Consider the following 112,035-nt stretch of genomic DNA (forward strand, 5'->3'; position numbering starts at 1 on the left):
ACGCTGTTCGCTCGGATCTGGGAGCCGGGCGTCGTGACGCTCAAGACCGAAGAGCGCGAGGCGCTGCACGCCGCGGATCCCGAGACGTTCTACTGGGAGGTGCCGCACCATCTCGGCTCGCCGGATCTCGTGCTCGTCCGGCTCGGGCGGATCTCCCGCGAGGAGCTCGGGGAGATGGTCCAGGAGTCCTACCGGATCGCGGGCGGAGCCGGCTGACCCGTCGGGGGAGACCGTGGGGACCTGCAGGGGTGACGACGGCGCGGGGCGGCTCAGTGCCAGGCCAGCCCCGCGCCGTCGGGCGTGGGGGACGTCAGCCCGGCAGCGGCGCGCCCGTGAGGCGCACCTGGCGGTTGACGTCCTTGTAGAGGAGGTACCGGAACTGGCCGGGGCCGCCGGCGTAGCAGGCCTGCGGGCAGAAGGCGCGCAGCCACATGAAGTCGCCGGCCTCGACCTCGACCCAGTCATTGTTGAGCAGGTACATGGCCTTGCCCTCGAGCACGTACAGTCCGTGCTCCATGACGTGGGTCTCAGGGAACGGAATGACTCCCCCGGGCTGGAACGTCACGATGTTCACGTGCATGTCGTGGGCGAGGTCGTTGGGGTCGACGAACCGCGTCGTCTTCCAGACCCCGTCGACGTCCGGCATCTCGCCGGGCTCGACTTCGGTGTCCGAGGTGACGAAGCTCTTGGCCTCGTAGCCCGGCAGCGGCTCGTACGCCTTGCGCACCCAGTGGAACGAGGCGGTGTCGTCCGAGCTGTTCTCGAGGCCCCATTCGTCGCCGGCCGCGAGGTAGGCGTAGCCGCCCTCCTTGAGGGTGTGGACCTCGCCGTTGAGCGTGAGGCCCAGCGTGCCCTTGACCACGAACACAACGCCCTCCACGCCGGCCTCGAACTCCGCCTTCGGGGCCCCGCCGCCCGGTCCGATCTCCACGATTAGCTGCGAGAACGTCGTCGCGAACCCTGAGATGGGGCGCGCGATGATCCACGCCCGGGTGTTCGAGAAACCTGGGAGGTTGGACGTGACGATGTCCGTCAGGACGCCCTTCGGGATGACCGTGTACGCCTCGGTGACGATGGCACGCTCGGTGGTCAGGTGGGTCTGGGGCGGCAGGCCGCCCTCGGGGTAGTAGTACTTGCCCATTCGGGCCTCCTTCTAGTTCGTCGCGGCGGCCAGCCGCGGATGCGCGAGGTGTGTGAGCTCGAGCTCTGTGAGTGCGGTCGAGGCGAGCACCTCGTCCGCGCCGACCGCGCCGCACTGGAGGCCGCGGAGCACGAACGCCGCGAGTGCGCGGGCGGTGGCCGGCTCGTCGAGGACGGCGCCTGCGGTCTGGTTCACGTAGTTGCGCAGCCGCGTGGTCGCCGCCTCGAGGCCCTCACGGTAGAACGCGTACGTGGCGATGTAGCGGGTGGGCAGCTGGTGGGCGTGGAGGTCCCAGCCCTGGTAGTAGCCGCGCTCGAGGGAGCGCCTCACGAGCCGGGCGTGGAGCTCCCACGCGGCCTCCCGCTGCGCGGCGTCGCCGAGGGGGAGCACGTTCGTGGAGCCGTCGGAGAGCCGGATGCCGGTCCCGGCCACGGCCAGCTGCATGACCTCCTTCGCGAAGTCCGCCGCCGGGTGCTCCATCGACTGGTAGGCCGCGGCGATCTGCAGCGACGCCGAGTAGTCGTAGGTGCCGTAGTGGAACGCCGTGATGCGACCGTCCGCGACGTGCGGGAGCTGGGCCACGGGGTGCGTCCCGTCCGGGCCGATGATGAGCTGCGGCGTCTCCACCTGCACCTCGAACCCGAGGCGTCCCGGCGCGAGGCCGAGTGCGGATTCGAGGCGGTCGGCGGCGAAGGCCATTGCCTTGACCTGGTCTACCGTGGTCACCTTGGGCAGCGTGAGGACGAGCCCGTCGCCGAGCGCACCGAGTGCCCCGGTCTGCGCGAGGCGCGAGACGAACAGCTCGAGGGTGCGGAGCCCGCGGCGGCGAGTGGGCTCCTCGAAGCACTTGAAGCGGATGCCGACGAACGGCGTCGTGCTTGCGGTTCCCTCCGTCGCGGCCGCGAGGGCAGCTGCGACGGAGTCCGCTGCCCTCACCGCCTCGGCGTCCTCGATCGCCTCCGCATCCCCGGCGGCACCGGGGAGGCCAGCCGCCTTTCCGGGGGCGAGGTAGCCGTCCTCGAAGTCGATGCGGAGGTCCTCGATGGGCTCGGAGCGCAGCTTCGCCTCGACGCGCGGCGCGACCTCGGCGGCGAGGACCGGGGTGAGCCCCACGCGGCGGGCCAGGGCCTCCAGGCCGCCGGCCTCGTCCGCGGCGGCCAGCGCCGCGGCGCCCCACTCCGCGGGAAGCTGCGGGGTGAAGCGGTCCGCGGGCACGTAGACCGTGTGGACGGGCTGGCGCGTCCCCGAGTCGCCCGGGTAGCCCTCGGCGAGGAGCCGGTCGGTGGCCGCGAGGCTCGCATCGATACGGGCGAGGTCCGCTTCGCCGAGCACGCGCGCCGGCAGGCCCTGGTCCACGTGGGGCTCGCCCATTCAGCCCACCAGCTCGTAGGCGGGGGTGGTGAGGAAATCGGTGAAGTCCTCGGAGAGCACGATGTCCGCGATGAGGCGGCTTGCCGGCTCGTAGAACTTCGCGAACATCTGGGGGTCGACCTCGGTGCGAAGGCGCTCGGTCTCCTCGGCGAGGATCCGCTCGACGAGCTCGCGCGTCACCGTGTTGCCCGTGTCCGCGAGGACCACCTTGTTGTGGATCTGCTGCCAGACCTGGGAGCGGGAGATCTCGGCGGTCGCCGCATCCTCCATGAGGTTGTGGATCGCCACCGCGCCGTTGCCCGAGAGCCACACGGCCGTGTAGGCCACCGCCACGTAGAGGTTCAGGTGCAGGCCGGCCTCGGTGGCCTCGCCCTCGGTCGCCGAGACATTGAGGAGGTCCTCCGCGGTCACCTTCACCTCTGGACGCTGGCGGTCCACCTGGTTCGGCTTGTCGCCGAGCACCGCGTCGAAGACCTCCTGGCACGTCGAGACGAGGTCCGGGTGGGCCACCCACGAGCCGTCGAAGCCGTCCGTCGCCTCGCGCGTCTTGTCCGCGCGCACCTTCTCGATCGCGGCCGCGGTGATCTCCGGCTCCTTGCGGTTCGGGATGAACGCGGCCATGCCGCCCATCGCGAACGCGCCGCGCTTGTGGCACGTCTGCACGAGGAGCTCGGTGTAGGCGCGCATGAAGGGGGCCGTCATGACCACGGAGGCGCGGTCCGGGAGCGTGAACTTCTCACCGGCGTCACGGAAGAACTTGATGATGCTGAACAGGTAGTCCCAGCGCCCTGCATTCAGGCCCGAGGCGTGGTCGCGGAGCTCGTAGAGGATCTCGTCCATCTCGAACGCCGCCGGGATCGTCTCAATGAGCACCGTGGCGCGGATGGTTCCCTGGGGGATGCCGAGGTAGTCCTGCGCGAACACGAACACGTCGTTCCACAGGCGCGCCTCGAGGTGGCTCTCCATCTTGGGCAGGTAGTAGTACGGGCCGCGGCCGGAGGCGATGAGCGGCTTGGCCACGTGGAAGAAGTGCAGCCCGAAGTCCACGAGCGCACCCACGGCCGGCTCGCCGTCGATGAGCACGTGGCGCTCGTCCATGTGCCATCCGCGCGGGCGGGTGACCACGACGGCGAGCGGGGCGTCAGTGCGCAGCGCGTACTCCTTGCCCTCCGGGGAGGTGAACGAGAGCGTGCCGTCGGCGGCGTCGCGGAGGTTCTTCACGGAATCCACCACGTTGGCCCAGTGCGGGCTCGAGGCGTCCTCCATGTCCGCGAGCCACACCCTGGCGCCCGAGTTGAGGGCGTTGATGGCCATCTTGGCCGGGCTCGCCGGGCCGGTCATCTCGACGCGGCGGTCCTGCAGCGGGCCAGGCGCCTCGGCGACCTTCCAGTCGCCGGCCCGGACCTCGGCCGTCTCCGGCAGGAAGTCGAGCCTGCCGGTGCTCGCAGCCTCGGCGCGGCGAGCCTTGCGCGCCTCGAGGCGGGCCTTGCGCTCGCCGGCGAACCGCCGGTGGAGTTCCTCGACAAAGGCGAGCGCCTCGTCGGTGAGGATCTCGTCGGCGCCCGCGATCGGCGCGTTGTCGGTGACAGTGATGGCCATGGCTTTCACGTTCCTTCTCCCGGTGACCGGGTTCTCCCTGGGGCCTGGTTGAACTGCTTGCTGGGTCTCTACGCGTGCGCTGCCGCGACAATCGCCGCGGCCACGTCCTGGGCGACGTGGGCGTCGAATACGCTCGGGATGATGAAGCTCGGGTTGAGCTCCTCATCGCTCACGCGGGCCGCGATGGCCTGCGCCGCCGCCACGAGCATCGCGGGGGTGATGTCCGCGACGCCTGCGTCGAGCAGCCCGCGGAAGACGCCGGGGAACGCGAGCACATTGTTGATCTGGTTGGGGAAGTCGCTGCGGCCGGTGGCGACGACGGCGGCGTGGTCGGCGGCCGCGACGGGGTCCGTCTCCGGGTCCGGGTTGGCCATGGCGAAGACGATGGCATCCTCCGCCATCGTGGCGACGTCGTCCGGGCCGAAGAGGTTCGGTGCGGACACTCCGATGAAGACGTCCGAGCCCTTGAGCGCCTCGACGAGCGTGCCGGAGAAGGACTCGGGGTTGGTGTTCTCGGCGACCCAGACGCGGTGGGCGTCCGTCAGCTCGCGGCCGGCGTGGATGGCACCCTTGCGGTCGCACGCGATGATGTTCTTCGCACCCTGTGCCTGGAGCAGCTGGATGATCGCGTTGCCGGCGGCGCCCACTCCGGAGACGACGATGCGCACGTCCTCGATCTTCTTGCCCACGAGCTTGAGCGCGTTGACCAGTGCGGCGAGCGTCACGATCGCCGTGCCGTGCTGGTCGTCGTGGAAGACGGGGATGTCGAGTTCCTCGCGGAGGCGTGCCTCGATCTCGAAGCAGCGCGGGGCTGCGATGTCTTCGAGGTTGACGCCGCCGTAGACCGGGGCGATCGCCTTGACGATCTTGATGATCTCCTCGGTGTCCTTCGTGTCGAGACAGACAGGCCACGCGTCCACGTTGGCGAACTGCTTGAACAGCGCAGCCTTGCCCTCCATGACGGGCAGCGCGGCCGCGGGGCCGATGTCGCCGAGGCCGAGCACGGCGGTTCCGTCGGTGACCACGGCGACGGTGTTGCGCTTCACCGTGAGGCGGCGCGCGTCGTCGGGGTTCTCCGCGATGGCACGGCATACGCGGGCGACGCCGGGCGTGTAGGCCCGGGAGAGATCGTCGCGGTTGCGGAGGGGAACCTTGGGGACGACCTCGAGCTTGCCGCCGAGGTGCATGAGGAAGGTCCGGTCGGAGACCTTCTTCACGTGCACGCCCTCGAGCGCCTCGAGGGCCGCGGCGACCTCTTCGGCGTGCTGCTCGGACGTGGTGTTGCACGTGATGTCCACGACCACGCCGTCGTGGTGGGACTCGCTGATGTCCAGCGCGGTGACGGGTGCGCCGGCGGTGGCGACCGCGGCCGCGAGCTCGCTGGTGATGCTGATGCGGCTGGGGGCGTCGACGCGGAGGGTGATGGAATTGCCGGGGCTGGGGCTCGCCATTGAATCGTCCTTGGGTCCGGGAGGCGTCCGCCTCGCTGCATTTTCCGTAGTACGGATATTATTCTCTGTATCTTGGAAAAGACAAGTCCTCGTCTCGCCACGCGGACACCTATCTCCGGTGGATGCGGTGCGGTATCGTGGAGGAGCCGCAATTTCCGGGATGCGGATAAGTTTTGCCGGAATCAGCATCCGGCGGCGGCCCTCAGGAGGCAACATGGCAGAGAAGGCGTCCGGCGGAGTCCAGTCGGTTGAGCGTGTGTTCGAGCTCCTTGAGCTCATCACCGACGCGGGCGGAGATGTCACGCTCAGTGAGCTCTCCTCCTCCACCGAGCTCCCGCTTCCCACTATCCACCGGCTCCTGCGCACCCTCGTCTCCCTGGGGTACGTCCGGCAGCTCCCCAATCGCCGCTATGCGCTGGGCCCGCGGCTCATCCGCCTCGGGGAGGGTGCGAACAAGCAGCTCGGTGCGCTGGCCAGGCCACAGCTGCAGATGCTCGTGGAGCGGCTCGGCGAGACGGCCAACATGGCCGTCCTCGACTCCGACATGGTCATCTACGTGGCCCAGGTCCCCTCACCCCACGCCATGCGCATGTTCACCGAAGTAGGCCGGCGTGCCCACACCCACGACACTGGCGTGGGCAAGGCCATCCTTGCGCAGCTCGACGACGAGCAGGTCCGCTCCATCGTGGCGCACCAGGGCATGCCGACGCCGACCACGTACAGCCTCGGCGATGTCGATTCGCTGCTCTCGGACCTCGACAAGACCCGCGCCCGCGGCTATGCGATCGACGAGCAGGAGCAGGAGATCGGCGTCCGCTGCTTCTCTATGGCCGTGCCGCACGCGCCGACCCCGACCGCAATCTCCGTCTCCGGCCCCGTGTCCCGCGTGGACGAGGCCTTCGGCGAGCGGGCCGTCCCGCTCCTGCGCGAGGCCGCCGAGAAGATCTCCGCCGAGCTCAACCGCGGCTGAGCCGACCCGCGTTGAGCCAGCGCGCGGCTGAGCCGACCCGCGTTGAGCCGGCGCGCCGTTGAGCCCGCGCGCCGAGGCGCGCGCTCGTTCTGACCGCAGGACGCGGCCGGAAAACCCTTGACGACATCTTTGGTATCCCGCTAGGCTTTCATATATCAGAAAAAGTTTTTCGAGATATGGAAATTAGCTCGGAGGCGATCGACCTGGAAAGGGGAGAGACATGTCCATCACCACGACCATCACGCGTCCATCTGCAGGGGAGCCGGCCGTCCTCCCGCAGCCGGCCGAGCGCTACATTCCGAAGGTGACGAATATCGATCCGGACATCGCGATCCGCCGGGACCGGCCTGAGGGCACGGGCGGCTGGGCTGCTCGCATTCCCGTGCTGAACTGGTTCGTCCCGCGCTGATCCCCCGAGGCCGCCGCGGCGAGCGGCGAACGGCCCCGCCTCCAATCTCAGGAGGCGGGGCCGTTTCGCATCCCAGCCGACCGCCGGGACGAAAGCCTCTCGCCCAGCTTGCGTGGCAGGTGTGGAATGGCGCCATGGCAGCGCGCGACGGCAGAGCACGCAAGGACCGGCCCCAGTCCGCCCGGGCAGGCGCGGTGCCGTCGATCATCGTGATCGGCGTGCTGATGTACCTGGCCAACGTGGCGCCCGGCTGGTGGGCGCTCCCCTTCCTCACTTCCCGTACGGCGGAGGTCATGGGCGCAGTCAATGCCGCCTGGATCGCGGGACTCGTGGCCAACGCGGTCTACCTGCTCGTCGGCGTCCGGGCGGTCCGCGCCCTCGGCGAGATCATCGTCATCGTCTTCGGGATCGTGGCGACGTTCCGGATCTGGAGCGTGTTCCCCTTCGACTTCGGTGCCAGCTCCTTCGACTGGGCGCTGATCGTCCGGATCCTGCTCGTCGTGGCGATCGTCGGCTCGTTCATCGGCATCATCGCGCAGCTCGCGGCCTTCGTGCGCGCAATCCTCCCGCACCCCAGCGGCCACGCCCTCGGGCAATGAGTCGCCCCGCGGGCTAGGCTTCGCCGCGGTGTTCTGCGGGCTAGGCTTCGCCGCCCGCGGTTCCCGTCGTTCCCGCCTTCACCTCCAGCAGCCTGTACCTCTCGATCGCCTCCCGCGCGGCCGACGCCGGCACCTCGCCCCGGCGGCCGAGCTCCTGGAGGGTGCGGACCACCACCGAGTGCGCGTCGATCTTGAAGAACCGGCGTGCGGCCGCACGGGTGTCGGAGAACCCGAACCCGTCCGCACCGAGCACGGCATAGTCGCCCGGCACGAACTGCCGGATCTGGTCCGGAACCGACTTGTTGTAGTCCGTGACCGCCACCACGGGGCCGGACGTGCCGGCGAGCTGCCGGGTCACGAACGGCAGCGGCGCCTCGGCCTCGGGGTGCAGGAAGGCCTGCTCCTCCGCCGCGAGGCCCTCGCGGCGCAGCTCGCTCCAGGACGTCACGCTCCACACGTCTGCCGCCACGCCCCAGTCCTCAGCGAGAATGCGGCGGGCCTCGAGGGCCCACGGCACCGCCACGCCCGAGGCGAGCAGCTGCGCGCGGGGAGCGTCGGCACCCAGAGGAGCCCCGGCGTCGTCCGCTGAGTCCGAGCCCGGCAGCCGGTACATGCCCCGCAGGAGGGCGTCGACGTCGAGCTCCTCGGGCTCGGCCGGCTGGACGATCGGCTCGTTGTACACGGTGAGGTAGTACATGACGTTCGGGTCTGCGTTGGTTCCGGATGTGCCACCCGTGCCGTACATCCGCTCGATGCCCGCCCGCACAATGTGCCCGATCTCGTAGCCGTACGCCGGATCGTAGGTCACGACCGCGGGGTTGGTCGCCGCGAGCAGGGGCGAGTGGCCGTCCGCGTGCTGGAGGCCCTCCCCGGTGAGTGTGGTGCGCCCGGCGGTAGCGCCGATGATGAAGCCCCGGGCCATCTGGTCGCCCGCCGCCCAGAACGAGTCGCCCGTGCGCTGGAAGCCGAACATCGAGTAGAACACGTACACCGGCACGAGGGGTTCGCCGTGGGTCGCGTAGGCCGTGCCTGCGGCGGTGAACGCAGCGACGGCGCCGGCCTCGTTGATGCCCGGGTGGATGAGCTGCCCGGCAGGCGACTCCTTGTAGGCCAGGACCAGGTCCCGGTCGACCGAGAGGTAGTTCTGGCCCTTGGGGTTGTAGATCTTGGCGGTCGGGAAGAACGCGTCCATGCCGAAGGTGCGGCTCTCGTCCGGCACGATCGGCACGATCCGCTTGCCGAACTCGGCGTCCCGCATGAGGTCCTTCAGCAGGCGAACGAAGGACATCGTCGTCGCCGCCTGCTGCTTCCCGGAGCCGCGCTTGGCGATCGCGTACGCCTTCGCATCGGGAAGCGCGACGGCGCGGTGTTCCTTGCGCCGCTCCGGCACCGCGCCGCCGAGCTCGGCACGGCGTCCGAGGAGGTACCTGATCTCGGGGGCGTCGAACCCGGGGTGGTAGTACGGGGGCTGGTACGGGTCCGCCTCGAGCTGCTCGTCGCTGATCGGGATGCGCAGGTGGTCGCGGAAGTCCTTGAGGTCCTGCAGCGTCATCTTCTTCATCTGGTGGGTCGCGTTGCGGCCCTCGAAGTGCGTCCCGAGTCCGTAGCCCTTGACGGTCTTGGCGAGGATCACGGTGGGCTGGCCCTTGTGCTCCACCGCCGCACGGTACGCGGCATAGACCTTGTGGTAGTCGTGGCCGCCGCGCTTGAGGTTCCAGATCTGCTCGTCCGTCAGGTCCGCGACGAGCTCCTTGGTCTCGGGCGTCTTGCCGAAGAAGTGGTCCCGGACGAAGGCGCCGTTCTCGGCCTTGTAGGTCTGGTAGTCGCCGTCCAGTGTCTCGTTCATGATCTTCACGAGGTGGCCCTCGCGGTCGTTGGCCAGGAGCGAGTCCCACTCGCGGCCCCACACCACCTTGATGACGTTCCAGCCGGCGCCGCGGAAGAACGCCTCGAGCTCCTGGATGATCTTGCCGTTGCCGCGGACCGGGCCGTCGAGGCGCTGGAGGTTGCAGTTGATGACGAACGTGAGGTTGTCCAGGTTCTCGTTCGCGGCGAGCTGGAGCAGGCCGCGGCTCTCGGGCTCGTCCATCTCGCCGTCGCCGAGGAAGGCCCACACGTGCTGGTCCGAGGTGTCCTTGATTCCGCGGTTGTGCAGGTACCGGTTCGTCTGGGCCTGGTAGATCGCGTTCATCGGGCCGATGCCCATCGAGACCGTGGGGAACTCCCAGAATTCCGGCATCATCCGGGGGTGGGGGTAGGAGGAGAGGGCGTGGCCCTCGCGGGACTTCTCCTGGCGGAACCCGTCGAGGTCCTCCTCGCCCAGGCGCCCTTCCATGAACGCGCGCGCGTACATGCCGGGGGAGGCGTGGCCCTGGAAGAACACCTGGTCGCCGCCGCCCGGGTGGTCCTTGCCCCGGAAGAAATTGTTGAAGCCCACTTCGTAGAGCGTCGCCGCGCCGGCGTAGGTGGAGATGTGCCCGCCGACGCCGACACCCGGGCGCTGCGCGCGGTGCACGAGCACGGCGGCATTCCAGCGCATCCAGGCGCGGTACCGCCGCTCGACGTCCTCGTCGCCGGGGTAGACGGGCTCCTGGTCGGCCGGGATGGTGTTCACGTAGTCCGTGGTGTGGACCATGGGAACGCCGACGCTCTGGGCACCCGCGCGCTGGAGGATGCTCTTGACCATGAACTGGGCCCGCTCGGTGCCCCGCTCGGAGACGAGGGAGTCGAAGGATTCGATCCACTCGGCGGTCTCTTCGGGATCGCGGTCCAGTGCGGCGCCGTCGCCAGAGGACCGGCTGCCGGGAATCCGGCCGCCGAGGATCTGCTGGGTATGCTCTCCAGTCAGCACGTCCAACCTCTTTCTTGCGCGCTCGGGTAACGGCGCGCTGGGTCTGGGATGGTCGTTTCCTGATTTCGTATTGTGGAAACGAAATACTACGATGTGAAACAAGAGTGGCGTGGGAGCGTGATCCGCGTCAAGTCCGTGACAGGGGGAGGACCCATGGGAAGCACTGAGGCACGCGTCGCGGTGGTCACAGGAGCAGGCAGCGGCATCGGGAGAGCAGTCGCACGCCGCCTCCTGGCCGACGGCTGGAGCGTCGCGCTCGCCGGGCGCCGCGAGGACGCCCTGGGGGAGACCGCAAGCACGGCCGAGGGCACCGGCCCTGGGTCCGCGCTCGTGGTCCCCTGCGACGTGACCCGGCAGGACGACGTCGAACGCCTCTTCGCCCACGTGCTGCGGGAGTTCGGCCGTGTGGACGTGCTGTTCAACAACGCCGGGACATTCGGCCCGTCGGGCGACGTCGGGGAGATCGACGTCGCGGGATGGGAATCCACGGTGGCCGTGAACCTGACCGGCAGCTTCCTGTGCGCCGGGGCCGCCTTCCGCGCGATGAAGGCCCAGGAGCCCCAGGGGGGCAGGATCATCAACAACGGCTCGATCTCCGCGCACACGCCGCGGCCGCGGTCGGTCGCGTATACCACGACGAAGCACGCGATCACCGGGCTGACAAAGAGCATTGAGCTCGACGGCCGTCCCTACGGGATCACCGCCGGCCAGATCGACATCGGCAATACGCGCACGGAGCTCATCGACACGCTGGGCGTCGGTGAAGGCGCACTCCAGGCGGACGGTTCGCGCCGCGTCGAGCCCACCTTCGCGGTGGAGGAGGCGGCGAAGGCCGTCGTGTTCATGGCGTCCCTCCCGGCCGAGGCCAGCGTCGGCAGCCTGCTCATCACGGCTTCCGGGATGCCGTTCGTGGGCCGGGGGTAGCGCGGCCGAGCGCCTGGCTACGCGAGCGGCAGGAACTCGCTCAGGTCCGTCCGGATCCCGGAGGCGCTGAGCCTTCCCGAGGCCAGCGCGTCGGTCCAGGACACGCTTCCCGTCGCGAGGCCCAGCCACGTCGGGGCATCCGTCTCGACGACGTTGGGCGGCGTCCCGCGCGTGTGGCGCGGCCCCTCGACGCACTGCGCCACCCCGAACGGCGGCACCCGCACCTCGACCGAGTTCCCTGGCGCCGTCTCGGCGAGCTCCTCGAGGAGGTACCGCACCGCGGTCGCCACGGTCTGGCGGGGCACCTCCGGATGCCCGACGGCGTCTCCCTCCTGACGCTCGGCGCCCTCCGCATGTGCGGCGCGCCAGGCAGCCACAGCCGCGCGGCCGTCGTCGTGCGTGATCCTGCGGCGGGTGGCCATTGGTTCCTCCAGAGGTCCTTGCGTCTAGTCCAGCAGCGCCGAGACGGCGCGCCCGAGGCGGATGCGCCCCACCTGCCGACCGCCGCCCATGACCGGCTCCACCACGCGCTCGAGCACCCGCGCGACGTTCGCGACGTCGACCGCATCGGCGGCGGCAAGCATGGTCAGGGCCACGAGGGTGGTGGCGCGGACATTCCCGTCGAGGATCTTCACGGCCGCGGCGGCGCCCTGGGGGGTGGCCAGCACGACGAGGCCCTCCGCGCCCACCTTGGCGAGGACGCCGAGTTCCTCCATCACCACGGTATTCGGCTGGTCGCGGCCCTGGACGGCCCAGGGGTAGTCCAGCATCGAGGTGGCAATGGTCGCGGCGCGGGCGTTCGCGCCGTCGTCGCCCGGGGAACGGGCGAGGCGCGAGTAGGCGCGGGCCAGCCCCTGCAGCGACAGGGCCGCGACCGGTGCGCCGCACCCGTCGATCCCGAGGTGGGCGATGAGCTCCTCGGCGTACTCCTCGATGGTGGCCCGGACCCGCTGCTGCAGCGGATGGTTCGGCTCGAGGTAGCTGCGCCGGTCCCACCCGTTCTCGACGCACGCCCACAGGAACGCCGCGTGCTTGCCGGAGCAGTTGTAGGCGAGCCGGCGCTTGCCGTGGCCAGCCCGGACCAGCCACGCGCGCGCGTTCTCGTCGGCGGGCCAGTCAGGGGGGCACAGCAGGTCAGCCTCGCGCAGGCCCGCCGCACCGAGCATGCCCTCCACGATGTCCATGTGGTCCAGCGACCCGGTGTGCGAGGCGCAGGCGAGGGCCACCTGGGTGCCGCGGAGCGGCACACCGGCCTGCATCGACGCGAGCGCCTGGAACGGCTTGAGCGTGGAGCGGGCCAAGACGGGGGTGCGGATGTCGCCGAGTTCCGTGACGACCGAGCCGTCGGCCGCCACCACGACCGCGGAGCCCAGATGGCGTGACTCGATGAAGCCGCTGCGCTCGATCACGGCGAGCTCGACGGAGTCGTCCGCCGAGAAGGTTGCGTGGGCCATGCTCCACAGTTTAGGTGCGCCCGCCCGCATGAAGCCGCCATCGCGCCCGTGGGTGCGCCGCGCGCGGCCGTCCCGATACCCTTGGGGCGTGAAGGTTCTCGTGATCGGCCCGGGTGGCCGCGAACACGCCATCGTCCGTTCCCTCCTCGCCGATCCGAGCGTCACCGAGGTCCATGCCGCTCCGGGCAACGCCGGGATTGCCCAGATGGTCCCGACGCATGCGGTCGACGCGAACGATCCCGAGGCCGTCACGGCACTCGCGCAGTCGCTCGGCGTGGACCTCGTGGTCGTGGGGCCCGAGGCTCCGCTCGCGGCGGGCGTCTCCGATGCGGTGCGGGAGGCCGGGATCCCCGTGTTCGGCCCGAGCAGGGCCGCCGCCCAGCTCGAGGCGTCCAAGGCCTTCGCCAAGCAGGTCATGGCCGAGGCCGGTGTCCCCACCGCCATGGCGCGGGTGGCCGTCAACGCCGAGGAGGCCGCCGACGCCCTCGACGCGTTCGGAGCCCCCTACGTGGTCAAGGACGACGGCCTCGCGGCGGGCAAGGGCGTGGTCGTGACCTCGGACCGCGACGAGGCCCTCGCCCACGCCCAGTCGTGCTTCGACGCGGGCGGCTCCGTGGTGATCGAGGAATTCCTGGACGGACCCGAGGTCTCCCTCTTTGTCCTCTCCGACGGCCACACCGTGGTTCCCCTCGCCCCCGCGCAGGACTTCAAGCGCATCTTCGACAACGACGAGGGCCCCAACACCGGGGGCATGGGCGCCTACACCCCGCTCGACTGGGCCCCCGCCGGACTCGTCGACGAGGTCATCGAGCGCGTCGCGCAGCCGACCGTCGACGAGATGGCCAAACGCGGCACACCGTTCGTCGGTGTCCTGTACTGCGGGCTCGCCCTCACCTCCCGGGGCACGCGTGTCATCGAGTTCAACGCCCGGTTCGGCGATCCCGAGACCCAGGCCGTGCTCGCACGCCTCAGGACGCCGCTCGGCGGCCTGCTCCTCGCGGCCGCCACGGGGCATCTGGACCAGGCCGAGGAGGTGCGCTGGGCGCCCGAGCCTGCGGTCGCCGTCGTGCTCGCTTCCGAGAACTACCCGGCCACGCCGCGCACCGGCGACCGAATCCGCGGCCTCAAGAAGGCGGCCGAGCTCGAGGGCGTGCACGTCCTCCACGCCGGAACGAAGCTCTCGGACGACGGCAAGGTGGTCTCCGCTGGCGGCCGCGTCCTCGCCGTGGTGGCACTCGGGGAGGACCTCGCCAGCGCCCGCGGTCGGGCCTACGAGGGGATCGGGCTCATCAGGCTCGACGGCGGCCAGTACCGCCGCGACATCGCCGAGCGGGCGGCGCGGGGCGAGGTAGCTGTGCCCAGCGTGCAGCCCGGGATCAAGCACAGTGCCAGCGCCGGAGCAGGAGCCGAGTGATGACGAGCGAGAACACGAAGGGCTACACGACCGAGGTCCGCGACCTGCCCGGGTGGCGGCACATCTACTCCGGGAAGGTCCGCGACCTGTACGAGCCGTTCGACGGGCCCGCGGACCAGGTCCTCGTCGTCGCGAGCGACCGCATCTCCGCCTACGACTACGTCCTGAGCAGCACCATCCCTGACAAGGGCCGCATCCTCACCCAGCTGAGCCTGTGGTGGTTCGAGCAGCTGAACGTGCCCAACCATGTGGTGGGCTCCACGGCTGACGACGGTGTCCCGCCCGAGGTCGAGGGCCGCGCCATGGTCTGCCGTCGCCTCGAGATGTATCCGGTGGAGTGCATTGCCCGCGGCTACCTCACCGGCTCCGGACTCGCCGAGTACCGCGAGTCGGGCACCGTGTGCGGGATCGGGCTGCCCGAGGGCCTCGTGGACGGCTCGCGCCTGCCCGAGGCGATCTTCACCCCTTCGGCGAAGGCCGAGGTCGGCGAGCACGACGAGAACATCACCTACGACGACGTGACGGGCATGGTGGGCGACGAGGCGGCGGCCCAGCTGCGCGACCTCACGCTCGAGCTCTACCGTGAGGCGGAGCGGATTGCGCGCGAGCGCGGGATCATTCTCGCCGACACGAAGGTGGAGTTCGGCGTCGATCCGGCCTCCGGGATCATCACGCTGGGCGACGAGGTCCTCACTCCGGACTCGTCGCGGTTCTGGGACGCCGAGTCCTGGGAGCCTGGGCACGCACAGCCCTCGTTCGACAAGCAGTTTGTCCGCGACTGGCTGACCTCGGCTGAGTCTGGCTGGGACCGCGCGTCCGGCGAGGAGCCTCCGGCGCTGCCGGAGGATGTCGTCGGGCGCACCAGGGCGCGCTACGTCGAGGCGTACGAGCGGCTCACGGGGCGCGCCTTCAGCTGACGCCCTGCTCCGCGGCCTTCTCCGCGCGGCGCTCGGCGAGCCGGATCTCCAGGATCGCGTCCATCGTCTGCTGCACCTTGTCCGAGGCGCCCGCGTAGCTGAACTGCTCGCGTGCGTCCTTGAGGAGCTCGAGCGCCTCCTCGTGCTGGCCGAGCGCCTTGAGGGCGCGGCCGTACAGGAGGGCGACCTCCCCTGCGGTGTGCCGGCCGAGCGCGCTCTTCTCGGCGTAGATGGCGCGAAGGAGCTCGATCGTCTCCGGCATCTGGCCGTTGAGGTAGAGCCAGCGGGCGCGGATGAACATCACCTCGAGCTGTTCGGCGCGCGAGCCTCCCACGATGCTCAGGGCAAGCTCGGCCCGCTCGATTGCGGCCAGCGTTTCCGGCTCGATGACGCCGCCCGTGAGGCGGACCGCAGCGGAGGCCTTGTTGAAGCGGGCCCACAGCTCGATGTCGTTGGCGGGGGAGAGGAGCTTCGCGGCCCGCTCGTGGTGCTTGACCCCCTCCTCGTAGTCCGCCCGCATGAAGGCGACATTGCCGATGACCCATTCGACCTCGCCGGCGAGCTGCCCCATGGAGTCCTCGCCGACGAGCGTGCCGAGGACCCGGCACTGCTCCCAGGCCTCGTCGAGGCGGCCGCTCTCCGCGAGGGCTCCTATCAGGGCGCGGAGCGCGCCGATGTAGATCGTGGATCCGGCGGGGAGCTGCGCGCCGAGGCGGACCGCTTCACGCGCATGCTCGACGGCGGTGCCCAGTTGGCCGAGTCCGTGGCACACGGCCGCGAGCATCTGCCGTGCGCGCACGGCGAGGCCGGCGGACTCCGCCACGATCGGGTGCTCGAGGAGGTGCTGGACGATGCGCTGGCATTCTGCCAGCTCGCCCTGCTTCATGAGGCACTCGGCCTGCATGTAGGTCATGTTCCACCAGGCGCTGTTGTTCTTTCCCTCAAGGGCGAACTGCGCTGCCGTGGCGGCGTGGGTCGCGGCCTGGGCATAGTCACGCAGGTCCCATGCCTGGCGCGCGTAGAGCCCTGCGAGCACGTACTCCGCGTCATTGGCGCTGACCGGCTGGCTCCATGCCTCGAGCGCCTTGGGGGCAAGCTGGAGGCGGCGTGCGAGCTCCTGGATGACCTCCGCCGTCGGCTCGCGGCGACCGGTCTCAAGCAGCGAGATGTAGCTTGGGGAGTACAGGTCCTTGCCGAGTTCCGCCTGCGTCAGCCCCCGTTCGAGCCTTTCGGCACGCAGCTTCTCGCCGAATCCACTGCCCACATTGACCTCCTGGCCCCCTCCCGGGAGCGTCGCCGATCCCGGGTCCTCTGCGTTTGTCAGAGCCCATCATCGGGTATCGGTGAGGCAGTTCCGTTCCTTGACAGGCCATGTGGATGTTATTTTACTAGGGATGTCAATCACGACAAAGCGCACTCTGCGATGCATGCGCTGTGAAAGCACATCCGTACAGAACACCCGGAAAGCACTCTCCGCCCGAGAATACGCACCCGTCCCCTTTCGATCTGGGGCTGAATCCAAGGACAAGTAGATGCTGAAGAAACTGATTGCCACGCTCGCAGTGGCCGGTGCCCTTGCCGTGCCCGGTGTTGCGGCTGCGCCGACCGCGATCGGAAACTGGCCCGATCCCATGAAGATCCAGGCCATCGGGAACTGGCCCGATCCCATGCGGGCACCCGTAGCGATCGGCAACTGGCCGGACCCGATGTCCTCCCCGGACGCGACCAGCGGCTCGTCCACCCCAATGTGATTGATCCCGTGCTCCTCCAGGGCACAGCATCGCGACCGCCAGAGGCTGACGGAAGCGGTGGCCACTTCAGGGGCGCCTTGATTGACACCTGAGCGCGTGCTCCGGACCCCTCGGGCCGGGGCATGCGTGTTTGGGGGCCGTCTGTCCCTTCCCGGCATCACCGGGAGCACGCAGAATGTGGCCTGTGGATTCCTCCCTGCGCCGTGCCGAAGGCCGTGCGGATGCTCCCCACAGCCCGGCGACGGCTGAGGCCGGGATCCTCCACGCGTCCGGAATGGCCGTTCCGGACGGCCTTGACGATGGCGTCGTCGAGAGGCTGCGCGACCAGGTCGGCGCGAACAGCCTGCCCCGCGAGAAGGGGCGCCCATGGTGGCTCCGACTCGCGGCCGAACTCGGCCACTTCTTCGCCCTGATGCTCTGGGCCGCGGCGGTCCTGGCCTTCATTGCCGGGATGGCGGAGCTGGGCTGGGCCATCGTCGCGGTCGTGGTGGTCAACGGACTCTTCGCCTTCTTCCAGGAGGCTCGGGCAGAACGGGCCTCGGCCAAGCTGCGGGAGCTCCTTCCCGCCAACGTCCAGGTGCGCCGGAGCGGGCGCACCACCGTGGTCGACGCGGCGGAGCTCGTCCCCGGGGACGTGGTGCTGCTCACGGCCGGCGACCGCGTTCCCGCCGACCTCGACTTCCTGCAGGCCTCGGGGCTCACTCTGGATGAGTCCATGCTCACCGGTGAGAGCGTGGCCGTGCCCCGCGAGGTGGGCGACGCCGGCGCGGGAGGCACGTTCGTCGCGGCGGGGGACGCGGTGGGCCGGGTCACCGCCACGGGGGAGAGGACGCGCCTGGCGGAGATCGCCCGGCTCACCACCCGCGCCGAGCCCCCCGCGAGCCCCCTCGACCTCGAGCTGAGACGGATCGTGACGATCATCGCGACTGTCTCGGTCACCGTAGGGGCGGCCTTCTTCCTCGCCTCCCTCCTCATCGGCAACCCTCTCGCGGGGGCCTTCCTCTTCGCGATCGGCGTCACCGTCGCCCTGGTCCCCGAGGGCCTGCTGCCCACAGTGACCCTCTCGCTCGCCATGGGCGCGCAGCGGATGAGCCGCAGGCACGCGCTCGTGCGGAACCTCCAGGCCGTCGAGACGCTCGGCTCCACCACCTTCATCTGCACCGACAAGACCGGGACGCTCACCCAGAACCGGATGAGCGCCGTCGAGGTGTGGACGCCGGCCGGGACAGTGGCAATCGAGGGCACCGGATACAGCCCCGACGCCTCGGTCGATGGCACCGATGCCGCCCGCGAGGCCGCGGGCCGCCTGGCGAGGGGTGCGCGGGCGGCCTCGCAGGGCGAGATCGAGGAGCACGACGGCGAGTGGCGGGCGGTGGGGGACCCCATGGAAGCCGCCCTCGCGGCCCTGGACCGCCGGCTCGGTGGCGCCGCCGCCCGGCCCGTGCCGCTCGCGGGATTCGCGTTCGACGACGAGCGGAAGCGGCAGAGTGCCGTGCTGCGGAGCGGCGGGGGCGGGCCGGACGGGGTGTCCGGTCTGGACGGGGAGTCCGGGCCGGACGCGGAGTCCAGGCCCGTCCGCGAGTCCGCGGAGCTGTGGGTCAAGGGCGCCCCCGAGACCCTCCTGGCCCTGTGCATCGGCAGTGGCGCCACGGGAGAGGCCGCGGACGACGACGCGTGGCGCCTCAGCGCGCACGCCGCCACGGAACAGCTCGCCCAGCGGGGCCTGAGGGTCCTGGCCGTGGCGTCGCGCGAGATGAGCGACGACGAGGCCGCCGCCGCGGCGGGAGGCGGGGCGGACGCCGTCGTGCTTGAGCGCGGCCTGGTGCTCCGCGGCCTGATCGGGCTGCACGACCCGCCGCGCCCGGCAGTCGCCGGGGCGATCCGCCAGGCGCGCGAGGCGGGCATCAGGATTGCGATGGTGACGGGCGACCATCCCGTCACCGCAGCGGCGATCGCCCGGGAGATCGGCCTCCTCGGCCCCGGCGCGGGGGCGCCCCGGGTGCTCGAGGGGGCGAGCCTGCCTGAGGATCCGCAGGTGCTGGGCGCGCTCCTGGACCGCGACGGTGTGGTGATCTCCCGCGTCACCCCGGAGCAGAAGCTGCGCGTCGCGCACGCGCTGCAGGCGCGCGGGCACTGCGTCGCAATGACGGGCGACGGCGTCAACGACGGCCCCGCGCTCGAGGCGGCTGACATCGGGGTCGCGATGGGACGCAGCGGCACCGACGTGGCGCGCAACGCCGCCGACCTCGTGCTCCTGGACGACGACTTCGCGACCATCATCGTCGCGGTGGAACAGGGCAGGGCGACGTACGCGAACATCCGCCGCTACCTCACGTACCATCTCACGGACAACGTCGCCGAGCTGACGCCTTTCGTGGTGTGGGCGCTCTCGGCGGGGCACTTCCCGCTCGCGCTCGGCGTCCTGCAGATCCTCTGCCTGGACATCGGCACGGACCTCCTGCCTGCGCTCGCCCTCGGCGGCGAGAAGCCGAGCGCAGGGGTGCTCACGCGGCCGCCGGAGCGCCGGCACCTGATGGACGGCAGCCTCATGTTCCGGGTCTTCGCCGTGCTGGGGCCGCTCGAGGTGGTCTTCGAGATGGCGGCCTTCGCCGTGGTCCTGTGGCTCGGCGGCTGGCGCCCGGGCGGGCCCGTGCCTGTGCCGGCGGTGATCGCGACGGCCTCGGGGGCGGCGTTCGCGGCCGTCGTGCTCGGCCAGCTCGCCAATGCCTATGCGTGCCGCAGCGCCAGCAGGCCCGCCTGGCGGCTCTCGTGGGCGGGGAACCGGATGCTGCTGTGGGCGATCCTCGTGGAGCTCGCGCTGCTGGCCGTCTTCCTCTTCGCCGGGCCGGTGGCGGACGTGCTCGGCCAGGCTCCGCCGCCGCTTGCAGGCTTCATCATCGCCGCGCTCGCGGTTCCCGGCGTGGTGGTGGGCGACGCCGTCCACAAGGCCCTGCGCCGCCGGTTCGGCCGGGGGCGGACGCACCTGGTGCTGCCGCACCACTAGAGGGCCAGGTCTTGTCGCTGAGGCCGTCAGGCAAAGAAGGAGGCCCCGCAGCGTGGGCTGCGGGGCCTGCATGATGGTCGGGATGACAGGATTTGAACCTGCGACCTCTTCGTCCCGAACGAAGCGCGCTACCAAGCTGCGCTACATCCCGATCCGTCGCCCGGGACTCCCCGGAGCAACTCATCCAGAGTACCCGATCGGCTTCGGAACAGGAAATCGAGCAGGGGGTTCGGGCCTACACGAGCGTGTCCTTCCACGCCCCGTGCAGGGCGGCGAATCGGCCGCCGCCAGCCAGCAGCTCGGCCGGCGTTCCGTCCTCGACAATCCGGCCGCCGTCCACCACGAGGACCCGATCGGCGATCTCCACGGTCGAGAGCCGGTGGGCGATGATGATCGCCGTGCGCGTCCGCGCGCGAGCCTCGTCCGCGCCGTCGTGCGATGCGGCCGCGGCCCCGGCGGTGCCCACGGTGCCGGGGGCGCCGAGGAGCTTCGCGAGACCGGCCTGCACGAGCCGCTCCGACGGGATGTCCAGCGAACTCGTGGCCTCGTCGAGGATGAGCACCGCGGGGCTCGCGAGGACCGCGCGGGCGAAGGAGATGAGCTGCCGCTGGCCCGCGGAGACCCGGCCGCCGCGCTTGGTGACGTCGGTGTCGTACCCCTCGGGCAGGGCGGAGATGAACTCATGGGCCCCGACAGCCCGGGCCGCAGCCTCGATCTCCTCCCGGGACGCCGCGGGGCGGCCTAGCGCGATGTTGTCCGCCACGGAGCCCGAGAACAGGAACGCCTCCTGCGTGACCATGACCACCGCGCGCCGGAGGTCCCGCGTCGAGAGCCTGCGGAGGTCCACGCCGTCGAGCGTCACCGCTCCGGAGGTGGGGTCATAGAACCGGGCCACGAGCTTGGCGAGCGTCGACTTGCCCGCCCCGGTCGCCCCGACCAGGGCCACAGTCTGGCCCGCCGGGATCCGTAGCGTGAACTCCGGCAGCACCTCGGGCCCGGACGCGTAGGAGAACGTTACCGATTCGAACGCCACGTCCCCGCGGGCCGCGGGCAGCGGGGTCGGATTCCGGGGCGGCTGGACCGTGGGGACCTCCTCGAGCAGCCCGGAGACCTTCTCGAGGGCCGCCTGGGCGCTCTGGAACGAGTTGTAGAACATCGCGATGGTCTCGAGCGGGCTGAAGAAGCGCTTCGTGGAGAGCACAACGGCGAGCAGCACGCCGACCGCAAGGCTCCCCTCGAGGACCCTGAACGCCGCCACGAGGAGGATCGCCGCCACCGTCACGTTCCCCGTGAGCACGAGGCCCGGCTGGAAGATGCCGTTGAGCATCACCGAGCGCTGCGTCGCGGCGGCGTAGTCGTCCGCGAGGGCGCCGTACTCGGCGCTGTTGGCCCGCTCCTTCCGGAACGCCTTGACCGCGCGGATGCCCGTCATCGTCTCGACGAAGTGCACGATCAGCCGCGCCGACACCACCCGGGAGGCACGGAACGCACGCTGCGACCTGACCTGGTACCACCGCGCGAGGAGGGTCATCGGCACCGCAGCGGCGAGCATGATGAGCCCGGACGGCCAGTCGAGCGCGAACACGGTGATCGCCGTGAAGGCCATGAACAGCAGCCCCGAGGCGAGCGAGCTCACGCCCGAGTCGAGCAGCTCGCGCAGCGCCTCGAGGTCCGAGGTCTGCCGCGAGATGATCCGCCCCGACGTGTACGTCTCATGGAAGTCCAGGCTCAGCCGCTGGGTGTGCCGGAACACCCGCACCCGCAGGTCCAGCAGCATGGTCTGGCTCAGCCGGGCGGTCGAGGTCACGTAGGCGGCGGTGAGCAGCGCCGTCGTGAGCGCCGCGGCGAGGTATCCGGCGCCCACGAGCCACGTGAGCCGCGGATCGCCGGAGGCGAGCGCGGGCAGCGCGCGGTCGATCCCGAACGCGATGATCGCCGGCCCGGCAGCGCGGGTCGCCTGCGAGACGACCACCATCGCGAGCGTGGCCCAGAGGCGTCCGCGCACCGGCCGGAGGAGGTCGCCCAGCAGCCAGAGCGAGCGACGCCGGACGGCGCGGCTCGCCTCGCGCGTGAGGTCGACCGCGTCCTCGCCGCGGGTTCCGAGCGCAGGCTGGCTCATCCGGCCTCCTCCGAGAGCACGTCGTCCAGATCGGGTTCATGGTCCCTGTCGAGGTCCCGTGGCTCCTCGGGCAGGCTCGCGATGATCCAGCGGTAGTGCTCGCTTCGTTCGAGCAGCTCAGCGTGGGTGCCGACGTCCTCGACCACTCCGTGGCGCAGCAGCGCGACCCGGTCCGCGAGGGCCACGGTCGAGGGGCGGTGGGCCACGATGAGCGTCGTCGTGCGCGCGAGGGCCTCTCCGAGGCGAGCCGAGACGCGTTCCTCGGTGGCGACGTCGAGGGCGGAAAGCGGGTCGTCGAGGACGAGCACCGCCGGGCGCGCGGCGATGGCGCGGGCGAGGGCGATGCGCTGCCGCTGGCCGCCGGACAGGCTCAGCCCCTCTTCGCCGATCCTGGTGCCCAGGCCGTCGGGGAGGGAGTGCGCGAACTGTGCCTGCGCGACGTCGAGGGCCTCCTCCAGCAGCGACTGCGCCTCGGGGCCGTCCTCCACGGGGGCGCCGAGCAGGACGTTCTCCCGCACGGAGGAGGAGAAGAGGGTCGTGTCCTCGAACGCGACCGCGACGAGCCGCCGCAGTTCGGCGAGGGGCAGCTGCCGGATGTCCACTCCGTCGATCTCCACGGCTCCGCCCGTGACGTCGTACAGGCGCGGGACAAGCTGCAGGAGGGTGCTCTTGCCCGAGCCGGTCGCGCCGACGAGGGCCATCGTCTCGCCGGGGCGGATGGCCAGGGTGACGCCGCGGAGCACCTCCCGCGGGACCGGCTCCGGTGCGCTGCCTGTGCGAGGCGGCCTGGCGCCGTCGTGCGCGGCTCTGCCCGGGCCGGGCGCGGCTGCGGCCTCCGGGGCGTTGAAGGCGAACCGCACGTCCCGGAAGGCGAGGGCGCCGCGCGGCTGTGCCAGATGGCGCGGAGCCGCCGGGTCGGTGATGGCGCTGCGGGCGTCCATGACCTCGAAGTGCCGGTCCACGGCGGTCTTGGCCGTCAGCGCCATGCCCACGAGCATGCCGCTCGCCTCGACGGGCTGGGCAACCGCGGCGGCTGTGGCGAAGAACGCCGCGAGGGAGCCGATGCTCAGCTGGCCCGTCGCCGCGAGCCAGAGGCCGACCATGAGCCCGACGCCGAGCGCGAGCTCGGGCAGGAGCGTCACCACGAGGCTGAAGATGGCCTGGTGGCGCGACTTGGCCACCTCGGTCTCGCGCAGCTGCTGCGCCTGCTCCGTGAAGCCCTCGAGAGCCTCGCGGGAGCGGCCGAACGCCTTGAGAACGCGGATTCCGTGGACGGACTCCTCGACGGTGGTGGCGAGGTCGCCGGCCTGGTCCTGGCTCCTGCGGGTGGCCCGGGAGAACCGCCGCCGGAAGATCGCCCCGTAGACCATGATCGGCAGCGCCGCGGCCAGGAAGATGAGCGCGAGCTGCCATGCGAGCGTGAACAGCAGCACCACGCCGAGCGCCACGGTGCTGACGGAGACGACGAGGAAGATCGCCCCGAACGCGAGCCAGCGCCGCAGGAAGCTGAGGTCCGCGATGGAGCGCGAGAGGAGCTGCCCCGAGCCCCAGCGGTCGTGGAACGCCACGGGCAGGTCCTGGAGGTGGTCGTAGAGGGCCACGCGCATCTGCCGCTCGAGCGTGATGCTCGGCTCGATGACGAGGACGCGGCGCAGGTAGATCATGCTCGCCTCGAGCACGCCGAGGAGGAGCACGACGCCGGCTGCTCCCCACACGGCCGAGGGCTGGGTTCCGCTTCCGGCGAGGTCATCGATGACGAGGCGCAGGACCTGCGGGACGGCGAGTGCGAGGGCCGAGGCCGCGAGAGCCACGACGAGGCCCATGAGCAGGCGCGGCACGATGGGCCGCACGAGCGGGCCCAGCCGGGCGATCGATGCCCAGTAGGGGGTCGAGCCGGGCTGGGTCTGCGGCATGCCGATGGTCACACCTCACAGGGGGTAGTTAGCTGTGGCAACTACCCTACGCCGGGCGGGGCGTGAGCGTCAGGAGGACAGCCTCCGGCCGGCACGCGATGCGGATCGGGGCGTAGCGGGACGTTCCGATGCCCCCCGAGACGTTGAGCGGGACCGTCCGCCCCCCGTGCTCCCACTCGGTGAGGCCCTTGGCCCGCCATGTGGGCAGGTCGCAGTTGGAGACGAGCGCTCCATAGAACGGCAGGCAGACCTGCCCGCCGTGGGTATGGCCGGCGAGCATGAGCTCGGCGCCCGCGTCCGTGAAGTGGTCCAGGACGCGCTGGTAGGGCGCGTGGATGACGGCGACTTTGAGGTTGGGCTTGCCCGCATCGGCTGCTTCCGCGGGCCAATCTGCATAGCGCTCCCGCTTCAGGTGCGGATCATCTACGCCTGAGAAGTCGAGGCGCACTCCATTGAGCTCCAGAGGTTGGGAGCGGTTGGTCAGATTGATCCAGCCCGCCGTGCCGAAGCCCGTGAAGAGCCTGCGCCAGTCGAGCTCCACCCGACGTGGGACAGACTTCCGGTTGGATGGACCGAGGAGATAGCCCGCGGGGTTGCTCCGCACGGGCGCGTAGTAGTCGTTGGAGCCGGGCACGAAGACCCCCGGGAACCGCAGGAGTGGCGCGAGTGCGTCAAGGAGCGGCAGGACGGCCCCGGGGTGGCTGAGGTTGTCGCCGGTGTTGACCACGAGGTCCGGCTCGAGGCTGGCCAGTCCTGCGAGCCAGCGGACCTTGGCCGTCTGGCCGGGCACGAAGTGGATGTCGCTCAGGTGCAGGACACGCAGCGGCCGCGAACCCGCGGGCAGGATCGGGAGGCTCTCCTCGCGCAGGGTGAACTGGTCCTTCTCCCACCATCCGTACGCGGCCGCCGCGATGCCGGCACTCGCGCCGAGCCCAGCGATCAGGGCGGCCCGCCGGGCCGCCGTTCCCAGAGCAGTCACCGGGTCAGCCGTTGCCCTTCCCCTTGCCGTTCCCGCTCGGAGCGACGGGCTGGGGCGCGGGGGCTACCGGGGGCGCCGGCTGAGGCTGCTGTTGCTGCTGGCTCTGGTTCTGCTGTTGCTGCTGGCTCTGCTGCTGGTTCTGCTGCGGCGGGACAGAGGCCGACGGCGTCGAGGAGCCGCCCGTGATGAGGTTCTGCGGCGGAGCGTCGAAGTCCCCGTGCTCGTACAGCGGAGCAGCCTTCTGCATGTAGTAGGCCCACTGTGGACCGGCAATGAACGCGCCGTCTACCGACTTGTAGAACCTGCCGTTGATCTTGATGTCGCGGCCATAGGCGGCCGAGTACGGATCCTTGAGGGCTTCCCCGAAGAACGACGCCGTGGCGAGACCCTTCGTGTAGCCGACGACCCAGGTCTGGTTGTTGAAGTTGTTCGTACCGGTCTTCGCGGCGTCGGGGTAGGGGAGCTTGATCGTGTTGCCGGCGGCGTCCTTGATGTTGTACCCCGAACCCTTGGTGAGGACGTCCTGGAGCACGTTCGTGGCCGCCTTGGCGACGTCGGGCTTGATGGCATTCTGCTGGCAGGTGGGGGCCTGGCCGCCGATCTTCTTGCCCTGCACATCCGTGACCTCCGTGATGGAGATGGGGGTGCAGTAGGTGCCGTTCGCGGCGAAGGTGGCGAACGCATTCGCCATCGTCAGAGGCGCTACGTTCATGCCGCCGAGCAGGTTGCCGAGGATGTGGAGGTCGAGCTTCTTTCCGCCGCCCTCGCCGTCGTGCATTCCCAGGGCGTCCGCTGCGCGCTGGATGTCGCAGAAGTCGTTCAGCGCGGCCGCCGATGCGAACGTGGCCGTGTTGATCGACTGGTAGATGCCCTCGCGCACGCTCATGGGGCGGTACCAGTTGGGCTCGTCATTCTGGAGATCGGTGGAGCCCTGCACGGTGTCGTCGTACCAGCCCACCACGGGTTCGCATGTCGTCTTCCACGGGAAGCTCTTCGGGTAGCGGCGCTGGGCGGCGTTGACGATGGCGTTGGTCGACTTGCCCTCGTTCAGCCATGCGGTCAGCGTCACGGGCTTCATGGTCGAACCGGGCTGCATGCCGCCGGCGCCGCCGAGCGGATTGCCGGACGGGTCGTTACGGTCCACGTTCACGTTGTAGGACGTGACGAATCCTGAGCCCTGCCCCTCGAGCATCCTCGAGTTCTGGGCCATCGCCACAATCTTGCCGGTGCCCGGCTGGACCGTCACGAGGGACGCAGCCCATTTGAGCTGATTGTCTCCGGCGGTCGCATCGACCTGCTCCTGCGCAGGGGCCTGGAGGCGCGGGTCCAGCGTCGTCTTGATCGTCAGGCCGCCGCGGACCACCTTGGCGAGGCGCTCCTTCTCGTCGGCGCCGAAGGCCGGGTCGTTGAGCACCTGGTGGATCACGTAGTCGCAGAAGTACTGGGCCGTCGGGGCGTACTGGCAGCCCTGCTTCGGCGGGTTCACCTTCGTCTGCACGGGTGTCGCGACGGCGTCATCGTGCTGCTTCTGGTTGATCTTGCCGTGCTCGAGCATGGCGTCGAGCACGAGGTCCCGGCGCTTCTTCGCGTTGTCCGGGTGGGCGATCGGATCGTAGACCGACGGGCTGTTCACGAGGCCGGCGAGGAGCGCGGCCTGCGGGAGGGTGAGGTCCTTCGCATTCACCGAGAAGAAGTACTGGCTCGCGGCCTGAATGCCATAGGCGTTGGCGTTGAAGAACACGATGTTGAGGTAGCCCTCGAGGATCTGGTCCTTGCTGTACTTCTTCTCGAGCGCGATCGCGAGCTTCATCTCGCGCAGCTTGTCTCCCACGCCCTTGTTCAGGCCGTTGAGCAGCACCTCGTCGTCCTTGCCCTCGGCGACGAGGTTCTCGTTGATGACGTTGTTCACGTACTGCTGCGTGAGCGTCGAGGCACCCTGCTTGCTGCCCCGGAGGTTCGCCGCGAGTGCGCGCAGGATGCCGGTCGTGTCGACGCCGCCGTGGTCGTAGAAGCGGTAGTCCTCGATAGCGACGATGCCGTCCTTGATGTACGGGGACATCTGGTCCAGCGGGACCTTCGTGCGGTTCTCGGCGAACAGCGTGGCGATCTGCGACCCGTCCGCCGCAAGGACCTTCGTGACCTGCCCCGGGGGCTCCACCGTGAGCTCGCTCGGCAGGCTGTCGAAGAACTGCACTGAGCCGTTTGCCGCGCTGCCCGTGACCGCCGCCGCGGGCACCATGAGCCCGGCGACGAGCACGCCGCAGATCGCACTCACTCCAAGGAATGCGAGGATTTTGCCCAAGGTGGTGGCCGTGTCAAAGACAGGGTTGTTGCCAGACGCCATGTGGGCCAGTCTACCGGGAGGGACTAATCTGGCCTCATGACCGCTTGGGAATACGCCACCGTGCCCCTCATCGTGCACGCCACCAAACAGATCCTCGACCAGTGGGGAGAGGACGGCTGGGAGCTCGTCCAGGTGGTGCCCGGCCCGGGCGGAAACGGACTCGTCGCGTACATGAAGAGGGAGAAGCAGGCATGAGCCAGGACCACGCAGGGCAGGGGACGTCCCGGACCGAGGTGGGGGGCGCCGTCGAGCGCCGCCTCGCCGAGCTGGGCCTGAGCCTGCCCGAGGTCGCCGCGCCCGTCGCCGCGTACGTGCCCGCCGTCGTCACCGGCACCACCGTCTACACCTCCGGCCAGCTGCCGTTCGTCTCCGGCCAGCTGCCGGCGACCGGCAAGGTGGGGGCCGAGGTCAGCGCCGAGGACGCCAAGAAGTACGCGCAGGTGTGCATCATCAACGCGCTCGCCGCGGTCAAGGCCCAGATCGGAGATCTTGACCGCATCACGCGGATCGTCAAGGTCGTGGGCTTCGTGGCCTCCGACCCGCAGTTCACGGGCCAGCCCGGGGTCGTCAACGGCGCCTCCGAGCTGCTCGGCACCATCTTCGGCGAGGCGGGGACCCACGCCCGCTCGGCCGTCGGCGTCGCGGTCCTGCCGCTTGACGCGCCAGTGGAGGTTGAGTTGATTGCCGACTTCGTATAAGCGCCGCTTCACCCTTCCCCGGCACCTCCAGGGTGCCGCCCGCAGTTGGCTCGAGGAGGCGGACCACGCGCCCCGCAAGCCGCGTCTGGCCTCGACAGTCGCCCTCGTGCGCGACGCGCCCGACGGCACTGAGACCTGGCTGACCTACCGCACCGGCGACTCCCCGCTCGGTGTCGTCGCCTTCCCGGGCGGCTCGGTCGAGAACACCGACCAGGACTCGTTCGACTGGTTCGGCCCCTCAGTGGGGCAGTGGGCCGAGCTCCTCGGAACCGATGACTACGCGCTCGCGCGCGTGCACGTCGTCGCCGCCATCCGGGAGCTCTTCGAGGAGACCGGAGTGCTGCTCGCGGGCTCTGACGAGTCGGTGGTGGTCGAGGGGACCAGCACCGCGGACTGGACCCGCGCCCGCGAGGCGCTCGCAAACCAGGAGATCGGCTTCGCGGACCTCCTGTCCAAGCGGGGCCTCGGACTCCGGACCGACCTCCTCCGCTCGCTCGTGCACTGGGTGACCCCCGAGTTCGCGCACCGGCGCTTCGACACCCGCTACTTCGCCGCGACGCTCCCGGTGGGCCAAGCGCCCACCCTCCTGCCCAGCAAGGGCGTGTGGGGCCAGTGGGTCAGTGCGGCCAAGGTGGTCGCAGGCCGCGAGACCAGCGCGCTCGGCGACGAGGTGGGCCAGCCCGACACGCGCGGCCTCGCGCTCCCCGAGCTCCTCGTGCCCGCCACCGAGATCATCCTCGCCAAGATGGCCAAGGCCAAGGGCTGCATCGCCTACCTGAGCATCAAGCGGAGCAACCACCTGTACCGGGCCGAGCTGGTCGAGGAGAAGGGCCAGCTCTTCCTCGAGGTGGAGGCGCCCGGCGCCGTCGCGCCGCCCACCGAGGCGCTGCGCGTCGTCGAGCCCTGACCGACCGCCAGACCCACTGGACACAGCACAAGAGCCGGGCCCCGCGGGGGCCCGGCTCTTCGTGGTTCCGACGGCGCTCAGCTCCATGAGTGAGCGCCGGGCGGCGTCAGCGCGAGCGCTGGCGCAGGCGCTGCATGTCGAGGATGACGACGGCGCGCGCCTCCAGACGGATCCAGCCGCGCTGGACGAACTCGGCGAGTGCCTTGTTCACCGTCTCTCGGGAAGCGCCCACGAGCTGCGCCAGCTCCTCCTGCGTGAGCTCGTGGGCCACGAGCACGCCGTCCGTCGCGGGGCGGCCGAACCGGTCGGCGAGGTCCAGGAGCGCCTTCGCGACGCGCCCCGGCACGTCCGAGAAGACGAGGTCCGAGAGGGAGTCGTTCGTGCGGCGCAGGCGGCGGGCGAGGGCCTGCAGCAGCTGGGCCGAGACCTCCGGACGCGAGCGGAGCAGCGCGACGAGGGCCTCGTTCTTCAGCCCGGCGAGGCGGGTCTCCGAGACCGCGGTTGCCGTCGCGTTGCGCGGGGCCGGGTCGAAGAGGGCCATCTCGCCGAACAGCTCGCCCGGACCGAGGATCGCCACGAGGGACTCCCGCCCGTCCGGCGACGTGCGGCCCAGCTTGACCTTCCCGGAGACGATGAAGTAGAGCTGGTCGCCCTGATCGCCTTCCCGGAAGACCGACGCCCCACGCGAGAGGTCGACTTCCGTCAGCTCGTCGGTGAGCAGGCGGAAGCCTTCGTCATCCAGTGTGGCGAAAAGGGGCGCGCGGCGCAGTACCTCGAGGTCCAATTCATTCTCCTAGTGTCAGTGGCGTTCACATGCTTGCGCTTGGGCCATTGTTTCAGATGCTGGGACGGTTTTGTGACGAACTTGGCATGCGACACATTCGCGATCCCCGAATTCCCGCCCGAGCTGGCTCCCAGTCGGGGACCAGCGGGCGCCGATAGACTCCTCGGGTGAACCTGCTGGACATCCTCCTCATGCTCGTCCTCGTGGGCTACCTGCTCAACGGGATCCGGGCCGGGTTCGTGGTGAGCCTCGGAGGAATCCTCGGTTTCGTGGCCGGAGGGATTGCGGCATTCTTCGCGGTGCCGATCGTGAGCGGCTGGCTCTCGGACAGCGGGTGGCGTGCTGCGGGCATCATCGTCACGGCCATCCTCCTCATGGCGGCGGGCAACGCTGCTGGCTCGGCACTCGGCCACCGCGTCCGGCGCGGCATCCGCTGGAAGGGGGCCACCGCCGTCGACCGCGGCCTGGGCGGCCTCGTGAGCGTTGTCGTCGCCGCGCTTGTGATCTCCATGATCTCCTTCACGGTCTCCAGCATCGGCGTCCCCGTCCTGACCCAGCAGATCGCAGGATCCGCTGTGATCCGGGGCATCGACGACGCAACCCCGGATCCGGTCAAGGAGCAGGCCGCGGCGCTGCGCGCCTACGTCATCGGGGACGGCCTCCCCAAGCTGATCGAGGGCATAGCCCCCGCCCAGCCGGTGAAGGTCCCCGACTCCGTGGACACGCCCGAGCTGCGCGCCGCCGCGCCGTCGATCCTGCGGATCACGGGCACCGCATACCAGTGCGGGCAGAACCAGACCGGCTCGGGCTGGGTCGTGGCGCCCGACAGGCTCATCACCAACGCCCACGTCGTCGCCGGGGTGACCGAGCCCGTCGTCGAGCTCCCCGGCGGGGGCGCCCGCAGCGGTCGGGTCGTGTACTTCGACGCCGTCCACGACCTCGCCGTCATCGCCGTGTCCGGGCTCCGCGCCGCGCCGCTGCCGCTCACTGGCACAAGCCACGCAGGAACGTCCGCGGCCTTCGGCGGCTACCCGCTCGGAGGCCCGTACCAGCTGCGGCCCGCCGTCATCCAGGGCACGACGACGGTGCTCGCCCCCGACATCTACGGCGCCAACGAGGTGCCCAAGCAGGTGTACCAGATCTCAGGCAACGTCCAGCAGGGCAACTCCGGGGGCCCGCTCCTGACCCTCGACGGGCACGTGACCGGCGTGGTGTTCGCCAAGAGCGACTCCACGGCGAACGTCGGCTACGCCATCACGATGGACGAGCTCGCGCCCGTCGCCGCACGGGCCGCCGGCCTCACCGAGCAGGTGGCCTCCGGGGTGTGCACGCGCAAGTAGCCTGCTGCCTAGACCTCGACCGGCCGGTGTTGGGCGGTGAGGTCGGCGAGGTACTCGATGGCGAAGCGGTAGCCGAGCACGCCCGCGCCCGCGATGACTGCCTTGGCGATGTCGCTCAGGTACGAGTGGTGGCGGAACGGCTCGCGCGCGTGCACGTTGGTGATGTGCACCTCGACGAGCGGCAGCTGGACGGCCGCGACCGCATCGCGGATGGCTACCGACGTGTGCGTGTAGGCGCCCGCGTTGAGGACGATCCCGAGCGCCGTGGTCCTTGCCGCGTGGATCGCGTCCACGATGGCGCCCTCGTGGTTCGACTGGAAGCACTCCGCCGCAAGTCCCTGTGCGGTCGCGGCGTCGCGGCACAGCTGCTCGATGTCCGCCAGCGTGTGCGTGCCGTATTTCTCCGGCTCGCGGGTTCCGAGGAGGTTCAGGTTCGGGCCGTTGATGATCAGGATGGTGCCGCGGGGGGTCTGCTCTGCCATGGACTCACTCTAGGGGGTGGGCTTGCAGCCCTTTCCCGTATGTTGCTCGCGGGCTATCCTTGCGGTTGTTCCTGGGGGAAGAGGGGAACGGCACCCTGGTTCGGCGCGGTCTCGGCGTCGAAGCGGTCGGAGTGCGGGCTGGGAACGCACGACGCCGCGTGGCCGGGCTGCGCCGTCTGGTGCGCCCGGCACTTCACGGCACGGCTCCCGCTGGAAGGAGCCCGGCCCCGCTGCCTCACCCGAGGAGCGTTCCCTTGTCATCCCACACCCGGTTCCGAGCACCCGCACTGGTCGTCACGGCCCTCGTCACCCTCATCCTCGGACTGCTCGGCGTCGCGCCGGCGCAGGCCCTGCCAGCTTCCACCAGCCCCACCACGTGGACGGTCCTCGTGGGCAACCAATCGCCGGACATGGCCATCCAGGGCATGCGCTTCCTGCCCGACGACATCACGATCAACTCCGGCGACACCGTCAACTTCGTCGCGAACAGCGCCGAGATCCACACGGTGAGCTATGGCACGCCGCCACTGCCGCCGACATCTCTTGCGAATCTTGAGGCCGATGCCTTCACGCCGGCTGGCGGTCCGGTCTTCGATCCGAACGCGTCATGGAGTAACTCGGGGATCCTCGCGACCGGAGGACCCTTTGCCAGGTCCTACCAGCTGACGTTCAACACGACGGGCTCCTACAAGTTCTTCTGCGTGGTCCATGGCCAGATGATGTCCGCCATGGTCCACGTTCAGCCGACGGGGACGGCCTACCCGCGCCCGCAGCAGTACTACACGGCTCAGGGGATCGCCTCCGCGGCCAGGATCTTGGCCGACGGATACCAGCTCTGGCGAAAGACCCTTGCGCAGTCCTCGCCGACGCATGTGTTCGTGGGCGCCATGGATGATCAGGCCATGGTGATGCGGTTCATCCCGTCGATCGACACGGTGCCCGTCGGCACGACCGTCACCTTCGACATGAGCGCGAATCAGGGGCTGGTCCCCCACACGGTGACCTTCACCTCGGTTCCGTCTGGCGTTACGCCTCCTGACTCCGGGCTCCTCCTCGGGCCCGTAACTTTCCCAGTTACGTTCACGGCGCCCGGCACGTGGAACTACCTCTGCGAGTTCCATGACGACATGGGCATGGTCGGAAGCGTCACCGTGACGCCTTAGCGGCCCAGCTGCCCGCACTGACGACTGCGGCGCCCCACCCGCAAGGGTGAGGCGCCGCCGTCGTGCGTAGTTTCGGATTCCTCGGGCCAGCGCTACTTCCGCAGGTCCGCGGCGATCTTCTGCATCACCGTCGGGTCCGCGAGAGTCGTGGCGTCGCCCGGGTCACGGCCCTCGGCCACGTCCTTGAGGAGGCGGCGCATGATCTTGCCCGAGCGGGTCTTGGGCAGCTCGGGGACCACGAGGATGTGCCGCGGCTTGGCGATCGGGCCGATCTCGTGGCCCACGTGATTGCGCAGGGTCTGGATGATCTCGGCGTCGGCGCCCTCACCGCTGGGAAGCTCCGCCTCGCCGCGCAGGATGACGAACGCGACGACGGCCTGGCCGGTCGTCTCGTCGGCAGCGCCCACGACAGCGGCCTCGGCGACCCACGGGTGCGAGACGAGGGCGGACTCGATCTCGGTCGTGGAGAGCCGGTGGCCGGAGACATTCATGACGTCGTCGACGCGGCCCAGGAGCCAGATGTCGCCGTCGTCGTCCTTCTTCGCACCGTCGCCGGCGAAGTACATCCCCTCGAAGCGGGACCAGTACGTGTCCTTGAACCGCTGCGGGTCGCCCCAGACGGTGCGGAGCATCGACGGCCACGGCTCACGGACCACGAGGAAGCCGCCATGCCCGTTCGGAACGGCTGCGCCGGCCTCGTCGACGACGTCCACGGCGATGCCCGGGAGCGGGACCTGGGCGGAGCCGGGCTTGGTCGAGGTCACTCCGGGGAGCGGGGCGATCATGATGGCGCCGGTCTCCGTCTGCCACCACGTGTCCACAATCGGAGCCTTGCCGGCGCCGATGACCTCGCGGTACCACATCCACGCCTCGGGGTTGATCGGCTCGCCCACCGAGCCGAGTATCCGGATGGAGGAGAGGTCGTACTTCGCGGGGATGTCCGAGCCCCACTTCATCATGGTGCGGATCGCGGTAGGGGCGGTGTAGAGGATCGAGACCTTGTACTTCTCGACGATCTCCCACCAGCGGCCCTGGTGCGGAGAGTCGGGCGTGCCCTCGTACATGACCTGCGTTGCGCCGTTGATGAGGGGCCCGTAGGTGACGTATGAGTGGCCAGTCACCCAGCCGATGTCCGCGGTGCACCAGTAGACATCCGTCTCCGGCTTGAGGTCGAACACCGCCGAGTGCGTGAAGGCGCACTGGGTCAGGTAGCCGCCGGTGGTGTGGAGGATGCCCTTCGGCTTCCCCGTGGTGCCGGAGGTGTAGAGGATGTAGAGCGGGTGCTCGGAGTCGTGGCCCACGGCGGTGTGCTCCGGCGACGCGGACGCCATCGCCTCGGACCAGTCCAGATCCCGGCCCTCGGTCCATGCGACGTCCTGCTTGTTGCGCCGAACCACCAGGACGTGCTGCACGGTGTGCCCATCCTCAGCCAGCGCCTCGTCCACCGCTGGCTTGAGCGGGGACGGCTTGCCCCGGCGGAACGTGCCGTCGGCAGTGACCACGAGCTTCGCCTCGGCGTCGTCGATCCGGGAACGGAGCGCCTCCGAGGAGAAGCCGCCGAATACGACCGAGTGCACTGCGCCGATCCGCGCGCACGCGAGCATCGTCACCACGGCCTCCGGGATCATCGGCAGGTAGACGGCAACACGGTCGCCCTTTGCGACCCCGAGCGCCTCGAAGGCGTTCGCGGCCCGCTTGACCCGCTCGGTGAGGTCGGCGTAGGTGATGGTCTCGGTGTCTCCGGGCTCGCCTTCGAAGTAGATCGCGACCCGGTCGCCGAGGCCGTTCTCCACGTGGCGGTCCAGCGCGTTGTACGCGGCGTTGACCTCCCCGCCCACGAACCACTTCGCAAAGGGCGGGTCGGACCAGTCGAGCGTCTCCGTGAAGTCCTTCGACCAGGTCAGGCGAGTGCGGGCCTGCTCTGCCCAGAAGGCCAGCCGGTCGGCATTTGCCTCCGCGTAGATGCCCTCCTTGACGTTGGCCGCCGCGGCGAACTCCGGCGACGGCGCGAACTGCCGCTCCTCGCGCAGCAGATTCTCGAAGGCGTCGCCCTTGACGGTTTCGTGGGACATGATGTCCTTTCGGCTCGTTCTTCGCGTGGTGCAGCCGGGCCGGTCCCGCCTCGAGGGTGGCGCCGTGGGCGGCGGCCACCGATGTGAGGCCGCCCACACCGGCTGCCTTCGTCCACAGTAGCGCGATAGGGGTGGCAGCGACGTTGCGTGCGTCACACTGCCGCGCCGGGCGGCCTGTTCTGTGCGGCAGACGGTAGGCGTCCGACGGCGAATGGCCGCCTTGGAGCGGAGCTGTCGTCGTCGCCGCGGAGGGCACTGCTTCTAGGTCGGTCCAAGTTCGTGTGGCTAGGCTGAATTCCAAGAACCGAAGGAGTGACTCATGACTGAACCCAGCAAGAGCCCGTCCAAAGGGCGCCGCAGCGAGGCCCTGCTCGGGCCATTCACCATCCGGGAGCTCACCCTGTTCCTCGGCGTCGTCATCACGTTTGTCGCGTCGCTCCTGCCGCTGTTCGACCGGTTCCTGTTCGCAAACCTCTGGAACGCCTCGAACCTGTTCTTCCTGTCGGTCGGCATCCTCGGGCCCCTCGCCTCGGCGGCCCTGTTCGCGTGGCGCGGGCTGTCGCCAGCCCAGCGGCTGCGGGTCGGGTCGCTCTCCGTGGATCAGTTCGCCTCCGTGACTGCCGTGCTGAGCGCGGCTTTCTACTTTGTGCTGACCGTCACCACTTTGTCCCCGGGTGCCTTCGTGGGGCTCCTGGGCGGCTTCGCCATGATCGGCGCGACTACTGTGGCCCGCTTCATCCCGCCCTTCGCGGTGGACTTCGACGGCCGGGCCAACGTGCCCGCCCATCCCATGGCCCGCGATGCGGTCCCAGCTCTGCGCCGGCCCAAGGCACGTGGCGTGAGTTCGCCGGCCGGGCGGCCGCACGACTCCGAGGCCCCTGCCGTCGATGCGGCAGGTCCCACCGCTCCGGGTGGGCAGCGCGGACCGGACCGTCCCCCTCTTGGCGCTCCTCAGAATGGCCCGGGCGGGAGGCCCGTCGCCACGGGGCAAGGCGGAGGTGCCACCCGCGCGCCCCACGAGGCGGCGGCCGCAGGTTCGGCGGCGGCCGCTGGTGCAGCTCTCGCCTGGGCTGGCGCGGACGACGGCGTGTGGTCGCCCGCGCCGGGAGGCGCAACCGAGCATCCCGGGGCGCCCGTGAACGGAACCACACCGGCGAGCGACGACTCGCGATCGGCGGCATCCCCGGCTGACGGGACAACGCACGCGGATGAGGACCGGTCCAGCGAGGCAGCCGCTGCTTCTGGGCCCTTCGGCACGCTCGGTACGCCCCACGCCCGTGATGGCGCCGCACTTGAAGCGACCGAGGCACACCTCGCCAGCCAGACGGTCGCGGGTCAGGACTCGCCGTTCCCGTCCGATGCTCTGGGCCCGGACGCGACCGACTCGACCCGACCGGGCGAGGCGGAGCGCCAGAACGGCGTGCCGGGAGCCGGGGCCCCCACGCAGGAGGCTGCATACGAGAGCGCCGGCAGCCGGGACCACTTCGGCGACGCCGACGGGGAAGCGTACGGCGCCCCCGAACCCGTGAGCCCCGTCGTCGCGTCTCCGAAGGTGGAGCGTCCGGCAGCAGAAGGTAAGGCCGAGGCTAGATCCGAGGACGAGCGTCCGGCTGAGGCGCGGCCACTGGAGGCGCCGCTGGCCGAGCAGCCGCCCTCCGCGGGTTCGCCCGGACCGGCCACCGCGGTCTTCCCCGCTTCCTCGCGGGGGCCACAGCCGGCAGCGCCGTCGGCCGCCCACGAGGATATCGGGGCAACGCGACCGTACGAGGAGCCTCAACCCTACGAGGCTTTCTGGTTCGCGGTGAGTGAGCGGCGCACCGCCGTCGACTCGCAGACAGGGCGGCCGCTGTTTGACTTGCAGCCGGGGCAGTGGATCCTGGCGCTGCAGGACCGCGGAAGTGAATTCGTGGTGCAGAGCACCGATGGGCGCGTCGGGATCCTCCGAGAACTTGCCGGAATAGAACGCGGGTGAGCACGACGCCAGCATCCCGCGCGCGGCGGCGGATGAGCCCCGACGAGTCGCAGCTCGCCCTCAAGCGGCGGGCGCGCAGGATCAATCGCGTCCTCGGCGAGGCGTACCCGTACGCCCACGCTGAGCTCGACTTCCGGAACCCGTTCGAACTGCTCGTTGCCACCGTTCTCAGCGCGCAGACAACGGACGTCCGGGTCAACCAGGTAACACCGGTCTTGTTCTCCCGGTATCCCGACGCGCGGGCCCTAGCGGAGGCGGATCCGGCCGACATCGAGGAGATCATCCGGCCCACGGGCTTCTTCCGAGCCAAGGCGCGCAGCGTGCACACGCTCGCACAGAAGATCGTCGACGAGTTCGACGGCGTCGTCCCCGGCTCACTCGCCGCCCTCGTGACGCTACCCGGAGTGGGCCGGAAGACCGCCAATGTCGTGCTCGGAAACGCCTTCGGCATCCCGGGCATCACGGTCGATACGCACTTCGGGCGGCTCGCCAAGAGGTTCGGATGGACGGCCTCAGAGGATCCTCTGGTCGTCGAGCGGGACGTGATGGAACTGTTCGAGCCGAAAGACTGGACCCTGCTTTCGCACCGCGTCGTGTTCCACGGGCGCAGGGTCTGTCTCGCTCGGAGGCCCGCGTGCGGTGCCTGCGTCGTCGCATCACTGTGCCCCTCGTTCGGGGAGGGAGAGACCGATCCGGCGAAGGCTCGTAAGCTCCTGCGATTCGAACTCGCACCGGGGAAGGAAGCCCTGCACGCCGAGATGGTCGCCAATGCATCCGCCGCCGCTGCCATCCGCCAGAGGACGGAAGCGCAGGCAGCGGCAGCGGCAGCGTTCACCGCTGACCAAGCTACGGCCAGAGGCCCCCGAAGGTGAGCGCCCGCGACGAGCTCGAGCAGCTTGTAGAAGCGATCAGGGCCGGTGAGGCCGACCCGTTCGACCGCCGATGGCACCCGGCCACCCTGCCCGAAGGATTCCGCAGGGCCGCGGTGCTTGTGCTCTTCGGCGCGCTTGACGACATCCCTGCCGCGTCCCACCGCCCCTTGGCACCTGCAGAGCTGGACGTGCTGCTCCTCGAGCGTGCCGCCACTCTGGAATCGCACCCGGGCCAGGTCGCGTTTCCCGGGGGCAGCAAGGATGCGAACGATGCCACGCTCGTCGATTGCGCACTCCGCGAAGCCCGGGAGGAGACTGGCCTCGACCCGGAAGGCGTGGAAGTGCTCGGAGAGCTTCCGCCTCTGGGCATGGCAGTCAGCGGCTTCCTGGTCACTCCGGTCATCGGCTGGTGGGAATCCCCGTCGCCCGTTGACGTCGTCGACTTCGGTGAGTCCGCCCAGGTGTTCCGTACCCCGGTCCGGGACCTCCTGGACCCCGCAAACCGCGTCACCGTGGTCCTGCACAGGCGCGGAGCGCGCTTCGCGAGCCCGGGGTTCCTGGTCAGCGATGTCCTCGTGTGGGGCTTCACGGCCATGGTTCTGGACTCGTTGTTCACAGCACTGGGCTGGGCCGTTCCGTGGGATACGTCCCGGGAACACCGCATCGACCTGTGAGCCGCGCATCGGACTAGGCGGAGGCCGCTGGCGCAGTCGCGGTCATGGAACCGATGCGCTGCCTCCACCAGTTCTCGTCAACGTCGGTGGCCCTGATAGTGGTGATCCCGGCGTCGGCGAGCCTGCCCATCGGTCCCGGGAGCGGGACATTCACGTCGATGCCGAATATTCCCGTCATCCTCTTCTCGCCGAGGTCCAGCCCGATCCCGTGTCCAAGATCGAGCGACTTCGGAACCTCGAGGCGCACCCCGTCCGCTCCGGGGACAGGGAGCCCTGCGGTCCAGGTGGGGTCTGGAGACCTCTCCCCGTTGTCCGGCTCCAGCTCCTGTGGGGACGGCGCTCGGCCGGCGGCGTCGCCAGCTGCGCTCGCCAGTGACGCCCTGACCGAGTCCAGCGGTCTCTCGAGTGCTCCCTGAAGCCGGTGCGTGAGAGCCACCGTCCTCTCCGAGCCCAAGGCCCGCACCGCTGCCGCCTCCGCTTCCCGTGCTCCGGCGGGCGCGGTCCAGTGCAGTGGACTCGATACGGCATGCGGTCCGGAGAGCGGCGAGGCCGCGCCTTGTCCAGCTCTGATGAGTGCGCCCCGAACTCCCGGCACGTCGGCACGCCACCCAAGGATGAGGGCGCGTCGTGCGGCCGTTCCTCCGAGCCGCGCCCCGGCAGCCTGCAGCGGCCTTTCGAGGGCCTTCGCCACCGCTGCCGCTGGACCTTGCGTCAGGAACGCCACCGCCCAGTTATCGGTCGCCCTTTCCACGGTCCGTGCAATGCCGCCGATGGACAATCGCCGCACCGGCTGGGGGAGAGGCCCACCGGCGAAGCGCACCATGCGTCGTCCCGTAGCCGCGAGAGCTTCCCCGAGGCGGCCGATACGTTCTACCGCAGGACGGGCGAGTGCAGCTAGCCGCTGGAACAGCGCGGTGATGCGAGCCACCGCGACACCAACACGCCCAGCGGACGCCACACTGCCGACGATTGCGCCAAGTCCCGCCGTAACCGCCGAGGTGAGGGTGCTCAGCAGGACCGTGAGGCCCAGCTCGGCCGTGAGGGAGACCAGCTCGCAGCGGACCTCCTGGTGTGTGCTGTCGATGTGCCTGGCCAGATCTACACATGCGTCAGACAGTTCCAATGCCCCCGCGCTCAGGTGCTCGAGCGCCCGATCCAGCTCCATCGCGCGTTCCGCGGCGGCGGTGACCGTGGGTGAGGCCAAACCGTCAAGCGATCCTGCCGCAGAAGCCAAGGAGGTGCGCCGCGCAGAGTCGAGGCTGGCGGACAAGGTGCCCCACTGCGAGGAGGCGGAGCGGAGGAGAGCCGGGTCCCCGTTGGGCCAGACCGCCCCGACTAGCTGGACCACAAGCTGCGTCACCTGATCCGATGGGCTGAAGGGCTCGCCGCCGAGCGCGGTCGGAATGCTCCGCCGGTGCACACCTGCAGCGGTCTGAGCCGGAGCGAGCTGCAGCCCAGGCTGCGGGCCGCCCCCGAACCACTCCTCGCTGGCCCCATACGCCGCTGCTGATTGGTTGAGGGCGTGGACGTGGGTGGCCAAGCGCTCCGCGAGATCCGCACAGAGTGCGAGAAGGCTGCTCGACGTCGGGTCGTACGCCGCCGCCCAATCGATGCCCGCGGGGTCGTGGCCCGCCATCCCGCCACATCTGGCAAGGCCGCCCGTGAGTGCATCGGTCCCCCGGACGATCTCCGCGTGCGCGCTGCTGATGTGCCCTGCGCACTCAACGAGCCGCTGCGGGTCCACCACAATGGCCACCATGTCAGTCCCTTTCCGTCCGGTTCCCTGCCACGCTAGGAGCCGGAGCGGTATCGGTGCGAGGGTGCCGCGGTGCCATGTGGACAACTCTTGGGCTACTTGGCCTGGTCGTAGGACCTCACGACGGCCACTGTGAGCGGGAACTCCACGGGCACGCCCGGGAACAGGAGCCGCCCAGCGGCGCGCGCAGCCTCCCGGGCAGCCGCCGCGCACGCCTCCGCCGCAGCCTCCTCGGCGTGGATCACCACCTCGTCGTGCAGGAAGTAGACGAGCTCGGCGGTCAGCCCTTGGCGCCGGATGCGCCGGAGACGGCCGCGCAGATCGGCCATCCAGCACTCGGCCCACTCGGCGGCGGTTCCCTGCACGATGAAGTTGCGGGTGAACCGCCCACGGTCGCGGGCCACCGCATCCCCCCGGCGCTGCTCCTCGGCGGTGGTTGTCCGTTGGGATGCGCGCCACCGGGCGGAGGGGGCGGGTGTGCTGCGCCCGAGGTGTGTTGTGACGGTGAGGCCGCGTTCGCCGTCGCGCGCCGCCTGTTCCACCAGCGCCACGGCACGCGGGTACATCCGCGTCAACTGCGGCATCAGCCGCCCGGACTCGCCAGTGGTGGCACCGTAGATCGCCCCTAGGAGCGCAACCTTCGCCTGGGTCCGGTCACCTCCGAATCCCGAGGCGGCAATACCTGCGTAGAGGTCTTGTCCGCGGGCCGCTTCGGCCATGGCGCCATCGCCGGCGAGCGCGGCGAGCACGCGGGGCTCGAGCTGGGCGGCGTCCGCCACGACCAGCCGGTGGCCGGGCAGGGCTCGGGCGGCGGAGCGCACCTCGGCGGGGATCTGGAGGGCGCCGCCACCGCGCGAGGCCCAGCGGCCCGTCACAACGCCTCCCACCACGTATTCCGGCCGAAAGCGCCCGTCCCGCACCCACGCATCGATCCACGCCCACCCATTGGCTGACAGCAGCCGCGCCATCTTCTTGTATTCCAGCAGCGGGGTGATCGCCGGATGTCTGAACTGGCGCAGCTCCCAGGCGCGCGTGGTCCGAGCCTCCACGCCCGCCCGATGGAGCGCCTGCATGAGCTCTCTGGGAGAGTCCGGGTTGAGCCGCGGCGCACCGAGAAGAGTGCGCAGCTCCCCGGCCTTCGCCTCGAGCAGGGCAGGTCGGGCCCCGGGTGAGGGCCGCGGGCCGAGTCGTGCGGTCAGCAGGGCGTCGTGGACAGCAGCGTCCCATGGCATTCCCGCCTGCTGCATCTCTATGGCGATGAGGGCGCCTGCAGACTCAGCCGCCAGAAGGAGCCTGAGGCGTGAGGCAGCTGGGGAACGTGCGACGGCGGCGAGCTGGGACTGGAGCTCGTCCTCCAGCTCATCGATCCCGGGTCCCCGAGCGGCTGCAGGTTCGAAGAGAGTCCCCTGAAACGGGGAAAGGGGCCCGGGGGCGAGCACTCCCGCCGGCTCGGCGTCGGGATCGGTGGAACCAGGCAGACCGATTCGGGGGGTGTAGGCGGGGGACACGAACGCCGAGCTGGCGAGAATGGCAGCCGAGAGCGAGAGATCGTGACAGCGGTCCACCTCCACCCCTGCCGTCAGGAGTGCCGGGTAGACCTCGGCCGTGCGCTCCCATACCCAGCGGGGCCCGTGCCGCTGCTCAATGCGCCGTACGGCCTCCGGTAGCTCGGCCTGGGCCACGCACTCAGTGTCGCCGGTCGGCCTCCCGGTTCGGCCCAGACGGCGGATCAGCGCAGCTCCGCCAGGGGCGGGGGCGACCAGCTCGTACACCCCCCTATTCTCGCTGGCCCCCGGGGCCGGCTTGTCCTCCACAGGGGTGGCTCCGGCGTGTTGTCCACATCGGACGGCAGCAGGGTTACTGCGTCCGGGATGTGCCGGAACGCTGAAGCCATGGCACGCAATGGGCAGGACACGATGAGCCTCCGCCGCGGGGGACACGACGGACGCGGTTGGCTCCCCGAGGGCGCAGCGACCGTCTTCTGCGTCACCGCGAACGGCGCCCTGTTGGAGGAGTGCGCCCGGGTCGCGGCCGTCGCCGGTGTGGGGTTCGAGGGGATCACGGGGGTGGGCGACGCACAGGCGACGTGGCACTCGGCGGACCTGCTGATGGTCGGCCCTGACGTGCCGGAACTCCCGCCAGTGCATCGCGGTACCGCCCTTCTTGTCGGTTTGCCGCAGGACCACCACGTCCTGTGGCAGCACGCCGCCGCCTTGGGCATCGAGCACGTGGCCGCGCTGCCGGACGCTGCGGGTTGGCTGGTGGAGTTCCTCTCCCGGCGGGGAGCGGAGGGCCAGCTCGGGACAGTCCTCGGGGTCGTCGGCGGTTGCGGGGGCGCCGGCGCGAGCACGACGGCGGCGCTCCTCGCCGTGGCGACCGCCTCCGCCGGCGTGCAGACACTCCTGGTGGATGGAGACCGGCTCGGAGGAGGCCTGGAAGCCCGTGTGCTCGAGCGCCCGGGCGAAGGGCTTCACTGGCCGGATCTCGCATCCGCGCGAGGGGCCATCAACCCGGACCAACTGGCGGCATCGCTTCCCAGGGCCGGCAGCGCAGCTCTCCTGTCGTGGCCGGCCGCGCCGGGCAGGAATGTCCGGGTTACGGGTGCAGCGGTCTCCACTGCGCTCGATGCCGCCCGCTCAGCCTTCGAGCTTGTCGTCGTGGACGTGGGCCGTGGCCGAGAGGGGCTCGAAGACTTCGCGTGGGCCACCGATCAGGTCCTTATTGTGCTCCCCGGAACGCTGGGGGCGGCGCTCTCGGCGGTTCAGCTGCTCCACGAACTGCCCCCGGTTCCGGTCGGCGCCGTAATCCGCGGGGCGACCGCCGAGGGCGTGGATGCAGAACATCTGAGCGATCTCGTGGGCTGTCCGCTCGTGGCGCGCCTCCCTCATCTCCGGCGGGTCGGGGCAGCCGCGGACGCCGGACGGCTCTCCGACCTCGCCCCGCACCGCTCCGTGCGGAGGCTCGCGCAGACCGTTCTCGAGAGGACGGCCGCTTTCCCTGCCCATACCGAGGCGGAGCTGGATGCCGATGCGCTCGCGGTGGGCACACGGCTGGTCGCGCGTGGACGGCGGGCTGTGCGGTGAGGGGCCACCGCGGCGTCGATCCCGAGTTTCTCGACAGCGTCCGCCGCTCGGTCCTGTCGGAGCCGGGACCCGTGACTCCCGCACGCATTGCGGCCGCGGTACAGGACAGCGGGCGCCTCCTCGGAACCGGCGGCACCCTCGAGGCTGTCGAGCTCATCTCGGCCGAGCTTCGGGGGCTCGGCCCGTTGCAGCCGCTCGCCAACGATCCCGCGGTAACGGACCTTTTCGTGAACAGCCCAGACGATGTGTGGCTCGACCGCGGCCAAGGGCTGGAACGGAGCCGCGTGTCCTTCCCGTCAGAAGAAGCTGTCAGGTCCTTGGCAGTGCGCCTCGTCGCCGCGGGAGGGAGGCGGCTCGACGACTCGTGCCCGTGCGTTGATGTCCGACTCCCCGGCGGATACCGGGTCCACGCAGTGCTCCCGCCTGTCTCGACGGGCGGAACGCTTCTTTCGGTGCGCATCCGGCGCCCCTCGCCGATCAGTCTGGACGAGTTCGAGTCCTCCGGGGGCCTCCTGCGCGACCAGCGGCGGGTGCTTGAGCTGCTCGTGGGCCAGCGGCGGAGCTTCCTCGTGAGCGGTGCGACGGGCTCGGGCAAGACCACGCTGCTGAGCACGCTTCTCACGCTTGTGCCCGCGGATGACCGCATTGTCCTGGTCGAAGACGCAGCAGAACTCGCCCCGGACCACGGGCACGCCGTGTGCCTCGAGGCGCGTCACGGAAATGTCGAGGGCGTGGGCACGGTCGACCTTGCGCAGCTCGTCCGTGAGGCACTGAGAATGCGCCCCGACTGGCTTGTCGTCGGGGAATGCCGGGGCGCTGAGGTACGAGAGCTCCTCTCGGCCCTCAATACCGGGCACAGCGGAGCCGGCACGGTTCACGCAAACACCGCCGGCTCGGTTGTGGCCCGGCTGGCTGCCCTCGGTTCCCTTGCAGGTCTGAGCGCCGAGGCGACCGCACTGCAGGCTGCGAGCGCGCTCGACGCCGTGGTGCATCTTGAACGGACCGCCGAAGGGCGACGCGTCGCGAGCATCGCTGCTGTGTCTGGAGAAGGGTCCGGCCTACGGATCGAGGACGCGCTGCAGTGGACGGAACACAGGGGTGGTGACTCCGTCCGGGGCCCCGGATGGGACCGGCTGGCGTCCCTTCTGGGCCTGCCTTCCGCCGGCCCCGTACGACTCACGGGGGGTGCGGCGTGAGCGCCCATCTCGCGGCAGCGCTGGCCGCAGCCGCGGCGCTCTTCGCCGCCTGGTGCCTCGCGTTGCGCCGCGGCAGCAGCACGACCACCGCGCTTATGCGAGGACAACGTGGGGGACCCCCGGGCGGGGTCGGCGTAGAGGACCTCGAGCCGCAGGGCCGGCCAGCACCGCGATGGGCTGCCCGTCAGGATCCCGCCATCCAGCTTCACATCGCCTCTCTCCTCGTGGCACAGCTCGGGGCACTCCTTCGTGCCGGGCGCACGCCCGGGCAGATGTGGCGGCAGGCCGCGGACACACATCTCGCTGTCCAGCCCGCTGGGGAGGGCGCGGGCGTACCCCGGCTCCCGGCCCTGGGCCGCAGAGCTGGCCGTCGGGGTGGAGAGAGGGAAGGAGGAGGTGACGACGACGGCCCCATCCTCGCGGCGGCGGCCCACGCCGCAGCCTTGGGCCGCCCGGTTGCCGACGCCATCCGAGAGGCTTGCGGACACTCCCCGAGCAGATCCCGTCTCGGGGGGCCGCGGACGGAGGCTGCTGTCGGAGTATGGCTGAACGTCGCGGCCTGCATCGAGACCGCGGAGGCTTCGGGCAGTCCACTTGCCGACGTCCTCGACCGGTTGGCCGGTCAGCTGGAGGCAGATGCCGATGCTGCGGCGGCCAGGGCCGTTGCGCTCGCCGGTCCCCGTGCCACCGCTCAAGTGCTCAGCGTGCTGCCGATTGCCGGGCTGGGGCTAGGACTCCTCATGGGGGCGGACCCACTGGCCACGCTGCTGCAGACGCCGCTGGGGTCCCTATGCCTAGGCCTCGGCTTCGGTCTCACCGCAGTCGGCCGCTGGTGGTCCACTCGGCTAGTGGCGTCGGCCTCGGAGGTGCGATGAACGTCATCTTCTTCGCGGGCCTGATCTCGTTGGCCGCCGCGGCTGCGCTTGGTCTGGCTAGCGGGGCCAGCAGGACCAACACCTTGCTGCGGGTGCCGGACGAACGGCGCGCCGACACGCCCGACCCGCCCGCGGCCGGCAGGAACGGGGGTGCCCGACGTGCTCGATCAGCAGCCATCCCGAAGGGGGCGAGTGCACCGTTGCTGCTCGAACTGGTGGGAGCGATGCTCCAAGCGGGACTCGCCCTTCCCCGGGCACTCGGAATTGCCGCGCGCTTCGGAGGCCAAAGTGCGGACGTGCTCGCCCGTGCAGCGGCCGCCTTGGAGCTCGGAGCTCCGTGGAGCCATGCGTGGCCGGATGAGCCCAGCGACGAGGCGGAGCAGATCCGCGCTGCGCTGCACTTCGCCGCAACCACAGGCGCCCCGTCAGCCGAACTCCTCTTTGCCCGGGCGCGTCAGCTGCGCCGCACGCGCCATCGTGAGCTCGAGAAGCGGGCGGCAGCCCTCGGCGTCCGGCTCGTCGTTCCGCTCGGTGTGTGCTCACTTCCCGCCTTCCTCTGCTTGGGGGTGATCCCAGTGCTCCTGGCAATGATCCCCGACGGCTGAAGGCACTCACCACAGGCTCCTGCTCTTGCCGGGCAGGCGGCGTGCAGACGCCACAGCTTCCGGCCACATGGTCCGGAAGGAGACAGGACATGGACGCCCTGACTGGACGTCCAGTCACCCCACATAAGGAGGAATCATGACAGCACCCGCGCACCGCGCCACAACCCGCGACCGGCCGATGCTGGGCTCAGCCGTACCTGCGGATGACCGACCCGCGCCGGCGCCCGGGCAGCGGCCCGACAGCGCGCGGACCACGGGGAGGCAGTGCGAGGTCATCGAGCTGTTCCCCGGGGACCACCTGCTTCCTGAGCACGGCCAGACCGGTGCGCCGGCGGTGCCGCGGGCCGAGAGCCCGGGAACGGGGCAGGTGTCAGCTGACCTGGCGCGGGGCCGTGACCGGCCCCTGCGCACTCTTCACCTCCTCCGCCGGCGCGCCGCGATCCGGATCCAGCTCCTCCGGCTCTGGTTCATGGCCCGGGCGACTGGCCAGAGGGGCATGGCAACGGCCGAGTACGCCATCGCCACCCTCGGTGCGGTCGCATTCGCCGGGCTCCTCGTAGTGATCATGCGCAGCGACGAGGTCCGTGGATTCCTTCTCGGGATCATCCGCTCAGCCCTCGCCATGCCGTGAGGCGCCTCCACAGGGACGCCGGGCTCCCTTCGTCCCCGGCGTCCCTGCGGGGATCGGTCACCGCAGAGTTCGCACTGTCCGTTCCCGCCGTCATCCTGCTGCTCGGTGTCCTCCTGAGTGCCGGTTCGGCCGCACTGTGCCAAGTACGCGTCGAAGAGGCAGCCCGTGCAGCGGCACGCACCATCGCCCGTGGTGAAGGACCTCCTGTCATTGCCCGCGAAGTGGAACGTGTCGCAGGGCCGAGCGCCAAGCATCTGATCGAGTCCTCGGCAGGCGTTGTCACCGTGACCGTCTCTGCCGAGGTCCCGGGCCCACTCGCCACCGTGGTCGGCCTCACCGCCGCGGCTCGGGCAAGTCTGACCATCGAGGCAAACCAGTGACGGAACAGGCAGCGCTTCTGTCCTCGGATCCGGCAGGTCCCGCATCGGAGCGTGAGCGCGGATCGGGGACGGTGCTCGCGCTCGGCCTCTGCCTCCTGCTGATCCTCGCCCTGGGCATGGTGCTGATGGTCGGACAGGGGCTTACCGCCTCCGTACGCGCTGCAGCGGCGGCTGACTTGGCGGCCCTCGCGGCGGCGGATGCGGAACGAGGCCTCCGGACCGGGCGAGCCTGCGACGCTGGACGCGCTGTTGCGGAGCTCAACGGTGCCGTCCTCATCAGGTGCGAGGTCGAGGCCACCGGCAGCACCGTGAGGGTGATCGTCGAGATCCCCACCGGCGCCCCGTGGGGGCCAGCCCCTGGCCGGGCGCGTGCCGGTCCTCCTGCTCCCGCGCCAGGACCCTGAACGGAGGCTCCGTCGTCAGGCTCCAGCACCGCCCGCGGTTGCGCGATCCGCCAGGTCCGCCTGACGGAGGACGCCCGAGAGCAGGGTGACAGCGCCCGCCTTGTCCAACGGATTGTTCCTGTTGCCGCACTTGGGGCTCTGGACGCAGGACGGGCAGCCCGCTTCGCACCCGCAGGCCTCGATCGCCTCGAGCGTGGCGCGGAGCCAGACACGAAGGCTGTCATAGCCGCGCTCGGCGAAGCCGGCCCCGCCGGGATGTCCGTCGTAGACGAAAATCGTCGGCTCCTCGGTGTCCGCGTGGAGGGCTGTCGACACCCCGCCGATGTCCCAGCGGTCGCTCGATGCCACCAGGGGCAGCAGTCCGATCGATGCGTGCTCGGCGGCGTGGAGTGCGCCTGGGAACTGCGCGGGGATCAGTCCCGAAGCGACCAGGGTCGGCTCGGGGACGGTGATCCAGACCGCCTTTGTGAACAGGTCCCGTGCCTCGAGCTCAAGCGGCTCCTCCCCGAGCACCTCATGGGAGATGAGCGCCTTGCGCTGGAAGGAGACAACTTGAGTCGTGACCCGCACCTCGCCGAAATGTACGCCCACAGGACCCCACTGCTCTGCGCGGAGTTCCTCGAGGACCTCGATCGTGGTGATGTCCCGTGCCGTCGTGTAGTAGTCCGGGTTCACCCGCCGCACCACGACGCAGTGCTCCGCCTCGTTGAGGTCCTCGACAAGGTAGCTCGCACCCTGGTGCACGTAGATCGCTCCCTGATGCGCCTGGTAATGCGTCTGAGGAGAGTCCATCGACCCGAGAAGCTGCCCCGTCTCGGCGTCGATGATGCTCACAGGGCCGCCTCCGTCCGCGCGGAGATTCACCATGCCAGCGGCGCTCTCCGGGTGGGTCCAGAACCATCCCGACGGCCGTCTCCGCAGATATCCCTGCGCCTCGAGCTGGTTGAGGAGGGCTTCGGCCGAGGGGCCGAAGAGGGTGAGGTCCGCCGTCGTCAGTGGCTTCTCGGCCGCCGCGGCACACAGGTGCGGACCGAGCACGTATGGGTTGGAAGGGTCGAGGACCGTGGCCTCGACCGACGTGTCGAAGATCGCCTCCGGGTGGTTGACCAGATAGGTGTCCAGCGGATCGTCGCTTGCGACGAAGGCGGCGAGTGCGTCCTGTCCAGACCGGCCCGCGCGGCCGATCTCCTGGAACAGGGATGCCCTGGTTCCGGGCCAGCCCGCGACGAGCACCGCATCGAGACCGGAGATGTCGATCCCGAGTTCGAGAGCGGACGTGCTCGCGACGCCCAGCAGCTCTCCCGAGCGCAGCTTCCTCTCAAGTTCGCGGCGTTCCTCGGGGAGATAGCCCGAACGGTAGGCCGCGACCCGCGGCGGCAGACTCGGGTCGACGTCCTCCAGGAGCCGCTGGGTGATCGACGAGATGGCCTCGGCGCCGCGCCGAGACTTGATGAACGCTATCGTGCGCACGCGCGCGGCGACGAGGTTGGCCAGGAGGTCTGCGGTCTCCGCGATGGCTGTGCGGCGCTGCGGTGCGCCGTTCTCGCCCTTGGCCTCGGTCAGCGGGGGTTCCCAGAAAGCGACCTCGGTGGCGCCATGCGGCGAGCCGTCCTCGGTGACAGCGGTGACCCGGTCGCCGATCAGCCGTCCGACAGAGCCTTCGGGATCCCCAGAGGTCGCCGAAGCGGCGATGAACACCGGATCCGACCCGTAGTGTGCACACACCCGTCGCAGCCGTCGGAGCAGGTTGGCAACGTGGGAGCCGAAGACGCCGCGGTACGAGTGGGCCTCGTCGATCACCACGAACCGCAGCCGCCGAAAGAACGACGACCACCAGACGTGGTTGGGCAGGATTCCGAAGTGGAGCATGTCCGGGTTGGCAAGGATCACGTTCGCGTGGTCGCGGATCCACCGTCTGGCGGACTGCTCGGTGTCGCCGTCGTAGGTCTCAGCCCGGACTGTGCGCAGACCGAGGGCACGGATCGAGGCCAGCTGGTCCGCTGCGAGGGCCTTGGTGGGGGAGAGGTAGAGGACGACTGCGCCGTCGTCATGGATCCGGCCGGGCTCGGCTGCCATCCTCAGCTCCGACCGGTGGACAGCGTCCAGCGCGGGCAGCTGGTAGGCCAGGGACTTGCCCGATGCGGTGCCGGTGGCGAGGACCACATGGCGGCCGGAGTGGGCGAGGTCAGCAGCCTCCACCTGATGGGTGTACGGCTCCGCGATCCCGAGCCGTGCGTGCGCCGCGACGAGGTCGGGATGGGCCCACTCCGGCCACCCAGCATGGCGGGCCGGTCGCGCCGGAATGGTGCGGAGGTGCCGCAGCTCCTCTGGATCGCCGGAGCGGCCCAGAAGGGAGAGGAGGGAATCGTGCGCGGCCACGGCAGCATTCTGCCAGCCTCGCGGGAGGCCTCAGTCCGCGGAGAGCGAACCGCCCGCTGTCGTGCCCTTGTTCGTCAGGACCAGAACCCCCGAGACGTCATTCCACCCGAGATGGTGGTAGAGGTGCTGGCCGTCGGGGGAGGCGATCAGGAGGCCCTGGTCGAGCTGGTGCTCGCTCATCGCAGCGGTGAGGGCCTTCATGACGAAGCTGCCGAGGCCCCGGCGGCGGAAGGCCGGCTCGGTCACGATGCGGTCGAAGACGGCGTACCCATGGGCGACAGCCACGTGGCCGCTCGCAGCGAGCGTCCCGTCGGTGGTCGTGACGGTGACGGTCGCGCTGTGGTCCTCGTACTCCGTGTTGAGCCTGAGCTCGTCGTCGTTGAGCCAGGGCGCCTCGACGTCCTTGCCCTCGAAGTCCATGACCATGAGCTCTTGGTTGCCGGCCAGCTCCACGAGCCCGTGCTGGGCCGCAAGCGTCCGGTAGCTGGGCAGGTCGTCGGTGAGAACTGTCATCAGCCGGGGCGCCGACTCGGAGACGAAGGCCGCGAGCTCGGCGAACTCCTCCTCACTGGGGCTGACGGCGAACGCCTCCCAGTCCCCGGACTTGTCCGTCAGCTGCGCGGCAGTGAAGGAACCCACCTCCTTGACCGGATAGTGGCGCGTGGAGGCCCAGCCTTCGACCCACGTGTGCAGAAGCTCGCGCAGAGAATCCTCTCCCATAGCCAAGACGATAACCGGTACAGGCACCGCCTGACAGGGCTCGTGACTGAACTGTCACCCGACCGGTGCCCACGGCGCGCCGGTACCCTTGACGGGTGGCTCTGCACCGAATCGTCCTCTTCTACTGCTTCACCCCACTCTCCGACCCCGAGGCGGTCAGGCTGTGGCAGCGGAGCCTCTGCGAAAGCCTTGGACTCCGCGGCCGGATCATCGTCTCGAAGGACGGCATCAACGCCACCGTGGGGGGCGAGCTCGACGACGTCAAGCGGTACCTGCGCGCCACGAAGGAATACCCCGGCTTCAGGGAACTCGACGTCAAGTGGTCCGAGGGCTGCGCCGACGACTTCCCCCGGCTGTCGGTCAAGGTGCGGCCAGAGCTCGTCTCCTTCGGCGCACCGGAGGAGCTGGAGGTGGGGGAGCAGGGGGTTGTGGGCGGTGGAATCCGCCTCACGCCTGAGCAGGTCCACGAGCTTGTGTCGGCCGGGCGCGACGCAGGCGATCCGCGCCGCGAGGTCGTGTTCTTCGACGGCCGGAACTCCTTCGAAGCCCAGATCGGCCGCTTCAAGGACGCCGTCGTGCCAGACACCGCCACGACCCATGACTTCCTTGCCGAGCTTGACTCCGGCAAGTACGACGACCTCAAGGACCGCCCGGTGGTCACCTACTGCACTGGAGGGATCCGCTGTGAGGTGCTCACCGCGCACATGCGCCGCCGAGGCTTCCACGAGGTGTACCAGCTCGACGGGGGAATCGTCCGGTACGGGGAGGCCTTCAAGGATGAGGGGCTCTGGGAAGGGTCCCTGTACGTGTTCGACCGGCGCATGCACCTCGAGTTCAGCGAGGACGCTGCGACGATCGGCCGATGCGCACGATGCGACGCTCCCACGAGCGACTTCCACAACTGTTCTGATCCCGCATGCCGGCGGCTGACGCTCTACTGCGAGGCCTGCGCCGCGGCGCCCGAGACGCTGCGCTGCCCCGACGGCTGCTCCGCCTGACGGACGCGGGCGCCGACGCGGTCGGGGACAGTCACCCCCGCGTGAGCCGGAACGCGACGTTCGAGGAGGCGTCCCCGGCAGAGGAGAACTGGATGTCCACGTGCCCCCAGGCGGGAACATCCAAGGCGCGTGACCAGGCCCGGTTGCACGCGAAGGTCGTGCTGAGGAGGTTGCTGCCGCCGGCCGCCACGTCGACCGTCGCACGTCCGATCCCGCGACAGGCGAAATGCAGCGTGGCCGGCCCCGGGTCGGCATCCACGCCCATCATCCGAGCGGGCGTCGACGGTGTCACCGAACCCGTCGCGAAGGCCAACGACGGTCCGGAGTCGTCCGGGAGCACGAGCTCGGCCCACTCCGTGAGAGGAGGTCCGGCGAGGAGCTGGGCGAACGGCGCCGCCGTGGCCAGGCCCTGCCGAATCCGTCCCTGCCGGGCGAGCTGGTCTGCGGCGGCCGAGGCAGCCGCGGACGCGGAAGCCGCCGCAGCCGCGCTCGCGGCGGACTCCCGCTGTCCGAGGGGGGCCAGCCCATCGTCATAGGAGTAGGCGCAGCCGGTGCAGGAGCATGCCGCTACCACTGCCACAAGCACGGCGGCAGCTGCCCCTCTCGCTCCGATTCGGCCCATGGACCCATTTTCCGTCCGGCCCTGTGCAGCCGCCTAGACTTCGTAGGTGAACAGCCCCGCCGTCCCGCCCGACGTGCCCGTCTCCGACCGGCCCGAGCTCCTGCGCTCGCTGGCCCGGGACCTGGCAGCGCTGGACTATACCGTCGATGCCGTGGCGGAGCTCCTCGGCCCGGAGGCCCACGCCGCCCTCGGCCGAGACCAGGTGGTTCCGGCACTCGTGGCGACCCGTGTGGCGGGCGAGGACCCCGTGCGCGAGCCGCTAGGCGCCGTCGTGCGCTTCTTCCTGCTGGCGCGCCCGCTCGCGGCGGCGGCGCTCGACGCCATTCTCCCTTCCGTCCGCTCGGAGGGACTGATGGCCTTGGGGCTCGCCTCCTCGGAGAGCCGGACGGCGCCGCACGACGCCGGGACGCTGGCGGCCGCCGTCGACCTCCGGCCGTATTCGTGGGACGCGCGCGACGGCGAGCGGGAGGTCTGGGTCGCGTCCGACCTCGCCGCCCACCAGCGTCAGGGCGTGCTCCGACGGGACCACGTGCTGGGCATCGGGCAGGCGTCCGCGACGCTGGTCCAGGCGACGGCCCGCCGTCCAGTCGACCGGGCCCTCGACCTCGGCACCGGCTGCGGAATCCAGGCCCTGCACCTCCTCGAGCACGCCCGGCACGTCGTCGCGACGGACATCTCGGACCGGGCCCTCGCGTTCGCCCGCTTCAACGTCCTGCTCAATGCCGAGGCCCTCAGGGTCGACCCCGATCGTCCCGAGGACCGCATCGAGCTGCGGAAGGGGTCGCTGCTGGACCCGGTCGCGGGCGAGCGGTTCGACCTCGTGGTCTCCAACCCGCCGTTCGTGATCACTCCGCGCACGCCCTCGGAGCGGGCCGAGGACCAGTTCACCTATCGGGATGGCGGACTGCCGGGCGACCAGCTCGTGTCGACGCTCGTGGGCGGCCTGGGCGAGGTCCTCGCCGAGGGTGGCACCGCCCAGATGCTGGGCAACTGGGAGATCCCCGCGGGTCAGGCGTGGCACGAGCGCGTGCGCGGCTGGATTCCCGAGGGTCTCGACGCATGGGTCCTCGAGAGGGAGGAGGTCGGCCCGGGCCAGTATGCCGAGACGTGGCTCGCCGATGCGTCGCAGCAGCGGGACCCCGCGGCCTACGAGGACGCCTACGCCGCCTACCTCGCCGACTTCGCCGGCCGCGGAACCTCAGCGGTCGGGTTCGGTGTGCTGTGGCTGCGGCGTCCGGCGGAGGGGCAGGGCCGCCTTGACAGGTTCGAGCACCTCGCGCACCCGCTCGAGCAGCCGATCGGGCCGCACTGGGCGGCGGCGGTGGCGAGGGCGGACTGGCTCGCGCAGCACCCCGACCTCGCCAGCGAACGGCTCCTCGTCGCTGAGGACGTGACGGAGGAGCGCCACCAGCGCCCCGGTGCGGAGCACCCGGGAGTGATCCTCCTGCGCCAGGGTGCCGGCTTCCGACGGACCGCCCTGCTGAGCACCGAACTGGCCGGGTTCGCTTCCGCATGCGACGGCGATCTGACGGCCGGCCAGATCGTGTCGGCGCTCGCGGCACTCCTGGACCGCGACGATCCGGCGTTCCGCGTCGGGCTGCTCGCTGAGGCGAGGAGCCTCGTCGAGGAAGGCTTCCTGGGGCCGGCGGACGGGCGGGGGAGCGCTGCGGACAGGAAGAGCGGCAGCGTCCGTGACGCCGTCTCCGTCAATCGTGAAGAAACAGCTTGACATCGAGCGCGAATGTGGCGTTTATTACACTGCAATACCGGCACAGAGAAAAAGCACTATGACAGACAAGAAGCGCAGCTCGCGCAGCGAGAACCCTGTTCGGATCACGGATCCCAAGGCGATCAGGGCCCTCGCCCACGCCGCTCGGCTCGAGGCGATCAACGAGCTCTATTCGAGCCAGGAGAGCCGCACCGCCACCGAGCTGGCCGCGTTCACCGGGCTCACGCCGAGCGCGATGAGCTACCACCTGCGAGCCCTGAAGAAGTGGGGCATTGTCGTGGATGCCCCGAGCGATGGCGACGGGCGTGAGCGGCGCTGGAAGGCTGCCGGGACGGACCTCAACCTCGACACGGCCACCACGGGCCAGACGCCGGGCCTGGCCATCATCGACATGGAGATCGAGTCGCTCCGCACCCGCATCGCAAGCCATGCGAAGCACCGCGACGCCGCTCGCCGTCGGGGCGAGCCGGACGAATCGCCGGTCATGATGATCTCCGGCAACGGCATGAAGCTCACCCTCGACCAGCGCGCGCGCTTCAAGCAGCGCATGCTCGAGCTCATGGACGAGTTCGAGCTCGAGGAGCCTGCCCCGGGCGAGGCGACCGAGCGGATGTACTTCGTGTGGTCCATGCTGCCTGAGGTGCGCGAGCCCCAGAAGGGCCGGGCGGCGCGCAGCGACTCGCCCAGGCCGCGCGCCAAGGCCTCCTCGTCGGGGCAGGGGACTGCCGGACAGGGGACTGCGTCCGCCGCTGAGCGCATCGCCTCCGGCGGCGAGCATGCCGCCTCTCCCGCCGAGCAGGCCGGTGCGGCACCGGCTCCGGGGGCGGCGAACGCTGCCCATGCCTGAGGCGCGGCTGTCCACATGGACCCCCGCCGCTTGCATGTCCGCGGCCGTCGTATGGTGAACTAGGGACTTGCGCGGCGCACCGCCGCGCCCCTTCGCGCCCTGGCTGCCGGTGATGACCGGTCACGGGCGCGGCAGAACGGCAGCAGTCTGGCGAGGAGTACCGTGGCCACCAAGGCTAGAACCGGCAAGAAGCTCGTGATCGTGGAGTCGCCGGCCAAGAGCAAGACGATCGCCCAGTATCTGGGCGACGGCTTCGAGGTCGACGCGTCCATGGGCCACATCCGCGACCTCCCGCAGCCCTCCGACCTGCCAGCCGAGCTGAAGAAGACCTCGGTGGGCAAGTTCGCCGTCGACATCGAGAACGGCTTCGAGCCGTATTACGTCGTATCACCGGACAAGAAGAAGAAGGTCGCCGAGCTCAAGGCCAAGCTCAAGGACGCCGATGAGCTCTACCTCGCCACCGACGGTGACCGCGAGGGCGAGGCCATCGCGTGGCACCTGCTCGAGGTGCTCAAGCCGAAGGTGCCGGTACACCGCCTGACCTTCCCCGAGATCACCAAGGAGGCCATCCAGCGCGCGATGGCCGAGCTGCGCGACGTCGACGACTCGCTTGTGGACGCCCAGGAGACCCGCCGCGTCCTCGACCGCCTGTACGGGTACGAGATCTCGCCCGTGCTGTGGCGCAAGGTGGCCGGCGGGCTCTCGGCCGGCCGAGTCCAGTCGGTTGCGACCCGACTGGTCGTCGAGCGCGAGCGTGAGCGGATGGCGTTCCGCACCGCGAGCTACTGGGATCTCGTGGCGACCCTCGCACCGCTCGAGACGGCGGCGCACGACGGCGGCGCTGCCGCTCCCCAGCGCTTCCAGGCCCGTCTTGCGTCCGTGGACGGCAGGAAGATCGCCACCGGCCGCGACTTCAACGACCGTGGCGAGCTCACCGCGAAGAACGCCGAGCTGCTCACGGAGGCCACGGCAACGGCCCTCGCCGAGGGACTCGACGGCGCCGCGTTCTCGGTCCGCTCCGTTGAGGAGAAGCCGTACACCCGCCGTCCGGCGGCCCCGTTCACCACGTCCACGCTCCAGCAGGAGGCGGCCCGCAAGCTGCGGTTCTCGGCGCGGGTGACCATGCAGGTGGCCCAGCGGCTGTACGAGAACGGCTACATCACCTACATGCGTACCGACTCGACGGCGCTCTCCGACCAGGCCGTGACGGCTGCCCGTCGTCAGGCGTCGGAGCTCTACGGGACGGAGTATGTGCCGTCGCGCCCGCGGGTGTACGCCTCCAAGGCGAAGAACGCGCAGGAAGCGCACGAGGCCATCCGGCCGGCGGGTGATGCGTTCCGCACGCCAGCCCAGGTCGCGAAGGAGCTCTCGGGCGACGAGTTCCGCCTCTACGAGCTCATCTGGAAGCGCACGGTCGCATCCCAGATGGAGGACGCGAAGGGTTCCACCGCGACGGTCCGCCTGGGCGCGACGGCGGTCTCCGGCGAGGCCGCGGGGCGCGACGCCGAGTTCGCGGCCTCGGGCACGGTCATCACCTTCCGCGGCTTCCTCGCCGCGTACGAGGAGGGCCGCGACGAGGTCCGTGAGGACACCGAGGGCGCAGGAGGCGGAGCCGCGTCCGCGGAGGGCGGGCGGCTCCCGGTCCTGGCCAAGGGCCAGCCCCTCGACGCGCTCGAGATCGCCTCGAACGGCCACCAGACGTCCCCGCCGCCGCGATACACCGAGGCCTCGCTCGTCAAGACGCTCGAGGAGCGGGGCATCGGCCGCCCGTCCACCTACGCCGCGACGATCTCGACGATCATGGACCGCGGCTACGTCCGGACCCGCGGCACGGCGCTTGTGCCGAGCTGGATCGCGTTCTCCGTGGTGCGCCTGCTGGAGGAGCACTTCCACGACTACGTGGACTACGACTTCACGGCAGAGATGGAGGAGGACCTCGACAAGATCGCGGCCGGCGAGCAGGCGGGCTCCGACTGGCTCAGCCACTTCTACTTCGGTGACGAGCACAGCCCGGGCCTGACCCGGATCGTCAACGGCCTCGGCGAGATCGACGCGCGGGAGGTCAACTCCGTGGAGATCGCCCCGGGCATCGTGCTCCGGGTGGGCAAGTACGGCCCGTACCTGGAGAAGCCGCTGCCGGCGGATGCTCCTGAGGGCTCGGTCCCCGAGCGGGCCAACGTCCCCGAGGACCTCGCCCCCGACGAGCTGACGGCCGAGAAGGCTCTCGAGCTGATGGAGAGTGCGGGCCCGGAGGAGCGCAGCCTGGGGAAGGACCCGCTCACCGGGCATGAGATCGTGGCCAAGAACGGCCGGTACGGTGCCTACGTCACCGAGGTGATCCCCGAGATGACGCCCGAGCAGCTCGCGGCCCAGCCGGTCGAGTACTACAAGAACGGCAAGCCCAAGCCCCCCAAGAAGCCGGCCAAGGTCAGGCCGCGCACGGCCTCGCTCTTCAAGTCGATGAGCCTCGACTCGGTCACGCTCGAGCAGGCACTGCAGCTGCTCACGCTCCCGCGCCGTCTGGGAGAGGATGCGGAGGGCAACGCGATCACCGTTCAGAACGGCCGGTTCGGCCCGTACCTGAAGAAGGGCACAGACTCCCGGTCGATCGGCAGCGAGGAGGAGATCTTCACGATCACCCTCGAGCAGGCCCTCGAGATCTACTCCCAGCCCAAGACCCGCGGCGGCAGAGCAGCCGCGGCGCCTCTGGCGGAGTTCGGCGACGATCCCACCTCCGGCAAGCCGATCGTGGTCAAGGAGGGCCGCTTCGGCCCGTACATCACTGACGGCGCCACGAACATCACGGTCCCGCGGGCTACGGCGGTCGAGGAGCTGACCCGCGAGCGGGCCATCGAGCTGCTCGCCGAGAAGCGCGCCAAGGGCCCGGTGAAGAAGCCTGCCCGGCGTGCCGCGTCCGGCCGGGCGAAGGCGGCCAGCCGGTGAGCCGGCACGACGGCGAGCCGGTCGCCCCGGGCACGGACGCGGCGTCGTCCGCAGGGGTGCCGCCGCACCTGGACCCCGCGCCGCTGACCGAGCTCGAGGAATCGCTCAGGACCGCCTCGTCCGGCAGCGAGGACGACGGGCAGCGCTCCGTGCTGCTGTTCCTGAACAGCATCGTGTGCCTGCTCGTGCCGGAGCCGGTGCCGGGCGAAACGGAGTTCGTGGAGCCCCTCGTGCTCACGAACGCCGAGGGCGATCCCGTGGTGGCGGCATTCACGCACCGCCAGCGGATCCGGCCCGACTTCCTCGAGCACGCGCCCACGGTTGTCGAGACCCAGGGCGCAGTGCTGCTGCAGAACCTCGGCACCGAGCTGGGCCTCGTGCTCAACCCGGGCAGCGCCTACGGGTTCGAGCTGAGCCGAGAGCATGTGGCCGCGGTGCTGCGCGACTTCCGTCCGGCGGAGCCCGGCGACGACCTGACCGGGGACACCCCGGGGACATCCGCCGGGGAATAATGGGCTCATGCGGCTAGGCGTCCTCGACATCGGCTCGAACACCGTGCACCTGCTCCTGGTGGACGCCCACCCCGGTGCCCAGCCGGTCGCCTATGCCTCGCACAAGCGCCCACTGTCCCTCGTGAAGTACCTCGAGGAGGACGGCGGCATCAGCGAGCGGGGCCAGACGGAGCTTATCGGCTTCGTCCAGGAGGCCTGGGCATTCGCCGACCGCCACAGCGCCGAGGACGTGCTGGCCTTCTGCACGTCTGCCATCCGCGAGGCGGCCAACGGCGAGGCCGTCCTGCACCGGGTCCAGGCCGAGGCGGGCGTGACCCTGCAGGAGCTCACGGGCGCCGAAGAGGCCGCAATGACCTTCTTCGCAGTGCGGCGCTGGTTCGGCTGGGGGGCCGGGATGATCTTGGACCTGGACATCGGCGGCGGCTCGTTCGAGCTCGCCATGGGCCATGATTCCCTGCCGGCCCATGCCGTCTCCGTGCCCCTGGGCGCCCAGAGGCTCACGCGGGACTGGCTCCCAGAGGACCCGCCGACCGCCAAGAGCATCAAGGACCTGCGCAAGTACATCCGCGACACGCTCAGGCCCGTGATGAAGGGCTTCGACAAGCTCGACCGGCCCAATCTGGTGGCCGGGACATCGAAGACGTTCCGCTCTCTCGCCCGCATCGCCGGCGCCGCGCCGTCCGGCGCCGGCCCCTACGTGCGCCGCGTGCTCCAGCGCACCGACCTCGGGCTGTGGGCGCAGCGGATGTCCGCGATGGCGGCCTCGGACCGGGTGCACCTGCCGGGCGTCTCAGAAGCCCGGGCGCGCCAGCTCCTCGCGGGCGCCCTTGCGGCGGAGGCCGCGATGGAGCTCTTCGAGATCGAGGAGCTCGAGATCTGCCCGTGGGCGCTCCGGGAGGGACTCATCCTCCGGCGCCTCGACCAGCTAGTCTTCGACGGACCGCTCGGTCCGCCGGACCACATCGGACCCATCCAGAGCGAGCGGCTCCGTGCCGCTCGCCTCCATCCCTCGAGGGCACGCGTATGAGCGACGACGACCAGCAGCCGATTCCCGTGGCGCTCTCGAGCGCATCCGTCTACCCGCTCAGCGTCCATGACGCCTTCGCGGTCGCCGCGGACCTCGGCTACGACGGCGTCGAGGTGATGGTCACCAACAACTCGACGAGCCAGAAGCCGGACGAGCTCCGACACCTTGCCGAGCGCTACGACCAGCCGATCGTCTCCATCCATGCCCCGACGCTCCTGCTCACGCAGCAGGTCTGGGGCTCGCCGTGGAACAAGATCAGCCAGTCCTGCAGGATGGCGGTCGAGGTCGGCTGCGACACCGTTGTGGTGCATCCTCCGTTCCGGTGGCAGGGCAACTACGCCGAGACGTTTGCCCACGGGGTGCGCGATCTGGCGGGCGCGTACGGCGTGCGCATCGCGGTGGAGAACATGTATCCGTGGAGGGTCCGTGGCCGCGAAACCCTCGCCTACCTCCCGCACTGGGACCCGGTGGGCCAGGGGTATGCGGACGTCACGTGGGACTTCTCCCATGCCGCCACCGCGAGGGAGAACAGCCTTGCGGCCATCCGTGCCCTCGGCAGCACGCTGCGCCATGTCCACCTCACGGACGGCTCGGGGCGATCGTTCCGCGACGAGCACCTGCTCCCGGGGCAGGGGACGCAGCAGGTTGCGGAGTGCCTCGCCCACCTTGCGGAGAGCGGGTTCGAGGGCGCGGTGGTCGCCGAGATCAGCACGCGCAAGGCGAAGGTCACGGGCGAGAGGGAACGCATGCTGGCCGAGACCCTCGAGTTTGCGCGCACGCACCTCGGACAGCGGGCGGAGCTCGACGCAGGCGGTGGAATCTAGAGGCGCCGGCGCACGATCTAGAGGCGCAGGCCGCGGGATCTGAGAGGCGGGTCCGGGCGTACTCTCCCGCCGCCCGGGGCCCGAGCCCGGGCCCGCGTCCGAGCCGCCTGAGTGTGCCCACCTCGTAGACGGGTTCGGGGCTGGCCTCAAACGAGTCCGGTACTGGCCTCAGAGGAGTCCGGTGCTGGCCTCAAACGATTCCGGTACGGGCCTTAAATGAGTTCGGCACTGGCAGTTCGGGGAAGGTTAGGGGACCATACATCCGAACTGCCAGTGCCTGGCGGTCAGTCTTGGGGGGAGACTGACCGCCCCATCACTCGCACCCTGTGAGGTAGTAATGACTCTACGGATCGACTTTGTGAGAACCCCGGTATCAGCATGGGAAAACGCTGGGAATGCCGGTCCCTCGGTGGGCGGTCCTGAGTGCGGCGCCGGTGCTCGGCTGGCAGGATGGAGTGCATGAGCAAGCAGATCGCATTCCTCGGCACGGGCTCCATGAACGGGGCCATCATGGGCGGCCTCCTGGCAGCCGGCTTCCCGAAGACGGACATCGTGGCGACGGTCCGGCGCCGCGAGAGCGCCAGCGAGATCGCCTCGCGGTACGGCGTCGCGGTCATGGCGTGGGATGAGGAGGAAGACTCGAACGCGCAGGCGGCACGCGGGGCCGCGACCGTGGTCATCGGGGTCAAGCCCGTCGGCGTGGCCGCCGTGGCCCGTGAGATCGCCCCCGTGCTCTCACCCAGCACCGTGGTGGTCAGCGTCGCGGCGGCCGTCTCGATCGAGCAGCTCGAGCGCGAGCTTCCGGAGGGCCAGCCCGTGATCCGCACGATGCCCAACACTCCCGCACGGCTGGGCAAGGGCGTGGTGGCCCTCTCCGCCGGCACCCACGCCACCCGAGAGCACGTGGCCAAGGTCCAGAAGATGTTCTCCGGGCTCGGCCTCGTGGTCGAGGTGCCGGAGGCGCAGATCGCCGCGGCGAGCGCCATCAGCGGTTCCGGGCCCGCGTACGCGTTCTACCTCGCCGAGGCCATGGCGAAGGCCGGCGAGGCCCTCGGGCTGGACGCTGGCCTTGCCCTGCGCCTCGCGCGCGAGACGGTGGTCGGTGCGGGGTACATGCTCGACGAGCCCGGCGCCGATCCCGTCGCCCTGCGCAAGGCCGTCACGAGCCCCAAGGGCACCACCGAGCAGGCCATCCGCGTCTTCGACGAGCGCGGCCTGCCGGCGATCATCGCCGACGGCGCCCGGGCGGCTCTCGCGCGTTCCGAGCAGATTACCCGCGAGCTCGATGCAGCCCGCGAGGGCGCCTGAGGCGACTCGGGCCGACCGCGAGAACCGCGCACGACGGCGACTGCTCGCCGTCGTGCGCGTGGACGCCGAGGCGCCTCCTCGCCGCAGGGCAGCGTGGAGGTCAGAGGAGGTCGTGCTCGACCGCGAAGAGCGTGGCGGCGGCCCGGGAGGACACGCCGATCTTCGTGTAGATGTGCCTCACGTGGTGGTCGGCGGTGTTCGGCGAGATCGCCAGCGACTCCGCGACGTCCTTCTTCGTGGCTCCGCGGCAGATGAGCCGCAGGACCTCGACCTCCCGCTCTGTGAGGCCGTTCGGCCAGGCCGGGTGCGAACGCCGGTCGCGCAGTCCCGCGGCGGCGAGGACGGCGTCGACCGCGTCGCGATCCAGCTTCTGCGGCGCCTGCAGGGTCAGGGCGTCCGCCGCCCGTGCGAGGGGAGCCGGCCGTCCTGCTGCCGCGACGAGGAGTTCGCGGAAGGCGTCCGCCGCGGCGAGCACGCGGGCCTCCCACGGCAGCTCGGGGCCGGCGGCACCGCGGTAGTACCCGGATCCGTCGAGCCGCTCGTGGTGCATCCCCGCAAGACGCGCGAGCGGGGCTACGGCGGGGGCCCGGGCGATGATCCGCTCGCTGTAGTACGGGTGCAGCCGAAGTCGCTCGTCGTCGGCGGGCGAGCCCTCGAGGCTACCCGGAACGGCGACGCGCCCGAGGTCCTGGACGAGCCCTGCGCGGCGCAGCCGCTCGGCGTGGTCAGGGGCGGCGGAGGACGCGAGTGCCGCGACGTCCCGCGAGAAGCCCGCCCGGGCGGGCCACTTGAGGTCGGCGAAGTCGGCGAACACCTCGAGCACCTCGTCGACGCGCTGGGGAGGGATCTCCGCGACCGGGTGTGGCTCGAGGCCCAGGGCCTCGTCCCACGGCCTCTCGGTGCGGGCAGCGTCGAGCAGCCGGTCGAGTGAGTGCATGGCTGCCGCCGCCAGGGCAGGGTCGAGCGAGTGTCCTGCGCGGTCGCGAAGCGCCGCCCGCACGGCCTCCGCGCCGCGGAGCCTCGCGATCACCTCGATGTCCCGCGCGAGGAAGACGATGCGCGCCGGAAGGGGAATGGCCTCACCGGAGAGTCCGTCCGGGAAGCCGTGTCCGTCCCATGTCTCGAAGCTTGCGGCCAAAGATCGCCGGATCGTCTCGGGGAGTCCGAGCCGGGCCGCGAGCATCTCCGCCGCCTCGCAATGGGCACGCACACCGTCGCGCAGGCGCGCACGCCCGGCGGACAGGAACACCGCCGTCGTCCGGAGCCGCGTTGCTGCCGACTGTCCCGCTGCCAAGGCGGGCACCACGGCCTTCAGGAACTCCCCGGGCGCCCCTCCCAAGACCGGGGCGATGGCCGCACGGAGCGCGACGTCGTCGCCGCCGGCGAGCGCGGCCGCTTCGTGGGCGTCCGCTGTGCACCCGAGGAAACGCAGCAGCGCGGTGTAGTAGACCTCTCCGCGGCTGTCCTGCTCCACCCCGGCGACGTCCGCGAGCTCGAGCGCGGTGAGGCATGTCCGCAGGCCCTGCTCGAGTGGCTGGCCCATGCCGAGGTCCGTCGCGAGGGACATCGCGGCGATGAGTTCGGCCAGCCGCAGCGATCCGGCCATGCGTCGATCATCGCGCTCCGCCGTGCCGGGCGTACAGGGCCGCATCGATGCCTGAAGTCGGTGCCCGAACACTGATGGCGCGAACGCGCGATGCGCGGCCTGCGTCTGCGGGCGCACCATGGCCGCATGGACACCACCCCAGCCACATACTGCGCCATCCTCCTTCCCGGAAGCGTCCTGCCCGCCGCCCCCGCTTATGCCGCGCTCATCGCCGCCCTGCATGCGCGGCTCGGCGACGAGGTCCACGCCGCGGCCAAGGACCTCGAGGTGTATGCAGGCCCCACTCCGCCTGTGGACTATTCGCTCGACACGGAGGTGGCCGGCGTTGCGCGCGCTGCCCGCGAGCTCGGATGGGACACGTTCCACCTCGTCGGCTACTCGGGCGGCGGCGCCTCGGCTCTCGCCTTCGCCGCGAAACACCCCGAGATGCTCGAATCGCTCGCGCTGCTCGAGCCCGCATGGGCCGGCAGCTGGGGGTGGAGCCCCGCACACCGCGCCCTGTGGGAGCGGTACCGCGAACTCGACGGGCTGCCGCCGGAGAAGTTCATGGCGCAATTCGTCCGGCTCGGCGTCCGCTCCGGCGTCACGGCGGGCCTGCCGGTGCCGGGCGGCGAGCAGCCGCCATGGATGGTGCTGCGTCCCGCCGGCATCCGCGCCTTCCTGACCACGTTCGCCACCTACGACCTCGACCGCGACGCGCTCGCCCGCTTCGACAGGCCCGTCTACTTCGCGCTCGGTGCCCTCTCCAACCCCGACGACTATGGCGAGGTCGCCGAGAGGCTCTCGGGCGTGTTCCCGAGGTTCCGGCTCGAGGTGTTCCCCGGACGCCATCACTTCGACCCTCCGCACCGCGTCGAGCCCGACCGCGTCGCGGCATCACTGGCTGCCCTGTGGGCGTCATCGCACGACGGCGCGCACCTCAGATAGTGCGCGGCGCCTCGGCGAGGTTCGCGGTGAGCTCCTCCGCGGTCTGGCGGCCCGCGGCGTATGCGGGGCGGTCGCGCTCGACCCGCCAGCTCTCCGCGAGCGGCCCGACGTTGACCGTGTCGAAGCCGAACTCGTCGTAGAGGCGCCTCACAAGATCAGCGGCCTCGGGGAAGTCGCTCGCGGTAGCGAGGGCACGGCGGCCAGGGGTGCCAGCGGGTTGGCCGTCGGTCGTGATGTCCGTGTAGCGGATGTGGTTGAAGCCCTTGGCGACCTTGGACGTCGGCAGGTGCTCCTGGAGGAGCCCGGACGTGGTGGCCCGCCCTTCGTCGAGGACGGCAATGTGCCCGTCGCGCTCCCAGTAGTAGTTGTTCGTGTCGATCACGATCTTGCCCGCGAGCGGCTCGACCGGGACCTGCTCGAGGTTCTTGAGGGGGATCGTGACGACCGCGAAGTCCCCGGCCGTGGCGGCCTCGTCCGCGCTCGCGGCCCTGGCCCGCGGACCGAGTTCGGCGACGAGTCCTGCGAGGGTCTCCGGTCCGCGGGAATTGCTGATCACGACGTCATAGCCGACCTCGACGGCCTTCCGCGCGATCTGGCTGCCGATGCGTCCTGCTCCGATGATTCCGATCGTTGTCATGCCACCCGCAACCAGCAGTACCGCGCCGCGTATTCCTTGAGGCGACGTGACGGACGACGGCGAGCGCTCGCCGTCGTGCGAGGCGCTCGCCTACGGTGGTGGCATGCACGCCGAGCCGCACCCCGTCACGGGAGAGCTGTTCGACTCTCCGGTACCCCCGGGGACCGGCTGGCCCGGTGACCCGGCGACGGCCGCGACTCCCGTGGCGCGCACCGCAGTGGAGGTCGCCCGGCTCGCGGCCGCCGCGGCGACCGTGCAGGAGGTCGACGCACTGAGCTCCGTGTGCCGCGCGTGCCCGAGGCTCGTCGCGTGGCGTGAAGGGGTGGCCACGGGTGGCCGGCGGGCCTCCTTCGCAGACCAGCCCTACTGGGGGCGCCCGGGCCCCTCCTTCGGAGACCCGGCGGCGTCCAGGCTTATCGTCGGGCTCGCCCCCGCCGCCAACGGGACCAACCGGACCGGACGCATGTTCACCGGCGACCGCTCCGGCGACTGGCTCTACGCCGCGCTGCACCGCACGGGCTACGCGAACCAGCCCACCTCTGTGGCGGCTGGCGACGGCATGGTGCTGAGGGGGATCCGCATCGTGGCGTCAGTGCGCTGTGCGCCTCCCGAGAACCGCCCGACGCCTGCCGAGCTCGCCACGTGCGGGCAGTGGCTCGACCGGGACCTGGCCCTGACCGCGGCCGCGGCCACGGGCCTCGAGGCAGTCCTCGCCCTCGGCGGTGTGGCTTGGAACGCGGTGCTCGCCGCCGGCCGCCGGCTCGGGTGGGCCGTGCCGCGGCCCAAGCCCGTGTTCGGGCACGCGGCCGAGGCGTTCCTCGGCCTCCCCGAGGGCGGGGCGGTGCGCCTCGTCGGCAGCTACCACGTGAGCCCCCACAACACCTCCACTCGGCGCCTCACGGAGGAGATGCTCGACGCCGCGCTGCGCCGGCTCTGAGTCTTCCCGGCGGGAGGGACCCGGAGGGAGCCTTACGGTCTGGCGGCGAAGCGCTCCAGCAGGTCCACGTGGCCGGACACGATGAGCATGTCGCGGCTGGAGACCTTCGTGTGCGGCTGCGCGTAGGTGAAGTCCTCCCCGGGGCTCTTCACCCCCACGATCGTCACGCCGTACTTGGAGCGGACGGCAGACTCGGCCAGCGTGAACCCCTGGGTCTCCTTGGGCGGGTACATCTTGACGATGGCGAAGTCGTCGTCGAACTCGATGAAGTCCAGCATGCGCCCGGAGACCAGGTGCGCCGCGCGGACGCCGGCGTCCGCCTCGGGGTAGATCACGTGGTGCGCGCCGATGCGGGAGAGGATCTTCCCGTGGGACGGCGTGATCGCCTTGACCCACGTCTGCTCGATGCCGAGGTCCACGAGGTTCGCGGTGATGAGCACGGAGGACTCGATCGACGTCCCGACACCTACCACGGCGGACTGGAATTCCTGGGCCCCGAGCTGCCGGAGCGCCTCGATGTTCGTGGCGTCGGCCTGGGCGACATGAGTCAGGGTGCCGGACCACTTCTGGACGAGGTCCATGTCGCGCTCGATCGCGAGGACCTCCCGGCCCTGCTTCACGAGCTGCTCGGCGGTGGCCGCTCCGAAGCGGCCGAGCCCGATCACGAGGACCGGTGCGCTGGGGTTGGGACGCCGGCTGGCCCCGCTGGGTGTGGGATTAGCCAATGATCGGCCTCTCTTCCGGATAGTGGTACAGCTGGATGCGCTGGCGCACGGAGAGACCCGATGCCAGGGTGATGGTCCCGACGCGTCCGGCGAACATGAGCACGGTCAGGACGTACATGGCGGCGGGGGGAGACTCGGCGCTCAGGCCCGAGCTCAGGCCGACGGTCGCGAAGGCGGAGAGCACCTCGAACAGGACGCGGTCGAGCGGCTGGGAGGTGATGGCGGACATCAGGAAGCAGCCCACGAGCACGAGGGTCGCTCCCGCCACGATCACGGAGATCGCGACTCGCAGGGCGCCGTCCGGGATGGTCCTTCCGAAGGCCTTCACATCCGGATCGCCGCGGCCCTCCGCGAGGATCGCGAGGAACAGCACGGCGAGCGTGGTGACCTTGATGCCGCCCGCGGTCGAGGCCGAGCCTCCGCCCACGAACATGAGGGCATCCGTGAGGATCTGGGTGGTGCCTTCCATGTGGTTCTGGTCCACGAGGTTGAACCCGCAGGAGCGGGTCATGATGGACGCGAAGACCGCATGGATCATCTTGTCCCCGACGTTCATCGTCCCGATCGTGCGCGGGTTGTCCCACTCCATCCACCCCCACAGGACGCCCCCGACGACCACGAGGATTGAGGACACCAGGATGGTGAGCTTGACGTGCAGGCTCCACCTCGACCACCTGAGGCCGCCCTGCCGGAGCCCGAGGATCACGGGGAAGCCGAGGGAGCCCACGAAGGCCCCCACGGCGATGGGCACGAGGATCCACAGGTCCTCCTCGTAGGGGATGATCCCGTCCGAGTGCGGCGTGAACCCCGCGTTGTTGAAGGAGGAAATCGCATAGAAGATGCCGTGCCAGAGGGACTGCCACCAGCCCTCGCCGAGGGTGAGGAACCGGCCGGTGAGCACGACGGCGAGGGAGCCCTCGATGACCGCAGAGGTCAGGATGACTACGCGCAGGAGTTCGCCGACCTCGCCGAGCCTGCTCGAATTGTTCAGTGCCTCCTGTGCGATGAGCTTGCTGCGCAGGCCGAGGCGGCGGCTCACCATGAGCGTCAGGAGCGAGGCGATGGTGAGCGTCCCGAGTCCGCCGACGAAGACTCCGGCGAGGATCACGAGCTGGCCGAAGAACGTCCAGTGCGTCGCCGTCGAGACTACGGTCAGACCCGTCACGCACACCGCAGAGGCTGCAGTGAACACGGCCTCGTGGAGGGGCGTGACCTTCCCGTCCGCTGAGGAGACCGGCAGCGAGAGCAGGAAGGAGAAGACCACGATCACGAGGGAGAACGTGAGGACGGCCAGCCGGGCCGGAGACGAGACGGCAAGTCGGTCGATGAAGTCCCGGAGGCCGGTCAGGGGACCGAGGCCCTCGCGCTCGGGCGCGGGCTGCCATGTCGGCTTGGTCTGGGCCATGGAGAGAGTGTCCTGTTTGTCCGGGCTGCCCCGCGGTGCCGGGCGGCTTCGTGTCACAGTAAACCACCAACCAGGGCCCGAGGACCGCACCGCGGTGAGGGTCCGGTAGCCTAGGCCACATGTCCGAGGGTGCAGCGCAGCAGTCCGGCGGCCCTGCCAGCGCGATCCGCCGGGTCGAGTACCCGACCGTCGTGGCCTGGGGTGAGTCGATGCTCGACTACAACTTCGGCGAACACCACCCCATGAGCCCGGCGAGGCTCGATCTGACGGCGAGGCTGTGCGAACAGCTGGGACTCTTCTCCCTGGAGCCTGTCACCCTCGTCGAGCCCCACGTGGCCACCGACGACGAGCTGGCCACCGTCCATACGCGCGACTACATCGCGGCGGTGCGCCGCGTGAGCGAGAACCCCGACGAACCGGACCCCGCGCGCGGACTGGGCACCGAGGACGACCCCGCGTTCGCGGGCATGCACGAGGCGAGCGCGCGTCTCGTGGGCGGCTCCCTCGCGGCCGTGGAGGCGATCCTCGCCGGCACCGCCGTGCACGCGGTGAACTTCGCCGGGGGGATGCACCACGCCGCCGCGGACCACGGCAGCGGATTCTGCATCTACAACGACGCCGCCGCCGGCATCCAGCGGCTCCTTGACCGCGGGGTTGCCCGCGTGGTCTACATCGACACGGACGCCCACCACGGCGACGGCACCGAGCAGATCTTCTGGGACGAGCCGCGCGTCATGACGATCTCCCTCCACGAGAGCGGCCTCACGCTCTTCCCCGGTACGGGCTTCCCCACCGAGGTCGGCGGGCAGGGAGCGGAGGGGACGGCCGTGAACGTGGCCCTCCCGGCCGGCACGAGGGACGCGGGCTGGCTGCGGGCCTTCCACGCTGTGGTGCCCCAGCTCGTCGAGGCCTTCCGCCCCGAGGTGATCGTGAGCCAGCACGGCTGCGACGCGCACCACCTCGACCCCCTGACCAACCTCAAGGTCACCGTCGACGCCCAGCGAGAGGTGGCGCTGTCCATCTCCGCGCTCGCGAGGAGGTTCTGCGAGGGCCGCTGGATCGCGACGGGCGGCGGCGGGTACGAGGTGGTCCAAGTGGTCCCGCGGGCGTGGGCCCACCTCGTGGGCGTCTCGGCGGGCCATCCGGTCAGCCTCCACACGCCCACACCCCAGCCGTGGCGCGACTACGTGCGGGACGAGTACGGGAAGGACGCGCCCGCCCTCATGGGCGAGGACGCGGACCTCTGGTGGCGCTCGTGGGAGATCGGCTTCAACCCCAACGATCCGGTGGACCGGGCCGTCATGGCCACCCGCAAGGAGGTCTTCCCGCTCCACGGGCTCGACCCCTGGTTCGACTGAGGTGGGTAGTCTGGAGGCATGCTGACTGACATCTTCGCCGTCATCGCGGACCGCACCCGGAGGGACATCCTCCAGGCGCTGCGCTCCGGCGACAAGGCGGTGGGCGAGCTCGTCGAGGCCCTCTCCGCGAGCCAGCCCACGGTGTCCAAGCACCTCAAGGTCCTGCGCGACGCCGGGCTCGTGACCACGCGCGCCCAGGGCCAGAAACGGTTCTACGCACTCCGGGTCGAGCCCCTCGCAGAGGTGGGCGGGTGGCTCGCCGGGCTCGCCCAAGAAGAACCGCGCACGACGGCGCCGTCCCCGACCCCGGCGGACGCCGCACCGCCCGCTGCTGCCCCCGCAGTGCCGGAGCCCGTCCCCGAGGCCACTCCAGAGGCGGCCGCCGACTCCGGCGAGGAGCTCGCGCTGGTTCCGGCCGGCGTCGTGCGTCTCGACGGCAAGGGCGAGCAGGAGGACACGAGCCGGCCGGCCCAGCTCCAGCGGACTGTCGAGCGCACGGCGGCGCGGGTCGGTGCCCGCGCCACCGAGATCATGGCGAATCTGCCGAAGTTCGGCCGGCGCAAGTAGCCGGGTTCAGGGGCTCTCGGCAGAGTCCCACCAGTCCAGGGCGCGATGCGCGTGGAAGGTGAGCCACTTCGAGCGCTCGCCGGGCGGCACGTCGACGTCGAACCAGACCCGGCCGGGGAAGCGGTGCTCCTGAAGCCACGTCCCGTCCTCGCGCCGCTTGTACCGCACCATCCCGACGGCCTCAGCCAGCCGCGGGTCCGGAGCCGCGCCGTCGTGGAGCGCGGCCTCGCGGAAGTAGTCGAGGGCGCGCAGCGCGGTGTAGTGCCAGCGGAACGGGTAGGCGAGCACGCCGAACCAGGGCTGGACCAGCTCGCCGGTGGTCTTCCGGCGCAGCGCCCCGCGGGTGAGGAGGTACTCCTCGCCGGCCTTGCGGGCGGCCCGGAGCGCGTCCGTGCCGGCCGTCCCGTCTCCGCCGGCCTTCTCGTAGGAGAGGATGGCCTGCAGCGAGTTCAGGGTCGAGTTGAAGGACGAGCGCACAGAACCGTTGACCCACTCGCAGTTCCAGCCGCCCTCTGCCATCTGGTGGTCCACGAACCACTGGGCGAGTCCTGAGACGTCCGCGCCGAGCCATGCGCCGTTGGCGAGGGTTGCCGCGTTGATGCATGCGTCGACCTCGCCGCCCCAGTAGGGCAGTGTCGGATCGTACTCCCAATGGCTGCTCGCGGCCAGCTTCTGCGCCGTCCCCGTGAGTGCGCTGGCGGGCAGTCCCCAGGTGCGCAGCGTCGTGAGGGTCCAGGTCGTGGCGGTCCACGGCTGGCCGGCGCCGTCGGCCGCCTCGGGGCCGGCGAAGTCGAAGTGCGCGGGGAAGAATGCGCCGCCGGCCCACTGCCCGTCCGGGTCCTGGAGGGCCAGAAGCCGTGCGCCGAAGCCCTCGGTCGCGACGCGCTCCCGGGTGGCCTCCCAGACGTCCGGCGGCTCGTGGGCCATGTCCCGCTCGACCTGCCATTTCAGGGCGGGATCGGACGCGAGGAGCCAGCTGGTCAGGGTTTCCGGCACGGCGCCCACACTACGCGCCGGCGGCGTGGGGAAGAAGGGACCTGGCTCATGACAGGTTCTGTCCGTCCTATTGCAGTAAATTCCGTGCGGGTTTAGGTTCTGTGTCACTTGCACGCGGGGGACCTCATCGGGAGCAGGCCAATGAGCACAACAGAGAAGCAAGCGCACCGACGGACCGAGCTGATGGTGTCCTCCGGCTGGCTCAAGGCCATCGCCGCAGTGATGATCTTCGGTTTCCTCGTGATGGCGTTCCTCGCCGTCCGCACCTATACCGCCGCGATGCCGACCCCGGAGAAGGTGGTCACGAGCAGCGGCCAGGTCCTCTTCACGGGGGACGACATCACGACCGGCCAGGAGATCTTCCTGCGCCGCGGCCTCCAGGAGTACGGCTCGATCGTGGGCCACGGCGGCTACCTGGGCCCGGACTACACGGCCGACTACCTCCGCCGCTCCGCGCAGAACGTGCTCGACCAGCTCACCAACGCCGGCACGAGGGACCCGCATCAGGCACTCGTCGACATGATGCGGACCAACCGCTATGACGACGCCACGAAGACCCTGACCTTCACCGCCGAGCAGGCCCAGGCGTTCAACGACATCCAGAAGCACTACGCCGAGTACTTCGGGGCACCCAGCACCCAGTACGGGCTCATTCCGAACGCCATCACGTCCGGCCAGGACATCAAGCAGCTGACGGCATTCTTCGCGTGGACCGCGTGGGCCGCGGCGGCGGACCGCCCGGGGCACAGCTACAGCTACACGAACAACTGGCCCGCCGAGCCGCTCGTCGACAACGGCCCCACGGCTGACCTGCTGATCTGGAGCGGGCTCTCGCTCATCGCGCTGCTCGGCGGGATCGGCATCCTGTTCGCCGTCTACGGCAGGTGGAGCCGCTCCGTCGGGTGGCATCGGGCCGAGAACACGACCGTGGCGTTCCGCCAGCCCGGCGAGGTGAAGGTCACCCCGTCCCAAGCGGCGACGGCGTGGTTCTTCCTCATCGTCGCGCTCCTGTTCCTGGGACAGGGACTCCTGGGCGGCGCCATCGAGCACTACCGGGCGGACCTGAGCAGCTTCTTCGGCATGGACCTCGCCCAGCTCCTGCCGTTCAACCTCGCCCGGACCTGGCACGTCCAGCTTTCGATCTTCTGGACCGCGGCGTCCTTCCTCGCCGCGGGCATCTTCCTGGCCCCGTACATCTCGGGGCGGGAAGCGAAGAAGCAGCACGTGCTCGTCTACATCCTCCTCGGCGCCCTCGGCCTCGTGATCGCGGGATCGTTCGTCGGCGAGGCGATGAGCATCTTCGGGTTCAAGCCCGCCGCCGGGAACCCGCTGTTCGACATGCAGTGGGAGTACCTCGACCTGCCGAAGATCTGGCAGGGGATCCTCGTGGTCGGCCTCGCCCTGTGGATGTTCATCATCTGGCGTGGCATCCGGACCCGGCTCGCGCGCGAGCACCGGTTCAACCTGCCCTGGCTGTTCTTCTACGCGGGCCTCGCGATCCCCGCGTTCTACGCGGTCGGCCTGCTGGCCGGCACCGACACGAACGTCGCGGTGGCCGACTACTGGCGGTTCTGGGTGGTCCACCTGTGGGTCGAGGACTTCCTCGAGCTGTTCACCACCGTCATGGTGGCCTACATCTTCGTCCTGCTGGGCGTGGTGCGCCGCCGCATGGCGATGCAGCTGATCCTCCTGGACGTGGTGCTCTACTCCGCGGGCGGCGTCATCGGCACGATGCACCACCTCTACTTCTCCGGGACACCGGTCGAGACCATGGCCCTGGGCGCCTTCTTCTCCGCGTTCGAGGTCATCCCGCTGACCCTGCTGACCGTCGAGGCATGGACGTTCCTGCAGCTGGGCGCCCGTCAGGAGTCCGGCAGCTCGGCACCGTTCCCGCACCGGTGGGCCGTCATGTTCCTCGTGGCGGTCGGATTCTGGAACTTCCTCGGAGCCGGCGTGTTCGGGTTCCTCATCAACCTGCCGATCGTCTCCTACTACGAGATCGGGACGGCGCTGACGGCCAACCACGCCCACGCGTCCATGATGGGCGTCTACGGCATGCTCGGCGTGGGCCTTGCCCTGTTCGCCCTGCGCTACCTCATCCCGCCGGGCCGCTGGCCGGAGAAGGCGGCCCGCGTCTCGTTCTGGTGCCTGAACATCGGCCTTGCCTGGATGAGCTTTGCCACGCTGGTCCCGCTCGGCGTGATCCAGCTCTGGTACTCGGTCAGCAACGGGTACTACGAGGCGCGCTCGCTCGACTTCATCAACCAGCCCGGCAACGCCGTCCTCGAGTGGCTCAGGCTGCCCGGAGACCTCATCTTCATCATCGGCGGGATCCTGCCGTTCCTGTGGACGGCGTGGCTCGGCGTCAGGTACCGGGTCAAGGAGCGCACGCTCGAGGTGCCGGAGGAGATGCTCTACTTCGAGGAGGCCACGGCGGGCGGCAGTTCGGCGGGCGGGGGCCCACTCGGCGATGGCGGCACCGGCGCCGGGGGAGGACCCTCCCGGTACCGCTCCGACCGCGAGGGCGGGGGCGGAGGCGAGGCCACGTGAGCGTCCTCCCGGTGTCGGTGTGGCTCGCCTGCGGCTACGGGCTGTTCCTCCTGGTCGTCGCGCACCTTCTCGACCTGTTCGCCCGCCGGGCCGCGGTCGGAGCGGCCCGGCGGCAGGCTGGCGGGTTCACGTACCACGCCGACCACGACGCCTGGCTCTGCCCTCAGGACCAGTGGCTCTGGCCGGAGTCCTTCGACCCCAACCACCGGGTCATGAGGTACCGCGCCTCGCCGACCGTCTGCAACAGCTGTCCAGTCAAGGACACGTGCACCACGTCGCGTTCCGGCCGGCAGATCAGCCGCAACATCGACCAGTGGCCGAGCTCGGAGGCCGAGCGGTTCCACCGGACCGTCGCATGCACCGTTGCGGTCCTGGGCCTGCTCTGGCCGCTCGTGACGATGCTCACGGTCGACGACGCGCTCCCCCTTCTCGTGCTCGGCGCCACCGTCGCGGTGGTCGCCGCCGGCGCCTGGCCGCTGTTCGGGCACCTGCGCCGCACCCCCGTCGCGTTCCCCGACCATGTGCCGCAGCGGAGCCTGGACGAGGACGCCGCAGAGCGGCTGAGGCTCACACGCCGCGAGGAGCGCCGACACAGCGGCTTCGCGAGCGACCGCAGGGCACCCGGCACCCCTTTCGGCGACCAGAGGAAGGACTGAAGCCATGGCCGTATGGTGGGTGACCGCCGTCGTGATCGTTGTGGCCGCGCTGGCGCTCTGCGCGGTCTCGCTCAAGGTGCTGCGCGAGTACGAGCGGGGGGTGCTGTTCCGCCTGGGCCGGCTGCGCCCCGTCGTCGGGCCCGGCGTGCTGTGGGTGTGGCCGGGGGCGGACCGCCTCGTGCGGGTGGACCTGCGGGTCGTCACGCTCACGATCCCGCCCCAGGAGGTCATCACGCGGGACAACGTGCCGGCGCGCGTGAACGCCGTCGTGCTCTTCAAGGTGACCGATCCGGAACTGTCCGTCATGGCGGTCGAGAACCACGCGGTCGCGACCTCGCAGATTGCCCAGACCACGCTGCGCTCGGTTGTGGGCCGCGTCGAGCTCGACACGCTGCTGGCCCACCGGGCGGACCTCAACGACGACCTTGCGAAGAACATCGACCGGCAGACCGGACCGTGGGGCGTCCACGTGAAGGTCGTGGAGATCAAGGACGTCGAGATCCCCGAGGCCATGCAGCGTGCGATGGCGCGCGAGGCGGAGGCCGAGCGCGAACGGCGTGCCAAGGTCATCAACGCCCACGGCGAGCTCCAGGCCTCGGACGAGCTGTTCCAGGCCGCCGAGAAGCTCAGCGGCAATCCCGCGTCCCTGCAGCTGCGGTACCTGCAGACCCTCCTCGAACTCGGGGCCGACCAGAACTCCACCGTGGTGTTCCCGCTGCCCATGGACATCATCAGCCCGTTCCTGCAGAAGGCCTCCGGGTTCCTCGACTCCTTCGCGGACCGCACCGCGCAGGGCACGAACCACGGGGGCACGAATCACGGCGGCACGAACCACGGGGGCACGAACCACGTCGGCCCCACGATGAAAGGCACACGATGAGCGCACCCCAGCAGGCAGAGCGCCCCGCCGTGCAGTCGCGGCCGGGCTTCAAGCGGATGATCGGCGGCGCCGTCGTCATGCTGCTCGCCCCACTGTTCGGCTTCCTCGGCGGGACCATGGCGGGGTACGGTGCTGCGGTGAGCGGCTACCAGCCCATGTACCTGTGGCTGTTCGGCGGGATGCTTGTGGGCTGCGCGGGAGCGCTCGTGGCCATGACCGGCGCGCTGGCCTTCTTCGCCGACCTGCGGGCACGTCCCGAGCCGCCGCGGGCGCCACGGGCCGAGTGAGGGCAACGATCGTGGCGGTAGAGGCCAAGGTCCCTACCTGCGCGGCCCTCGTTGGGGGAGTCTGAAGAGACGCGCCCCCGACGAGACGAGGGGCCACTCCGCATCGCACGTGGCGCCCCGACGGCCCACTGATCGCATCCGTATCCGTATCCCTCGACCACATTCGGCGACGACGGCGTCCCCGACGCGGGCGGCTTCCACGAAGGGGCATCCCTATGCACAACAGGTCCACCGACATCGTCTCTTCACCGGCCCACGGCACGGGCTCCGCGCCACGCCGGCTGGCCCCGCATGCGGCGGACCGCTCCCGTCCGGCGCCGCAGACGAGGGATCCGCACCCCGACGACAGGGCCCTCGTGGCAAGCCTCGTGTGCGCCGGGCTCAGCGAAGACGATGCCAGGGCCCACCTTGCACGGCTTGCGGCAGGGGATGTCTGGGGCGGGTGAATCCCTGCCTGGGCCTCAAGGCCGCGGCGCCGCGATGGCAGTCGAGAGCCGGTGAGCCTCGGCCATGAGCAGCTCCCCGAGCTCCTCGCGCCGGCCTGGCCGGAAGCGCGGCTCGATCCCCGTCAGGGACAGCGCCCAGGCCGGGCGGCCGGCCGGGTCGAACACCGCGGCCCCCAGGCCGTACGATCCCTCGACGACCAGCCCCGGGTTGACGGAGTAGCCGAGCTCCCGCGTCTCGGCCAGCTTCTCCCTGAGGGGAGCGGCCGCATGGGGCACGCCGAATTCGGCGAGGCGCGCACCGTCGTCGTCAATGATCGGTTCCGCCTCTTCCGGGGGCAGGAAGGCCAGGATGGCGATCCCCGCGGAGGCCACGCCGAGGGGGAACCGCTTGCCCTCGTAGAGCACGAACGAGCGGACCGGGAAGCTGCCCTCCTCCCGGGCGAGGCACACGGTCTCGTCGCCGCGGCGGATCGAGAGGAACGCGGACTCGCCCGTAGCCTCCGCGAGGCGGCGCAGCGCCGGGCGCGCGAGGTGCTCCACCGCGAAGCGGCCCGCCGCGACCGTGCCCATGACGTACAGCTCAGGGCCGAGATGCCACCGGCCGGTCGCCTCATCGAGGTCGAGGAGGCCGTCCGCCGCGAGGGCCCTGAGGAGGCGGTGGACCGTGGGGCGCGTGAGCCCCGAGGCGCGCACGATGCCCGCTAAGGAGAGGCCCGCGCCGCCCGCCTTGGCGATGATGCGCAGCAGGAGCGCGACGCGGCCCACCACTTGGGTGCCTTGGACCTCTCCCACAGCGCCTCCGTCGAGAATTCCGCCACAATGTGGACAGTCTAGGCCGAGATCTCCACGACGTGAACACCGACCCTTGTCGGGGCGCTTCAAGGCAGCCTACGCTCGCTGATCAGCAGGTCCACAACGTGGATGCCCTGAACCGCGGATGCGGATCCCAGCTCGAGGAGGAGCAATGCCCAAGATGTACAACGACGCCGCGGAGGCGCTCGCAGGGACGCTCGAGGACGGCATGACCCTCGCCGTCGGCGGGTTCGGACTCAGCGGCATCCCGGCGGATCTCATCGACGCCGTGCGCGACTCCGGCGTCACGGGCCTCACGGTCGTCTCGAACAACATGGGCGTGGACGGCAAGGGCCTCGGCGTGCTCATCGAGGCCGGACAGGTCGCCAAGGTCATCGCGAGCTATGTGGGGGAGAACCGGCTCTTCGCGGAGCAGTACCTCGCCGGGAGGCTCGAGGTCGAGTTCGCCCCCCAGGGCACCCTTGCCGAGCGGCTCCGGGCCGGCGGCGCGGGGATCCCGGCGTTCTACACGAAGACAGGCGTGGGCACGCTCGTGGCCGAGGGGAAGCCGCACGAGACGTTCGACGGCGCCCTCTACGTCCAGGAGCGGGGGATCGTCGCGGACCTCGCGCTCGTGCACGCCCACACCGCGGACACCGCCGGCAACCTCGTCTACCGGTACACCGCGCGGAACTTCAACCCGATCGTCGCGACCGCCGGCCGGGTCACGGTCGCGGAGGCCGAGCACATCGTCCCCGCGGGCGAGCTCGACCCCAACCACATCGTCACCCCGGGCGTGTTCGTCCAGCGGCTCGTGCAGGCCACCGACCGGGTCAAGCACATCGAGCAGGTCACCACGCGGCCCCGACCGGCCGCCGTCGCGAGCTGACCCCCGGAACCTGACCCCAATCCGTCTGGGGGTCACCTCCTGAGGGTCACCTCAAGTGACTTCCAGAAGCTGACTCCCAGAAGCTGACTCCCCCAGAACCTGACCCTTAGAAGGAGGGCCTCCCATGGCCTGGACCCGTGATGAGATGGCGGCCATCGCCGCCACCGAGCTTTCCGACGGCGACTACGTGAACCTCGGGATCGGCATCCCGACGCTCGTGGCCAACAACCTCCCCGACGGCGTGACCGTGCACCTGCAGAGCGAGAACGGCCTGCTCGGCATGGGCCCGTTCCCCTATGAGGGCAGCGAGGACCCGGACCTCATCAACGCCGGCAAGCAGACCGTCACGGTCCTGCCCGGCGGCTCGATCTTCGACTCCGCGACGAGCTTCGGCATGATCCGCGGCGGCCACGTCAAGGTCGCGATCCTCGGGGCCATGCAGGTCTCGGGTGCCGGGGACCTCGCCAACTGGCAGATCCCCGGCAAGATGGTCAAGGGCATGGGCGGGGCCATGGACCTCGTGGCGGGGACGCCGCGCGTCGTCGTGCTCACCGAGCATGTCGCCAAGGACGGCACCCCGAAGATCGTCGACGAGTGCACGCTGCCGCTCACCGGGGTCGGCGTCGTGGACCGGATCATCACGGACCTCGCGGTCTTCGACGTGGTTCCCGATCCGGCGCACGACGGCGGGCGGCGGCTCACGCTCGTGAGGCTCGCACCCGGCGTCGGGCTCGACGAGGTGCGCGGGAAGACCGGCGCCGCGTTCGACGTTGCACCCGATGCGGCGCGTGGTGATGAGGCACTCGCGGAGGTGGTGCGCTGATGTCGCTCAAGGACCAGTTCGGAACCGATGTCCTGTTGACCGGTTGGGGCCACACCAAGTTCGGCAAGCTCGAGGGGGAGACGCTCGAGTCGCTCGTCGTGGCCGCGGCGGGCGACGCGATCCGGAGCTCGGGCCTCGAGCCGGGCCAGATCGACGAGATCTATGTGGGCAACTACAACGCCGGCATGGTCCCGCTCGCGTTCACCTCCTCGCTTGCGCTGCAGGTCTCGGACGACCTTGCCAACGTCCCCGCGACGCGCGTCGAGAACGCGTGCGCGTCCGGCTCCGGCGCGTTCCAGCAGGGTGTCAAGGCGCTCCTGGCCGGGACCGCGCGCAATGTCCTCGTGATCGGCGCCGAGAAGATGACCGCCGCGGGCGCGGACGTGGTCGGCGCGGCACTGCTCTCTGCGGGCTACGAGTCCGCCGGGCACCCCTCGAGCACCGGCTTCACAGGGCTGTTCGCTGAGGTGGCCCGGGCCTATGAGGACCGGTACGGGCCCGTCTCGGACGTCCTCGGCTCGATCGCGGCGAAGAACCACCACAACGGCATGGCCAATCCCTACGCGCACATGCACCGCGACTTCGGCGCCGAGTTCTGCCGCACGGTGTCCGAGAAGAACCCGATGGTCGATGCGCCCCTGCGGCGCACCGACTGCTCTCCGGTGTCCGACGGCGCCGCAGCACTCGTGCTCTCGGCCGGCCGCGCGCCGTCGGCCGCCACAGCGCCGGTCCGCCTAGCGGGGTTCGGGCACGCGAACGACTTCCTGCCCGCCGCCAAGCGGGACCCCCTCGAGTTCGCGGGGTCCCGGGCTGCCTGGGGCCGGGCGCTGGAGATGGCCGGGGTCCGGCTCGAGGACCTCGACCTGGCCGAGGTGCACGACTGCTTCACGATCGCCGAGCTGATCATGTACGAGGTGATGGGTCTGGCCGAGCGCGGCAAGGGTGCTGTGGCGGTCGAGGACGGCTCGGTGTTCCGCGGCGGGCGGCTGCCCGTCAACCTCTCGGGCGGCCTCAAGGCCAAGGGGCATCCCGTGGGCGCGACGGGCGTGTCGCAGCATGTCGTCGCGGCGATGCAGCTCTCCGGCACCGCGGGTGAGATGCAGCTCGAGGGCGCTCGCAGGGCCGCCGTGCACAACATGGGCGGCCTCGCGATCGCCAACTACGTGAGCGTGCTTGAGGCCGTCTGAGCGGCGGTCGTGCGGGGCTGAGCGGGCGCACGCCGGGTGAGCGGAGTCGAGGCCAGGTTTCGACTCCGCTTCGCTCCGCTCAACCACCGGGACTTCGCTTCGCTCCGCTCAGCCGGCCGTGATGATCACCTTGAGGGCCTTGGTTGCGGCGGCGTTGGAGAACGTCTCGTAGGCCTCGTCGATCTGCGCGAACGTGAACCGGTGCGTCACGAACTTGGCCGGATCGATCTCGCCCGCTTGGATCTTGCCCAGCAGGTCCGGCGCCGTCGTCGCGTTCACGAGCCCCGTGGTGATCGTGATGTTGTTGATCCAGTCGCGATCGATCGGGAACTCCACGGCCTTGCCATGCACACCCACGTTTGCGACGCGGCCGCCTGGGCGGATCGAGTCGAGCGCAGTGGTGAACGTGGCGGGAACGCCCACGGCCTCGATCGCCACATCGACGCCAAGGCCGTCGCGGCTGAACTTCTTGAGCTCGGCGGCGACATCCACGCCGTCGGCAACGGTGACGGTGTCCGTCGCGCCGAACGTCTTCGCCTGCTCGAGGCGGTACTCGTTGCCATCCACGGCAATGACCTTCGACGCGCCGGCGGGGCCTGCCGTCATGATCGCGGCGAGGCCTACGGGGCCGGCGCCCACAACGGCGACGACGTCGCCCTCCTTCACGGCGCCGTAGAGAACGCCGATCTCGTAGCCCGTCGGCAGGATGTCGCTCAGCATCGCGCCCTGCTCCGCCGTGACGCCCTCAGGGAGCGGGATGAGGCCGTTGTCCGCGAACGGCACACGTACGTACTCGGCCTGCGTGCCGTCGATGAGGTGGCCGAAGATCCACCCGATCCCGCCGACCGTCTGGCAGTGCGAGGTGAGGCCGGCCTTGCAGTAGTCGCACTCCATGCACTTGGTGATGCAGGAGACGATGACACGGTCGCCGACCTTGACCTTCGTGCAGTCGGGGCCGACCTCGGTCACGACGCCGACGCCCTCGTGGCCGAGGATCCGCCCGTCGGTGACAGCCGGGACGTCGCCCTTGAGGATGTGCAGGTCAGTGCCGCAGATCGTGGTCGTCTCGATCTTGACGATCGCGTCGGTGGGATCCTCGATCACCGGGTCAGGGACGTCTTCCCAGGACTTTTTGCCGGGGCCGTGGTAAACGAGTGCCTTCATGGTCCAGACGCTACCGCCGCGAAATGCGGGCGTGGAGGGCCCAAGGACCCTGTCGTCCTGCGGGTCTGAGCTCGGCAGCCTGCTCAGTCGCTGAAGGCGGTCTCCGGCAGCGACGGATGGATGCGCTGGACGAGCTCGGCCGCGACTTCGCGCAGCTTGACGTTGCGGTTGTTCGACGCGCGCTTCAGGATGTCGAAGGCCTCATCGGCCGAGCATCTGTTCTGGGCCATGATGACTCCGACGGCCACGTCGATCACCGTGCGGGCCTCCATCGCCTGGGCCCGGTGCTGGGATCGCTCCTCCTCGTCTGCGAACCGCACCCCGAGTCGGAGCACCCACGAGGCCTCGTTGCGGACCCTGCCGATGCGTGCGAGGGCATGGCGGCGCTCGTGAAGGTCTACGGGCACGGTGCCCACAAGGGACAAGGCCGCCCGCGCCGTCGGTCCGGCATCGACGGGTACCACGAGGTGGCCGACGTCGAGGCCCCACGCCATCCCCGAGGCCCACGAGGCGGGGAGCCTCACGGCGGCCGTCGCGGCCCCACGGTCGAGAGCCGAGGCGAGGTCGACGTCGTCGTCCGCGAGCCTCTCCTGGACGAGGCGCGTGAGCGCCACCGAGCTCGCCGCCGCGAGGGCGGGGTGGTTGCGGCGGCGCAGGACGAGGGCGCACTCCGCGGGGACCGCGCGTGCAAGCAGTGCATGCGTGCGCGCAGCGAGGGCAGTGAGGAGCGATCCGAGGTCGGTGTGCGCGAGCAGCAGGTGGACCGGATCGGGGGTGGCGGGGTGGTGCAGAGGCCGGGCGGCCATGGGGAGAGCTCCTTGACGGACGCGGCCGGCCCGGAGGGCACGGCTGCGGAAGACTGCCGGTGTGCCCGTTTCTTGAGCTCGCGGTCCCATGGCTCAGCCGATGGTCCCGGGAATCATCCTTGAGGACACGCAGGGGCCGGGTCAAATCATGGGGCACGGCCGCCGCGGGCGGCGCCTCCGAGCAGTTCACGATGTGGTCCTCATTGGGGGGCTGACCGACCGTTCTGGAACAATCGCATTGCCCGTAGGGGATTCAGGCGGGCGACGCACCATCGATGAGGGGTCATCATGCACGCCAAGCTGCTTGCCATCCGCGACCAGGTCCAGGCCCGGAACCCGGGCGAGGTCGAGTTCCACCAGGCCGTCGACGAGGTGTTCGAGAGCCTCGGACCGGTCATGGAGCGCCACCCGGAGTACGTCGAGGCCGCCGTCCTCGAGCGGCTCTGCGAGCCTGAGCGCCAGATCATCTTCCGCGTGCCGTGGACCGACGACTCCGGGCACGTGCAGATCAACCGCGGCTTCCGGGTCGAGTACAACTCGGCGCTCGGACCCTACAAGGGCGGGCTGCGCTTCCACCCGTCGGTCTACCTGGGCATCGTGAAGTTCCTCGGCTTCGAGCAGATCTTCAAGAACGCGCTCACCGGCATGCCGATCGGCGGCGGCAAGGGCGGCTCCGACTTCGACCCGCGCGGGCGCTCCGACGCCGAGGTCATGCGCTTCTGCCAGTCCTTCATGACCGAGCTGTACCGCCACATCGGCGAGTACACCGACGTCCCAGCGGGCGACATCGGCGTGGGCGGCCGCGAGATCGGCTACCTGTTCGGCCAGTACAAGCGCATCACGAACCGCTACGAGTCCGGGGTGCTCACCGGCAAGGGCCTGGGATGGGGCGGCTCGCTCGTGCGGCCCGAGGCCACGGGCTACGGCACGGTGCTGTTCGCCAACGAGATGGCCAAGACCCGTGGGGGCAGCTTCGACGGCAAGCGCGTCATCGTCTCCGGCTCGGGGAACGTGGCCATCTACGCGATGCAGAAGGCCCAGCAGCTCGGCGCCGTCGTCCTCGCATGCTCCGACTCCGACGGCTACGTCGTGGACGAGGCGGGGATCGACATCGAGCTTGTCCGGCAGATCAAGGAGGTCGAGCGCGGGCGCCTCAAGGAGTACGCCGAGCGCCGCGGCTCCGCGGTCTACGTTGCGGGCGGGAGCGTCTGGGACGTCGACGCCGAGGTGGCACTGCCCTGCGCCACCCAGAACGAGCTGGGCGAGGCCGCCGCGGTGCGCCTCGTGAACGCCGGCGTCAAGGTCGTGGCCGAGGGCGCCAACATGCCGTGCACACCCGAGGCGGTGACCGTCTTCCAGAAGGCTGGCGTGCTCTTCGCGCCGGGCAAGGCGGCCAACGCCGGCGGAGTGGCCACGTCCGCGCTCGAGATGCAGCAGAACGCGAGCCGCGACTCGTGGACGTTCGAGCACACCGAGCAGCGCCTCACCGAGATCATGGTGGGCATCCACGACCGCTGCGCCGAGACGGCCGAGCTGTACGGCCAGCCCGGCAACTACGTGCTCGGCGCCAATGTCGCCGGGTTCGTCAAGGTCGCCGAGGCCATGCTCGCCCAGGGCCTCGTCTGACCCCCCGGCTCCCCGCGCCGCGGCCGCCCGCATGTCCAGCATGTGGGCGGCCGTTTGCGTGCCGGGCTGCCGCTGGCTACTCTGAGCGCATGTTCAAGCGTTGGTATGCGTATTTTGCGTTGGCTCTGGAGGGCCAAGCGTAGGACTTTCGCGTACCGACTCCAGAGCCAACAGGGCAGGGACCTCACGGTCCTTGCCCTTTGCCATATCAACGGCAGGCTCTGGCCCACGCGGGGGCCTGTCAGGACAAGGACAGACCATGAACCCGCCCAGCACCCAGGCCCCCGCCGCCACGGACTCCTCGACCAGCAACCTCCGCGTCGCCGAGTTCGCCCCGCTCCCCACCCCGCGGAATCTCCTCGACGAGCTGCCGCTCAGCGCGGACGCCGCCCGCGCCGTCGCGCGCGGCCGCGACGAGGTGCGCGCCATCATGGACGGACTCGACGACAGGCTCCTCGTGGTCGTCGGGCCGTGCTCGATCCACGATCCCGAGGCGGGGCTCGAGTACGCGAGCCGGCTCGCCGCCGTCGCCCGCGATCTCCGCGAGGACGTGCTCGTGGTGATGCGCACCTACTTCGAGAAGCCGCGCACCACGGTCGGCTGGAAGGGCCTCATCAACGACCCGGCGCTGGACGGCAGCCACGATATCGCCGGTGGCCTGCGCGCGGCGCGGCGGTTCCTCCTCGACGTCCTCGAGCTGGGACTGTCCACCGCCACCGAGTTCCTCGAGCCGATCAGCCCGCAGTACACCGCGGACGCGATCGTCTGGGGCGCGATCGGCGCCCGCACCACCGAGAGCCAGATCCACCGGCAGCTCGTCTCCGGGCTGTCCATGCCGGTCGGGTTCAAGAACGGGACCGACGGCGGTCTCCAGGTCGCCGTTGACGCCTGCGGTGCGGCCGCAGCAGCACAGGCGTTCCTCGGCATCGACGACGGCGGCCGCGCGGCTCTCGTGGCCACCGCCGGCAACCCCGATACGCACCTCATCCTCCGCGGAGGGGCCGACGGGCCCAACTACTCTGCGGCCCACGTGCGCGAGGCGTCGCGGAAGATGGCCGGCAAGGGCCTCAACCCGCGCCTCATCGTCGACGCGAGCCACGGGAACTCCGCCAAGGACCACCACCGCCAGGCGGAAGTGGCGCTCGAGATCGGCGCCCAGCTCTCGGCAGGCGGAGACGCCTCTGAGGCGCTGGCCGGCGTCATGCTCGAGAGCTTCCTCGTGGGCGGCGCCCAGTCGCTCGACGTGGCCGAGTTCGCCGCGGGCCGGACGCAACTGGTGTACGGGCAGAGCGTGACGGACAAGTGCATGGAGTGGGACGTCACGGAACAGGTGCTGGAGCAGCTCGCCAGCGCGGTGCGCGCCCGTCGCGTTCACAAGGACCACTCCAGCAACTAGAGTATTTTGCATGACTGCGATGGATTTCTCCTCCTCGCGTTTCCTCACCGTTGCCGAGGTCGCCGAGATGATGCGGGTGTCGAAGATGACGGTGTACCGACTGGTCCACTCGGGGGAGATGCCGGCGGTCCGCTTCGGCAGGTCCTACCGCGTGCCGGAGGCCGCAGTCGAGCAGTACCTGCGCAAGTCAGTGGTCGATGGGCGGAGCGAGACCGCCTGACGCGTGCGGTATCCTGTTCAGGAACGTTTTACGTCACGTCACCAGCAGTTGGTTGAACCGCGCCCCGGGCGCGCCCGGCCAGCGGCCGGGGCACCGTCTATCTGTAAGGAACTTACGTGGGTTCGGTTATCAAGAAGCGCCGCAAGCGCATGGCCAAGAAGAAGCACCGCAAGCTGCTGCGCAAGACCCGTCACCAGCGCCGCAACAAGAAGTAGCCGCGCGCCCCTGAGGGGCTGAGGTGAAGCGAGGCCCGTCCCCGGTGGGGGCGGGCCTCGCGGCGTCCTGCAGTGCCATCTGCCGCAGTGCCCTGGAATTGCTAGCGGCGGATCCTCGAGTAGCTGCGCCACAGGCCGTACAGGACCCCGCCGACGGTCGCGGCCTTCAGCCCGAGGGTCGCCGCGCGGCGGCCCGAGCGGAAGTCGTAGATGGGCCAGTTGTGCGCGTTGGCGTGGAGGCGCAGCCGGGTGTCCGGGTTGATCGCGACGGGGTGGCCCACGAGGCTCAGGAGCGGAATGTCGTTGTGGGAGTCGGAGTAAGCCCAGCAGTCGTGCAGGTCCAGCCCTTCCCGTGAGGCGAGCTCGGAGACCGCCTCGGCCTTGGCCGGCCCGTGAAGCACTTCTCCGACGACGCGTCCCGTGTACGCGCCGTCCTCGATCTCCCCGACGGTCCCGAGGGCCCCGGTGAGGCCGAGCCGATCGGCAATGACCGAGGCGATCTCGATCGGGGTGGCCGTCACGAGCCAGACTCTCCGCCCAACCCTCAGATGCTGCTCGGCGAGCGCCTTGGTGCCGGGCCAGATGCGGGACTCGATGAACTCGTCGTAGACCTCGTGGCCCACCGTGGCCACGTCGGCGGAGCGGATCCCGGCGGCGAGGGAGAGCGCGGAGGCCTGGATCGAATGCACGTCCTCAAGGCTCTCCCCCCTGAACAGGAACGCGAGGTGCTTCCATGCGAACCCCGCGGCGTCCTGGAGCGTGAACGCCTTCCGCTCGTACATCTTGCGTGCCACGTGGAAGATGCTCGCACCCTTCATCAGGGTGTTGTCGACGTCGAAGAAGGCCGCCTCCCCGGGGCGCGGAAGCGGTGCGGGCCGCACCGCTGCGGGCGCCTTCTTCTCTGCGGGCATGGTCCGAGTCTAGCCATCCGCCACGGGCCTGAGCGTCGCGGGATGGCGGGGGCGCTACCGTGGGAGATATGCACGACCCCGAGATTGTCCTGGTCACGAAGACCCAATGCCACCTCTGTGAGGACGCGAGGGAAGTGGTCGGCCGCGTGGCCGTTGACGCCGGTATCCCCTGGCAGGAGCGCCTCATCGACGACGATCCTGCCCTGCGCGACCGGTTCGCGGAAGAGGTCCCGGTGGTCCTCGTGGACGGGGTCCAGCGGGACTTCTGGAAGATCGACGAGGCGCGCCTGCGGCGCAGCGTCGAGGCCGCGCGGGGCGCCTGAGGCATTTGGCCGCGCCGCGCGCCAGAACTTAGAGTGGGTGCGCCGCCCGTGCGGCACGGGAGGAGCGGCAGTGGCACGTCAGGCGAGGAGCGAGGGCGACCGGCACTCCGTGGCGCCGGATGACAGGGCTCAGCCTGAGAAGGGCCTCCCGGCCGCCGTCGTCGCCCGGCTCACCATCTACCTGCGCGCGCTCAACTCGTTCCTCGCCGACGGCGTGGACCGTGTCTCCTCGGATGCCCTCGCCGAGGCCTCGGGCGTGAGTTCGTCGACCCTGCGCAAGGACCTCTCGCAGCTCGGCTCCTACGGCACCCGCGGGGTCGGCTACGAGGTCGAGAACCTGCTCCAGCACCTCTCGGCCGCCCTCGGCCTGACCCGCGACTGGCGCGTCGCAATCGTCGGAGCCGGCAACCTCGGCCGTGCGCTCGCCCGGTACGGCGGATTCGGGACGCGTGGCTTCGACGTCGTGGCCCTGCTCGACACGGACCCGCAGATCATCGGCAACGAGATCGGCTGGCTACGGGTCACGGACGCCGCGAACCTCGAGGCCGTGTTCGAGCGCACGAGGGCGAACATGGCGGTCCTCGCGCTCCCGGCCTCCGTGGCACAGTCGGTGTGCGACCGCGTGGTCGCCGCCGGCGTCAGGAGCATCCTCAGCTTCGCACCGACCATCCTGCAGGTCCCCCCGGGCGTGACCCTCCGCAAGGTCGACATGGCCACCGAACTCCAGATCCTCGCCTATCACGCGCAGCGTGGTGAGTCGGGCGGAGAGAGCGGTCAGCCCTCGGCGGCCGCGGCTCACACGCAGGCGCACGACGACGCGGCGCGCCACCGGGGGCCGTCCGCCTGAGGCGAGGCCAGCGCTGTGCACCCGGTCAGCGGAGGTAGCCGCCCCCGAGCCGCGCGGCACGCCGGGCCGCGATGTACAGGCTGGAGGGTGGAAGCCACGTGAGGACCGTCGCGGCGAGGTAGAGCGCGCCGGCCGTGAACGAGACCACGTACACGAAGGCCGGCAGCGGGAACAGCATCGCTGCGGGGAGCGCGGCCACGGCGAGGATCGCTGCGCTCGCGAGGTAGCCCATAAGCGAGAGCCCTGCGAGGACCGTCAGCAGGATGCGGACCCAGTTCATGCCTGCCCTCACGCCGAAGGCCATGAGCAGCCAGATCGCCGCGGTGGCGATCGCGGAGGCCCAGACGATGGGGGAGCTGACCGCCGTGAACTGGTCGGCGAATGCGCCGGGATTCCCGCGGCCGGCGCGTACGGAGGACTCCGTGATGGCCTCGCGCAGGTAGCCGTGCATCCAGTCCAGCATCGAGGGGATGACAGCGAGCGGGAGGACAGCGGCCGCGACGAGGAACCAGAACGCGAGCGTGAGCGTGAGGGGACGGGGCAGGCCCACCGTTGGCATGCCCGGGAAGGTCCCGCTGGGCAGCTGGCTGGGCCAGGGCCCGTGATAGGCGCCCTGGGGCGGAAGCGGCGCGGCGGCTGGCGGGTGCTGGCGTGGACCGGGCTGGCCGGACGGCTGCTCGGCTGACGGGTACGGCGGGGTGGGGTGCTGGTTCACGGCGTCACTGTCCGTAGGGGTTGCCGAAGGTCGGGCCCTTCGGGGTGCTGTAGGTGTTCGCGATCTGGTTCCTCGAGTCGAGGAACGCCGTGACTGCTGGTCGGAACAGCAGGACCATCGCTGCGACCGCCACGGCTATCGTGATGAGCGCGTAGATGCTGGCCGCGAAGAAGCTGCCCACGGTCAGGCACAGGAACACGGCGCCCACTGTCCGCGCCCACCGCTTGCCCTTCGGGAGGAAGACCCCGCAGAGGACCAGCACCGCCGCGTTCACAATGACGCAGGCAATCGCCAGGTACAGGAAGATGCGGATGGCCTGCTGGAACTCGGCAAAGGACAGCCCGGTCCTGCCCGTGGCACTCGAGACCTGGTTGAACATGTCGTGGAGCATGCTGGCCGGCATGGTGAGGATCGTCGCGATGACGAACGCGCTCACCACCACTTCGGCGGCCGCCGTCACGAACATCAGGATAGAAGCGGTGCGAACAGCCCTGCGCTGCTCGTCAGCCCCTGGCAGTCCGAAGCCGGGCACCTGCCCGTAGGGAGGCTGCCCGTAGGGGTTCTGGCCGTACGGCGGCTGCCCGTAGGGAGGCTGCTGCCACGGCTGCCCATACTGGTTCTGCGGGTACGGGGGTTGCTGCCCGTACTGCGGCGGCTGCCCGTACGGCGGCTGCTGCCCGTACTGGTTCTGCCCGTACGCCGGCTGTTGCCCGTACTGGTTCTGCCCCTGGGGGGTCTGCTGCTGGCCGTGCTCGTATCCGGGGGCGTATTGGCCGTAGCGGGGTGCGGGACGTCTCGGCGTTGGCGACGGCTGGTCTCCCTGCTCGGGCTCGCGAGGAGGCTCGGAGCCGTTCGGAGGGACGTCAGGCGTGCTCATGGGGGTCCAATCGTCGAAGGTGCCCGGTGGGGAACGGCCGCTCCCCGATGCCTTGGAGCCAACCCTAGCGCGAGAGGGCACACCCCCGGCATCGGGCCACGAGCCCACAGTATCCATCCGACCGGAGATTCACGAGAGGTTCCGATGCGCCGTAGCTCAGGAGGGGCCGCGGATATGGAGCCGGCCCCGCAGCCAGCGGTTCACTGGCGGCGGGGCCGGTCCGGCGTGCCGAGGAGCGGCAGGCCAGGTTCAGAGGCCGATCAGGCCCGGTGCGGTCAGGCCTGCGGCGCGATGAACGCGAGGTCGAGGGAGATGACCACCTTGTCGGAGACGAGGACGCCGCCGGTCTCGAGGACGGCGTTCCAGGTCAGGCCGAAGTCCTTGCGGGAGATCGTGGTCTCGCCGGAGACACCGGCGCGGGTGTTGCCGAACGGATCAACCGCGATGCCGTGGAACTCGGTCTCGATCGTGACCGACTTGGTGACACCCTTGATCGTGAGGTCGCCGGTGACGTCGAAGTCGTCGCCCTTGGACTGGATCGAGGTGGACGTGAAGGTGATCTCCGGGAACTGCTCCACGTCGAAGAAATCGGCGCTCTTCACGTGGCCGTCGCGGTTCGCGTCGCCCGAGTCGAAGGAAGCGGTCTTGATGACCGCGGTCGCCTGGGTCTGCTCGCGGGTCTCGCCGACCTCGACCGTGGCCGAGACATCGGTGAAGCGCCCGCGGACCTTGCTGATGCCAGCGTGGCGGACGGTGAAGCCGACCTCGCTGTGCGAAGCGTCGAGGGTCCAGGTGCCGGTGGTGAGGCCGTGGGGAAGTGCCATGGTTGATCTCCTGTCGAGAAATTGATTGAAGCGTCAAGTACCGCTGCTTCAATGAAAACATGCAGCAGCATCTACCGCAAGGGGTGTGGCGGAGCTTACACAGGGAACTCTAGGGTCGGCGTGGTAGTTCTACTAGCTGTAGAATCGGGGGGTTGCCGACGGATCCGTGCCTGCCGAGGATTTCGCCGCTGCCCGCCACGTTTGAGAAACTGGATGCTATGCCCTCTTCAACCGTCCATCTGCTGCGCCATGGCGAGGTCTACAACCCCTCGGGCGTGCTCTATGGCCGGCTTCCGGATTTCCATCTCTCGGCACTCGGCCGCGAGATGGCCAATTCCGTCGCGTCCCACTTCGCGAGGCGAGCGCTCGACGGCGCGCAGATCGTCCTGCTCGCCGCCTCGCCCCTGACGCGCGCCCAGGAGACAGCGCAGCCCACCGCCACGGTGCTGAACCTCGCGATCCGCACGGAACCGCGGATCATCGAGGCCGAGAACCACTTCGAGGGCCTCCGGGTGACACCCCGCGAACTGCTCAAGCCCAAGCACTGGCGCTACCTCGTCAACCCGCTCGAGCCGTCATGGGGAGAGCCGTACGAAGCCCAGGCGGAGCGTGTCCTCGCGGCCGTGCGCGATGCGGCCCGGCGCGCCGTCGAGATCGGCGGCGACGGAGCCGAGGCCATCCTCGTGGGACACCAGCTGCCCATCTGGGCCGCCCGGCGCAAGGCCGAAGGCCGCCCCCTCGCCCATGATCCGCGACAGCGCGAGTGCACGCTCGCGTCCATCACGTCGCTGACGATCGACGACGCGACAGGCGCCATCGTCTCCGTCCGCTACACCGAGCCGGCGGCCCGGCTGCTGCCCGGCGCTGCCACCACCCCGGGGGCCTGAGTGGCGGAGGAACTGAACCGCTTCCCGGGCATCTCCCGCCGGCGCATCCTCGGCGCGGTGGGAGCGATGGGCGCCGCCGGCCTCGCCGCGGTGCTGTCTGGCTGCGCGGCCGACGACCCGCTCGCCCAGCAGGCGCGGGCGGGCGACAACAAGAACTACGTGGCCGGCGACGGGTCCGTCACCGAGTACGCGAAGGACACCCGCAAGCCGCCGGTCCAGTTCACGGGAACCCTCTACGACGGCACCACCGTCAGCTCCCAGCAGCTGACCGGCCACGTCACCGTCCTGAACTTCTGGTTCGCGGCGTGCGCGCCCTGCCGGATCGAGGCGCCCGAGCTCGAGGCACTGCACGCCGAGTTCAAGCCCCAGGGGGTCGCGTTCTACGGCGTCAACCTGCGGGACGAGAAGGGCACGGCGGAGGCCTTCGAACAGAGCTTCAAGCTCACGTACCCGAGCTTCAACGACAAGGACGGCCAGGTGCTCCTGGCCATGTCGGGCATGGTGCCCCCGGGCGCCGTCCCCACCACGCTCGTCCTGGACAAGCAGGGCCGGGTCGCCTCCCGGATCCTCGGCCAGCTCGAGCGCGGCACGCTCAGGGCCCTCATCACGTCCGCGGCGGCCGAGTAGCATGGGCGGGATCTTCAGCGACACGATCCTCAACGGCTCGCTCCTGCTCGCGCTCCCCGTCGCACTCCTCGCGGGTGTCGTCTCCTTCCTCTCGCCCTGCGTCCTCCCGCTCGTCCCGGGCTACCTCGGCTACGTGACCGGGCTGACCGGCGTCGACCTCGCGAAGCAGCGGCGAGGCCGGATGGTGGCGGGGATCGCCCTCTTCGTGCTCGGCTTCACCGTGGTGTTCGTCGCGACCGGCGCGGTGTTCGGCGGACTCGGGAGCTGGCTCGCCCTCTCCTCCGGGTGGCTCACCCGGGTGCTGGGCATCGTCGTCGTGCTCATGGGGATCGTCTTCATGGGCGGCCTGGGCATCTTCCAGCGCGAGGCGCGCGTCCACGCCCGCCCGCCGGCCGGGCTCTGGGGAGCCCCCCTGCTCGGAGTCACGTTCGGGCTCGGCTGGGTGCCGTGCATCGGCCCGACCCTCGCCGCCGTCCAGGTGCTGGCCTTCTCCGATGGCCCCACCGCGTACAAGGGCGCCCTGCTGACCTTCGTCTACTGCCTGGGACTCGGCGTGCCGTTCCTGCTCATCGCCCTGGGCATCCGCCGCGGCGTCGGCGCCCTCGCCTTCTTCAGGAAGCACCGCCGCGCCCTCCAGTCCGCCGGCGGCGGCCTGCTGATCCTCGTCGGAGTCCTCATGGTCTCCGGAGTCTGGAGCTACTGGATCAGCCAAGTGCAGATCTGGATCGGAACCGTGGAGCTGCCTGTCTGATGACTGAAACCACCACCCAGAACCCGAAGAAGGGGACCAAGCCTCCCAGGAAGCGGGGCAAGCAGGCGGCGCGCACCGACGTCGCCCTTCCAGCGCTCGGCCCCGTCGGCATGCTTCGGTGGGCCTGGACCCAGCTGACGAGCATGCGGACGGCGCTGTTCCTCCTCCTGCTGCTCGCTGTCGCCGCCGTTCCCGGATCGCTCTTCCCCCAGCGCCCCACCAACCCGGCGGTCGTCACCCAGTACCTCAAGGACCACGCCGACTACGGACCATTCCTGGACAAGCTCCAGATGTTCGACGTCTACTCGTCCGTCTGGTTCTCCGCGGTATACCTGCTGCTGTTCATCTCGCTGATCGGCTGTGTCGTCCCCCGGGCCATCGCCCACTGGAAGTCGTGGCGGTCCCAGCCGCCCCGCACCCCCGCCCGGCTCAGCAGGCTTCCCGTGTACGGCACCCTCGTCGTCCCGGCCGAGCAGGGCCTCGACCCGGCGGACGCCGCACAGCAGGCGGCGGGGGTGCTGAAGAAGCGCGGCTACAGGGTCGATGTCCGCGCGGGTGACGCCTCCTCGCACCCCTCCGTGGGGGCCGAGAAGGGCTACCTCAAGGAACTCGGCAACCTCTGCTTCCACACGGGCCTCGTGGGCGTGCTCGTCTCGGTCGCCGCCGGCGGCCTGTTCGGATACAGCGGCCAGCGCACCCTCGTGGAGGGGGAGACGTTCGTCAACACCCTCGTCGGATACGACACGTTCAACCCCGGCAGCGACTTCCAGTCCAGCTGGCTCGCCCCGTACTCACTGCGGCTGGACAAGTTCGACGTGCGCTATGACCGCGAGTCCGTCAAGCAGTTCGGCCAGCCGCTCGACTTCACGGCGCATGTGACCACCAAGGACTCACCCGACGCGCCGGAGAAGCAGCAGGACCTCAAGGTCAACGATCCGCTGTCGCTGGGCGGGACGAATGTGTACCTCGTGGGCAACGGCTACGCCCCCGTGATCACCGTGCGGGGAGGGGACGGCAACATCGCGTTCCAGGGTCCCGTCCCGTCGATTCCCACCGACCCGGTCTACACCTCGACCATCGTGGTCAAGGCGCCCGATGCCAAGCCCACGCAGCTCGGCTTCGTCGGCTTCTTCCTCCCCACTGCCGAGAAGGGCTCGAACGGGGTCGCCTTCAGCGCTGATCCGGATCCCCTCAACGTCCAGCTCAACCTCAACTCCTATGTGGGCGATCTGGGGCTCGACAAAGGCAAGCCGCAGAACGTCTACGCGCTCGACGTCGCCAAGCTCACCCAGGTCAACGGCCGCGACAAGCCGGCCGGCGGCATCGTCCTCGGTGCCGGCCAGTCGTACACGCTGCCCAACGGGCAGGGCTCGATCAGCTTCGACGGGCTCAAGCGCTACGTGGCCCTCGACATCCACCACAACCCGGGCCAGGAATGGGCACTCGGCTTCGCCCTGTTCTCCCTCGCCGGCCTCATCTGCTCGCTCTTCCTGACCCGCCGCCGGCTGTGGGTCCGAGTGGGCAGGCACGAGGACGGGCGCACCATGGTGGAGTACGGCCTCATCACCCGCGGCGAGGACCACGGGGGCCTCGCCTCCGAGGGCAAGGCCGTCCGGGCCGCCCTCGCCCGCGCCTGGGGAGTTCCCGACGCCGCCCCCGCGGCGCAGACTGGGAAGGCCAGCGCGGCCGACTCCCAGGCCGCGACCACACACACCACGTTGCCCAGTACGAAGAAGGACTCCTGATGCCCTCCATCAATTTCCTGCTTGGTGATTACAGCGAGCTGTTCATGCTCCTCGCTGCGGGAACCTATGTGGTCGCGTTCCTCGCGTTCGCGTGGGATATGGCCACGAGCGGCAAGGTCGCCCAGCAGGACGACGCCCGCCTCGCGAGCCAGAACGCGGCCGCAGCGGCCACCGCTGCCGTGAAGGAGCCCGCCCTCGCCGGCGCGGCCGCCGGGAAGGGCGCGGGCGCGCGCGGCGGCGGGGCGCCGTCGTCCGCAGGGAACGGCTCGGGTCCCGGCACGGCCGAGGTGGCCGAGGCTGACCTGAAGTACCGCTCGCGGCGCAAGGCGGCGCGCGTGGGCGTGGCCCTGAGCATCCTGGGCCTCGTGATCCACGCCGCCGGTGTCATCACCCGCGGCATCGCGGCCGGCCGTGTGCCGTGGGGCAACATGTACGAGTTCTGCACGACCGGGGCATTCCTCGTCGTTGCCGTGTTCCTCGTGGTGCTGATCAAGCGCGACCTCAGGTTCCTCGGCACGTTCGTCCTCGGCCTCGCCGTGGTCATGATGGTCGCCGCAGCGGTCGCCTTCTACATCCCGGTGGGCCACCTCGTCCCGGCCCTGCAGAGCTACTGGCTCGTCATCCACGTCTCGATCGCCGTGCTGTCCTCGGCCCTCTTCACCCTGACGTTCTCGATGGCCGTCCTGCAGCTCCTCCAGAGCCGCCGCGAGGCGAAGATCGCCGCCGGCGCCCCGGACACGGGCCGGTTCATGCGGCTCGTCCCCAGCTCCCTCACGCTCGAGGCCCTGTCCTACCGCATCAACACCATCGCGTTCGTGGGCTGGACGCTCACCGTGATGTTCGGCGCGATCTGGGCCGAGAAGGCCTGGGGCCGGTTCTGGGGCTGGGACACCAAGGAAGTCTGGAGCTTCGTCATCTGGGTCGTGTACGCGGCCTACCTGCATGCCCGCGCGACCCGCGGCTGGACCGGGGCCCGCGCAGCCTGGCTCTCGATCGTGGGCTACCTGTGCGTGATCTTCAACTTCACCGTGGTGAACATCTACTTCTCCGGCCTGCACTCCTACGGCGGTGTGAGCGGCTGAGCCGCTGGTCCCGCTGCTGGAATCTGGGCCTTCGGCCTGGAGGCTGGGCCTAGAGGCCGCGCAGGAAGTCGGGGTCGTCGTCCGGTGCCACCGGGCGGCGGCCCTTGGCGTTTCCGCCGCGGGGCGGCGTCGTGCCCCTCGGCCGTCCGAAGATGAACCACAGTGCCGTGCCGACGGCGGGAATCACCGCGATGAGGAACCACACGGTCTTGGAGATGCCGCCGCGCACTCCCCGACGGTCGCTGACCGCGCAGTCCACCATGCCGTAGAGCCAGGCAACCAGGACGATGAGCCAGGGCAGGACGCGGATCATAGGTCCATTTTAGTAAGCTCGTCCAGTGGCATCCCTCAAGTACTTCCTGCTCCGTGCTGTCCTGTTCATCGTCCCGTTCGCGCTCTTCATGGTGCTGCAGATCGGCGTCATCTTCTCGGCGGTGTTCGCCGCCGTCGTCGCCTTCGCCGTGAACTTCCTGTTCTTCTCCCGGCAGCGCGATGCCGCCGCCGGTGAGGTGCGTGAGGTGTTCAGCGGCCGCAAGAACGTGCGCACCAAGAAGGAGGTTGCGGACGCCGAGGTCGAGGACGCCATCGACGACGCCCAGCGTGCCGAGGACGAGGGCTACGAGGGCCGGTTCGAGGACGCGGACCACCCCGAGGACGACGACGACCATCACCGGCGCGGAGAGCGCCGCTAACAGGGTGAGCTAGAAGAGCGCTCCGAGCACGACGGCGAGCGAGAACAGCCCCGCGAAGCCGAGGTTGAGGAACCCGGTCTGCTGCAGCACCGGGATCAGGTCGCGGCCCTTCTTCCCGCCCAGCATGATCCACACCGGGCCCAGGCATGCGGGCACCAGCAGCAGGACGATCAGCATCCACAGGTTTGACGGTGCCAGCACGAGCGGGCCGAGGACGGCGATCCCGAGCATCCAGGCGTAGGCCCGCCGCGCGCGGTGGTCCCCGAGCCGCACCGCGAGGGTCCGCTTGCCGGAGACCGCATCGGTCGGGATGTCCCGGACGTTGTTGGCCATGAGCAGGGCGTCTGCGATGAGGCCCGTCCCCACGGCGCCCACCCATGCGGCTGCGCTCAGCGTTCCCGCCTGCGTGTAGGTGGTGCCGAGCGTGGCCACGAGGCCGAAGAAGACGAACACGAACAGGTCGCCGAGGCCCAGATAGCCGTAGGGGTTCTTGCCCCCGGTGTACCCCCAGGCGGCCGCAACGCAGCCGGCTCCCACGATCAGGAGCCACCATGTCTGCGAGAGGATCACGAGGATCAGGCCGAACACCATGGCCGCCGCGAATGCCGCGAAGGCGGCCCGCTTGACCTCCCCGGGGGCGGCGGCGCCGGAGCCGGTGAGCCGGAACGGGCCCACCCGGTTGTCGTCGGTGCCCCGGATGCCGTCGGAGTAGTCGTTCGCGTAGTTCACGCCCACCTGCAGCAGGAGCGCCACGAGCGCGGCGAGGACGGCGTTGAGCGGCTGGAACGAGCCGAGCCCGTAGGCCGCGGCGCTGCCGATCACCACGGGCGCCACCGCCATGGGCAGCGTCCTCGGCCTCGAGCCGTCGATCCATTGGGCGAAGGTGGCCACGTGTTCTGTTCCTCCAAGCGGTGGGTGGTGGGTATAGCGGGGGGCGGCCCGGGGCCGCCTAGGAGCGGGCGTGGGCGGCGCGCAGCAGGTCGGTGAGCGCTAGCCGGTCCGGCTTGCCGTTGGGCAGGTGGGGGAGCGCGCCGAGCACGAGCCAGGTCTTGGGGGCGAGTCTTCCGAGACGCACGACGGCGTCCGCCCGGATCCGCTCGAGCGTCGCCTCGCGTGGTTCCGCGGTTGCAGCCAGGACGACGGCCGCGACCAGGGCGTGGCCCCACTCGGGGTCCTCGACACCGGCCACGAACGCCTCGCGCACGCCGGCGAGGGCGTCCAGCTCGGCGGCAACGCGCGCGGCAGAGGCCTTCACCCCGCCGGTGATCACCACATCGTCGGCCCGGCCGAGGATGCGGAGGCGGCCGTCCGGTCCGAATTCGCCCACGTCCGAGCTGATGTACCAGCGCCGGCCGTCCGGATCGGTCCGGAAGTGCTCGGCCGTCCGCACCGGGTCCCCCACGTACCCTGCGGCAACCACGTCCCCTCCGAGCCAGACGCGGCCCTCGTCGAGGCGAACGTCCACGCCGGGAAGCGGTTCGCCGTCGTAGACGCAGCCGCCGCACGTCTCGGCCGAGCCGTACGTCGTCACGACGGTCACCCCGGCCTCCCGCGCCCGCTCCAGCAGTCCCGGTGGGATGGGCGCCCCCCCGAGGAGGACCGCCTTGAAGCGTGCGAGCGCGATCAGCACGCGATCAGAGCCGTCATCGAGGAGGCGGCGCAGCTGGGTGGGCACGAGCGACGTGAGGCGGATGGGGTCCGTGAGCTGCTCGGCGGCGTCCACGAAAGCCTCAGGGGTGAACCCGTGGGAGAGGTCCATCGGCCACGGCCTTGTGCCGGCGTAGAGCGAGCGGACGAGGACCTGGACTCCCGCAACGTACTCGAGCGGGAGGGCGAGCAGCCACTGCCCCTCGGCCTTGAGCGTGATCGCGGTGGACATCGACGAGGCGGCCAGGGCGTCGATCGTGAGGGCGGTCGCCTTGGGCGTCCCGGTCGAGCCGGAGGTGCGCACCACGACGGCCGTCCCCTCGGAGAGTGTTGCGGCAGCCTCCGAGGGACGCCAGAGCCGCCACGCGCCGTCGTCCGTCTCCCGATCGGGAGAGGCGCCCGGGGACGCCGCGGGACCGAACTCGACGGCGGGCCCCTCGCCGGCCAACGCCGCGGCGAGAGCCTTGAGCACGGGGTCCAGGTTCACGGTGCGCCTCTCGTTGCGGGGTCTCTGCCGGGCCGTTGCGGGGTCTCTGCCGGCTCGTTGCGGGGTCTCTGCCGGCCCGTTGCGGGGTCATGTCCCCGCTGGCCGGTCGTTCAGAAGTAGTAGGGGAAGGCGGACCAGTCCGGGTCCCGCTTCTGGAGGAACGCGTCCCGGCCCTCCACGGCCTCGTCGGTCATGTACGCGAGGCGCGTGGCCTCCCCGGCGAAGACCTGCTGGCCGGCAAGCCCGTCGTCGGCGAGGTTGAACGCGAACTTGAGCATGCGGATGGCCTGCGGGGACTGCCTGGCGATGTCCGCCGCATACTCGAGCGCCACCTCCTCGAGCCGGGCGTGCTCAACGGCCTCGTTGACCGCACCCATCGCAACCATGTCCTCGGCCGAGTGCTCCCGGGCGAGGAAGAAGATCTCCCGCGCCCGCTTCTGCCCGATCTGGCGGGCCAGAAGGGCCGAGCCATAGCCGGCGTCGAACGAGCCGACGGTCGCGTCCGTCTGCTTGAACTTCCCATGCTCGCGGGAGGCGATCGTGAGATCTGCCACGACGTGCAGCGAGTGGCCCCCGCCGGCTGCCCAGCCGTTCACGACGGCGATGACGACCTTGGGCATGGTCCGCATGAGCCGCTGGACCTCGAGGATGTGCAGTCGGCCCGCGCGCGCCGGATCGATCGTCTCCGCCGTGTCGCCCGACGCGTACTTGTACCCCTCGCGCCCGCGGATGCGCTGGTCGCCGCCGGAGCAGAACGCGTAGCCGCCGTCCTTGGGGGAGGGGCCGTTGCCGGTCAGCAGCACGGTGGCGACGTCCGGGGTCATGCGCGCGTGGTCCATCGCGCGGTACAGCTCGTCCACGGTGCCCGGTCGGAACGCGTTGCGCACCTCGGGCCGGTTGAATGCGATCCGCACCGCTGGCAGATCGCGCACGACGGCGCCGCTCGAGTCCCGCTCGACCTGCCGGTGGTAGGTGAGGTCCTCGAAGTCGAAGCCTTCGACGACGCGCCAGCGCGTCGGATCGAACGTGTCGGACACGTTCTCGGGCAGGGCGGAGCGGGCGGAAGTGGTCACGCCTAGAGAGTCTAGTCTGGGCCTATGGCGGCACACGCAGGGAAGCTCGTGGTGGTCGGCGCGGGCGCGGTCGGCAGTTCGGTAGCCTACGCGGCACTCATCAGGGGATCGGCCCGCGAGGTGGTGCTGACAGACATCGACGAAGCCAAGGTTGAGGCCGAGGTCCTCGACCTCGCGCACGGCACCCAGTTCACCGGGGCCTCGAGCATCACCGGCGGGACGGACACGGCGCTCGCGGCGGGCGCGGACATCGTGGTGATCACGGCGGGGGCGAAGCAGAGGCCCGGCCAGAGCCGGCTCGAGCTCGCCGGCACCAACGCACGCATCCTCGAACGACTCCTGCCGGCGATGCTCGAGCACGCGCCGGACGCCGTGTACGTGCTCGTGACGAACCCGTGCGATGTGCTCACGGTCGCCGCCCAGAGCATCGCGGGGCTGCCCGCCGGCCGGGTGTTCGCTTCGGGGACGGTCCTGGACACATCACGCCTCCGCTGGCTGCTCGGCGAGCGGATCGGAGTGTCCCGTGCCTCGGTGCACGCCTACATCGTGGGCGAGCACGGCGATACAGAGTTCCCGCTCTGGACCTGCGCCACCATAGGAGGCGTGCCGCTGCGGGACTGGGTCGGCCCCGACGGCAGCGCGGCCTTCACGCCCGACGTCCTCGACGGGCTCGCCCGGGAGGTGCGCACTGCCGCGTACCGCGTGATCGCCGGCAAGGGCGCCACGAATTACGCGATCGGACTCTCCGCCGCGCGCATCGTGGAGGCAGTGCTGGGCCGGGAGGACGCGGTGCTGCCCGTGTCCACCGTGCTGGACGGGCAGTACGGGATCCGCGAGGTGGCTCTGAGCCTGCCCTCGGTGGTCGGCGCCGGGGGCGTGCGGCGGGTGCTCGAGGTCCCGATGGACGACGGCGAGCTGGCGCGGCTCTCGCATTCGGCCGAGGCCCTGCGCGCGTCGGCACAGTCCCTCGGGTACTGACTCTCGCAGGGCGCCCGGCTACTGGCCCTGGCGGCTACTGGCTCTGGCGGCTACTGGCCTTGGCCGGCGAGGCCCGCGAGCCAGGCCAGGAAGCAGAATTGGGCCGCGTGGTACGTGGCCATGATGTGCCATTCCGCGCGGATGGGCCCGACAAACTCGCGCCAGCCGATCATGAGGTCCGAGACCAGGAACAGCAGTGCCCCGAGCAGCGGCCACGCGGAACCGGTGGTCCCAGCTGCGATCACGAGCCCGCAGAGGGCCGCCAGGTACACGGCCACGGGCGCCACTACTCGGCGCCGCGTCGCCCGCAGCGCCGCGAGCAGCCGGGGCACCGTCAACGGGAGCAGCACCACGAGCACCGCTGCGCCGAACAGCGAGCCCGCGACCGATTCGGCGCGCCCGGAGAACGCCAGGATGAACGCGACGTGGGCCGCGAGGAACGCCGCGAGACCCGGCACGAGCGGCCGGCTCGGAAGCAGCAGGATGTCACCGGCCAGCGAGGCAGCGAAGGCTGCGAGCACCAAGGCCTGAGTCCAGCCCTGCCACGGCTGGACGAACGCCGCGGCGGCCAGGAGCAGGACCATCGGCGCGGGCTTGGTGCGGTGCCGCGCGCCGACGGAACCACGCGCCGTCGCCCGCCAGTCGACGAGCGCCGCAAGCGCGGCAACCGCGGCGAGCACCCAGACGAGGGGCGTCACCGGAGAAGACCCTCAGAGCGCACGCGAGTGAGCCTACCGGGGCCTTCCCCCGAGCCGGGGCAGGGCAGGTCACGAGAGGCAGAACTCGTTCCCCTCCGGGTCCGCCATCGTGTACCAGCTGTGTGGGCCCTCATGGCCCTCCCAGAGGAAGGTGGCGCCGCGCGCTTCCAGCCGGGAGCGCACCTCGTCCTTGTCGTCGCCTTCGAGGCGCACGTCCCAGTGCACGCGGTTCTTGACGGTCTTGCCCTCGGGGACACTCTGGAAGAGGAAGCGCTGCCGGTCCCTCCTGCCGACCTGGTCCGGAGGGCAGATGGCCTGCGCGCTGGCCCACACGAGGACGCCGTTGTGCACGGTCGTCTCGGCCTCCGTGGCATGGCCCTGGGCGATCATGCTGCGGATGAAGTCCTCGTCGCTGGGCTCAACCTTCCAGCCGAGCGTCTCGGCCCACCAATCGGCCTGCGCGTGGGGGTCCCGGCTGTCCACGACCACTTGGAATCTGTATGCCATGGCCCCACGGTAGGTGCGCTGGCGCGGGCAGGGAAGGGCGAGGCGGACAGGCGATGTCCGCAGCCTGACGGTGAGAGGACGCCCCGGACATCGAGACGAAGGGCTCTACCCGGGCCCCTGGGGCGGCGCCATGCTGGAACCCCACGATCCAGGAGGCCAGCCGTGCGCGCATTCCGAAAAGGCCGGCCCATCCGGCGCCCTTCGCGGGCCGGGCATCCCGCAGCATGGGCCGTGGGGCTCGCCGCGACCGCGCTGCTCGTCGCTGCGTGTGCGGCGGGTCCGGGAACAGCGGGCAGCTCAGGCGGTGCGAGCGCTTCGCCCTCCGCCTCGGCGTCCTCTGCGGCCAGCCTCCCCACGAGGGTGTTCGGCGACGCTGAGCTCATGGCCTTGCTGGACCAGGTCGGGCAGAAGCGCGGCGTCCCTCATGCGGCTCAGGACACTCAGCGACTGCGCATCGCCTTCACGGCCAACTCCGCCCCGGCCCAGACCACGGTGACGGTCCCTGCAGCATGCCAGGTCTTCCTCGAGAAGAGCCCATCGGCGACGGCCGCGGACAAGAGTGTGAGCTTCGCGATGGGCAGCTTGGCGGATGCGGGCAGCACGGCGCCGCCGTCGGCGGCCGGGGGCACGGGGGGGCCGCTGTCGACCGTCATGATCACCGTGCGGAGTGCCGCGCGTGAAGCGCTCGCGGCATCCCAGTTCGCTTCCACGGACGCCGCCGCGTCCAGCTGTGCGACGTTCGACGCCACGTCCACGGACGTCTCCGGCACCATGACCTCGAGCGTCCGGATGCTGCAGGCGCCCCAGGTCGGCGAGAAGGCCTTCGCGACGCTGGAGACGTCGACCCCGCCCAGGCCGGGCGACTACGGGGGGACCCGGCTCACGGTGCTCGCGGGAAGCGTGTCCGTCAGCCTCTTCCGCGCGGTCCGCTCAGACGCCGACGCTCCTGCGGCCCTCGATTCGATGGCCGCGATCACCCGAGACGTCATCGAGCAGGCCGCTGCCAACGCCCCTACGGTCACGGCACCGGCCCCCAACTCCAGGACGCCCGAGCAGCTCGCAGCCCTGCTCAAGAGCATCCCGGGTCCCGGCGGCAGCACCCCGATGGTCCAGGCCCAGCGCCTCAGTTCCCCGGGTTCCGCACCGTCCCAGGATCGCTGCACCTTCGACAATGCCGCCTACCTCTCCGCAGTCGCGGGGTCGTCGATGGCCCAGGCCCAATTCGCCGGGGCCGCGAAGTCCTTCATCGAGGTGACTGCCATCAGCATGGCCGACGCCATTGGCCAGCCGTACCCCTTCGACACCCGGGCCGCGGCGCTGCGCGACTGCCCGTCGATCACCGAGAGCATGGGGATGGAGGGCCCGAAACGCGAGTGGTCCTCGCTCCAGCAGCTCCCGGCCGGCCCTCAGGGCGACGCGGCCTATGCGGTGAGGTACCAGCTCTCGGACGGGACCGGGGAGATCCACGTCCTCGTGGGCGCGCGCAGGGGCTCGCTGACCGTGGAGGCGAGCGACATCGCCCACTCGGAGGGCGAGGTGCAGACCTCGGCAGCCGCGCTGACCGCACTCGTGAACCAGGCGTTCGCGAAGGCTCCTTGACACGGGGTGTGGCCCCCGCCACGCTTGGACCCATGCTCCGCTGACAGCTTCCGTCCCCCTGCCGTCCGGCACCCGTGTGCCCCGAGCCGTGAAGCGAGCCCAGCATGCCTGCACCACTGAACCGATTCCACGCCAGCCGTCCCGAGCTGCGCGACGGCGCCCCCCGGCGGGAGTCCGTCCACATCACCGCCAGCGAGGTCAGCCACGGCTACGGCGACAGGCTCCTCCTCGACCGCATCAGCCTCGTCATCTCCGAGGGCGAGCGGATCGCGGTCGTCGGCGAGAACGGGGCCGGCAAGTCCACGCTCCTGCGCCTGCTCGCGGGCGGAGAGCAGCCCGAGTCCGGCACGGTCGCCGTGCACGGCCGCGTCTCCCGCCTCGCCCAGACCTACGACGGCGCCACGACGGTCGGCGGCATGCTCACCGCCGGTGCCGAGCGCATCGCCGCCGCGCTCGCGGCCGAGCGGGGCGAGTCAAGGCCCGAGGACGCCGACCCCGACGAGGCAGGGAGCGGCGTCGTGCGCGCCGAGGTGGCCGCAGCGATCGCGGTGGAGCGCCTCGGCGTGGGCCACCTCGTGCGCGGCGGCCGCGACCGTGTGCTTGCGGATCTCTCGGGCGGCGAGGCCGAGCGGATCGCCCTCGCCCTCGCCCTCGCAGACCCGGCGCCGATCCTGCTCCTCGACGAGCCCACGAACCACCTCGACGCGGAGGCCCTCGCGTGGCTCGAGGCGGAGCTCGCGGCGCGGCCTGGGATCGTGGTGGCCGTCTCGCACGACCGCGACTTCCTCGAACGGTTTGCCCGCGTGATCCTCGAGGTCGACGCCGACACGCGCACCGTGCGCCGCTACGGCTCCGGGTACGCCGGGTACCGGGCCGAGAAGGCGCGCGAGCGTCGCGACTGGGAGCGCCGGTATGCCGCCTGGATCGGGGCGAAGGACCGCGAGCGGGCCAAGGCGCGCGACGTGGCCGAGCGCGTTGCGTACGGGCGGCGCACCGACAACGACAAGTCCGGGTACAACTACCTCGGCCAGCGGGTCTCCGCGGCGGTGGAGAGCCAGATCCGGTCGGCCCGCGAGCGGCTGCGGCGTCTGGAGGCGGACCCGGTGCTGCCGCCCCCGCGGCCCCTGCACCTCGCTGCGGCGTTCGAGGTTGATGCCGGCGCCGCGGTCGCGCTCTCGGCCACCGCGGTGCCGGGCCGGCTCGCGCCCGTGGACGCCTCCCTTGCCCCCGGTGACCGGCTGCTCGTGACCGGACCGAACGGGGCGGGGAAGTCCACCCTGGTGGGGGTGCTTGCAGGAACGGTGGCGTTCACGGGCAGCGCCGACGTGACGGCGGCGCACGACGGCGGGCGGCGCGCGGCCGTCGTCGGCCTCCTGCCCCAGGAACTCGCCGCTCCCGCCGACCCGAGCGTTCGCCTCCTCGCCGCGTACGCCCACGGCCTGCCGGGTGACCTGGACAGCCACGCGGAGGCGCTCATGCATACCGGGCTGTTCCGGGTGCAGGACTTCTTCGTGCCCGTCGGCTCGCTCTCAGCGGGCCAGTACCGGCGCCTCGCGCTGGCCCGGCTCCTCGCGGGCCGGCCCGAGCTCCTGCTCCTCGACGAGCCGACCAACCACCTCGCCCCTCTGCTCGTGGGCGAGCTCGAACAGGCGCTCGAGCATTACCGAGGCACGCTCGTGGTGGCCAGCCATGACAGGGCGCTCGCCCGCTGGTTCGATCGACTCGGGGCTGCGGGGGACCGCCGTCTTGCGCTGCAGCCCGTAGCTTCGGGCGGGCGGCTGCACACCCACCACTGATCCCAGACGGCCCGCTCAGCCGTTCTGCGTCAGGTTCACCCGGAACTCGACGGTCGCGTGGTCCTCGACCTTCACGAACCCCAGGTTCGGCGGGTCGATGCCGAAGTCCTTGACCGCGATCGGGATGGAGCCCACGGCGGCGATCCCTGCGCCGTCCCGCACCATCTTCAGATCCGCGGTGACGTCCCGCTTCTCGCCGGCGAACGCGAGGGTTCCCGGGACGCTGAGTGGGACGGGGGTACCTCCGATCTGCTGGGGCAGGGCGACCGGTGCGCCCAGCGTGAAGGTGGCCTGCGGGTATTTGCTCGCGACCATGACGGTCGAGCGGAAGTAGTTGTCGCGGCCGGTGTTGTCGGTGGCGATGCTGGCGGTGTCCACCACGACGTTCGCCGCGGTGAGCTTCCCGTCTGCCACGGACGCCGACCCGGTCACCTTGTCGGTGCGGCCCACCACGGTCAGAGCCTGGCCGTTGAGCACCTCGTCGACGCGGTATCCGGCCTGCGAGCCGGAACTGACCGCCCACGTGCCGTTGTCGGCGGCGACGGGGCGCGGCGTCGTGGTTCCGGCCGAGGCGACGGCGGTGATGCTGAAGGGGTCGACCTTCTTGGGGCTGATGGCGGAGCTGATGATCGGGCCGCCGATCACGACGGCGAGGATCACCGCCATCACGATGCCGAGCGGGATGAGGAGGAGGCGCTTTCTCACGGGGTCCTACGAGGTCAGCGAACTGAGGTCCACGGTGTAGATGAGCACCACGGACAGCAGGTTCTTCAGGGCGTGCAGGGAGTAGCTGAACATCAGGTTGTTGGCCGTCCACGCGTAGGCGAACACGAGCACGAGCCCGAGCCCCAGGTACGGTGCGAGCGCCTGGAACGTGATGGCCTCGCGTCCCGCGATGTGCAGCGCTGCGAACAGTACCACCGATGCCGCGTAGCAGACCCAGCGGTTCAGGTACTGGCTGAGTTTGCCGATCATGAGGTGGCGGAAGATGTACTCCTCCACGAAGGGCCCCACGAGCACGAGCAGCGGCGCGGTGAGCCACCAGGGCACATGCGCCGTCATGTCCTCAAGGCCCGTCTGGTTCACGGACACCTCGACGCCGCCCGCCGCCGCCACGACGATCGCCGTGACGATGAGCATGGCCACGAGCAGCAGCGGCAGGATGCCGAGCGTGAACCAGGGCCGTGTGGCGAGGATGCGCGCGTCCCGTGCAACGTAATGCCGCGCGGCGATGATCGCCACGATGAACACTGCGGAGTACAGGACGAGGTTGAGCAGGTACGAGCCGAACATCGGGTCGCGCGTGAGCCACGCGAACCGGTCCAGCGGGAGGAACACCAGCGCCGCGGGCAGCCCGAGGTAGAGCACGACGGCGAGAGTGTCCGCGAGCGTGTATCGGTTGAACCGCCGCGGCTTGACTGGGGTGACGGAGGACGATCGGAGCATCATTCGCAAGAACGAACGCCACGGCCGCCCGGTTCCGCACGTGGGACGCAGAGGTTGACCGAGCGGGAACCGGATGAGAATCTTTATAGAACGAACGGTCGGTAACTATTGGCGTCGGACACTCTTGGCGCCGCTCCTGTGCCGGCCGTGTCCGGTGTGACGAGGCATGAGGGAGTGCACATGGCTGAGGCGTTTCTGGTCGGTGGGGCGAGGACCCCGGTGGGGCGGTACGGCGGTGCGCTGTCGGGGGTGCGTCCGGATGACCTGGCGGCGTTGACGGTCCGTGCGGCTGTGGAGCGGGCGGGGATCGATCCCGGCGCGGTCGAGGAGGTGATCTTCGGCAACGCGAACGGTGCGGGGGAGGAGAACCGGAACGTGGCCCGGATGGCGTGGCTGCTGGCCGGCTACCCGGACGCGGTGCCCGGCATCACGGTGAACCGGCTGTGCGCTTCGGGCCTGTCCGCGATCATCATGGCCTCCCACATGGTCAAGGCGGGTGCGGCGGACCTGGTGGTGGCCGGGGGCGTGGAGTCGATGTCCCGGGCCCCGTGGGTGATGGAGAAGCCGGACAAGGCCTTCGCCAAGCCCGGTGCGGTGTTCGACACCTCGATCGGCTGGCGCTTCACGAACCCGGCGTTCCTGTCCGGGGAGCTCTCCCGGGACGGGAAGGCCACGTACTCGATGTCGGAGACGGCCGAGGAGGTCGCCCGGGTGTACGGGACCTCACGCGAGGACTGCGACGCGTTCGCCGTCGCCTCGCACGAGCGCGCCCTGGCCGCCATCGAGGGCGGCCGGTTCGCCGAGGAGATCGTGCCCGTGACGGTGACGGGCCGCAAGGGCGCCCAGACCGTCGTGGACACGGACGAGGGCCCCCGCCCCGGCACCACGATGGACGTGCTCGCCAAGCTCCGCCCGGTGGTGAAGGGCGGCTCCGTGGTCACCGCTGGCAACGCCTCGAGCCTGAACGACGGCGCCTCGGCGATCGTGGTGGCCTCCGAGGCCGCCATCGAGCGGTTCGGCCTGACCCCGCGCGCGCGCATCGTGGACGGCGCCTCGGCCGGGATCGCCCCGGAGATCATGGGCATGGGGCCGGTCCCTGCCACCCGGAAGGTCCTGGACCGGCAGGGCCTGTCCGTGGCGGACCTGGGCGCGGTGGAGCTGAACGAGGCCTTCGCCTCCCAGTCCCTGGCCGTGATGCGCGAGCTCAAGCTCGAGGAGGGCATCGTCAACGCCGACGGCGGAGCGATCGCCCTGGGCCACCCGCTCGGATCCTCCGGCTCCCGCCTCGTGGTGACCCTGCTGGGCCGGATGGACCGCGAGCTCACCGGGTCCGGCCGGAAGCTGGGCCTGGCCACGATGTGCGTCGGGGTCGGCCAGGGCACCGCCCTGCTCGTCGAGGGGGTCTAGATGGGGCTGGACGCCTCCGGCTTCACGACACTGGTGGTCGAGGAGGCCGATGACCGGCTGCACGCGCGGCTGCACCGGCCCGAGGTGCGCAACGCCATCGACCAGGGCATGGTGGACGAGCTGCACGCGGTGTGCGCGCACCTGGAGGCGAACCCGAAGGTGCTGATCCTCTCCGGCACCCCCGCCGACCCCGCCGCGGGGGCGAAGGGGGTCTTCGCCTCCGGCGCGGACATCGCCCAGCTGCGGCAGCGGCGCCGCGACGACGCGCTGGCCGGGATCAACTCGGGCGTGTTCGAGCGGATCGCCAGGCTCCCGATGCCCGTGATCGCGGCCCTGGAGGGGTACGCGCTCGGGGGCGGGGCCGAGCTGGCCTACGCGGCCGACTTCCGGATCGGCACCGACTCCCTGCGTCTGGGCAACCCCGAGACGGGGCTGGGGATCATGGCCGCCGCCGGTGCGACGTGGCGGCTGCGCGAGCTCGTGGGCGAGGCCCTGGCCAAGGAGGTCCTGCTGGCCGGGAAGGTCCTGACCGGGGCCGAGTGCCTGGCCGCGGGCCTGGTCACCGAGCTCGTCGAGCCCGCGGAGCTGATCCCGGCCGCGCACGTCCTCGCGGACCGGATCGGCGCGCAGGACCCGCTCGCGGTGCGGATCTCCAAGGCCGTCTTCCACACCCCCCGGGAGGTCCACCCCCTCATCGACACGCTCGCGCAGGGGATGCTGTTCGAGTCCCAGGCCAAGTTCGACCGCATGCAGGCATTCCTCGACCGAAAGAAGAGCAAGTAGATGGGCAAGATCAACCTGGCCGACGGCCTCCCCGGAACCGTCGGCGTCCTGGGCGGCGGGCGCATGGGCGCCGGGATCGCCCACGCGTTCCTCATGGGCGGGGCCCGCGTGGTCGTCGTCGAGCGCGACGAGCAGGCCGCCCAGGGCGCCCGCGAGCGGGTCGAGTCCTCGGTCGCGAAGAGCATCGAGCGCGGCGTGGTGGACGGGAACCTGGACGAGATCGTCGAGTCCTTCTCGACCTCCGTGGACTACGCGGACTTCGGCGGGTGCGACCTCGTGGTCGAGGCCGTCCCCGAGGACCCGGCCCTCAAGGCCGAGGCCCTCACGGCCGTGGAGGCCCAGCTGGGCAAGGGCGCGTACCTGGCCACCAACACCTCCTCCCTGTCCGTGACCAAGCTCGCCGGGCACCTGTCCCGGCCGGAGCGGTTCCTGGGCCTGCACTTCTTCAACCCGGTCCCGGCCTCGACCCTGATCGAGGTCGTCATCGCCGAGCGGACCTCGCCCGAGGCCGAGGCCGCCGCCCGCGGCTGGGTGAAGGGCCTGGGCAAGACCGCCGTCGTCGTCCGCGACGCCCCCGGCTTCGCCTCCTCCCGCCTCGGCGTCGCGATCGCCCTCGAGGCCATGCGCATGGTCGAGGAAGGCGTCGCGTCCCCCGAGGACATCGACAACGCCATGGTCCTGGGCTACAAGCACCCCACCGGGCCGCTGCGCACCACCGACATCGTCGGCCTGGACGTGCGCCTGGGCATCGCCGAATACCTCCACTCCACCCTCGGCGACCGCTTCGCGCCCCCGCAGATCCTCCGCGACAAGGTCGCCCGCGGCGAACTCGGCCGCAAGAGCGGCAAGGGCTTCTACGACTGGAACTGACCCCTTCGACAAAGGGAGATGGCCCCTCACCGCGGAACCGGTGAGGGGCCACGCCCGTGTGGTGGGGCGTCAGCTGGCGGCTGCGCACTCGAAGGTGAACTCGTCGCGCACCGGCCGCCGCTCGATCCCGATTCCCAGCATCGTGTACTCCATCGTGCAGACCGAACCGTCGCCCAGCGTCATGGTGGTGGCCCCGTCGGAGAGGATCATCTGCGGATCGTAGAAGAGGCCGTCCAGCCAGTAGCTGAAGTTGCTGACACCGCGGTATGTCGAGGTCCGCACCTGGACGTCGCCATTGGCAAAGGTGTAGGTCATGGTCGCCGAGCCCGAGGACACGAAGACCGCCCGGCCGTTGGGCTGGTGGACCTCGATCCGGCTGTCGGTCCCCTCGACGCAGAACGTGAAGCCCAGGCCGTCGTCGGGCATGCAGCGGGAGAAGTCCGTGACTTGGTGGCCGTCGGTGACGGCAGCCTGGGAGGGCACGGCCGAGACGGCGAGGGCGAGGGTCGCGGCCGACGCTGTCAGCGCAGCGGAGCGGAGGAGCGGGCGGATCATGATGGGTGCCTTTCAGGGTGGTGGGTGCGGGTTCGTCGCCTGTATTTCCAACGAATGGATAAAAGGGTGGCTGCTCGTTGCCCTGGTCTCAATCACGGGACAGAAACCGTTCAATAACCATTTCGCATCGCCGCCCGCGGATTCGCGGCCACCGCGTTGGACAATGGAGCCGTGGCTTCTCCCCAGCATTCCGTCAGCGGCTTCTTCCTGCCATGGCTCGGCTGGGTGACGCTCGGCGAGTTTGCGGGCTTCCTCGTCCCTACGGCGGCCGAGGCACTCATCATCACCGCCGGCCTGGGTGACCTTCCCGGCGCAGCCCTGCTCGTCCTCGCCGGCCTCGGTGAAGGCGCAGCCCTCGGCGCCGCCATGTCCTGGCGGCTGTCCTTCCCGATCCCGGCCCTCAACCGCCGCAGGTTCGTGCTGCTCTCGGCCGCCGGCGGAGCTGTCGCATGGGCGCTGGGCATGCTGCCGGTCGTTACGATCGAGGGGTGGGCAGACTGGCCGGTCGCGCTCCTCGTGATTGCGGCCATCGTCCTCGCGGGCGCGCTCCTGGCCAGCATCGGAGTGCTGCAGTGGATCGAGCTGCGCCAGCGCCTCCCCGGGGCTTGGCTCTGGATCCCCGCCACGGCGGCGGCCTGGTGCGTGGGGCTTGGCGTGTTCTTCGCAATTGCCACCCCGCTATGGACCGAGGGCCAGTCCCTCCCAGTCGTGCTCGCCATCGGCGTTCTCGCCGCCGCAGCCATGGCAGTCTCCATGGCCGCGGTCACGGGATGGGCGGCTGTGGCGCTCCTCCACCGCGCTCCCGTTCCTGCCGAGGGCCGGGAGCCGCGGTGAATGGGGTCGACTGGGAGGGCGCCGTCAACGCCCGACGCGTTCTCGGGGACGTCTACCGGATGGGCCGCCGTGAGTGGCTCACCGAGCGGGGCTGGCGGCAGATGCACGACGACGGGATCCGCACCGTCATCGACCTGCGCAATCCCGACGAGCAGAAGCGGCGTCCCACCGATCCCGAGGTGAGCGAGAAGGCGATGGCCGGGATCGCCGTCGTCAGTGCACCCACTGAGGACCCCGGCCACCCCGAGCACGCCGAGATGTTCGCGGACCGCCTGCCGCCCTATCTGAGCCATCCGGACGGATACGCCGGGATCGTCCGGCTGTTCCCCGACCGCCTTGTCGCGGTGTTCCGTGCCCTCGCGGCGGCGCCGGGCGGCGTCGTGCTCCACTGTTCGGCGGGCCGCGACCGCACCGGCCTGATCGTCACCATGCTCCTGCAGCTCGCCGACCTTGGCGCCGCCGGGGAGGCCGCGGCCGAGCAGTACGAGGCGAGCGTGCGTGGCATCAACGAGTGGCACCGCATCAGCCCGGTCAGGCACCCCTACGAACGGTGGCACGACGACGCCGAGCTAGCGCCGATCCTTGCCGACCGGCAGGCGGCGCTGGCTCAGTTCGCGGAGACGCTCGACGTCGAGCGGTTCCTCCTCGAGCACGGGCTCAGCCGCGCGGAGCTCGCCGCAGTGCGGGCGAAGCTCCGAGCGTGAGCCGCTCGTCAGTTCCGGACGAGCTGGGCCGGCTTGAGCTGGCTGACCATCACCGGGTAGTAGCCGCTCAGGTAGCCCCTCGCCGTCGGGTGGAGGTTGAACCGGCTCAGTGGCCCCGCAGGCACGAAGTTGAACCACGAGTCAGAGGACCCGATCTCGTGGCCGGTGAACTGGGCCGTTACGTCCACGAACGTCACATGGGCCTCAGCGGCCTTTGTTGCTAGGACGGCGTTGAGCGTGTCGACGCCGGCGTCGAACACCGCTGCGGCCGCGGGTGAGAGGATCCCGCCGCCCGGCAGCACCGTGGTGGGCTCGCCGGCGAGCGCGAAGATGCGGGGGTAGCCCAGCCACGCGACGCGAGCATGGGGTGCATACGCGTGGATGAGGCTGACGGTCTGCTGCACGGCGAGCGCGTCCGCCGCTGCGGCCCCCTGTTTGGCGAAGGCCTGGCATTGGGAGGCATCTGGGGTATGGTCCTCGATGCATGTCCCGACGAACGCCGCGAACCCGACGTCGTTCCCACCGGCAGTCAGAGTCACGAGGTCCGTGTGAGTGTTCAGGGCGCCATCAAGGGCAGCCTTGCCGATCTGCTGTGCGATGGTGGGCACGGGAATCTTGGGGTCCGTGGGCTCCCCGATCGTGGCGCCGGCACACGCGTAGTCCCCCTGGAGGGTGACCGACTTGGGTCGGCTGAACTGGCTCACCTGGTCAGGGCGTCCGCCGATGCGGCAGGTGGGGACAGGAAGGTACGGGTTCTCGGAGCTGGTGAGGGGGCTGGCGCCCCACCCGGCCGAATACGAGTCGCCGAAGTTGACGTAGTTCAGAGGCGTTGGCGGCGCCGCCACTGCCGGGGCCGCCGTGCTGGCGACAATGAGCGCCGCGGCTGCGGCGAAGGACGCAGCCGCACGGCTGACGAGTCGTGACATGGGGGGCCTCCGGGGTCAGGGCGGAGCAGGCGCCCATCCGTCGCCACTGCCTCACGATACGAACACGGCAGATCCTATCCTCGAGTGTGAGCTACGCAACACGCCCCGCACGTAAGCCTGCGGATATCCTCGGGCCATGCCCTTCCTCGAGCCTGTGACGCTCCCCGGCCGCCTCGTGAGCCTCGAACCGCTTGCCCAGAGTCACCGAGCCGAGCTCGAGGACGCCGTGCGCGACGGCGAACTGTGGAACCTCTGGTACACCTCGGTGCCCCGCCCCGAGGGCATGGCCGCGGAGATCGACCGCCGACTGGCCCTCCAGGAGGCGGGCAGCATGCTTCCCTTCGTCACCCGGCGTGCAGCCGACGACCGCGTGATCGGGATGACCACCTACATGAACGCCGATGCCGCCAACCGCCGCCTCGAGATCGGCTCCACGTGGAACGCCGCGGGCGCCCACGGCACCGGAACCAACGCGGAGTCGAAGCTCCTGCTGCTGCGGCACGCATTCGAAACCCTGAGCTGCATCGCCGTCGAGTTCCGCACCCATTGGATGAACAGGCAGTCCCGAGCGGCGATCGAGCGCCTCGGCGCGAAGCAGGACGGCGTGCTCCGCAGCCACCAGCTCATGGCGGACGGCTCTCTCCGCGACACCGCGGTCTACTCGGTCGTCGCCTCCGAGTGGCCCATGGTCCGCAACGGCCTCGAGCTTCGCCTCGCCCGTCACTGAAAGTGCACGCCGAGCGTGCCCTGCAGAGCACGACGACGACGGAGCCAACCGCCGCCGTCGTGCGCTCCGGCACGCGCTGGCGGCTTCTACCGCGGAAGCACCCTGTCATTCACGAGGGCCTGGTAGTAGCCGTACCTGTAGCCCGTGGCATTCGGGTGGAAGTCCTCGTTCGCGTCCGCCGACCCGTAGTTGATCCACTGGTTGGTCGAGCCGATCTCGTGCCCGCTGAATTCGTCGCGGACATCCACGAACTTGACCCCATTCGCCGTCGCCGCGCTCTGGATGACGGAGTCGAGGCTGTCGATGGACGCGTTGAGGCGCCGGGGGAAGTCGAGGAAGAGGTAGATGCCGGTGAAGAAGCGCGGGTACCCGAGTGCGGCGACCTTGGCCTTCGGGAACTTGGCCTTGACGGCCTGGTAGGCGCTTGTGAGCTTGGTGGTCAGGCTGGCCTTCTCGGCGGTGGTGAGCGTCAGGAGATCGATACAGGCCTGCGTGACCGTCCCGTTCGGGCATGCCGTGCTCACCTGGTTCGAGCCAGCATCGATTCCGCCCACCGTGAGCGTCACGAGCCCGATGGTTGGATTCGGGACGTTCGGCGAGAGCTGCTCC

The 112,035-nt window shown here is 70.4% G+C and carries 107 protein-coding genes and 1 tRNA gene (2 of these 108 cut by a window edge); 64 read left to right on the forward strand and 44 right to left on the reverse strand.

Annotated elements, in window-relative coordinates; all coding sequences use genetic code 11:
• Positions 1 to 216 carry the 3' portion of an MmcQ/YjbR family DNA-binding protein gene (locus IE231_RS10735; protein WP_189693963.1) on the forward strand. Its footprint begins 93 nt before the window's first position, so 216 of the gene's 309 nt are visible here — the last part of the coding sequence; the start codon falls outside the window, past its left edge; the stop codon is at positions 214 to 216.
• 94 nt (positions 217 to 310) lie between these two features.
• Here IE231_RS10735 and IE231_RS10740 read toward each other — a convergent pair whose 3' ends face one another.
• From IE231_RS10740 to IE231_RS10755, 4 genes are all read right to left on the reverse strand, one after another.
• Positions 311 to 1,141: a bifunctional allantoicase/(S)-ureidoglycine aminohydrolase gene (locus tag IE231_RS10740; RefSeq protein WP_189693964.1), complete on the reverse strand. Its 831-nt coding sequence runs from the start codon at positions 1,139 to 1,141 to the stop codon at positions 311 to 313.
• 12 nt (positions 1,142 to 1,153) lie between these two features.
• Complete coding sequence (locus IE231_RS10745) at positions 1,154 to 2,512, reverse strand: DUF6986 family protein (RefSeq protein WP_189693965.1); 1,359 nt, start codon at positions 2,510 to 2,512, stop codon at positions 1,154 to 1,156.
• A complete protein-coding gene (gene aceB, locus IE231_RS10750) occupies positions 2,513 to 4,111 on the reverse strand; it encodes a malate synthase A (protein WP_189693966.1) in 1,599 nt (532 codons plus the stop codon).
• A 68-nt stretch (positions 4,112 to 4,179) separates the two neighbouring features.
• Positions 4,180 to 5,562, reverse strand: coding sequence for an NAD(P)-dependent malic enzyme (locus tag IE231_RS10755; RefSeq protein WP_189693967.1), 1,383 nt, complete (start codon positions 5,560 to 5,562; stop codon positions 4,180 to 4,182).
• Between the two features lie 214 nt (positions 5,563 to 5,776).
• Here IE231_RS10755 and IE231_RS10760 point away from each other — a divergent pair, with 214 nt between their 5' ends.
• The 3 genes from IE231_RS10760 (at position 5,777) to IE231_RS10770 (ending at position 7,540) form a co-directional block, all read left to right on the forward strand.
• Positions 5,777 to 6,532 carry an IclR family transcriptional regulator gene (locus IE231_RS10760; protein ID WP_189693968.1) on the forward strand — a complete coding sequence of 252 codons (756 nt, stop codon included), beginning with the start codon at positions 5,777 to 5,779 and terminating at the stop codon, positions 6,530 to 6,532.
• Between the two features lie 220 nt (positions 6,533 to 6,752).
• A complete protein-coding gene (locus IE231_RS10765; protein ID WP_189693969.1) occupies positions 6,753 to 6,941 on the forward strand; it encodes a hypothetical protein in 189 nt (62 codons plus the stop codon).
• Positions 6,942 to 7,075: 134 nt separating this feature from the next.
• Positions 7,076 to 7,540 carry a hypothetical protein gene (locus tag IE231_RS10770; RefSeq protein ID WP_189693970.1) on the forward strand — a complete coding sequence of 155 codons (465 nt, stop codon included), beginning with the start codon at positions 7,076 to 7,078 and terminating at the stop codon, positions 7,538 to 7,540.
• Between the two features lie 40 nt (positions 7,541 to 7,580).
• Here IE231_RS10770 and aceE read toward each other — a convergent pair whose 3' ends face one another.
• Positions 7,581 to 10,391 (reverse strand): pyruvate dehydrogenase (acetyl-transferring), homodimeric type, encoded by a 2,811-nt coding sequence (gene aceE / locus IE231_RS10775; protein ID WP_374189438.1) that lies wholly within the window; start codon positions 10,389 to 10,391, stop codon positions 7,581 to 7,583.
• A gap of 153 nt (positions 10,392 to 10,544) precedes the next feature.
• On the opposite strand from aceE, the gene IE231_RS10780 reads away from it, so the two are divergent.
• A complete protein-coding gene (locus tag IE231_RS10780) occupies positions 10,545 to 11,315 on the forward strand; it encodes an SDR family oxidoreductase (RefSeq protein WP_189693972.1) in 771 nt (256 codons plus the stop codon).
• A 17-nt stretch (positions 11,316 to 11,332) separates the two neighbouring features.
• On the opposite strand, the gene IE231_RS10785 is transcribed toward IE231_RS10780, so the two are convergent.
• Positions 11,333 to 11,737, reverse strand: coding sequence for a sterol carrier family protein (locus IE231_RS10785; protein WP_189693973.1), 405 nt, complete (start codon positions 11,735 to 11,737; stop codon positions 11,333 to 11,335).
• A gap of 24 nt (positions 11,738 to 11,761) precedes the next feature.
• Entirely contained in the window at positions 11,762 to 12,769 is a 1,008-nt protein-coding gene (locus IE231_RS10790) for an asparaginase (RefSeq protein ID WP_189693974.1), read from the reverse strand.
• 88 nt (positions 12,770 to 12,857) lie between these two features.
• Between IE231_RS10790 and purD the strand changes: the two genes are divergently transcribed.
• On the forward strand, positions 12,858 to 14,183 hold the full coding sequence (gene purD, locus IE231_RS10795) for a phosphoribosylamine--glycine ligase (RefSeq protein ID WP_189693975.1): 1,326 nt from the start codon (positions 12,858 to 12,860) through the stop codon (positions 14,181 to 14,183).
• Entirely contained in the window at positions 14,183 to 15,100 is a 918-nt protein-coding gene (locus IE231_RS10800) for a phosphoribosylaminoimidazolesuccinocarboxamide synthase (RefSeq protein ID WP_189693976.1), read from the forward strand. Before purD ends, IE231_RS10800 begins: the two co-directional genes overlap by 1 nt.
• Here IE231_RS10800 and IE231_RS10805 read toward each other — a convergent pair.
• Positions 15,093 to 16,364, reverse strand: coding sequence for a helix-turn-helix domain-containing protein (locus tag IE231_RS10805; protein ID WP_189693977.1), 1,272 nt, complete (start codon positions 16,362 to 16,364; stop codon positions 15,093 to 15,095). The genes IE231_RS10800 and IE231_RS10805 overlap by 8 nt on opposite strands.
• A gap of 268 nt (positions 16,365 to 16,632) precedes the next feature.
• On the opposite strand from IE231_RS10805, the gene IE231_RS10810 reads away from it, so the two are divergent.
• Both IE231_RS10810 and IE231_RS10815 read left to right on the forward strand, forming a co-directional pair.
• Entirely contained in the window at positions 16,633 to 16,851 is a 219-nt protein-coding gene (locus IE231_RS10810; protein ID WP_189693978.1) for a hypothetical protein, read from the forward strand.
• Between the two features lie 184 nt (positions 16,852 to 17,035).
• Positions 17,036 to 19,855 (forward strand): cation-translocating P-type ATPase, encoded by a 2,820-nt coding sequence (locus IE231_RS10815; protein ID WP_255430087.1) that lies wholly within the window; start codon positions 17,036 to 17,038, stop codon positions 19,853 to 19,855.
• 74 nt (positions 19,856 to 19,929) lie between these two features.
• Here IE231_RS10815 and IE231_RS10820 read toward each other — a convergent pair.
• From IE231_RS10820 to IE231_RS10840, 5 genes are all read right to left on the reverse strand, one after another.
• Positions 19,930 to 20,006 (reverse strand) — tRNA-Pro (locus tag IE231_RS10820).
• A gap of 84 nt (positions 20,007 to 20,090) precedes the next feature.
• Positions 20,091 to 21,974, reverse strand: a complete 1,884-nt coding sequence (locus IE231_RS10825) for an ABC transporter ATP-binding protein (RefSeq protein ID WP_189693979.1) — start codon at positions 21,972 to 21,974, stop codon at positions 20,091 to 20,093.
• Complete coding sequence (locus tag IE231_RS10830; protein WP_189693980.1) at positions 21,971 to 23,887, reverse strand: ABC transporter ATP-binding protein; 1,917 nt, start codon at positions 23,885 to 23,887, stop codon at positions 21,971 to 21,973. The genes IE231_RS10825 and IE231_RS10830 overlap by 4 nt, the downstream gene beginning before the upstream one ends.
• 46 nt (positions 23,888 to 23,933) lie before the next feature.
• Complete coding sequence (locus IE231_RS10835; RefSeq protein ID WP_189693981.1) at positions 23,934 to 24,866, reverse strand: metallophosphoesterase; 933 nt, start codon at positions 24,864 to 24,866, stop codon at positions 23,934 to 23,936.
• Between the two features lie 4 nt (positions 24,867 to 24,870).
• Positions 24,871 to 27,210 (reverse strand): transglycosylase domain-containing protein, encoded by a 2,340-nt coding sequence (locus IE231_RS10840; protein ID WP_189693982.1) that lies wholly within the window; start codon positions 27,208 to 27,210, stop codon positions 24,871 to 24,873.
• A gap of 36 nt (positions 27,211 to 27,246) precedes the next feature.
• On the opposite strand from IE231_RS10840, the gene sp36 reads away from it, so the two are divergent.
• From sp36 to IE231_RS10855, 3 genes are read left to right on the forward strand one after another with little or no spacing between them, the layout of a single operon-like run.
• Positions 27,247 to 27,405: a Sp36 family protein gene (sp36, locus tag IE231_RS10845; protein WP_084249599.1), complete on the forward strand. Its 159-nt coding sequence runs from the start codon at positions 27,247 to 27,249 to the stop codon at positions 27,403 to 27,405.
• On the forward strand, positions 27,402 to 27,908 hold the full coding sequence (locus tag IE231_RS10850; protein ID WP_189693983.1) for a RidA family protein: 507 nt from the start codon (positions 27,402 to 27,404) through the stop codon (positions 27,906 to 27,908). The genes sp36 and IE231_RS10850 overlap by 4 nt, the downstream gene beginning before the upstream one ends.
• Positions 27,892 to 28,815 (forward strand): NUDIX hydrolase, encoded by a 924-nt coding sequence (locus tag IE231_RS10855; protein WP_189693984.1) that lies wholly within the window; start codon positions 27,892 to 27,894, stop codon positions 28,813 to 28,815. Before IE231_RS10850 ends, IE231_RS10855 begins: the two co-directional genes overlap by 17 nt.
• 106 nt (positions 28,816 to 28,921) lie before the next feature.
• Here IE231_RS10855 and IE231_RS10860 read toward each other — a convergent pair whose 3' ends face one another.
• On the reverse strand, positions 28,922 to 29,599 hold the full coding sequence (locus IE231_RS10860) for a Crp/Fnr family transcriptional regulator (RefSeq protein WP_066500145.1): 678 nt from the start codon (positions 29,597 to 29,599) through the stop codon (positions 28,922 to 28,924).
• A 167-nt stretch (positions 29,600 to 29,766) separates the two neighbouring features.
• On the opposite strand from IE231_RS10860, the gene IE231_RS10865 reads away from it, so the two are divergent.
• The gene (locus tag IE231_RS10865) at positions 29,767 to 30,939 is read left to right on the forward strand and encodes a MarP family serine protease (protein ID WP_255430089.1); all 1,173 of its coding nucleotides are present in this window, start codon (positions 29,767 to 29,769) and stop codon (positions 30,937 to 30,939) included.
• A gap of 8 nt (positions 30,940 to 30,947) precedes the next feature.
• Here IE231_RS10865 and aroQ read toward each other — a convergent pair whose 3' ends face one another.
• Positions 30,948 to 31,421, reverse strand: coding sequence for a type II 3-dehydroquinate dehydratase (aroQ, locus tag IE231_RS10870; RefSeq protein ID WP_189693985.1), 474 nt, complete (start codon positions 31,419 to 31,421; stop codon positions 30,948 to 30,950).
• A gap of 254 nt (positions 31,422 to 31,675) precedes the next feature.
• Between aroQ and IE231_RS10875 the strand changes: the two genes are divergently transcribed.
• Positions 31,676 to 32,584, forward strand: coding sequence for a cupredoxin domain-containing protein (locus tag IE231_RS10875; protein WP_189693986.1), 909 nt, complete (start codon positions 31,676 to 31,678; stop codon positions 32,582 to 32,584).
• Between the two features lie 92 nt (positions 32,585 to 32,676).
• Here the strand turns inward: IE231_RS10875 and acs are convergent, their stop codons facing one another.
• Positions 32,677 to 34,656: an acetate--CoA ligase gene (gene acs / locus IE231_RS10880; RefSeq protein WP_189693987.1), complete on the reverse strand. Its 1,980-nt coding sequence runs from the start codon at positions 34,654 to 34,656 to the stop codon at positions 32,677 to 32,679.
• A 319-nt stretch (positions 34,657 to 34,975) separates the two neighbouring features.
• Here acs and IE231_RS10885 point away from each other — a divergent pair, with 319 nt between their 5' ends.
• The 3 genes from IE231_RS10885 to IE231_RS10895 are packed head-to-tail and all read left to right on the forward strand — an operon-like array spanning position 34,976 to position 38,174.
• A complete protein-coding gene (locus IE231_RS10885; RefSeq protein WP_189693988.1) occupies positions 34,976 to 36,628 on the forward strand; it encodes a hypothetical protein in 1,653 nt (550 codons plus the stop codon).
• A 32-nt stretch (positions 36,629 to 36,660) separates the two neighbouring features.
• Entirely contained in the window at positions 36,661 to 37,500 is an 840-nt protein-coding gene (gene nth / locus IE231_RS10890) for an endonuclease III (protein ID WP_189694069.1), read from the forward strand.
• Positions 37,497 to 38,174 carry an NUDIX hydrolase gene (locus tag IE231_RS10895; protein ID WP_189693989.1) on the forward strand — a complete coding sequence of 226 codons (678 nt, stop codon included), beginning with the start codon at positions 37,497 to 37,499 and terminating at the stop codon, positions 38,172 to 38,174. Before nth ends, IE231_RS10895 begins: the two co-directional genes overlap by 4 nt.
• Before the next feature lie 13 nt (positions 38,175 to 38,187).
• Here IE231_RS10895 and IE231_RS10900 read toward each other — a convergent pair whose 3' ends face one another.
• Positions 38,188 to 39,933: a WXG100-like domain-containing protein gene (locus IE231_RS10900; RefSeq protein ID WP_189693990.1), complete on the reverse strand. Its 1,746-nt coding sequence runs from the start codon at positions 39,931 to 39,933 to the stop codon at positions 38,188 to 38,190.
• Positions 39,934 to 40,025: 92 nt separating this feature from the next.
• A complete protein-coding gene (locus tag IE231_RS10905; protein WP_189693991.1) occupies positions 40,026 to 41,702 on the reverse strand; it encodes a bifunctional 3'-5' exonuclease/DNA polymerase in 1,677 nt (558 codons plus the stop codon).
• 120 nt (positions 41,703 to 41,822) lie between these two features.
• Between IE231_RS10905 and ssd the strand changes: the two genes are divergently transcribed.
• The 6 genes from ssd to IE231_RS10935 all read left to right on the forward strand — a co-directional run bounded on the left by ssd (position 41,823) and on the right by IE231_RS10935 (position 47,104).
• On the forward strand, positions 41,823 to 43,013 hold the full coding sequence (gene ssd / locus IE231_RS10910; RefSeq protein WP_189693992.1) for a septum site-determining protein Ssd: 1,191 nt from the start codon (positions 41,823 to 41,825) through the stop codon (positions 43,011 to 43,013).
• On the forward strand, positions 43,010 to 44,209 hold the full coding sequence (locus IE231_RS10915; protein ID WP_189693993.1) for a TadA family conjugal transfer-associated ATPase: 1,200 nt from the start codon (positions 43,010 to 43,012) through the stop codon (positions 44,207 to 44,209). Before ssd ends, IE231_RS10915 begins: the two co-directional genes overlap by 4 nt.
• A gap of 1,075 nt (positions 44,210 to 45,284) precedes the next feature.
• Positions 45,285 to 45,689: a type II secretion system F family protein gene (locus IE231_RS10920; protein WP_229866703.1), complete on the forward strand. Its 405-nt coding sequence runs from the start codon at positions 45,285 to 45,287 to the stop codon at positions 45,687 to 45,689.
• 136 nt (positions 45,690 to 45,825) lie between these two features.
• A complete protein-coding gene (locus IE231_RS18255; RefSeq protein WP_229866705.1) occupies positions 45,826 to 46,320 on the forward strand; it encodes a DUF4244 domain-containing protein in 495 nt (164 codons plus the stop codon).
• Positions 46,317 to 46,700: a TadE family type IV pilus minor pilin gene (locus IE231_RS10930; RefSeq protein ID WP_229866710.1), complete on the forward strand. Its 384-nt coding sequence runs from the start codon at positions 46,317 to 46,319 to the stop codon at positions 46,698 to 46,700. The genes IE231_RS18255 and IE231_RS10930 overlap by 4 nt, the downstream gene beginning before the upstream one ends.
• Positions 46,697 to 47,104: an Rv3654c family TadE-like protein gene (locus IE231_RS10935; protein ID WP_189693995.1), complete on the forward strand. Its 408-nt coding sequence runs from the start codon at positions 46,697 to 46,699 to the stop codon at positions 47,102 to 47,104. Before IE231_RS10930 ends, IE231_RS10935 begins: the two co-directional genes overlap by 4 nt.
• Positions 47,105 to 47,119: 15 nt before the next feature.
• Here IE231_RS10935 and sftH read toward each other — a convergent pair whose 3' ends face one another.
• Together sftH and IE231_RS10945 are read right to left on the reverse strand one after the other, a co-directional pair.
• Positions 47,120 to 49,483 (reverse strand): DNA 3'-5' helicase SftH, encoded by a 2,364-nt coding sequence (gene sftH / locus IE231_RS10940; protein ID WP_189693996.1) that lies wholly within the window; start codon positions 49,481 to 49,483, stop codon positions 47,120 to 47,122.
• 30 nt (positions 49,484 to 49,513) lie between these two features.
• On the reverse strand, positions 49,514 to 50,203 hold the full coding sequence (locus IE231_RS10945) for a GNAT family N-acetyltransferase (protein ID WP_189693997.1): 690 nt from the start codon (positions 50,201 to 50,203) through the stop codon (positions 49,514 to 49,516).
• Between the two features lie 95 nt (positions 50,204 to 50,298).
• Here IE231_RS10945 and trhO point away from each other — a divergent pair, with 95 nt between their 5' ends.
• Positions 50,299 to 51,201: an oxygen-dependent tRNA uridine(34) hydroxylase TrhO gene (gene trhO / locus IE231_RS10950; RefSeq protein ID WP_189693998.1), complete on the forward strand. Its 903-nt coding sequence runs from the start codon at positions 50,299 to 50,301 to the stop codon at positions 51,199 to 51,201.
• Positions 51,202 to 51,232: 31 nt separating this feature from the next.
• Here the strand turns inward: trhO and IE231_RS10955 are convergent, their stop codons facing one another.
• Positions 51,233 to 51,823 (reverse strand): hypothetical protein, encoded by a 591-nt coding sequence (locus IE231_RS10955; RefSeq protein WP_189693999.1) that lies wholly within the window; start codon positions 51,821 to 51,823, stop codon positions 51,233 to 51,235.
• Between the two features lie 46 nt (positions 51,824 to 51,869).
• On the opposite strand from IE231_RS10955, the gene IE231_RS10960 reads away from it, so the two are divergent.
• The 7 genes from IE231_RS10960 (at position 51,870) to proC (ending at position 61,013) form a co-directional block, all read left to right on the forward strand.
• Positions 51,870 to 53,552 carry a DUF7059 domain-containing protein gene (locus IE231_RS10960; protein WP_229866713.1) on the forward strand — a complete coding sequence of 561 codons (1,683 nt, stop codon included), beginning with the start codon at positions 51,870 to 51,872 and terminating at the stop codon, positions 53,550 to 53,552.
• Between the two features lie 58 nt (positions 53,553 to 53,610).
• A complete protein-coding gene (locus tag IE231_RS10965; protein ID WP_189694000.1) occupies positions 53,611 to 54,399 on the forward strand; it encodes an ArsR/SmtB family transcription factor in 789 nt (262 codons plus the stop codon).
• Positions 54,400 to 54,561: 162 nt separating this feature from the next.
• Positions 54,562 to 57,342, forward strand: coding sequence for a type I DNA topoisomerase (gene topA / locus IE231_RS10970; protein ID WP_189694001.1), 2,781 nt, complete (start codon positions 54,562 to 54,564; stop codon positions 57,340 to 57,342).
• Entirely contained in the window at positions 57,339 to 57,854 is a 516-nt protein-coding gene (locus tag IE231_RS10975; protein ID WP_229866715.1) for an SseB family protein, read from the forward strand. Before topA ends, IE231_RS10975 begins: the two co-directional genes overlap by 4 nt.
• Before the next feature lie 7 nt (positions 57,855 to 57,861).
• A complete protein-coding gene (locus IE231_RS10980) occupies positions 57,862 to 58,881 on the forward strand; it encodes a Ppx/GppA phosphatase family protein (RefSeq protein ID WP_189694002.1) in 1,020 nt (339 codons plus the stop codon).
• A complete protein-coding gene (locus IE231_RS10985; RefSeq protein WP_189694003.1) occupies positions 58,878 to 59,705 on the forward strand; it encodes a sugar phosphate isomerase/epimerase family protein in 828 nt (275 codons plus the stop codon). The genes IE231_RS10980 and IE231_RS10985 overlap by 4 nt, the downstream gene beginning before the upstream one ends.
• A gap of 459 nt (positions 59,706 to 60,164) precedes the next feature.
• Positions 60,165 to 61,013, forward strand: a complete 849-nt coding sequence (gene proC / locus IE231_RS10990) for a pyrroline-5-carboxylate reductase (RefSeq protein WP_189694004.1) — start codon at positions 60,165 to 60,167, stop codon at positions 61,011 to 61,013.
• A gap of 100 nt (positions 61,014 to 61,113) precedes the next feature.
• On the opposite strand, the gene IE231_RS18470 is transcribed toward proC, so the two are convergent.
• Positions 61,114 to 62,619: an HD domain-containing phosphohydrolase gene (locus IE231_RS18470; RefSeq protein ID WP_189694005.1), complete on the reverse strand. Its 1,506-nt coding sequence runs from the start codon at positions 62,617 to 62,619 to the stop codon at positions 61,114 to 61,116.
• 126 nt (positions 62,620 to 62,745) lie between these two features.
• On the opposite strand from IE231_RS18470, the gene IE231_RS11000 reads away from it, so the two are divergent.
• Positions 62,746 to 63,546: an alpha/beta fold hydrolase gene (locus tag IE231_RS11000; RefSeq protein WP_189694006.1), complete on the forward strand. Its 801-nt coding sequence runs from the start codon at positions 62,746 to 62,748 to the stop codon at positions 63,544 to 63,546.
• Here the strand turns inward: IE231_RS11000 and IE231_RS11005 are convergent.
• A complete protein-coding gene (locus IE231_RS11005) occupies positions 63,539 to 64,183 on the reverse strand; it encodes an NADPH-dependent F420 reductase (protein ID WP_189694007.1) in 645 nt (214 codons plus the stop codon). The two genes, IE231_RS11000 and IE231_RS11005, sit on opposite strands and share 8 nt — an antisense overlap.
• A 103-nt stretch (positions 64,184 to 64,286) precedes the next feature.
• Here IE231_RS11005 and IE231_RS11010 point away from each other — a divergent pair, with 103 nt between their 5' ends.
• On the forward strand, positions 64,287 to 65,120 hold the full coding sequence (locus IE231_RS11010) for a uracil-DNA glycosylase (RefSeq protein ID WP_189694074.1): 834 nt from the start codon (positions 64,287 to 64,289) through the stop codon (positions 65,118 to 65,120).
• A gap of 32 nt (positions 65,121 to 65,152) precedes the next feature.
• Here the strand turns inward: IE231_RS11010 and IE231_RS11015 are convergent, their stop codons facing one another.
• Both IE231_RS11015 and IE231_RS11020 read right to left on the reverse strand, forming a co-directional pair.
• On the reverse strand, positions 65,153 to 65,845 hold the full coding sequence (locus tag IE231_RS11015) for a potassium channel family protein (protein WP_189694008.1): 693 nt from the start codon (positions 65,843 to 65,845) through the stop codon (positions 65,153 to 65,155).
• Positions 65,838 to 67,250, reverse strand: a complete 1,413-nt coding sequence (locus IE231_RS11020; protein ID WP_189694009.1) for a TrkH family potassium uptake protein — start codon at positions 67,248 to 67,250, stop codon at positions 65,838 to 65,840. Before IE231_RS11020 ends, IE231_RS11015 begins: the two co-directional genes overlap by 8 nt.
• Positions 67,251 to 67,459: 209 nt before the next feature.
• Between IE231_RS11020 and IE231_RS11025 the strand changes: the two genes are divergently transcribed.
• Positions 67,460 to 68,608 (forward strand): acetoin utilization protein AcuC, encoded by a 1,149-nt coding sequence (locus IE231_RS11025; protein ID WP_189694075.1) that lies wholly within the window; start codon positions 67,460 to 67,462, stop codon positions 68,606 to 68,608.
• Positions 68,609 to 68,626: 18 nt separating this feature from the next.
• Entirely contained in the window at positions 68,627 to 69,175 is a 549-nt protein-coding gene (locus tag IE231_RS11030) for an ArsR/SmtB family transcription factor (RefSeq protein WP_189694010.1), read from the forward strand.
• Positions 69,176 to 69,181: 6 nt separating this feature from the next.
• On the opposite strand, the gene IE231_RS11035 is transcribed toward IE231_RS11030, so the two are convergent.
• A complete protein-coding gene (locus IE231_RS11035; RefSeq protein ID WP_229866721.1) occupies positions 69,182 to 70,180 on the reverse strand; it encodes a squalene cyclase in 999 nt (332 codons plus the stop codon).
• Positions 70,181 to 70,312: 132 nt separating this feature from the next.
• Between IE231_RS11035 and IE231_RS11040 the strand changes: the two genes are divergently transcribed.
• The 5 genes from IE231_RS11040 (at position 70,313) to IE231_RS11060 (ending at position 74,990) form a co-directional block, all read left to right on the forward strand.
• A complete protein-coding gene (locus IE231_RS11040) occupies positions 70,313 to 72,721 on the forward strand; it encodes a nitric-oxide reductase large subunit (protein ID WP_189694011.1) in 2,409 nt (802 codons plus the stop codon).
• Positions 72,718 to 73,377: a hypothetical protein gene (locus tag IE231_RS11045; protein ID WP_189694012.1), complete on the forward strand. Its 660-nt coding sequence runs from the start codon at positions 72,718 to 72,720 to the stop codon at positions 73,375 to 73,377. Before IE231_RS11040 ends, IE231_RS11045 begins: the two co-directional genes overlap by 4 nt.
• Positions 73,378 to 73,381: 4 nt before the next feature.
• On the forward strand, positions 73,382 to 74,257 hold the full coding sequence (locus tag IE231_RS11050) for a slipin family protein (protein WP_189694013.1): 876 nt from the start codon (positions 73,382 to 73,384) through the stop codon (positions 74,255 to 74,257).
• On the forward strand, positions 74,254 to 74,544 hold the full coding sequence (locus IE231_RS11055) for a hypothetical protein (RefSeq protein ID WP_189694014.1): 291 nt from the start codon (positions 74,254 to 74,256) through the stop codon (positions 74,542 to 74,544). Before IE231_RS11050 ends, IE231_RS11055 begins: the two co-directional genes overlap by 4 nt.
• A 215-nt stretch (positions 74,545 to 74,759) precedes the next feature.
• Positions 74,760 to 74,990: a hypothetical protein gene (locus IE231_RS11060; protein WP_189694015.1), complete on the forward strand. Its 231-nt coding sequence runs from the start codon at positions 74,760 to 74,762 to the stop codon at positions 74,988 to 74,990.
• A 15-nt stretch (positions 74,991 to 75,005) separates the two neighbouring features.
• Here IE231_RS11060 and IE231_RS11065 read toward each other — a convergent pair whose 3' ends face one another.
• A complete protein-coding gene (locus tag IE231_RS11065) occupies positions 75,006 to 75,782 on the reverse strand; it encodes an IclR family transcriptional regulator (protein WP_229866724.1) in 777 nt (258 codons plus the stop codon).
• A 172-nt stretch (positions 75,783 to 75,954) separates the two neighbouring features.
• Here IE231_RS11065 and IE231_RS11070 point away from each other — a divergent pair, with 172 nt between their 5' ends.
• The 3 genes from IE231_RS11070 to IE231_RS11080 all read left to right on the forward strand — a co-directional run bounded on the left by IE231_RS11070 (position 75,955) and on the right by IE231_RS11080 (position 78,681).
• Complete coding sequence (locus tag IE231_RS11070; RefSeq protein ID WP_189694016.1) at positions 75,955 to 76,671, forward strand: CoA transferase subunit A; 717 nt, start codon at positions 75,955 to 75,957, stop codon at positions 76,669 to 76,671.
• 124 nt (positions 76,672 to 76,795) lie between these two features.
• On the forward strand, positions 76,796 to 77,494 hold the full coding sequence (locus tag IE231_RS11075; RefSeq protein ID WP_189694017.1) for a 3-oxoacid CoA-transferase subunit B: 699 nt from the start codon (positions 76,796 to 76,798) through the stop codon (positions 77,492 to 77,494).
• Positions 77,494 to 78,681, forward strand: coding sequence for an acetyl-CoA acetyltransferase (locus tag IE231_RS11080; protein ID WP_189694018.1), 1,188 nt, complete (start codon positions 77,494 to 77,496; stop codon positions 78,679 to 78,681). Before IE231_RS11075 ends, IE231_RS11080 begins: the two co-directional genes overlap by 1 nt.
• Positions 78,682 to 78,789: 108 nt before the next feature.
• Here the strand turns inward: IE231_RS11080 and IE231_RS11085 are convergent, their stop codons facing one another.
• On the reverse strand, positions 78,790 to 79,845 hold the full coding sequence (locus IE231_RS11085; RefSeq protein ID WP_189694019.1) for an alcohol dehydrogenase catalytic domain-containing protein: 1,056 nt from the start codon (positions 79,843 to 79,845) through the stop codon (positions 78,790 to 78,792).
• Between the two features lie 83 nt (positions 79,846 to 79,928).
• On the reverse strand, positions 79,929 to 80,651 hold the full coding sequence (locus IE231_RS11090; protein WP_189694020.1) for an ANTAR domain-containing protein: 723 nt from the start codon (positions 80,649 to 80,651) through the stop codon (positions 79,929 to 79,931).
• A gap of 288 nt (positions 80,652 to 80,939) precedes the next feature.
• Here IE231_RS11090 and gdhA point away from each other — a divergent pair, with 288 nt between their 5' ends.
• From gdhA to IE231_RS11110, 4 genes are all read left to right on the forward strand, one after another.
• The gene (gdhA, locus tag IE231_RS11095) at positions 80,940 to 82,277 is read left to right on the forward strand and encodes an NADP-specific glutamate dehydrogenase (RefSeq protein WP_189694021.1); all 1,338 of its coding nucleotides are present in this window, start codon (positions 80,940 to 80,942) and stop codon (positions 82,275 to 82,277) included.
• Between the two features lie 259 nt (positions 82,278 to 82,536).
• Positions 82,537 to 83,673, forward strand: a complete 1,137-nt coding sequence (locus IE231_RS11100) for a 3-deoxy-7-phosphoheptulonate synthase (protein ID WP_189694022.1) — start codon at positions 82,537 to 82,539, stop codon at positions 83,671 to 83,673.
• 10 nt (positions 83,674 to 83,683) lie between these two features.
• Positions 83,684 to 83,893, forward strand: a complete 210-nt coding sequence (locus IE231_RS11105) for a helix-turn-helix domain-containing protein (RefSeq protein WP_189694023.1) — start codon at positions 83,684 to 83,686, stop codon at positions 83,891 to 83,893.
• 116 nt (positions 83,894 to 84,009) lie between these two features.
• Complete coding sequence (locus IE231_RS11110; RefSeq protein ID WP_003792170.1) at positions 84,010 to 84,108, forward strand: 30S ribosomal protein bS22; 99 nt, start codon at positions 84,010 to 84,012, stop codon at positions 84,106 to 84,108.
• Positions 84,109 to 84,209: 101 nt separating this feature from the next.
• Here the strand turns inward: IE231_RS11110 and IE231_RS11115 are convergent, their stop codons facing one another.
• Positions 84,210 to 85,019, reverse strand: a complete 810-nt coding sequence (locus IE231_RS11115) for an HAD family hydrolase (protein ID WP_189694024.1) — start codon at positions 85,017 to 85,019, stop codon at positions 84,210 to 84,212.
• 68 nt (positions 85,020 to 85,087) lie between these two features.
• Here IE231_RS11115 and IE231_RS11120 point away from each other — a divergent pair, with 68 nt between their 5' ends.
• Both IE231_RS11120 and IE231_RS11125 read left to right on the forward strand, forming a co-directional pair.
• Entirely contained in the window at positions 85,088 to 85,342 is a 255-nt protein-coding gene (locus IE231_RS11120; protein WP_189694025.1) for a glutaredoxin family protein, read from the forward strand.
• 109 nt (positions 85,343 to 85,451) lie between these two features.
• Positions 85,452 to 86,189, forward strand: a complete 738-nt coding sequence (locus tag IE231_RS11125) for a redox-sensing transcriptional repressor Rex (RefSeq protein WP_189694078.1) — start codon at positions 85,452 to 85,454, stop codon at positions 86,187 to 86,189.
• A 25-nt stretch (positions 86,190 to 86,214) separates the two neighbouring features.
• Here IE231_RS11125 and IE231_RS11130 read toward each other — a convergent pair whose 3' ends face one another.
• From IE231_RS11130 to IE231_RS11140, 3 genes are all read right to left on the reverse strand, one after another.
• The gene (locus IE231_RS11130) at positions 86,215 to 86,904 is read right to left on the reverse strand and encodes a hypothetical protein (RefSeq protein ID WP_189694026.1); all 690 of its coding nucleotides are present in this window, start codon (positions 86,902 to 86,904) and stop codon (positions 86,215 to 86,217) included.
• A 4-nt stretch (positions 86,905 to 86,908) separates the two neighbouring features.
• The gene (locus IE231_RS11135) at positions 86,909 to 87,781 is read right to left on the reverse strand and encodes a hypothetical protein (RefSeq protein WP_189694027.1); all 873 of its coding nucleotides are present in this window, start codon (positions 87,779 to 87,781) and stop codon (positions 86,909 to 86,911) included.
• Between the two features lie 275 nt (positions 87,782 to 88,056).
• Complete coding sequence (locus IE231_RS11140; RefSeq protein WP_189694028.1) at positions 88,057 to 88,605, reverse strand: YceI family protein; 549 nt, start codon at positions 88,603 to 88,605, stop codon at positions 88,057 to 88,059.
• 218 nt (positions 88,606 to 88,823) lie between these two features.
• On the opposite strand from IE231_RS11140, the gene IE231_RS11145 reads away from it, so the two are divergent.
• From IE231_RS11145 to ccsB, 5 genes are all read left to right on the forward strand, one after another.
• Positions 88,824 to 89,492, forward strand: coding sequence for a histidine phosphatase family protein (locus tag IE231_RS11145; RefSeq protein WP_189694029.1), 669 nt, complete (start codon positions 88,824 to 88,826; stop codon positions 89,490 to 89,492).
• 66 nt (positions 89,493 to 89,558) lie between these two features.
• Complete coding sequence (locus tag IE231_RS11150) at positions 89,559 to 90,119, forward strand: TlpA family protein disulfide reductase (protein WP_189694079.1); 561 nt, start codon at positions 89,559 to 89,561, stop codon at positions 90,117 to 90,119.
• 1 nt (position 90,120) lies between these two features.
• On the forward strand, positions 90,121 to 90,870 hold the full coding sequence (locus tag IE231_RS11155; RefSeq protein ID WP_189694030.1) for a cytochrome c biogenesis CcdA family protein: 750 nt from the start codon (positions 90,121 to 90,123) through the stop codon (positions 90,868 to 90,870).
• A complete protein-coding gene (gene resB / locus IE231_RS11160) occupies positions 90,870 to 92,615 on the forward strand; it encodes a cytochrome c biogenesis protein ResB (protein WP_189694031.1) in 1,746 nt (581 codons plus the stop codon). The genes IE231_RS11155 and resB overlap by 1 nt, the downstream gene beginning before the upstream one ends.
• Positions 92,615 to 93,697: a c-type cytochrome biogenesis protein CcsB gene (ccsB, locus tag IE231_RS11165; protein WP_189694032.1), complete on the forward strand. Its 1,083-nt coding sequence runs from the start codon at positions 92,615 to 92,617 to the stop codon at positions 93,695 to 93,697. Before resB ends, ccsB begins: the two co-directional genes overlap by 1 nt.
• A 49-nt stretch (positions 93,698 to 93,746) precedes the next feature.
• On the opposite strand, the gene IE231_RS11170 is transcribed toward ccsB, so the two are convergent.
• Positions 93,747 to 94,010 carry a PLDc N-terminal domain-containing protein gene (locus IE231_RS11170; protein WP_189694033.1) on the reverse strand — a complete coding sequence of 88 codons (264 nt, stop codon included), beginning with the start codon at positions 94,008 to 94,010 and terminating at the stop codon, positions 93,747 to 93,749.
• A 25-nt stretch (positions 94,011 to 94,035) separates the two neighbouring features.
• On the opposite strand from IE231_RS11170, the gene IE231_RS11175 reads away from it, so the two are divergent.
• The gene (locus tag IE231_RS11175; RefSeq protein WP_189694034.1) at positions 94,036 to 94,389 is read left to right on the forward strand and encodes a DUF4229 domain-containing protein; all 354 of its coding nucleotides are present in this window, start codon (positions 94,036 to 94,038) and stop codon (positions 94,387 to 94,389) included.
• 9 nt (positions 94,390 to 94,398) lie between these two features.
• Here IE231_RS11175 and IE231_RS11180 read toward each other — a convergent pair whose 3' ends face one another.
• The 3 genes from IE231_RS11180 to IE231_RS11190 form a co-directional block, all read right to left on the reverse strand.
• Positions 94,399 to 95,280, reverse strand: a complete 882-nt coding sequence (locus IE231_RS11180; RefSeq protein WP_189694035.1) for a 1,4-dihydroxy-2-naphthoate polyprenyltransferase — start codon at positions 95,278 to 95,280, stop codon at positions 94,399 to 94,401.
• Between the two features lie 58 nt (positions 95,281 to 95,338).
• Positions 95,339 to 96,523, reverse strand: a complete 1,185-nt coding sequence (locus tag IE231_RS11185) for an AMP-binding protein (protein ID WP_189694036.1) — start codon at positions 96,521 to 96,523, stop codon at positions 95,339 to 95,341.
• 110 nt (positions 96,524 to 96,633) lie between these two features.
• The gene (locus tag IE231_RS11190) at positions 96,634 to 97,596 is read right to left on the reverse strand and encodes a 1,4-dihydroxy-2-naphthoyl-CoA synthase (protein WP_189694037.1); all 963 of its coding nucleotides are present in this window, start codon (positions 97,594 to 97,596) and stop codon (positions 96,634 to 96,636) included.
• A gap of 24 nt (positions 97,597 to 97,620) precedes the next feature.
• Here IE231_RS11190 and IE231_RS11195 point away from each other — a divergent pair, with 24 nt between their 5' ends.
• Complete coding sequence (locus IE231_RS11195; RefSeq protein WP_189694038.1) at positions 97,621 to 98,574, forward strand: L-lactate dehydrogenase; 954 nt, start codon at positions 97,621 to 97,623, stop codon at positions 98,572 to 98,574.
• A gap of 50 nt (positions 98,575 to 98,624) precedes the next feature.
• On the opposite strand, the gene IE231_RS11200 is transcribed toward IE231_RS11195, so the two are convergent.
• Together IE231_RS11200 and IE231_RS11205 are read right to left on the reverse strand one after the other, a co-directional pair.
• Complete coding sequence (locus tag IE231_RS11200; protein ID WP_189694039.1) at positions 98,625 to 99,272, reverse strand: lysoplasmalogenase; 648 nt, start codon at positions 99,270 to 99,272, stop codon at positions 98,625 to 98,627.
• Positions 99,273 to 99,341: 69 nt separating this feature from the next.
• Positions 99,342 to 99,779 carry a VOC family protein gene (locus IE231_RS11205; RefSeq protein ID WP_189694040.1) on the reverse strand — a complete coding sequence of 146 codons (438 nt, stop codon included), beginning with the start codon at positions 99,777 to 99,779 and terminating at the stop codon, positions 99,342 to 99,344.
• Positions 99,780 to 99,941: 162 nt separating this feature from the next.
• On the opposite strand from IE231_RS11205, the gene IE231_RS11210 reads away from it, so the two are divergent.
• Both IE231_RS11210 and IE231_RS11215 read left to right on the forward strand, forming a co-directional pair.
• Positions 99,942 to 101,378 (forward strand): hypothetical protein, encoded by a 1,437-nt coding sequence (locus IE231_RS11210; protein WP_189694041.1) that lies wholly within the window; start codon positions 99,942 to 99,944, stop codon positions 101,376 to 101,378.
• Between the two features lie 104 nt (positions 101,379 to 101,482).
• Positions 101,483 to 103,174: an ATP-binding cassette domain-containing protein gene (locus IE231_RS11215; RefSeq protein WP_189694042.1), complete on the forward strand. Its 1,692-nt coding sequence runs from the start codon at positions 101,483 to 101,485 to the stop codon at positions 103,172 to 103,174.
• Between the two features lie 15 nt (positions 103,175 to 103,189).
• Here the strand turns inward: IE231_RS11215 and IE231_RS11220 are convergent, their stop codons facing one another.
• Both IE231_RS11220 and IE231_RS11225 read right to left on the reverse strand, forming a co-directional pair.
• The gene (locus IE231_RS11220; RefSeq protein WP_201896913.1) at positions 103,190 to 103,879 is read right to left on the reverse strand and encodes a YceI family protein; all 690 of its coding nucleotides are present in this window, start codon (positions 103,877 to 103,879) and stop codon (positions 103,190 to 103,192) included.
• 6 nt (positions 103,880 to 103,885) lie between these two features.
• Entirely contained in the window at positions 103,886 to 104,623 is a 738-nt protein-coding gene (locus IE231_RS11225) for a CPBP family intramembrane glutamic endopeptidase (protein WP_229866726.1), read from the reverse strand.
• A gap of 177 nt (positions 104,624 to 104,800) precedes the next feature.
• Here IE231_RS11225 and IE231_RS11230 point away from each other — a divergent pair, with 177 nt between their 5' ends.
• Genes IE231_RS11230 through IE231_RS11240 form a run of 3 tightly spaced genes read left to right on the forward strand, consistent with a single transcriptional unit; the run spans position 104,801 to position 107,680 of the window.
• Positions 104,801 to 106,027: an acetyl-CoA C-acyltransferase gene (locus tag IE231_RS11230; protein WP_189694043.1), complete on the forward strand. Its 1,227-nt coding sequence runs from the start codon at positions 104,801 to 104,803 to the stop codon at positions 106,025 to 106,027.
• Positions 106,028 to 106,810 (forward strand): enoyl-CoA hydratase/isomerase family protein, encoded by a 783-nt coding sequence (locus IE231_RS11235; protein WP_189694044.1) that lies wholly within the window; start codon positions 106,028 to 106,030, stop codon positions 106,808 to 106,810.
• The gene (locus IE231_RS11240) at positions 106,811 to 107,680 is read left to right on the forward strand and encodes a 3-hydroxyacyl-CoA dehydrogenase family protein (RefSeq protein WP_189694045.1); all 870 of its coding nucleotides are present in this window, start codon (positions 106,811 to 106,813) and stop codon (positions 107,678 to 107,680) included.
• Positions 107,681 to 107,749: 69 nt separating this feature from the next.
• Here the strand turns inward: IE231_RS11240 and IE231_RS11245 are convergent, their stop codons facing one another.
• Positions 107,750 to 108,235 (reverse strand): hypothetical protein, encoded by a 486-nt coding sequence (locus IE231_RS11245; RefSeq protein WP_189694046.1) that lies wholly within the window; start codon positions 108,233 to 108,235, stop codon positions 107,750 to 107,752.
• Between the two features lie 171 nt (positions 108,236 to 108,406).
• On the opposite strand from IE231_RS11245, the gene IE231_RS11250 reads away from it, so the two are divergent.
• Both IE231_RS11250 and IE231_RS11255 read left to right on the forward strand, forming a co-directional pair.
• A complete protein-coding gene (locus IE231_RS11250; RefSeq protein ID WP_189694047.1) occupies positions 108,407 to 109,069 on the forward strand; it encodes a hypothetical protein in 663 nt (220 codons plus the stop codon).
• On the forward strand, positions 109,066 to 109,773 hold the full coding sequence (locus IE231_RS11255) for a tyrosine-protein phosphatase (RefSeq protein ID WP_229866729.1): 708 nt from the start codon (positions 109,066 to 109,068) through the stop codon (positions 109,771 to 109,773). The genes IE231_RS11250 and IE231_RS11255 overlap by 4 nt, the downstream gene beginning before the upstream one ends.
• Before the next feature lie 8 nt (positions 109,774 to 109,781).
• On the opposite strand, the gene IE231_RS11260 is transcribed toward IE231_RS11255, so the two are convergent.
• Positions 109,782 to 110,699, reverse strand: coding sequence for an SGNH/GDSL hydrolase family protein (locus IE231_RS11260; RefSeq protein ID WP_189694049.1), 918 nt, complete (start codon positions 110,697 to 110,699; stop codon positions 109,782 to 109,784).
• Positions 110,700 to 110,835: 136 nt separating this feature from the next.
• On the opposite strand from IE231_RS11260, the gene IE231_RS11265 reads away from it, so the two are divergent.
• Positions 110,836 to 111,426: a GNAT family N-acetyltransferase gene (locus tag IE231_RS11265; protein WP_189694050.1), complete on the forward strand. Its 591-nt coding sequence runs from the start codon at positions 110,836 to 110,838 to the stop codon at positions 111,424 to 111,426.
• 86 nt (positions 111,427 to 111,512) lie between these two features.
• Here the strand turns inward: IE231_RS11265 and IE231_RS11270 are convergent, their stop codons facing one another.
• Positions 111,513 to 112,035, reverse strand: the 3' portion of a protein-coding gene (locus IE231_RS11270) for a GDSL-type esterase/lipase family protein (protein ID WP_189694051.1). The gene runs 155 nt beyond the window's last position; only the last 523 of its 678 coding nucleotides appear in the window; its start codon lies off the right edge, out of view; it ends in the stop codon at positions 111,513 to 111,515.

The sequence above is a fragment of the Sinomonas cellulolyticus genome, from assembly GCF_014656475.1.
Lineage (GTDB): Bacteria > Actinomycetota > Actinomycetes > Actinomycetales > Micrococcaceae > Sinomonas > Sinomonas cellulolyticus.

Excerpts from the sequence above, each read along its gene's own strand:
- IE231_RS11120 (WP_189694025.1), top strand. The coding sequence starts at position 85,088 with ATGCACGACCCCGAGATTGTCCTGGTCACGAAGACCCAATGCCACCTC.
- IE231_RS10900 (WP_189693990.1), bottom strand. The coding sequence starts at position 39,933 with ATGGTGGCCATTGTGGTGGACCCGCAGCGGCTCGTTGAGTGCGCAGGG.
- IE231_RS10955 (WP_189693999.1), bottom strand. The coding sequence starts at position 51,823 with ATGGGCCGAATCGGAGCGAGAGGGGCAGCTGCCGCCGTGCTTGTGGCA.
- IE231_RS11145 (WP_189694029.1), top strand. The coding sequence starts at position 88,824 with ATGCCCTCTTCAACCGTCCATCTGCTGCGCCATGGCGAGGTCTACAAC.
- IE231_RS10770 (WP_189693970.1), top strand. The coding sequence starts at position 7,076 with ATGGCAGCGCGCGACGGCAGAGCACGCAAGGACCGGCCCCAGTCCGCC.
- gdhA (WP_189694021.1), top strand. The coding sequence starts at position 80,940 with ATGCACGCCAAGCTGCTTGCCATCCGCGACCAGGTCCAGGCCCGGAAC.
- IE231_RS11235 (WP_189694044.1), top strand. The coding sequence starts at position 106,028 with ATGGGGCTGGACGCCTCCGGCTTCACGACACTGGTGGTCGAGGAGGCC.
- IE231_RS11020 (WP_189694009.1), bottom strand. The coding sequence starts at position 67,250 with ATGGCCCAGACCAAGCCGACATGGCAGCCCGCGCCCGAGCGCGAGGGC.
- IE231_RS10840 (WP_189693982.1), bottom strand. The coding sequence starts at position 27,210 with ATGGCGTCTGGCAACAACCCTGTCTTTGACACGGCCACCACCTTGGGC.
- nth (WP_189694069.1), top strand. The coding sequence starts at position 36,661 with ATGAGCCCCGACGAGTCGCAGCTCGCCCTCAAGCGGCGGGCGCGCAGG.
- proC (WP_189694004.1), top strand. The coding sequence starts at position 60,165 with ATGAGCAAGCAGATCGCATTCCTCGGCACGGGCTCCATGAACGGGGCC.
- IE231_RS10965 (WP_189694000.1), top strand. The coding sequence starts at position 53,611 with ATGACAGACAAGAAGCGCAGCTCGCGCAGCGAGAACCCTGTTCGGATC.
- IE231_RS11225 (WP_229866726.1), bottom strand. The coding sequence starts at position 104,623 with ATGATGCTCCGATCGTCCTCCGTCACCCCAGTCAAGCCGCGGCGGTTC.
- IE231_RS11050 (WP_189694013.1), top strand. The coding sequence starts at position 73,382 with ATGGCCGTATGGTGGGTGACCGCCGTCGTGATCGTTGTGGCCGCGCTG.
- IE231_RS10810 (WP_189693978.1), top strand. The coding sequence starts at position 16,633 with ATGCTGAAGAAACTGATTGCCACGCTCGCAGTGGCCGGTGCCCTTGCC.
- IE231_RS10980 (WP_189694002.1), top strand. The coding sequence starts at position 57,862 with ATGCGGCTAGGCGTCCTCGACATCGGCTCGAACACCGTGCACCTGCTC.
- IE231_RS11100 (WP_189694022.1), top strand. The coding sequence starts at position 82,537 with ATGAACCCGCCCAGCACCCAGGCCCCCGCCGCCACGGACTCCTCGACC.
- IE231_RS10850 (WP_189693983.1), top strand. The coding sequence starts at position 27,402 with ATGAGCCAGGACCACGCAGGGCAGGGGACGTCCCGGACCGAGGTGGGG.
- IE231_RS10825 (WP_189693979.1), bottom strand. The coding sequence starts at position 21,974 with ATGAGCCAGCCTGCGCTCGGAACCCGCGGCGAGGACGCGGTCGACCTC.
- IE231_RS11155 (WP_189694030.1), top strand. The coding sequence starts at position 90,121 with ATGGGCGGGATCTTCAGCGACACGATCCTCAACGGCTCGCTCCTGCTC.
- IE231_RS11115 (WP_189694024.1), bottom strand. The coding sequence starts at position 85,019 with ATGCCCGCAGAGAAGAAGGCGCCCGCAGCGGTGCGGCCCGCACCGCTT.
- IE231_RS11055 (WP_189694014.1), top strand. The coding sequence starts at position 74,254 with ATGAGCGCACCCCAGCAGGCAGAGCGCCCCGCCGTGCAGTCGCGGCCG.
- IE231_RS11025 (WP_189694075.1), top strand. The coding sequence starts at position 67,460 with ATGCTCGACTACAACTTCGGCGAACACCACCCCATGAGCCCGGCGAGG.
- ccsB (WP_189694032.1), top strand. The coding sequence starts at position 92,615 with ATGCCCTCCATCAATTTCCTGCTTGGTGATTACAGCGAGCTGTTCATG.
- IE231_RS11105 (WP_189694023.1), top strand. The coding sequence starts at position 83,684 with ATGACTGCGATGGATTTCTCCTCCTCGCGTTTCCTCACCGTTGCCGAG.
- IE231_RS11140 (WP_189694028.1), bottom strand. The coding sequence starts at position 88,605 with ATGGCACTTCCCCACGGCCTCACCACCGGCACCTGGACCCTCGACGCT.
- IE231_RS11245 (WP_189694046.1), bottom strand. The coding sequence starts at position 108,235 with ATGATCCGCCCGCTCCTCCGCTCCGCTGCGCTGACAGCGTCGGCCGCG.
- IE231_RS11195 (WP_189694038.1), top strand. The coding sequence starts at position 97,621 with ATGGCGGCACACGCAGGGAAGCTCGTGGTGGTCGGCGCGGGCGCGGTC.
- IE231_RS11150 (WP_189694079.1), top strand. The coding sequence starts at position 89,559 with ATGGGCGCCGCCGGCCTCGCCGCGGTGCTGTCTGGCTGCGCGGCCGAC.
- IE231_RS11090 (WP_189694020.1), bottom strand. The coding sequence starts at position 80,651 with ATGGCCGCCCGGCCTCTGCACCACCCCGCCACCCCCGATCCGGTCCAC.
- IE231_RS10755 (WP_189693967.1), bottom strand. The coding sequence starts at position 5,562 with ATGGCGAGCCCCAGCCCCGGCAATTCCATCACCCTCCGCGTCGACGCC.
- resB (WP_189694031.1), top strand. The coding sequence starts at position 90,870 with ATGACTGAAACCACCACCCAGAACCCGAAGAAGGGGACCAAGCCTCCC.
- IE231_RS11005 (WP_189694007.1), bottom strand. The coding sequence starts at position 64,183 with ATGACAACGATCGGAATCATCGGAGCAGGACGCATCGGCAGCCAGATC.
- IE231_RS18470 (WP_189694005.1), bottom strand. The coding sequence starts at position 62,619 with ATGGCCGGATCGCTGCGGCTGGCCGAACTCATCGCCGCGATGTCCCTC.
- IE231_RS11215 (WP_189694042.1), top strand. The coding sequence starts at position 101,483 with ATGCCTGCACCACTGAACCGATTCCACGCCAGCCGTCCCGAGCTGCGC.
- IE231_RS10885 (WP_189693988.1), top strand. The coding sequence starts at position 34,976 with ATGACTGAACCCAGCAAGAGCCCGTCCAAAGGGCGCCGCAGCGAGGCC.
- IE231_RS10740 (WP_189693964.1), bottom strand. The coding sequence starts at position 1,141 with ATGGGCAAGTACTACTACCCCGAGGGCGGCCTGCCGCCCCAGACCCAC.
- IE231_RS11060 (WP_189694015.1), top strand. The coding sequence starts at position 74,760 with ATGCACAACAGGTCCACCGACATCGTCTCTTCACCGGCCCACGGCACG.
- acs (WP_189693987.1), bottom strand. The coding sequence starts at position 34,656 with ATGTCCCACGAAACCGTCAAGGGCGACGCCTTCGAGAATCTGCTGCGC.
- IE231_RS10830 (WP_189693980.1), bottom strand. The coding sequence starts at position 23,887 with ATGCCGCAGACCCAGCCCGGCTCGACCCCCTACTGGGCATCGATCGCC.
- IE231_RS11070 (WP_189694016.1), top strand. The coding sequence starts at position 75,955 with ATGCCCAAGATGTACAACGACGCCGCGGAGGCGCTCGCAGGGACGCTC.
- IE231_RS11040 (WP_189694011.1), top strand. The coding sequence starts at position 70,313 with ATGAGCACAACAGAGAAGCAAGCGCACCGACGGACCGAGCTGATGGTG.
- IE231_RS11230 (WP_189694043.1), top strand. The coding sequence starts at position 104,801 with ATGGCTGAGGCGTTTCTGGTCGGTGGGGCGAGGACCCCGGTGGGGCGG.
- IE231_RS10785 (WP_189693973.1), bottom strand. The coding sequence starts at position 11,737 with ATGGCCACCCGCCGCAGGATCACGCACGACGACGGCCGCGCGGCTGTG.
- IE231_RS10800 (WP_189693976.1), top strand. The coding sequence starts at position 14,183 with ATGACGAGCGAGAACACGAAGGGCTACACGACCGAGGTCCGCGACCTG.
- IE231_RS11030 (WP_189694010.1), top strand. The coding sequence starts at position 68,627 with ATGCTGACTGACATCTTCGCCGTCATCGCGGACCGCACCCGGAGGGAC.
- IE231_RS11240 (WP_189694045.1), top strand. The coding sequence starts at position 106,811 with ATGGGCAAGATCAACCTGGCCGACGGCCTCCCCGGAACCGTCGGCGTC.
- IE231_RS10760 (WP_189693968.1), top strand. The coding sequence starts at position 5,777 with ATGGCAGAGAAGGCGTCCGGCGGAGTCCAGTCGGTTGAGCGTGTGTTC.
- ssd (WP_189693992.1), top strand. The coding sequence starts at position 41,823 with ATGGCACGCAATGGGCAGGACACGATGAGCCTCCGCCGCGGGGGACAC.
- IE231_RS11075 (WP_189694017.1), top strand. The coding sequence starts at position 76,796 with ATGGCCTGGACCCGTGATGAGATGGCGGCCATCGCCGCCACCGAGCTT.
- IE231_RS10790 (WP_189693974.1), bottom strand. The coding sequence starts at position 12,769 with ATGGCCCACGCAACCTTCTCGGCGGACGACTCCGTCGAGCTCGCCGTG.
- IE231_RS11085 (WP_189694019.1), bottom strand. The coding sequence starts at position 79,845 with ATGAAGGCACTCGTTTACCACGGCCCCGGCAAAAAGTCCTGGGAAGAC.
- IE231_RS11000 (WP_189694006.1), top strand. The coding sequence starts at position 62,746 with ATGGACACCACCCCAGCCACATACTGCGCCATCCTCCTTCCCGGAAGC.
- IE231_RS11010 (WP_189694074.1), top strand. The coding sequence starts at position 64,287 with ATGCACGCCGAGCCGCACCCCGTCACGGGAGAGCTGTTCGACTCTCCG.
- aceB (WP_189693966.1), bottom strand. The coding sequence starts at position 4,111 with ATGGCCATCACTGTCACCGACAACGCGCCGATCGCGGGCGCCGACGAG.
- IE231_RS10985 (WP_189694003.1), top strand. The coding sequence starts at position 58,878 with ATGAGCGACGACGACCAGCAGCCGATTCCCGTGGCGCTCTCGAGCGCA.
- IE231_RS10945 (WP_189693997.1), bottom strand. The coding sequence starts at position 50,203 with ATGGGAGAGGATTCTCTGCGCGAGCTTCTGCACACGTGGGTCGAAGGC.
- IE231_RS10780 (WP_189693972.1), top strand. The coding sequence starts at position 10,545 with ATGGGAAGCACTGAGGCACGCGTCGCGGTGGTCACAGGAGCAGGCAGC.
- IE231_RS11260 (WP_189694049.1), bottom strand. The coding sequence starts at position 110,699 with ATGTCACGACTCGTCAGCCGTGCGGCTGCGTCCTTCGCCGCAGCCGCG.
- IE231_RS11205 (WP_189694040.1), bottom strand. The coding sequence starts at position 99,779 with ATGGCATACAGATTCCAAGTGGTCGTGGACAGCCGGGACCCCCACGCG.
- IE231_RS10765 (WP_189693969.1), top strand. The coding sequence starts at position 6,753 with ATGTCCATCACCACGACCATCACGCGTCCATCTGCAGGGGAGCCGGCC.
- IE231_RS11265 (WP_189694050.1), top strand. The coding sequence starts at position 110,836 with ATGCCCTTCCTCGAGCCTGTGACGCTCCCCGGCCGCCTCGTGAGCCTC.
- IE231_RS11170 (WP_189694033.1), bottom strand. The coding sequence starts at position 94,010 with ATGATCCGCGTCCTGCCCTGGCTCATCGTCCTGGTTGCCTGGCTCTAC.
- IE231_RS18255 (WP_229866705.1), top strand. The coding sequence starts at position 45,826 with ATGACAGCACCCGCGCACCGCGCCACAACCCGCGACCGGCCGATGCTG.
- sp36 (WP_084249599.1), top strand. The coding sequence starts at position 27,247 with ATGACCGCTTGGGAATACGCCACCGTGCCCCTCATCGTGCACGCCACC.
- IE231_RS10745 (WP_189693965.1), bottom strand. The coding sequence starts at position 2,512 with ATGGGCGAGCCCCACGTGGACCAGGGCCTGCCGGCGCGCGTGCTCGGC.
- IE231_RS11080 (WP_189694018.1), top strand. The coding sequence starts at position 77,494 with ATGTCGCTCAAGGACCAGTTCGGAACCGATGTCCTGTTGACCGGTTGG.
- aroQ (WP_189693985.1), bottom strand. The coding sequence starts at position 31,421 with ATGGCAGAGCAGACCCCCCGCGGCACCATCCTGATCATCAACGGCCCG.
- IE231_RS11135 (WP_189694027.1), bottom strand. The coding sequence starts at position 87,781 with ATGAGCACGCCTGACGTCCCTCCGAACGGCTCCGAGCCTCCTCGCGAG.